The 108156-nt window shown below is 45.0% G+C and carries 86 protein-coding genes (1 of these 86 running past the window's edge); 10 read left to right on the top strand and 76 right to left on the bottom strand.

Annotation, left to right across the window (positions count from 1 at the left end):
- Positions 1-494: 494 nt before the first annotated feature.
- Entirely contained in the window at positions 495-1754 is a 1260-nt protein-coding gene (locus tag AC3WJJ_RS21195; protein WP_492543608.1) for an MFS transporter, read from the top strand.
- Positions 1755-1833: 79 nt separating this feature from the next.
- Here the strand turns inward: AC3WJJ_RS21195 and ligA are convergent, their stop codons facing one another.
- The 10 genes from ligA to AC3WJJ_RS21145 form a co-directional block, all read right to left on the bottom strand.
- Entirely contained in the window at positions 1834-3849 is a 2016-nt protein-coding gene (gene ligA, locus AC3WJJ_RS21190; RefSeq protein ID WP_492543607.1) for an NAD-dependent DNA ligase LigA, read from the bottom strand.
- Between the two features lie 36 nt (positions 3850-3885).
- The gene (gene pcrA, locus AC3WJJ_RS21185; RefSeq protein ID WP_492543606.1) at positions 3886-6210 is read right to left on the bottom strand and encodes a DNA helicase PcrA; all 2325 of its coding nucleotides are present in this window, start codon (positions 6208-6210) and stop codon (positions 3886-3888) included.
- A gap of 187 nt (positions 6211-6397) precedes the next feature.
- A complete protein-coding gene (gene pcrB / locus AC3WJJ_RS21180; RefSeq protein ID WP_492543605.1) occupies positions 6398-7087 on the bottom strand; it encodes a heptaprenylglyceryl phosphate synthase in 690 nt (229 codons plus the stop codon).
- Positions 7088-7318: 231 nt separating this feature from the next.
- On the bottom strand, positions 7319-8188 hold the full coding sequence (locus tag AC3WJJ_RS21175) for a phosphatidylinositol-specific phospholipase C/glycerophosphodiester phosphodiesterase family protein (RefSeq protein ID WP_492543604.1): 870 nt from the start codon (positions 8186-8188) through the stop codon (positions 7319-7321).
- A 253-nt stretch (positions 8189-8441) separates the two neighbouring features.
- Positions 8442-9320 carry a dTDP-4-dehydrorhamnose reductase gene (gene rfbD / locus AC3WJJ_RS21170; RefSeq protein ID WP_492543603.1) on the bottom strand — a complete coding sequence of 293 codons (879 nt, stop codon included), beginning with the start codon at positions 9318-9320 and terminating at the stop codon, positions 8442-8444.
- Positions 9320-10339 carry a dTDP-glucose 4,6-dehydratase gene (rfbB, locus tag AC3WJJ_RS21165; RefSeq protein WP_492543632.1) on the bottom strand — a complete coding sequence of 340 codons (1020 nt, stop codon included), beginning with the start codon at positions 10337-10339 and terminating at the stop codon, positions 9320-9322. The genes rfbD and rfbB overlap by 1 nt, the downstream gene beginning before the upstream one ends.
- Before the next feature lie 18 nt (positions 10340-10357).
- A complete protein-coding gene (gene rfbC / locus AC3WJJ_RS21160; RefSeq protein ID WP_492543602.1) occupies positions 10358-10903 on the bottom strand; it encodes a dTDP-4-dehydrorhamnose 3,5-epimerase in 546 nt (181 codons plus the stop codon).
- A 22-nt stretch (positions 10904-10925) separates the two neighbouring features.
- Positions 10926-11669: a sugar phosphate nucleotidyltransferase gene (locus tag AC3WJJ_RS21155; protein ID WP_492543601.1), complete on the bottom strand. Its 744-nt coding sequence runs from the start codon at positions 11667-11669 to the stop codon at positions 10926-10928.
- A gap of 235 nt (positions 11670-11904) precedes the next feature.
- Positions 11905-12780 carry a UTP--glucose-1-phosphate uridylyltransferase GalU gene (gene galU, locus AC3WJJ_RS21150; protein ID WP_422658515.1) on the bottom strand — a complete coding sequence of 292 codons (876 nt, stop codon included), beginning with the start codon at positions 12778-12780 and terminating at the stop codon, positions 11905-11907.
- 91 nt (positions 12781-12871) lie between these two features.
- A complete protein-coding gene (locus AC3WJJ_RS21145) occupies positions 12872-13576 on the bottom strand; it encodes a CPBP family intramembrane glutamic endopeptidase (RefSeq protein ID WP_492543600.1) in 705 nt (234 codons plus the stop codon).
- Positions 13577-13666: 90 nt separating this feature from the next.
- On the opposite strand from AC3WJJ_RS21145, the gene AC3WJJ_RS21140 reads away from it, so the two are divergent.
- Positions 13667-14437, top strand: a complete 771-nt coding sequence (locus AC3WJJ_RS21140; protein ID WP_492543599.1) for a MerR family transcriptional regulator — start codon at positions 13667-13669, stop codon at positions 14435-14437.
- A 102-nt stretch (positions 14438-14539) separates the two neighbouring features.
- Here the strand turns inward: AC3WJJ_RS21140 and AC3WJJ_RS21135 are convergent, their stop codons facing one another.
- The 7 genes from AC3WJJ_RS21135 to uvrB form a co-directional block, all read right to left on the bottom strand.
- Positions 14540-17053 (bottom strand): U32 family peptidase, encoded by a 2514-nt coding sequence (locus AC3WJJ_RS21135; protein ID WP_422658518.1) that lies wholly within the window; start codon positions 17051-17053, stop codon positions 14540-14542.
- Positions 17054-17676: 623 nt separating this feature from the next.
- Complete coding sequence (locus tag AC3WJJ_RS21130; RefSeq protein ID WP_492543598.1) at positions 17677-18765, bottom strand: DNA alkylation repair protein; 1089 nt, start codon at positions 18763-18765, stop codon at positions 17677-17679.
- 169 nt (positions 18766-18934) lie between these two features.
- Positions 18935-20860, bottom strand: coding sequence for a stalk domain-containing protein (locus AC3WJJ_RS21125; RefSeq protein WP_492543597.1), 1926 nt, complete (start codon positions 20858-20860; stop codon positions 18935-18937).
- Positions 20860-21888, bottom strand: coding sequence for a S1C family serine protease (locus AC3WJJ_RS21120; protein ID WP_492543631.1), 1029 nt, complete (start codon positions 21886-21888; stop codon positions 20860-20862). Before AC3WJJ_RS21120 ends, AC3WJJ_RS21125 begins: the two co-directional genes overlap by 1 nt.
- A gap of 275 nt (positions 21889-22163) precedes the next feature.
- Complete coding sequence (locus AC3WJJ_RS21115; protein WP_422658521.1) at positions 22164-22376, bottom strand: DUF2759 family protein; 213 nt, start codon at positions 22374-22376, stop codon at positions 22164-22166.
- 369 nt (positions 22377-22745) lie between these two features.
- Positions 22746-25631, bottom strand: coding sequence for an excinuclease ABC subunit UvrA (gene uvrA / locus AC3WJJ_RS21110; RefSeq protein WP_422658522.1), 2886 nt, complete (start codon positions 25629-25631; stop codon positions 22746-22748).
- Between the two features lie 89 nt (positions 25632-25720).
- On the bottom strand, positions 25721-27712 hold the full coding sequence (gene uvrB / locus AC3WJJ_RS21105; RefSeq protein ID WP_492543596.1) for an excinuclease ABC subunit UvrB: 1992 nt from the start codon (positions 27710-27712) through the stop codon (positions 25721-25723).
- 197 nt (positions 27713-27909) lie between these two features.
- Here uvrB and AC3WJJ_RS21100 point away from each other — a divergent pair, with 197 nt between their 5' ends.
- Positions 27910-28707, top strand: a complete 798-nt coding sequence (locus AC3WJJ_RS21100) for a flagellar motor protein (RefSeq protein WP_492543595.1) — start codon at positions 27910-27912, stop codon at positions 28705-28707.
- Positions 28691-29485, top strand: a complete 795-nt coding sequence (locus tag AC3WJJ_RS21095; RefSeq protein WP_492543594.1) for a flagellar motor protein MotB — start codon at positions 28691-28693, stop codon at positions 29483-29485. Before AC3WJJ_RS21100 ends, AC3WJJ_RS21095 begins: the two co-directional genes overlap by 17 nt.
- An 88-nt stretch (positions 29486-29573) precedes the next feature.
- Here AC3WJJ_RS21095 and AC3WJJ_RS21090 read toward each other — a convergent pair whose 3' ends face one another.
- Genes AC3WJJ_RS21090 through AC3WJJ_RS21080 form a run of 3 tightly spaced genes read right to left on the bottom strand, consistent with a single transcriptional unit; the run spans position 29574 to position 32863 of the window.
- Positions 29574-30731 (bottom strand): ABC transporter permease, encoded by a 1158-nt coding sequence (locus AC3WJJ_RS21090; protein ID WP_492543593.1) that lies wholly within the window; start codon positions 30729-30731, stop codon positions 29574-29576.
- Positions 30724-31887 (bottom strand): ABC transporter permease, encoded by a 1164-nt coding sequence (locus tag AC3WJJ_RS21085; protein ID WP_492543630.1) that lies wholly within the window; start codon positions 31885-31887, stop codon positions 30724-30726. The genes AC3WJJ_RS21090 and AC3WJJ_RS21085 overlap by 8 nt, the downstream gene beginning before the upstream one ends.
- A 40-nt stretch (positions 31888-31927) precedes the next feature.
- The gene (locus AC3WJJ_RS21080; RefSeq protein ID WP_422658527.1) at positions 31928-32863 is read right to left on the bottom strand and encodes an ABC transporter ATP-binding protein; all 936 of its coding nucleotides are present in this window, start codon (positions 32861-32863) and stop codon (positions 31928-31930) included.
- Between the two features lie 196 nt (positions 32864-33059).
- Here AC3WJJ_RS21080 and AC3WJJ_RS21075 point away from each other — a divergent pair, with 196 nt between their 5' ends.
- Both AC3WJJ_RS21075 and AC3WJJ_RS21070 read left to right on the top strand, forming a co-directional pair.
- On the top strand, positions 33060-34229 hold the full coding sequence (locus AC3WJJ_RS21075; protein WP_492543592.1) for a sensor histidine kinase: 1170 nt from the start codon (positions 33060-33062) through the stop codon (positions 34227-34229).
- Positions 34230-34280: 51 nt separating this feature from the next.
- On the top strand, positions 34281-34955 hold the full coding sequence (locus tag AC3WJJ_RS21070) for a response regulator (protein WP_492543591.1): 675 nt from the start codon (positions 34281-34283) through the stop codon (positions 34953-34955).
- A gap of 82 nt (positions 34956-35037) precedes the next feature.
- Here the strand turns inward: AC3WJJ_RS21070 and AC3WJJ_RS21065 are convergent, their stop codons facing one another.
- From AC3WJJ_RS21065 to ftsE, 6 genes are all read right to left on the bottom strand, one after another.
- A complete protein-coding gene (locus AC3WJJ_RS21065) occupies positions 35038-36153 on the bottom strand; it encodes a hypothetical protein (protein WP_492543590.1) in 1116 nt (371 codons plus the stop codon).
- 158 nt (positions 36154-36311) lie between these two features.
- Positions 36312-37640, bottom strand: coding sequence for a PDZ domain-containing protein (locus AC3WJJ_RS21060; RefSeq protein ID WP_492543589.1), 1329 nt, complete (start codon positions 37638-37640; stop codon positions 36312-36314).
- An 85-nt stretch (positions 37641-37725) separates the two neighbouring features.
- Positions 37726-39195, bottom strand: coding sequence for a S41 family peptidase (locus AC3WJJ_RS21055; RefSeq protein WP_492543588.1), 1470 nt, complete (start codon positions 39193-39195; stop codon positions 37726-37728).
- A gap of 110 nt (positions 39196-39305) precedes the next feature.
- Complete coding sequence (locus AC3WJJ_RS21050; protein ID WP_492543587.1) at positions 39306-40628, bottom strand: murein hydrolase activator EnvC family protein; 1323 nt, start codon at positions 40626-40628, stop codon at positions 39306-39308.
- 93 nt (positions 40629-40721) lie between these two features.
- Entirely contained in the window at positions 40722-41639 is a 918-nt protein-coding gene (gene ftsX / locus AC3WJJ_RS21045; protein WP_492543586.1) for a permease-like cell division protein FtsX, read from the bottom strand.
- Entirely contained in the window at positions 41629-42315 is a 687-nt protein-coding gene (gene ftsE / locus AC3WJJ_RS21040) for a cell division ATP-binding protein FtsE (RefSeq protein WP_422661557.1), read from the bottom strand. Before ftsE ends, ftsX begins: the two co-directional genes overlap by 11 nt.
- Positions 42316-42521: 206 nt before the next feature.
- Here ftsE and AC3WJJ_RS21035 point away from each other — a divergent pair, with 206 nt between their 5' ends.
- Positions 42522-43952 (top strand): VanW family protein, encoded by a 1431-nt coding sequence (locus AC3WJJ_RS21035; protein WP_492543585.1) that lies wholly within the window; start codon positions 42522-42524, stop codon positions 43950-43952.
- 58 nt (positions 43953-44010) lie between these two features.
- Here the strand turns inward: AC3WJJ_RS21035 and AC3WJJ_RS21030 are convergent, their stop codons facing one another.
- The 5 genes from AC3WJJ_RS21030 to AC3WJJ_RS21010 all read right to left on the bottom strand — a co-directional run bounded on the left by AC3WJJ_RS21030 (position 44011) and on the right by AC3WJJ_RS21010 (position 48697).
- Positions 44011-44736 (bottom strand): hypothetical protein, encoded by a 726-nt coding sequence (locus AC3WJJ_RS21030; protein WP_492543584.1) that lies wholly within the window; start codon positions 44734-44736, stop codon positions 44011-44013.
- Between the two features lie 77 nt (positions 44737-44813).
- Entirely contained in the window at positions 44814-45530 is a 717-nt protein-coding gene (locus tag AC3WJJ_RS21025; RefSeq protein ID WP_492543583.1) for a polymer-forming cytoskeletal protein, read from the bottom strand.
- Between the two features lie 229 nt (positions 45531-45759).
- A complete protein-coding gene (locus AC3WJJ_RS21020; RefSeq protein ID WP_492543582.1) occupies positions 45760-46356 on the bottom strand; it encodes a hypothetical protein in 597 nt (198 codons plus the stop codon).
- Positions 46340-47935 (bottom strand): pilus assembly protein PilM, encoded by a 1596-nt coding sequence (pilM, locus tag AC3WJJ_RS21015; RefSeq protein WP_492543581.1) that lies wholly within the window; start codon positions 47933-47935, stop codon positions 46340-46342. Before pilM ends, AC3WJJ_RS21020 begins: the two co-directional genes overlap by 17 nt.
- Positions 47936-47947: 12 nt before the next feature.
- Positions 47948-48697: a prepilin peptidase gene (locus tag AC3WJJ_RS21010; RefSeq protein WP_492543580.1), complete on the bottom strand. Its 750-nt coding sequence runs from the start codon at positions 48695-48697 to the stop codon at positions 47948-47950.
- Positions 48698-48776: 79 nt separating this feature from the next.
- Between AC3WJJ_RS21010 and AC3WJJ_RS21005 the strand changes: the two genes are divergently transcribed.
- Positions 48777-48968: a hypothetical protein gene (locus tag AC3WJJ_RS21005; protein WP_492543579.1), complete on the top strand. Its 192-nt coding sequence runs from the start codon at positions 48777-48779 to the stop codon at positions 48966-48968.
- Positions 48969-49009: 41 nt separating this feature from the next.
- Here the strand turns inward: AC3WJJ_RS21005 and AC3WJJ_RS21000 are convergent, their stop codons facing one another.
- The 4 genes from AC3WJJ_RS21000 to AC3WJJ_RS20985 all read right to left on the bottom strand — a co-directional run bounded on the left by AC3WJJ_RS21000 (position 49010) and on the right by AC3WJJ_RS20985 (position 53660).
- Complete coding sequence (locus tag AC3WJJ_RS21000; protein WP_492543578.1) at positions 49010-49483, bottom strand: type II secretion system protein; 474 nt, start codon at positions 49481-49483, stop codon at positions 49010-49012.
- A gap of 240 nt (positions 49484-49723) precedes the next feature.
- Positions 49724-50929, bottom strand: a complete 1206-nt coding sequence (locus tag AC3WJJ_RS20995) for a type II secretion system F family protein (RefSeq protein ID WP_492543577.1) — start codon at positions 50927-50929, stop codon at positions 49724-49726.
- The gene (locus AC3WJJ_RS20990) at positions 50929-51972 is read right to left on the bottom strand and encodes a type IV pilus twitching motility protein PilT (protein ID WP_492543629.1); all 1044 of its coding nucleotides are present in this window, start codon (positions 51970-51972) and stop codon (positions 50929-50931) included. The genes AC3WJJ_RS20995 and AC3WJJ_RS20990 overlap by 1 nt, the downstream gene beginning before the upstream one ends.
- A gap of 23 nt (positions 51973-51995) precedes the next feature.
- On the bottom strand, positions 51996-53660 hold the full coding sequence (locus tag AC3WJJ_RS20985; RefSeq protein ID WP_492543576.1) for a GspE/PulE family protein: 1665 nt from the start codon (positions 53658-53660) through the stop codon (positions 51996-51998).
- Positions 53661-53969: 309 nt separating this feature from the next.
- Between AC3WJJ_RS20985 and AC3WJJ_RS20980 the strand changes: the two genes are divergently transcribed.
- Positions 53970-58445 carry a choice-of-anchor A family protein gene (locus AC3WJJ_RS20980; RefSeq protein WP_492543575.1) on the top strand — a complete coding sequence of 1492 codons (4476 nt, stop codon included), beginning with the start codon at positions 53970-53972 and terminating at the stop codon, positions 58443-58445.
- Between the two features lie 59 nt (positions 58446-58504).
- Here the strand turns inward: AC3WJJ_RS20980 and AC3WJJ_RS20975 are convergent, their stop codons facing one another.
- The 4 genes from AC3WJJ_RS20975 to AC3WJJ_RS20960 form a co-directional block, all read right to left on the bottom strand.
- Positions 58505-59491, bottom strand: a complete 987-nt coding sequence (locus AC3WJJ_RS20975; RefSeq protein ID WP_492543574.1) for a phosphotransferase enzyme family protein — start codon at positions 59489-59491, stop codon at positions 58505-58507.
- A 68-nt stretch (positions 59492-59559) separates the two neighbouring features.
- Positions 59560-61272 (bottom strand): hypothetical protein, encoded by a 1713-nt coding sequence (locus AC3WJJ_RS20970; protein WP_492543573.1) that lies wholly within the window; start codon positions 61270-61272, stop codon positions 59560-59562.
- Between the two features lie 13 nt (positions 61273-61285).
- Positions 61286-61846, bottom strand: coding sequence for a PulJ/GspJ family protein (locus AC3WJJ_RS20965; RefSeq protein WP_492543572.1), 561 nt, complete (start codon positions 61844-61846; stop codon positions 61286-61288).
- Positions 61830-62393, bottom strand: coding sequence for a type IV pilus modification PilV family protein (locus AC3WJJ_RS20960; protein WP_492543571.1), 564 nt, complete (start codon positions 62391-62393; stop codon positions 61830-61832). The genes AC3WJJ_RS20965 and AC3WJJ_RS20960 overlap by 17 nt, the downstream gene beginning before the upstream one ends.
- Positions 62394-62581: 188 nt before the next feature.
- Here AC3WJJ_RS20960 and AC3WJJ_RS20955 point away from each other — a divergent pair, with 188 nt between their 5' ends.
- Complete coding sequence (locus tag AC3WJJ_RS20955) at positions 62582-63358, top strand: alpha/beta hydrolase (RefSeq protein ID WP_492543570.1); 777 nt, start codon at positions 62582-62584, stop codon at positions 63356-63358.
- Between the two features lie 87 nt (positions 63359-63445).
- On the opposite strand, the gene argH is transcribed toward AC3WJJ_RS20955, so the two are convergent.
- The 37 genes from argH to AC3WJJ_RS20770 all read right to left on the bottom strand — a co-directional run.
- On the bottom strand, positions 63446-64864 hold the full coding sequence (gene argH, locus AC3WJJ_RS20950) for an argininosuccinate lyase (protein ID WP_492543569.1): 1419 nt from the start codon (positions 64862-64864) through the stop codon (positions 63446-63448).
- Between the two features lie 144 nt (positions 64865-65008).
- Positions 65009-66241 carry an argininosuccinate synthase gene (locus AC3WJJ_RS20945; protein ID WP_422658552.1) on the bottom strand — a complete coding sequence of 411 codons (1233 nt, stop codon included), beginning with the start codon at positions 66239-66241 and terminating at the stop codon, positions 65009-65011.
- A gap of 50 nt (positions 66242-66291) precedes the next feature.
- A complete protein-coding gene (gene argF, locus AC3WJJ_RS20940; RefSeq protein WP_492543568.1) occupies positions 66292-67248 on the bottom strand; it encodes an ornithine carbamoyltransferase in 957 nt (318 codons plus the stop codon).
- 182 nt (positions 67249-67430) lie between these two features.
- Positions 67431-68666: an acetylornithine transaminase gene (argD, locus tag AC3WJJ_RS20935; protein WP_492543567.1), complete on the bottom strand. Its 1236-nt coding sequence runs from the start codon at positions 68664-68666 to the stop codon at positions 67431-67433.
- A 92-nt stretch (positions 68667-68758) separates the two neighbouring features.
- The gene (gene argB / locus AC3WJJ_RS20930) at positions 68759-69529 is read right to left on the bottom strand and encodes an acetylglutamate kinase (RefSeq protein ID WP_492543628.1); all 771 of its coding nucleotides are present in this window, start codon (positions 69527-69529) and stop codon (positions 68759-68761) included.
- A gap of 105 nt (positions 69530-69634) precedes the next feature.
- Positions 69635-70858 carry a bifunctional glutamate N-acetyltransferase/amino-acid acetyltransferase ArgJ gene (gene argJ, locus AC3WJJ_RS20925; RefSeq protein ID WP_492543566.1) on the bottom strand — a complete coding sequence of 408 codons (1224 nt, stop codon included), beginning with the start codon at positions 70856-70858 and terminating at the stop codon, positions 69635-69637.
- 15 nt (positions 70859-70873) lie between these two features.
- The gene (argC, locus tag AC3WJJ_RS20920) at positions 70874-71929 is read right to left on the bottom strand and encodes an N-acetyl-gamma-glutamyl-phosphate reductase (protein ID WP_492543565.1); all 1056 of its coding nucleotides are present in this window, start codon (positions 71927-71929) and stop codon (positions 70874-70876) included.
- A gap of 342 nt (positions 71930-72271) precedes the next feature.
- The gene (locus AC3WJJ_RS20915) at positions 72272-72853 is read right to left on the bottom strand and encodes a GNAT family N-acetyltransferase (RefSeq protein ID WP_492543564.1); all 582 of its coding nucleotides are present in this window, start codon (positions 72851-72853) and stop codon (positions 72272-72274) included.
- Positions 72854-73029: 176 nt separating this feature from the next.
- The gene (locus tag AC3WJJ_RS20910; protein ID WP_422658557.1) at positions 73030-73914 is read right to left on the bottom strand and encodes a YitT family protein; all 885 of its coding nucleotides are present in this window, start codon (positions 73912-73914) and stop codon (positions 73030-73032) included.
- 22 nt (positions 73915-73936) lie between these two features.
- Positions 73937-75053, bottom strand: a protein-coding gene (gene prfB, locus AC3WJJ_RS20905; protein WP_492543563.1) for a peptide chain release factor 2 whose coding sequence is annotated in 2 segments (ribosomal slippage) — positions 73937-74980 and positions 74982-75053 — 1116 coding nt in all. Because the reading frame shifts where the segments join, the coding sequence is not laid out codon by codon here.
- 515 nt (positions 75054-75568) lie between these two features.
- Positions 75569-78076, bottom strand: a complete 2508-nt coding sequence (gene secA / locus AC3WJJ_RS20900) for a preprotein translocase subunit SecA (protein WP_492543627.1) — start codon at positions 78074-78076, stop codon at positions 75569-75571.
- Positions 78077-78402: 326 nt separating this feature from the next.
- Positions 78403-78966 carry a ribosome hibernation-promoting factor, HPF/YfiA family gene (gene hpf, locus AC3WJJ_RS20895; RefSeq protein ID WP_422658560.1) on the bottom strand — a complete coding sequence of 188 codons (564 nt, stop codon included), beginning with the start codon at positions 78964-78966 and terminating at the stop codon, positions 78403-78405.
- Positions 78967-79233: 267 nt separating this feature from the next.
- Positions 79234-79431, bottom strand: a complete 198-nt coding sequence (locus tag AC3WJJ_RS20890; protein ID WP_009594275.1) for a cold shock domain-containing protein — start codon at positions 79429-79431, stop codon at positions 79234-79236.
- Positions 79432-79755: 324 nt separating this feature from the next.
- Positions 79756-84348 carry an S-layer homology domain-containing protein gene (locus AC3WJJ_RS20885; protein ID WP_492543562.1) on the bottom strand — a complete coding sequence of 1531 codons (4593 nt, stop codon included), beginning with the start codon at positions 84346-84348 and terminating at the stop codon, positions 79756-79758.
- A 339-nt stretch (positions 84349-84687) separates the two neighbouring features.
- A complete protein-coding gene (gene fliB, locus AC3WJJ_RS20880; protein WP_492543561.1) occupies positions 84688-85938 on the bottom strand; it encodes a flagellin lysine-N-methylase in 1251 nt (416 codons plus the stop codon).
- Positions 85939-86040: 102 nt separating this feature from the next.
- The gene (gene fliT / locus AC3WJJ_RS20875; protein WP_492543560.1) at positions 86041-86367 is read right to left on the bottom strand and encodes a flagellar protein FliT; all 327 of its coding nucleotides are present in this window, start codon (positions 86365-86367) and stop codon (positions 86041-86043) included.
- Positions 86364-86750: a flagellar export chaperone FliS gene (fliS, locus tag AC3WJJ_RS20870; RefSeq protein ID WP_492543559.1), complete on the bottom strand. Its 387-nt coding sequence runs from the start codon at positions 86748-86750 to the stop codon at positions 86364-86366. The genes fliT and fliS overlap by 4 nt, the downstream gene beginning before the upstream one ends.
- 20 nt (positions 86751-86770) lie before the next feature.
- Positions 86771-88294, bottom strand: a complete 1524-nt coding sequence (fliD, locus tag AC3WJJ_RS20865; protein ID WP_492543558.1) for a flagellar filament capping protein FliD — start codon at positions 88292-88294, stop codon at positions 86771-86773.
- Between the two features lie 9 nt (positions 88295-88303).
- The gene (locus AC3WJJ_RS20860; RefSeq protein WP_492543557.1) at positions 88304-88681 is read right to left on the bottom strand and encodes a flagellar protein FlaG; all 378 of its coding nucleotides are present in this window, start codon (positions 88679-88681) and stop codon (positions 88304-88306) included.
- Positions 88682-88832: 151 nt separating this feature from the next.
- The gene (locus tag AC3WJJ_RS20855; protein ID WP_492543556.1) at positions 88833-89609 is read right to left on the bottom strand and encodes a flagellin N-terminal helical domain-containing protein; all 777 of its coding nucleotides are present in this window, start codon (positions 89607-89609) and stop codon (positions 88833-88835) included.
- Between the two features lie 142 nt (positions 89610-89751).
- The gene (csrA, locus tag AC3WJJ_RS20850; protein WP_492543555.1) at positions 89752-89991 is read right to left on the bottom strand and encodes a carbon storage regulator CsrA; all 240 of its coding nucleotides are present in this window, start codon (positions 89989-89991) and stop codon (positions 89752-89754) included.
- Positions 89991-90440, bottom strand: a complete 450-nt coding sequence (locus AC3WJJ_RS20845) for a flagellar assembly protein FliW (RefSeq protein WP_492543554.1) — start codon at positions 90438-90440, stop codon at positions 89991-89993. Before AC3WJJ_RS20845 ends, csrA begins: the two co-directional genes overlap by 1 nt.
- Positions 90441-90537: 97 nt before the next feature.
- Positions 90538-91455 carry a flagellar hook-associated protein FlgL gene (gene flgL / locus AC3WJJ_RS20840; RefSeq protein WP_492543553.1) on the bottom strand — a complete coding sequence of 306 codons (918 nt, stop codon included), beginning with the start codon at positions 91453-91455 and terminating at the stop codon, positions 90538-90540.
- A 22-nt stretch (positions 91456-91477) separates the two neighbouring features.
- Entirely contained in the window at positions 91478-93070 is a 1593-nt protein-coding gene (gene flgK, locus AC3WJJ_RS20835; RefSeq protein WP_492543552.1) for a flagellar hook-associated protein FlgK, read from the bottom strand.
- 16 nt (positions 93071-93086) lie between these two features.
- The gene (locus tag AC3WJJ_RS20830; protein ID WP_492543551.1) at positions 93087-93590 is read right to left on the bottom strand and encodes a flagellar protein FlgN; all 504 of its coding nucleotides are present in this window, start codon (positions 93588-93590) and stop codon (positions 93087-93089) included.
- Positions 93591-93601: 11 nt separating this feature from the next.
- Positions 93602-93886, bottom strand: a complete 285-nt coding sequence (flgM, locus tag AC3WJJ_RS20825) for a flagellar biosynthesis anti-sigma factor FlgM (RefSeq protein ID WP_422658585.1) — start codon at positions 93884-93886, stop codon at positions 93602-93604.
- Between the two features lie 153 nt (positions 93887-94039).
- Complete coding sequence (locus AC3WJJ_RS20820; protein WP_492543550.1) at positions 94040-94453, bottom strand: TIGR03826 family flagellar region protein; 414 nt, start codon at positions 94451-94453, stop codon at positions 94040-94042.
- A gap of 117 nt (positions 94454-94570) precedes the next feature.
- Positions 94571-95458 (bottom strand): ComFC family protein, encoded by an 888-nt coding sequence (locus tag AC3WJJ_RS20815; protein WP_492543549.1) that lies wholly within the window; start codon positions 95456-95458, stop codon positions 94571-94573.
- Positions 95459-95590: 132 nt separating this feature from the next.
- Positions 95591-97432, bottom strand: coding sequence for an ATP-dependent helicase ComFA (locus AC3WJJ_RS20810; RefSeq protein ID WP_492543626.1), 1842 nt, complete (start codon positions 97430-97432; stop codon positions 95591-95593).
- Positions 97433-97819: 387 nt separating this feature from the next.
- Positions 97820-98353, bottom strand: coding sequence for a hypothetical protein (locus tag AC3WJJ_RS20805; RefSeq protein WP_492543548.1), 534 nt, complete (start codon positions 98351-98353; stop codon positions 97820-97822).
- 420 nt (positions 98354-98773) lie between these two features.
- Positions 98774-99496 (bottom strand): response regulator, encoded by a 723-nt coding sequence (locus AC3WJJ_RS20800; RefSeq protein WP_422658589.1) that lies wholly within the window; start codon positions 99494-99496, stop codon positions 98774-98776.
- Between the two features lie 4 nt (positions 99497-99500).
- Positions 99501-100655, bottom strand: a complete 1155-nt coding sequence (locus AC3WJJ_RS20795; RefSeq protein ID WP_422658590.1) for a sensor histidine kinase — start codon at positions 100653-100655, stop codon at positions 99501-99503.
- A 45-nt stretch (positions 100656-100700) separates the two neighbouring features.
- Positions 100701-103400 carry a stalk domain-containing protein gene (locus tag AC3WJJ_RS20790; protein WP_492543547.1) on the bottom strand — a complete coding sequence of 900 codons (2700 nt, stop codon included), beginning with the start codon at positions 103398-103400 and terminating at the stop codon, positions 100701-100703.
- A 326-nt stretch (positions 103401-103726) separates the two neighbouring features.
- Complete coding sequence (gene metK, locus AC3WJJ_RS20785; RefSeq protein WP_492543546.1) at positions 103727-104929, bottom strand: methionine adenosyltransferase; 1203 nt, start codon at positions 104927-104929, stop codon at positions 103727-103729.
- A gap of 330 nt (positions 104930-105259) precedes the next feature.
- A complete protein-coding gene (locus tag AC3WJJ_RS20780) occupies positions 105260-105550 on the bottom strand; it encodes an alpha/beta-type small acid-soluble spore protein (RefSeq protein WP_492543545.1) in 291 nt (96 codons plus the stop codon).
- Between the two features lie 161 nt (positions 105551-105711).
- Complete coding sequence (locus AC3WJJ_RS20775; RefSeq protein ID WP_492543544.1) at positions 105712-106230, bottom strand: hypothetical protein; 519 nt, start codon at positions 106228-106230, stop codon at positions 105712-105714.
- A gap of 155 nt (positions 106231-106385) precedes the next feature.
- A protein-coding gene (locus tag AC3WJJ_RS20770; RefSeq protein ID WP_492543543.1) for an Ig-like domain-containing domain crosses the window boundary here: on the bottom strand, positions 106386-108156 show its 3' portion. It continues 1736 nt past the right edge of the window; 1771 of the gene's 3507 nt are visible here — the last part of the coding sequence; the start codon falls outside the window, past its right edge; its stop codon occupies positions 106386-106388.

The following is a 108156-nucleotide window of genomic DNA, read 5'->3' as shown; positions in this document are numbered from 1 at the left end:
AGGCACGCCGCCAGCGTTCGTCCTGAGCCAGGATCAAACTCTCCATTAAAGTTAATGAAAAGAGCGATTCGCTCATTGTTGAAGCTAACGTTACTTAATTTGACGTGTTTCATTCGTTCAGTTTTCAAGGAACTTGTCCGCTCTTCGTCGTTAATCTCTTAACGTCTCAGCAGCGTAGGTGTTTATTATATCAAGTGTCTAACTTGCTGTCAACACTTTTTTCGACAACTTTCGACGCGTTGTAAACTTGGTTGTTTAGTTGGCGTCCGAAGCGACAAGAAATAATATACCATGCTTCTAGTTACTTATCAAGCTTTTTTTTGAAAATTAATTTATATCATCATATTGTTACTTCCTATAGCACTTATCATTCACAGTATTACTCTAATAATAACTTTCCTAATCACCGCTGAAATGAATTGATTTCCAAACCAAAAGGTTTTAATGTAAATTCATCAATAAATAATAGTTACAGATAGAGAGGGGATTCTACAATGTCGGACAAACCGCTACGCCTTCGGAGGCCCGTCTCTTCCACCAAGCCTTCACCTGGCAGCGGTACGGAACAAGCTACAGTGTACCGGATATTGCTGGCGATCAGCTTTGTTCATCTATTCAATGATTCGATTCAATCTGTAATACCTGCAATTTTTCCTATCCTAAAAGATAACCTTCTGCTCACCTTTACACAGATTGGCTGGATATCATTCGCCATTAATTTCACATCATCCATTATACAGCCTGTGATCGGATACGCAGCAGACAAACGACCAACACCAATACTTCTCCCCATCGGTATGTGCTTCACTTTCGCAGGTGTGTTTATTCTCGCTTACGCAGATAACTACATCCTCGTGCTCTTCTCAGTTGTATTGATTGGTCTAGGTTCTGCGACGTTCCATCCAGAAGGTATGCGTGTAGCGCATATGGCAGCAGGCATGAAGAAAGGGCTATCTCAGTCTATTTTTCAGGTAGGAGGAAACGCTGGTCAATCTCTTGCGCCTCTACTGACCCGCTTTGTGTTCGTACCTTACGGCCAAATTGGTGCACTAAGCTTCACTGTCGTAGCTGCAGCCGGCGTTATCGTGCAGACTTATGTTGCCCGGTGGTATCAAAGCATGCTGGATTCAGGGTATACGTTCAAAAAGAGAGCCGTAGCACGGATGATGGATCCCGCTCAACGCAAAAGCATTCGAAACGCCACGCTTATTCTAGTTACCATCGTATTTGTACGATCTTGGTATGGCGCAGCCATCAGCAGCTATTATGCGTTCTATCTAATGGATGCCTATCAAATCTCGATTGATAACGCGCAGATCTACATCTTTTTGTTCTTGGCAGCAGGTGCTCTTGGAACTTTCTTTGGGGGTCCACTAGCTGACCGATTCGGACGCCGTAATCTGATTATGCTATCCATGATCGGTACAGCGCCGATTGCGATCGTTCTTCCTTTCGCCTCTCCTTTTTGGGCTGGAGCACTACTTGCAGTCGGCGGATTCATTCTACTCTCCAGCTTCTCCGTTACGGTGGTATACGCCCAAATGCTGTATCCTGGTAACATCGGTACCGTGTCCGGCCTGATTACAGGCTTCGCTTTCGGTATGGGAGGCATAGGTTCACTGGCACTTGGCAGCCTCGGCGATGCATGGGGCATTGAAAATGTAATGATTGCAGTTGGTTTCCTTCCACTGCTCGGACTTCTTGCTTTGCTTCTGCCGAGTGATGCACAAATTGAAAAGTGGTCTAGCGAATAGTAAGCAAAAGTTTAATTAAAAAGAGCCTGAATCAAAATGATTCAGGCTCTTTTGCATGCCGGCTTCTATATAAGACGGTTTATTCCTCGTTCAACAAGCGTACAAACTCTTCTTCATCCTCAATAACCTGGATTCCGAGCTGCTGTGCTTTGGCAAGCTTACTGCCCGCTTTTTCTCCAGCAATGACGAGATCTGTTTTCTTCGACACACTACCTGTAACCTTAGCACCGAGAAGCTCCAAGCGCTCTGTTGCTTCCTCACGTGTGAGTAAGTGAAGTGTCCCCGTGAGGACGACTGTTTTGCCGCTAAAAAAGGAATCCGTACTTACTGGACGCGGCGCTTCGGGTGCTTTGGCCTGAACACCTAGCGATAGCATTCTTTCGATGCTCGCCTGTGCGAATGGATCTGCAAAATATCCAGCAATACTCTCCGCCACAATCCCACCGACATCCGGAAGACCTACCAATTCCTCAGCAGGTGCTGCCATCACAAGATGGAGATCGCGGTAGTGATCTGCCAGCATTTTGGTCGTAGATTTGCCAGTGTTCGGTATACCTAATGCGAAAAGGAATGATGCGAGATCCCGCTCCTTACTCTTCTCAATAGCATCCAGCAGATTCTGAGCTTTTTTCTCACCAAAGCGTTCCAGCTTCACCAAACTATCAAACGACAAGGTATATAGATCTGCAGGTTCACGCACATTCAGTTCCTCATACAGTTGGTTTGCTGTCTTGTCGCTGAAGGTCTCGATGTCCATCGCATCACGGGACGCAAAATGCGTAATCCGTGCAATGATCTGCGGCTTACATCCTGTCTTGTTGTTGCAGAATAAATGTGCACCACGTTGTTCCAGCGGAAAACCACAGGAAGGACACTGCTCTGGATATACAATTTCCTCACCATCATTCTCTTCCGTTACCTTACCGAGAATCTCAGGGATTACATCGTTCGAGCGACGTATGAACACGCGTGTGCCTAATGCGAACTTAAGGTTTTTGCGTTCAATGTCACCGATATTGTTCAGCGTACAGTTCTGTACCGTTACCCCTGCCAGTTCAACCGCTTCTACTCTAGCCAAAGGTGTGATTTTGCCGGTTCGTCCCACATTCCAGGATACAGATTCAAGGATCGTTGTTGTCTCCTCGGCCTCAAATTTATAAGCCACCGCCCAGCGAGGGAATTTATCTGTATAGCCCAGCGCCTCACGTATTCTCATATCCGTCACCTTCAGGACTGCTCCATCAATCAAGTAATCGAGCTCCGAACGACGTGCTTCTATATCTGCCAGTTGCTCCATTACATCATCAAATTTCTCGAAATAGAAAATATAAGGATTTACTTTGAACCGATTTTCACGTAAAAAGTCCATCATTTCCTTATGATTATCAAATGTGATGTCATCAGAATATCCAACATTATAAAAATACGCATTCAGCTTCCGCTCTGCCGTCACTTTCGGATTCAAGTTACGCAGTGCTCCCGCCGCAGCATTACGGGCATTCTTGAGTGGCTCCGCAGCTGTCTTATTGTAGTTCTCCAATACGGACAGGTTCATAATGCCTTCACCCTGCACTTCTATCGTTCCTTCTGTGTAAGGAATCGTCAAAGGCACGGATTTAATTGTCTTCACTTGAGCCAGTATGCCTTCTCCAACTGCACCGTTGCCCCGGGTTGATGCTTGAATCAGCTTACCATCTCGGTAAGTCAGATTCAGAGTCAATCCATCAAACTTTAGTTCAAGTGCATAACAAGGTACCGGCAAGGGATTGCCTGGATTTTTTGTATTGTAGTCGTTAACTAGTCTGACCACACGATCATGCCATGTTCGAAGCTGCTCGATGTTCTGAGCTTTGTCGAGACTCCAGAGCGGAGCCAAATGGCGGTGTGGCGTAAAGCCCTTCAAAATATCTCCGCCTACCCGCTGTGTAGGAGAGTCCGGAAGTGCGAATCCGGTCTCCTTCTCCAGCGCTACTAACTGATCATAAAGAGCATCGTATTCTTTATCGCTCACAAGCGGCTGATCGAGCGTGTAGTAGTGGTAGTTATAATTGTTCAACTCCGCAATGAGCTTCTCCATTGTTTCCTTAAAATCCATGCAGGGACAATCCTCCTTCAATCGAATAGGCCGTAACTATTCCACCTTTGTAATGGGAGCAAAACCAGCTAAAAGACGTTTGATGCCTACTGGAGCTGGGAACGCAATCTGTAGCTCCATATCATTGCCCGTTCCTTTTACAGAAACAATCGTTCCGGTTCCCCACTTACCGTGAGCAACCTTATCCCCTGCGCTAAATCCATCCGTACTTCCAGCAGATGTTGCCTGACGGGCCGGCGTTCCTGTTGACACCGTTACACGACTCTTCTGTGAGGTAGCAGCAGAAGCTGTAGAACCCCCAAGAGATAGATCCTTGGCTCGTCCACCCCCGAAGTTACTTCCTCCTCCACTAAAGCCGCGTCCAGCATAAGAGCCGCCTACATTACCGCCACGGCGATAACGATCTTGAGCCATCTGGGTATCTTCTTTCAGCTCGTCCGGTATTTCTTCCAAGAAACGTGAAGGTTGATTTGCCGTCGTCCGGCCGAATAGCGTCCGCATACGTGCACATGAGAGGAACAATTGCTTCTCCGCACGTGTAATCCCTACATAGGCCAAACGGCGCTCCTCTTCCAATTCTTCGTTATCCGAGAAAGCACGGCTATGCGGGAATACGCCTTCCTCCATACCGATGATAAATACAACCGGAAATTCCAGACCTTTGGCGCTGTGCATCGTCATCAGCACGACTGCATCACTTCGATCCTCTTCATCATCGTTCATCGAATCGATGTCCGCAATGAGCGCTAGATCGGTAAGGAACGAAACGAGTGATTTGTCGTCGTTATTTTTCTCAAATTCCATCGTAACGGACAAGAATTCTTCGATGTTCTCTAGACGGGATCTTGATTCAAGCGTATTCTCAGTCTGCAGCTCTGTTCGGTACTGCGACATTTCAAGTACTTTCTCCGTCAATTCGGTTACAGAAAGGAATTCCACCATCTTACTCAGGGCAGCGATCATATCGTAGAACTCGACTAAAGCGTTACGTGTACGACCTGCAAATCCGAGGTCATCGACAAACCGGAGCACGCCGAAAATAGAAGTTCCTTTTTCAGCAGCTGCCGCTGCAAGCTTACCAACCGTTGTATCCCCGATACTCCGCTTCGGTACATTAATAATCCGAGTCAGACTAATATCATCATCCGGGTTCGAGATGAGCCGCAGATAGGCAAGAATATCTTTAATCTCTTTACGATCATAGAACTTAATACCGCCAACAATCTGATAGGGGATATCCGATTTAATCAAAATTTCCTCTATAACACGAGACTGCGCATTGGTACGATACAAAATCGCGTGGTCTTGATAGGACTTGCCTGTCTTTACGCTTTTGGAAATTTCAGAGGTAACAAAATATCCCTCATCATGCTCGGAATCTCCGCGGAATACCTTGATCTTCTCCCCTTCGCCCTGTTCGGTCCACAAATTCTTGGGCTTGCGGCCTGTATTCAGGGCAATGACTTTGTTCGCGGCATTCAATATATTCGAAGTAGAACGGTAATTCTGCTCAAGCAAAATTGTCCGTGCTTCTGGATAGTCTTCCTCAAAGTTCAAAATGTTACTGATATCCGCACCACGCCAGCGATAGATAGACTGATCACTGTCACCTACTACGCAAATGCGATGATGGCTATCTGCCAGCATACGGCAAAGCATGTATTGGGCACGGTTCGTATCTTGATACTCATCAACATGAATGTACTGAAATTTACGCTGGTAGAAATCAAGCACTTCCGGTACTTCCTTAAACAACTGGATCGTTGTCATGATCAAGTCATCAAAATCAAGCGAGTTATTGCTCTTTAGACGTTTCTGGTACTCCTTGTACACTTGGGCCACAAGAGTCTCAAAATAATCTCCTGCCTTCTGCTCATACTGCTGTGGAGAGACCAGTTCGTTCTTAGCTGCACTCATCGTTGCTTGAATGGCTTTTGGCTCAAATTTCTTGGTATCGATGTTCAGATGCTTCATAACGTTACGAATAACAGAGAGCTGATCGGTTGAATCCAAAATACTAAAATTAGAAGTAAAGCCAATGCGGTCGATGTCTTTACGAAGGATGCGAACGCACATCGAGTGGAAGGTGGATACCCATATGTCTCTCCCTTCCGGGCCAACAAGCTTCGATACCCGTTCCTGCATTTCACGTGCTGCCTTGTTCGTAAATGTGATCGCTAGTATCCCCCATGGCGGAGCTTTACGTGTGGCGATTAAATAGGCGATACGGTGCGTGAGCACCCGCGTCTTACCGGATCCGGCTCCGGCCATAATGAGCAGCGGTCCGTCAGTCGCCTCGACCGCCTTCCGCTGCTCAGGGTTGAGGCGCTGGACGGCCTCGTGTATATTAATGGGCTGCATAGGTTCAGTTGCCTCCTATTTTGTGTAGAGTGGTCATACTTTTAAATAATTACAAACTGAATAAAATCATAATAACTTTAGTTGCTTCAATTAAGTCATGCAATGAATCCTACTTTTATAGTAGAAAAAGGACTGAAAACAACTTAAACGGCTCAGGTAATTGTGCCTCAGCTACTCTTTAATATGGTTAACCTTTCACAGCCTTAACGGTCTCGAGGGCTTGAGACAAATCATCATAAATGATATTGCCTACTACAATGGTGTCCGAAACAGAAGCTGCTTCTGCTGCTTGTTCAGCCGTTGTAATTCCACCACCATAGAAGAGCTGGGATTGATCTAGTGATCTACGAACTGCGCCAGTCGTTTCCATATCACCAAATGTACCGCTGTATTCTAAATAAACGACTGGCAAATTCATCAGCTTGTCCGCAATCTGTGCGTAGGCCACAGCTGACGCTTCACTGATCTGTGCCTCAGCTCGGGTTAACTTCGCAACTGTGGCATCGGGGTTCAAGACAATGTAACCTTCTGCCACTACGAGATCCCAAGGGATCATATATCCATAGCGCTCAATTCCTTGATGGTGACGTTCAAGAATCCATGTCGGATCCGGTGTGTTCAGCACCATAGGAATCATATAGAGATCAAAACCAGGTACAACTGCCTCAAGATCAGAAATCTCCTGCACACAAGGCAATTCATAACGACGCACCCGTGAGAGAAGGTCAACTGTATTCTCGTAAGTTACTCCTGTGGAGCCACCAATCATAATCGCATCTGTTCCCGACATACATAACTTATCCAGTGCATCGTCATTGATTTCTTTCTCGGGATCGAGCTTAAACACATGCCTCCAGGGCTTTATCATGTCTTTCAACGTCATTCCTCCACGTTAACGGTCTACTACTAAATTAAGTCTATGATAGCCGCGGTAGCAAGTCAATTTGTGTTCGCATAAAATACGAACATTTTTATTGGTAATGGAGTAAAATCCAAATCATACTTCCTGAGGATATGAGCATCTACCTATCATTCTCATTGAACTAGAAATGCCCGCTCTACTTTTCTTCTAAATGAAAGTAGGGCGGGCATTTAAAATTGAGGCTCCTTACCGTTTTAAGGTATAGCGCAAGCTATTAGCTTCTAGTTCCGGCTGCGTTATATCATCTGAATAAACACCATACACGCCCCATTTTTCATAATTGTTAACGGTGGACATGTCATTAATCGTATGTACATAAGTGGCGACATCCATTCGATTTAACTTCGCTATAAAATTAGGATTCACACGATACTCGGGCATGGTAACGGCATCGATATCATGCTCTTTTACAAATTGGGCGATACGGTTAGTTGAATCTTGAGTTGCATATATCGTATAGATAATAGATTCAAATGGATACACATTCTTCACCATATCAAGCATCGGTTCATTGTAAATCTGGACGACTACCCGATCCAACAGACTCAAATCACGTTGTTTCGCAGCAGCGACTAGTTCAGTAAATAGATGCCGAATATCCTCATCCTTCTGCTCCTTCGTGTCGGTCACAATGTATATATCCGGATATCTCTCCATCAGATCAAGAACCTTGTCGACATCCATCGGCTGATACTTATCCTGAATAGGTGTATTAATGAATTCTTCACGAGTAAGCCGTGCAGCTTGTTTATCCTCAGGCAACTTAGCATTCTGACCAAGCTGTTCTGTCATGCTCTTGGTCCACTCATGGCGCGCGACTACCTTCCTGTCTGCACTGAGCATAAAATCAATCTCAAATACACGAGTACCCTTCTTGTAGTTCTCAACCATGGCGTCATATGTATTGGTATAATACTGATCTTCGATACTTCCTGTCGCATGCGCAATCAGGCGATAAGCGGTAAAGCCCTTGCGCTCGGGTTCATCCTCGTACTGTGTATAAAGAATTAGAACAATTGTGGAGAATAACATAAGTACTGCGGCAATTCTTTTCATGGTGTCCTCACCTTCCGCATGTTCATTTCTCTTTGGCAATCGCAGCAAATCACTTTGATTCATATCTGATAAAAGTATCAAGGATATGGTTCGTAATGATCTTAATCGTTGTTAGATATGTACCCTTCCAATTGAGCTGTAAAACAAGGTAGCTTGCTTGTTCAATTCTTGAATGCCAATAAAAAGATAAAAAGGCCAGCCCTATGGGCTGACCGAGAAAGATTCATCTAATCTTAAATTAATAAATATCCATTTAGTTAAGATCCAAGTTACATTTTAAAGCCAATAAAAACTCTCTCAACCCTTCGCGCCAGTGCTGAAGATCATCGAACCCATTCGTACGTATTGAGAGATGTTCCATTACCGAATAGGCTGGACGTGGGGCAGGTCTAGGAAACTGTTCAGTTAGACATGGCTCTAGTGCTGCGGATGGAATCCAATCTAGCAACTCATGTGCCTCTTCAAAAATAGCCCGTGCAAACTCATACCAAGTACATGTACCACAATTGGATACATGATATATTCCAAACTTCTCACTCTCTGTTACATTTATGAGAAATCGGGCCAAATCAACAGTATACGTAGGAGCCCCAGTCTGATCGTTAACAACCTGTACAAGGGATTTCTCTTGCCCAAGCCGAAGCATTGTTTTCACAAAATTGTTGCCATGCAGTCCGAACATCCAGGAAGTCCTAACGATAAACCATCTAGAGCATAAACTTTGAATCAGGGTCTCTCCAGCTCGTTTAGACTTTCCATAAATACTATAAGGATCCGTATTATCATACTCGTGGTATGGCTGGGCTGTCTGACCACTAAAAACATAATCGGTACTAATATAAACTAGCTTAGCTCCAACCTTCTCGGCCGCAAGCGCAATATTCCCGGTTCCAACAGCATTAATTAAATACGCCTTATCTATATCCGTCTCAGCTGTATCTACCGCCGTATACGCTGCACAGTGAATGACTGCATCGGGAGAATGCTCTCTCAAAACCCGTTGGCACTGATCCATATCTGTAATGTCCAGTTCTTTTCTGCCACAAGGAATAACCTCGTGACCGCCAGCACCGAACAATGTGACTACATCCGTTCCGAGCTGTCCCCTCGCTCCTGTCACAAGCACCTTCATTAAGAATCACCCAATCGGTCGCCATATTGCCTAGCTACATACTGCCGATAAGCACCGGATTGAATTCGCATCCACCATTCTTTATTATTCAGATACCATGTAATGGTCTCTTGTATACCCACTTCGAAATCATGCTTTGGCTTCCAGCCAAGCTCCCCTGTGATCTTAGCTGGGTCAATTCCATAGCGTCGATCATGGCCAAGACGATCCTCTACATAGGTAATCAAAGAGGTCGGTTTACCGAGCTTCTCCAAAATCGTCCTCACAATATGGATATTTGTTCGTTCATTATTTCCCCCAATGTTATACACTTCACCACTACGTCCTTGTTGAATAACTAGATCAATCGCACTACAGTGATCCTCAACATAAAGCCAATCACGTACATTCAAGCCATCTCCGTAAATAGGAAGCGCTTCGTTATGCAAGGCACGCGATATCATCAAGGGGATTAATTTTTCAGGAAATTGATAAGGACCATAGTTGTTAGAGCAGCGGGTGATGTTTACAGGTAATCCAAACGTTTCATGGTATGCACGGACAAGTAAGTCCCCTCCCGCTTTACTTGCTGAATAAGGACTGTTTGGTGCGAGTGGTGTCGCCTCTGAGAATAAACCGGTCTCACCAAGTGAGCCATACACTTCATCAGTTGAAATCTGAACAAATTTATTCACACCATATTTCCTGGCTGCCTCTAATAAAACCTGCGTACCTAATACGTTGGTATTCACGAATACTTCAGGTTCTAAAATGCTTCGGTCAACATGAGACTCTGCTGCGAAGTTTACAACCACATCTACGCCCTGACTGAATACATGTTCTACAGCCTGTTTATTCACAATATCTGCATGAATAAATGAATAATTAGATAGATGTTCCACAGACTTGAGATTCTCCAAATTACCTGCATACGTAAGTGCATCCATATTCGTAATGTGAACATCTGGATACTGACGCATCATATACAAAATAAAATTACTTCCAATAAATCCTGCGCCACCCGTCACAAGAAATCTCATCTTCAACGTCGCCCCCTACTAAAAATTCATTTCCGCATCATTTAGCAACGGATGTCTTTGATCCTTGTCGGATAGGATGGGATTGGACGTTGGCCAATCAATCCCCAAGGCTGGATCATTCCATAATATGCCACGGTCATGTGCAGGAGAATAATATTCGTCCACCTTATAAAGTACTTGTGTATTAGGAACAAGCGTACAGAAGCCATGTGCGAAGCCTTGAGGGACCAAAAGTTGACGTTTATTATGTTCGGTTAAAATAACTCCAACCCATTGACCAAAAGTTAGGGAGCTCTTGCGTATATCCACAATGACATCGTAAATAGCTCCAGCTAATACTCGAATTAGCTTAGTCTGCGATTTCGGATAGAGTTGGTAATGTAAGCCGCGAATTACTCCAGCCTCGAAGGATTGCGAATGGTTATCTTGAATAAAGTTAAAACTTGCTCCATGTTGTTTAAACTCAGCAGCATTGTAGCTTTCCATGAAAAAACCCCGGTTGTCATGACGGACAACCGGTTCTATTAAACTTGCTCCATTTAATTTTAGAGGAGTTATTATCATCACTTATTTACTCCTTCGCTTATTACATCTTAAGATGACCAAACTCATCGCCAAGCAAAATATGTTCCGCTAATTCATTAGCGCGCGCGAGTGAAGTGTGTGTTCCTGCGTCCGTCCACCAGCCCTGTAAAACATTAAACGTGAGTTCTCCTCGCTCAATATACGCATTATTGACATCGGTTATTTCTAATTCACCGCGAGTAGATGGTTTTAGATTCTGGATGATATCAAACACACGTGAGTCATACATATAAATACCTGTTACAGCAAAATTACTCTTGGGCACGGCTGGCTTCTCTTCGATCGAGATCACTCGGTCACCATTAATTTCTGGAACACCGAATCTTGATGCATCATCCACCTGCTGAATAAGGATCTTGGCACCTGACGTTTGATTTTGAAACTGGTTGACGTAAGGCGTAATATCATCGAGGAATACATTGTCCCCTAGAATAACAACCACTTGATCCTCTCCGACAAATTGTTGGGCTAAGCCAAGTGCTTGAGCGATCCCACCAGCTTCATCCTGAACTTTATAAGTAAATGAAACACCGATTTCCCTGCCACTCCCAAGTAGATTAACAACATCACCCATATGTTCTTTACCTGTAATAATAAGGATATCAAGAAGACCAGCTTGTTTTAATTTCTTAATCGAATGAAATATCATAGGATATTTCCCAACCGGAAGTAGATGTTTATTGGTTACCTTCGTTAAGGGGTAGAGTCTGGAGCCCGTTCCTCCCGCTAGGATGATGGCTTTCATAATCGTTCTCCTTCCAAAACTCGAACATATTGTAAACACATGACGTAAGCATCAGTTCTCTTCTGCATCATATGGTGATTAGTCATGTCCGATGACACTCAAGCCAGTCCCAAAATTCAGACTGGAACACCTTACTTCATAAAAGAAGTATGATTAACACAGCAAAGGGCAGCCCAGGTAGATTAATATCTACTTGAACTGCCCAACTGTTTGTCTAACTCCCTATATCAATTTATTATTGATCTTCTTGTTTAAGTACTTCACGCATGTACTTCAAAAGTTCCGGTCTCAATTCATTATGCTGCAGTGCATAATGAATACTTGTCTCGATAAATCCGAGCTTCTCTCCTACATCGTGGCGCTTACCTTCAAAATGATAGGCTAATATTGGATCTCTTCGTGAAAGCGTAGCTAGAGCATCCGTGAGCTGAATTTCTCCGTTCTTTCCCGATGCCTGTGTCTCCAAAATTTCAAAAATATCGGATGGCAAAATATATCGCCCCATGATTGCTAGATTAGAAGGAGCTTGGTCTCTCGTTGGTTTCTCTACCAAGCTAGTTGTCTCATAGATTCGGTCCGTTATTTCATGGCCTGCTGCAATGCCATAACGACCTACTTCATCCCATGGCACAGGCTGAACACCAACAATGGCCCGTTGATATAGATCATAAACATGCATCATTTGCTTTAAGCATGGCGTTTCAGACTCCACGATGTCATCTCCGAGCAAAACAGCGAAGGGTTCATCTCCAATAAACTTACGAGCACACCAAATGGCATGTCCGAGACCTTTGGGCTCTTTTTGCCTAATATAATGAATGTCTGCCATATTGGATGGACGACGCACCTCTTCAAGTAACCCCCACTTTCCTTGGGAAGCAAGATTATGCTCTAGTTCAAATGAAGAGTCAAAATGGTCTTCGATGGCTCGTTTTCCCTTACCGGTGACAATGATAATATCTTCAATTCCTGAAGCTACAGCTTCTTCAATAATAAATTGAATCGTCGGCTTATTTACAATAGGAAGCATCTCTTTAGGCATAGCTTTCGTTGCTGGTAGGAAACGAGTTCCAAGCCCTGCTGCTGGAATGATGGCTTTACGGATCTCCATAATGGACTCCTTCCAAAGCGAACAAAGGAACATCCACGTCCACTTTTTTAGATAATTATACCAGTATTCTAGGCCTTTTTCCTAGCCTATCCTATCCAAACGATGTCAACACCACCGCAATCCCATTCATCAGTCCGTGAACAATAACCGCCGGCCATATCGAATTCGTCCGTTCATAAGCCCATGCAAAAACGACCCCACCCAAAAAGTTTGCCGGCATTGCATTGTATGTTGGAATATGAGCAAGCGTAAAAATTAGTGAGCTTAATAGGATTGCCCAGCGCATTGAGAGACGTGTACGTAGCCAGCGGTATAGGAAACCACGGTAGAAGATTTCTTCATAGAGCGGTGAGATGATTGCCGCAGATACGAAAGCAATAAATACGGTAAAGAAAGTTACATGATTCTGCATTGCTTCTGTTTTGCTGTTCTCATATGTATTTCCTAGGAGATTGGTAAGCTCCATGACCAGTACACTTCCAATAATCAATACAAACGTCCAGACGAAGATGCGTCCCCAATCTTTTGCAGCAAAAGTTCTTACTCCTACCTCATCCCAAGAGAGACGTTTTGGTCGAATTGCAATCAAATACAAACCTGTCAACAGTACGATTGCGATCGTCACTCCGATCAAGGTTCCCGCGTATAACTCATCTCCAAGCCAGTCTCTGTACAGAGGCTTTACTACAAACTTAATACATCCGATGACGAATCCGAATTCGAGTAACAAAAGCGCCGCACACTCTTTCCAAGTCCATGGGTCTTGTTGCTTCCAATTCTCCACATTGCTGTTCATTCCGCATGCCCCTTTATCTCCTGTGATATAATTCCAGTATATTAGGTGACGGAACGTCACCTTCAAGCATTATTTTTCAGGAGGATTCGCATGAATCGATGGACAACAGGGCAAGTATCCAAACAGAGTAATGTATCAGTCCGCACACTTCGCTATTATGATCAGATTGGACTTCTTACGCCAAGCTATAAAGATGACAATGGCCGGCGTTACTATGCAGAGGAAGACTTGTTTACCCTTGAAAAAATCATTCTCCTCAAATCTCTTTCACTACCGCTTGAGGATATTCAGAATCTGCTGGAGAAGCTGTCATTACGACATATTCTGATCGCACATCACAACCATCTGCAAGAACAGTTATCCTCCCTTCAGACCAGCATCAACAACACAACCTCCCTAATCAATATGATTGATCTGGATGGATCCCTTTCTTGGGAGAAGGTATCCTCTCTCGTCCAGACCGGGAAGACTAACTCTAAGAAATGGATGGACTATTTTGAAGAGGATGAACGTCAGTTCTTAAAGCAAGCGCTCCCCAATCTAGGGAACAGTGACCGAACTACACAACAGTACATCTCATTGCTCAGACGGATCGAATGGTGCATTGAATATTCCATTGAGCCTGAGTCCGAGGAAGGCTATCAGATTGCATCCGAGCTCATTGAGGTATCGAACGAAACCTTTGGCGGAGATGAAGAGCTTATGAACAAGTTCTGGGAGGTACGGAAACAACCGGCTGAGGAGTCTGGGTTGTATCCAATTACGGAGGATGTGCTGGAGTTTGTCGAGCGATGCATCGCTTATGCTCTGGAGATAGACAAAAGTGCGGAAGTAGGTTCCGCATCCGCTAAAGAAGATTAATCATTTCATTTGTTCTAAATCCACGTAAAAAGAGCACGATGAGGCTTGTTACCGCGCCTCTCGTGCTCTTCTATAAATTCATAAGTTACGTAATCTAACTTCTTACTTCACTAGCTGCCCACGCGTTACACCAAGCTGGTTCGTTGCCTTTAGCTTCTTCCACACCTGTGTTCCACTAATCTCACCACGGAGAGCGCGGTTGTAAAGATCAATAACCTCATGTACTTGCTCTGGCGATTCTTCTAGGAATTCCACACGGTAACTTGATACTCCAAGTTCCATGAAATTAGCCAAGTATTCTGCACCAGACTGTTCAATAGCGTTATACACCGTGTTACGACAGCCCTCATCTACGCGTACCGGGTGAGACATGCCAATCCGGTCCTGAAGGGATACGCGGTGTTCTTCACAAGGACGACCACAGTTCGTAAAGTCAGTTCCTTCACTTAGGAACGTACAATACACACAGTGCTCCGTATGGAACATCGGTAGATGTTGATGGATAACGACTTCCATTCTTGATGTGTCAGCCTTGCCCAGCAGGTCAACCATCTGTTGAATGTTCAGGTCATACGACGGTGTAACTGCATCGCAGCCAGCTTCAAGGAATAAATCTACGGCCTTATGGTTCGCAATATTCAGTGAAAAGTCACCGATCAACTTCGGATGCTTCTGATCCGGGTTCTCCATCCGGTGGCGCAGATAGAAATACAGCGCCCCGGTGTTGCGCACCAGCACAGCATCTGGCTGTAAGCGCAAGATGTTGTTATGGTAGCCGTTCTCGCCTGGCATATGAATGCGCGGCGTAGCCAGCGCAATCTGCTTGCCAGCAGCATGGACGGCTTCCACCGCTGCCGGGAACTGCTTGATAAACTCGAAGTCGGCGTATATCATCTCTACGCCGGCTTCGAGAGCAGCCTGTACCTGCGGCAGGCTGCGGCACAGCGCGGTAAGCTTCGCTTCACCGCGCGCCACTGGCGTTGCTGGCTTCGCCGCATCGCCATAGACCGACACCGCCCGCTTCACATATACGGGCGGCTTCGGACGCTCGCCTGCGAGCAGTTCCACCGCACGGCGGCGGATACTGTTCAGCTCGCGCATAGGGACAATGACGTCGCCGTATAACTCGACGTCTAATTGCTCTAGCTGGAACACGGTTCCGCCCAGACGGCCGAATTGCTCCTCGAGAAGCTCTCGGTTCATCGGCCGCTTCTGGGCAATCTCTAGTTCCATCTCAGAATCCACTTGGACCGTCGTGCCTTTCTGCACATCGGTCCACCACGTTGACAGCGGTTGTCCAGGACGACCGCTGACACGCACATGTACCGGGAATACCCGGTACGGCTTGTCTGTCTCAAACGTCTGACGCAGACGTTTGTCCAGTGCCGGGTCGTTTGTCTTCCAAATCCGGTCCCCTACATGCAGCTTACGCAGATCTACATCACTACGGCCTGGTACGATGTCGATAATCCAGCCTTCTTCAGCTTCACCTTCAAGCTTCACGCCTTTACGACGTACATCGTAGACACGCCCGCCTTCTTCCTTCTTCGTTGGATCTCCAGCATCAAACACAATGCCGTCGCCGCGCTTCAGTGGTGCTTCCAGCTTACATACCACACCATCACGAAGAATCTGCTCTACACGGCCCAAGTATACTCCACGGCTTTTCGGGAATGTACCTTCCACCAATTTTTTATTATTCGTGCCATCTAAGAAACCATGAGTAAAGCCACGGGAGAAACTCTGCTGCAACTCACGCACTTCTTCCTTACTCGGTTTGGACTCATCCCCGTCAAAATACCTGTCAATTACTTTACGATATTTGCTGACTACATTCGCCACATATTCTGGCGTCTTCAGGCGACCTTCAATTTTGAAGGAAGTTACACCTGCTTCAATTAGCTCAGGCATCAGGTCAATTGCCGCCAAATCTTTTGGAGACAATAGATATGCCACATCGCCCATTGGCTTCTGTTCGCCATCGACCATAAGATCATATGGAAGACGGCAGGCTTGGGCGCATTCTCCACGGTTCGCGGAGCGACCGCCCCACATTTCGGAGGTCAGACACTGTCCAGAATAAGACACACACAAAGCTCCGTGTACGAACACTTCCATAGGCAGCTTCGCCTGAGCACCGATCTTCTGAATCTGCTTCAGATTGTTCTCACGACCAAGCACAACCCGCTCCATATCAAAAGGTTTCGTAAACTCCACTGCTTCTGGTGAAGTAATGGTCATCTGCGTCGAACCGTGGATCGGGAAGTCCGGCGAAATCTCGCGGATCATCTTCACCAATCCGAGATCCTGTACAATTACTGCATCGACCCCTGCATCAACACAAGCATCAATCAGTTCCTTCGCATCCTCAAGTTCATTCTCGAACACTAGAATATTAAATGTGAGGAATCCCTTTACGCCATAACTGTGCAAGAAAGCCATAATCTCTGGCAGCTCATCCATACGGAAGTTGTTCGCACGAGCACGCGCGTTAAATTTCTCGACCCCGAAAAAGATTGCATCCGCCCCATTCGCAACAGCAGCCCGCATGCAATCCCAATCACCCGCAGGCGCTAGCAGCTCTACGTCTTCTCTTCGTAAAACTTTTGTATCCATCTATATCCTCCCAAACCGGCACATGACCAGTTACTATATAATTTCATCACATTCAAGAAAAGCCTTATATCCAACATCAATAATAGAGAATCTATAATTCCATCATACCCGTTATTACAACTCTAATTCTACAACTTATCCAGTGTACCAAAAGTGGGGTTATACTAAAAGCTTTTCTACGAATTGCTAAATTCGCATGGAAAGCTTACTACGGAAGCATGAGCCAAGCTTTTCTACGAATTGCTAAATTCGTATGGATAGCTTACTACGGAAGCATAAGCCAAGCTTTTCTACGAATTGCTAAATTCGTAGACGAGAATCGTTCCAACAAGCACTTTAAACGGACTCGCATTCCGTTATTTGCTGTAATCCACCAATATTTCATGTTGTTGCGGACTGAGAATCCGCTAATTTTGCAAAACAAGTCTTTTCCCCGTTCATATTTACAAATAACGGCCTCTCAGGCCATGAACATGTTCATAACGACTCATTCGCTCCAAATAACATCCCCTGAGTCAGTAAAACAAATATTACGACCAGCTGGCTTAGGAGCATACGGATGTGCTACGCATCTTATATAGTCTTCATCTAATTGGGGACACTGCCTCCTCAATCACCTGCCACTATGCTTTCAATTCAAACGATACAGATGCCATACGCTTCCCATTCACCAATATATCGAGAGTATGCTCGCCAGGATAGAAACGGCGTGTGGAAATCACTTTGAAAGATTGTTTTTTCTTCACATGATGTCTTCCAGGAGCATAGGGTTTGTCAGAACACTTATATCGCTTAGGTGCGCGCTTCCCATTCGCCTTCATATATCCAATCTCATAATCAATGCGCAACGACCGCTGTTGATCGGTCCCATTCAGTAATGAAAAGGAAAATACTAAATCCTCGCCCACTGAAATGACCTCTGATTCTACTTGAAGTCCGATCACCTCTACGATGTTCTCCTCAAGGTCCTCATAGCCAAACACAGCAAGCGCTCTTATATCTCCCCGTCTTAACAGCGTACGCAGACCATGCCTTACAATCCAATCCGTATGCGGGTGATTACCATACCACTTGCCTGCCAGCTCCAAGACCAGTTCTGGATGGTCCTTCGAAATGTCATTCAGATGATTCGCCACACTCTTGCGCACATACAGGGATGGGTCTTCCTTCAATAATGTAAGAATGGGTAGTGCAGGAGCAGGATCTCGAATCAGCTCTGGTAGCTGCTGTCCCCAAGGAAGACGTGGACGACTTCCTTCACTTGCAAGCCTGCGCACATGCTCACTATCGCTTTTAGCCCAATCTATCATTTGTGCCATCATGCGATCCTGATGCTGTATGATAAACGGCCGAACCGCAAACTCTGCACTTGAGTAAATTGTGAACACTTCCAGTGCCTGCATTGATTGCTCAAAATCCTCCATCCCATTCATTTCAACGAAGTCAGGGATAAACAAATACTCAATACCCTTACACTCCGGAGCCACCTCATACAAAATCCTCAATGCTTCTTCATAGGAAGGCGGCAATGTCTCGGTGAGCGCACGGGCTAAATGCCGTATACGCTGCTTAAACTCCTCCGATTCCCACATCTCATCATAGACGAGTGATTGGAACCGTTCCTTATCGAAATCGGAGTATTTCTCTTTCATTTTATCGGCAACCGAACGTACAAACGACGTTGAGAACATATCTTTTAAAGTCTCTCTCATACAGGTATCTCTTCTTCCTCTCAAGAAAAATAAAATGTAATCTCAAACTACCGCATATGGATGAAGATACAAAGAGCCAAGCAGTCGTTAACTGTTGGCTCTTTATCTATAGATACTATCCAATTTAAATGGCCTGACTTATATTATAACATCTTATTATAGCATTTCTCTATTTGACCAATTCAAACGATTTCAATGTCTTCTCAATTGCCTCTATTTGAGCTTCGGTCGCGTTCGCATCATTTATTACAGTTGATAGCGTGTATGTCACCCCGCCGTTCTCAAAAACAATCTGTCTCGCTGTATATCCGATCCCATTCTTCTCGTGGTGCGCTTTGAAAGATACAGCAGGCACACCTGCAAATGTAATGTTCTCTGTACTCAGAAGCTTCACTTTGTTCTTACCTTTAGATGCTTCTTTATAATAGTCCTTCAGTCCACTAACCAACTCTTCCGCCTCGAGATCCTTGTCCGCTGTTATTTCAAAGTTGCCTCCAATGAAGCTATACTCCACTCGGTATGATTCAAAACGATCACTGATTGCCGTCCAATATCTAGGAACTGTAATCTGATAACGATAAGCACTTGAACTTCTTGTCGCTACCTTTGACTTGTCTATTAAATACTCTTCCTCAGCGATTCGACCAAAGTTAGCCGGAACAGCTTCGTAGTCGATATCTACCGACTCCAGCACATTCTTCCATGCCGTGGCGGTCTCTTCTTTTCCTTCTGGCACGACATATTCTAAATAGTACCTGTAGCCATTCTTTTGAACCATGACTTCATATTCCGTTGCCCATCCATCGCCATAATTGTATCGAACCTCTTGAATGAGCCCCTTCTCACCGGAGATTTCCACAGGATTGGTTCCAACAATCTCATAGGACTCTGGAATAAAAACTTCACCAAGATAGCTCTTCATCTGATCAGCCCAACCGCTAAGCGTTCCCTTTGTCCCCTCCGGCGCAGTGGTGACTCTGATAGCTAGGTAACCGTCTTCCTCATCACCATAGAACATGTCTTGGTCGTTCACTGACCAATGAGCGGGCACACTTGCCATAATGCCATAATCCAAATTCATAACACTGCGGAGCCCATTTTCAATCGAAGAAAGATCCTTTAGTGTCTTATCCCCTGCGTTAAATGATGGTTTAAAGGAATTGAGCAGCCCAGCGTATTTATCCAGGTCTTTATAATGCGAAGCATCACCATCAGCAAAATAAATGCCATACACCTTATCGTTCGCATAGTAGGCCCGAACTTCCCACAGTAAACCCTCAGAATCCTTAGAAATAATTCGCGCATAAGGTACAGGTGCCTGTGTCACCGTTTCACGGTCTAATACAACATCACCGGAGCTGTGAGCCTCTTTTTCAAGCTTCAGCAAAAGATCCTCTGTATCGAGCTTTACCTGCTGCTCCGTCGCATGAACCTCCAAATAGTAACGTCCGGTCGCATCCGCAAATACTGATACACTCTCATCATCTGCCCCGCCCCCGATCACCATGCCCGAAGGGTAGTTCATACTCCATTCGTAATAACTGTTACCAATGCGTGTCTTACCTGCCGTGCCATCAATGCTTGTGTTCGTCTGTGGCTCATCTTTATCCGTTACCACTAGGCTAATGCTGAGCTTACCACTCTTGTCCTTAGTCACTTTAGCACCGATCCCCTCTGCTACAGAGCGTAGCGGAACCATCAGTGTTCCGGCAACCATCTGGGGCTCTATCGGAAGAACAATCTTTTTCCCGTCAACCCAAGCTGTCGTACTGCCAATTGACATGACTACAGCATGTGGTCCTTGGAGAACACGAATACGGCTGTTGCCCTCCAGCTTAATCACGGTGCCAAATGCTTTTTTGAACACACCAACAGGAACCATCAGGGTACCTTGCTTGATCAGCGGCTTGGCAATGGTATAAGAACTCCCATTCACTACCGCCGTACCGCTGCCTTGCTTCACTGTAAGAATTCGCTTCTCCACCGCGTCTCCCCATACTGGCAATGACAATGAGGCACTTAATACAACAGCTGTCAGTAGTCCAGTAGACGCCCGCCATATCTTTGTATGAACTGTCCGTTCTTCCTTCTTCATTACAGTTCCTCTCCTTCTGGCTCAGAAGCTGCGATGGCATCATACTCGGCTCCACTACTAAGTGTAAGTCTGCGGTTCACAATATCTCCGTCACTCTGCATTAATACATTGACCTTGGAGCCTGGCATAAAGCTCTTTAGCATTTCATTAATATCCACGTTCGAGTACACCCTCTTACCATTGATGGCGTAGATTACATCATCTTCCTTGATTCCAGCTTTTTTCGCATGGTTAGATATAACTTTCGTAACCGTAAGTGGGTCATCACTTGGGAGTCCTACGATGGCTGACCAGCTTTCCTCGAGTTCGAGCCCCAAAGCTGCACGCTTCACTTCTCCATATTTAAGTAAATGACCAATGACATATTGAACGGTTTCCGTAGGAATGGAGAACCCCATATTCTCAATCCCAACTGCAGAAAATTTCATCGTATTTATCCCGATAACCTCACCCTTCATATTCACGAGCGGCCCACCGCTATTCCCTGGGTTAATCGCTGTATCGGTCTGTAGCAAACGATAAGCGCCATCCACACTTCGATCTAGTCCACTTACGACACCAACCGAAGCCGAATTACGAAGCGAGAATGAAATGGGTGTACCAATCGCAACAACCTTCTCACCAACTTGAGCGACCTTGCTACTATCAGCAAATCGAGCAGGCTTTAGAGATTTGGCATTGATTTTGATTAATGCTATATCACTGATGCTATCACTAAGCACCTTAGTAACTTTGTATGTTTTACCGTCCGCAGTAACTACTGTAATACCTGTAAGCTCGTTCACCACATGAGCATTCGTAACAATCCAGCCATCGGATTTCAGGATAACGCCTGTTCCATGTGCCAAATTATAACGATCTTCGCTACTTTGGGAGCTTCCCGAGGTTGTCTTTCCTATAATCCCAACAACCGACGGAGACAAGTTCTTAATCACCTGTGGAACTGGATCCTGTGTGTATGTAGGGGCACTGCTTGTACTACTTCTGGCAGACTGTGCTTCTACCTCTTTAACCGATATCGAGGACATCCCCGTACCGACCAAAAGTGAAACACTTAGCAGCGTTCCTACCATCTTTATCTTCTCAGAACTATTCATCTCTTCACCCGTTCCTCTCCCGAACGTTAGCCACACGGCTACGTGTACTCCTAAATTTACCATACGACTAAAACCCATACAATTGCTGGAAGTCCTAATTTAACTTTTAATACACCTATAATTATGCAACTACTGTCATTCGATAAAAAAAAGGCGTCCACACTGTGTTAACAGCAGGACACCCTCTTATGTAACTTCTACATTTCCTAATTGGTACTGAACCAATTGGTAATCATCGCATAGTCCGAGTACAAGAAAACTAGCAGACTAACAATGCCAAAAGCAATCGCAAATTTATTTTTCTGGCGGGCAGTTAGCAACCGAACTACTCCGATAAAAATCAAAATCGTAAACAAAATCATGAAAATATCAAATGTCTTAAAATTTGAACCGGCTTCCGCAGCTGCTGCAAGGAACATTGGGACGTACCTCCTCGTGGTTTCTCGGGCATTTTCACATATCTTCCTCTATGTTATCCGCGCCCACGCTCGGATGCAAGCCCTTCATTCCAAAAAAGGTAAAAAAGTCATAATTTTTTCTCATTTTTAGCCATTTTTATCACTTACTTCATGACATCCTTCCTTGACCCCGTGTTTTCTTCTATGATCATTTGTGTTTTTAAAAGGTTTTCTCCGCCATTTCGATTTACAACACAAAAAAAAGCGAAGCCTTGTGATCCAAGGACTTCGCTTTCATTCATTCTTGAAGAGCTCCCGTCAAGTTAGATGATTACCCGTCACACAACATCACTTGTTCCATGGGTCCGCTCTCTATTCTAATCATTTCACTTATTTCACTGTTGTTTCTTCTTTAACCATATTCTCTTTATTCCAATCCTCAGTCCGTTTCGTATCACGTTCTAGAATTGGCTTCAGATATTTACCGGTGTAGGATTCAGGTACTTTCACGATCTGCTCAGGCGTACCGGTAGCAATGATGGTACCCCCGCCGCTGCCGCCTTCCGGTCCAAGATCGATCAGATAATCAGCTGTCTTAATTACATCGAGATTATGCTCGATGACAAGCACCGATTCACCAGAGTCCACCAATCGATGGAGTACAACAAGCAAACGATCAATATCATCGACATGCAAGCCCGTAGTCGGTTCATCGAGAATGTACATCGTCTTGCCCGTACTACGACGATACAACTCGGAGGCAAGCTTCACACGCTGAGCTTCCCCACCCGATAGTGTCGTTGCAGGTTGTCCTAACTTGATGTACCCAAGCCCTACATCCATAAGCGTCTGCATCTTCCGGTGAATCTTAGGGATATTAACGAAGAATTCCGTTGCATCTTCAACTGTCATCTCCAACACATCGGAAATATTCTTCCCTTTATACTTCACTTCTAGTGTCTCACGATTGTATCGCTTACCCTTACATACCTCACATGGTACGTAAATGTCTGGTAAGAAGTGCATCTCAATCTTGATGATTCCGTCACCACGGCATGCCTCACAGCGTCCACCTTTAACGTTAAAGCTAAAGCGGCCTTTCTTATAGCCACGAATCTTCGCTTCATTTGTCTGAGAGAAAATGTCGCGAATATCATCAAATACTCCCGTATAGGTCGCTGGGTTCGAGCGAGGTGTTCGTCCAATTGGGGATTGGTCGATATCGATTACCTTCTCGATATGCTCTAGGCCACGCATTTCCTTATATTGACCCGGACGAACCCGGGCTCTGTTTAGGTCACGCGCAAGCGTCTTATACAGAATCTCATTCACAAGTGTCGATTTACCAGAACCAGACACGCCGGTAACTGCCGTAAAGACACCGATTGGAATTTTGACATTAATATTCTTAAGATTATTCTCCTTGGCTCCCCGGATTTCTAACCAGCGGTCATCTGTCTTACGGCGTGTACTATTGACCGGAATGAACTTACGTCCACTCAGGTACTGCCCGGTTAGAGAATTCTCATCTTCCATAATCTCCTTCGGCGTACCTTGGGCAATAATCTGTCCCCCGTGTATACCAGCGCCTGGACCAATATCAATAATATAGTCCGCAGCCATCATCGTATCTTCATCATGTTCTACAACGATCAGCGTATTACCGAGGTCACGCATATGCTCAAGTGTAGAGATCAAGCGGTCATTATCCCGTTGATGAAGCCCAATACTCGGCTCGTCCAAAATGTAGAGAACACCCATCAAGCTTGAGCCAATCTGGGTTGCAAGTCGAATACGCTGGGCTTCCCCGCCGGACAAAGTACCTGCCGAGCGGCTTAGTGTTAGGTAATCGAGACCGACATTAACCAAGAATCCTAAACGGCTGTTGATCTCTTTCAAGATCAGATTCGCAATCTGTTTCTCTTTCGGTGTAAGGTCAAGACTTTCGAAGAAACGAGTCGCCTCACCGATCGATAGACTGGTCGCATAAGCCATGTTCTGCCCGTTAATTGTCACCGCTAAGCTTTCCTTCTTCAGACGGTGTCCCTTACATACATCACAAGGCTTCGAGCTCATGTACCCTTCGATATATTCCCGAATCCCTTCTGAATTAGTATCACGGTAGCGGCGTTCCAGGTTCGGGATAATCCCTTCAAACGTAACAAACGCCTCTTTCTTTTGGCCAAAATCATTCTCGTATTTGAAATGAACCTTCTGGTTACCAGTACCGTACAGCAGTTTATCCATATGCTCTGAGCTAAGCTCACTCACCGGTACATCCCTTGGAATATCATAGTGCTCGCAGACAGACTTCAGAAATTGAGGATAGTAGTTCGATGTACCGCCGGCCCATGCCTGAAAAGCCCCATCCTCAATACTCTTGCTTGTATCCGGGACTAACAAATCCGGGTCAACAATCATTTCTACACCTAAACCATCACAATCTGGACAAGCTCCAAATGGAGTATTGAAGGAGAACATCCGTGGAGAGAGCTCCTCCATGCTAAACCCGCAAACAGGACATGCAAAGTTCGAGCTAAAACGAAGTTCCTCTTGCCCCATAATGTCTACCAGAAGCTGGCCACCCGATAAGTTAAGCGCCGTTTCAATCGAATCCGCTAAACGAGCTTCGATATCCGGTTTAACGACAATTCGGTCAACGACGACTTCGATCGTGTGTTTCTTATTCTTCTCAAGCTCAATATTATCGGAAAGATCACGCAGTTCACCGTCAACACGAACACGCACGAAACCTTGTTTTGCGATATCTGCGAATAAGCTCTTGTGCTCCCCTTTACGCCCTGTAATCACTGGCGCAAGAATCTGCAAACGAGTCTTCTCCGGGTACTGGATAATGCGGTCTACCATCTGTTCAACGGTCTGGGACGTAATCTCAATACCATGCACCGGACAGTGGGGGTGACCAATACGAGCAAACAACAACCTTAGGTAATCATAAATCTCCGTTACTGTTCCCACGGTGGAACGCGGATTACGGCTTGTCGTCTTCTGATCAATAGAAATGGCTGGAGATAATCCTTCAATCGAATCGACATCAGGCTTCTCCATCTGACCTAAGAACTGGCGCGCGTAAGCGGACAATGACTCTACATATCTGCGCTGTCCTTCCGCATAAATCGTATCGAACGCTAGGGATGATTTCCCGGAACCACTTAGTCCAGTAAGAACCACGAACTTATCCCTCGGGATCGTTACGTCGATATTTTTCAGGTTATGGGCGCGAGCGCCCTTAATAACGATATTCTCAATCGCCAAAAGTTATCCTCTCCTCACTGCTTCACGTTGCCTTACTATATATTTCTCAAGAGTCAAAATGACTCGTCTGTAGTACATCCACATATGCACTATTCAGCCTTCAGCTCAAGTAATGCATCACGAAGCTCTGCTGCTCGTTCGAACTGCAAATTCTTCGCAGCTTCTTTCATCTCGGCTTCTAGACGCTCAATCACAGCCTGACGATCCTTCTTAGACATCTTGCCCGCTGTGCCTGTGAGATAATCCGCTTTACTCTCAGCCACCTTCGTAGCCTCGATGACATCACGCACTTTCTTGCGAATGGTCTGCGGTGTTATACCATGTTCTTCATTATAAGCTTCTTGAACACTACGGCGACGACTAGTCTCTTTGATCGCTCGATCCATCGAGTCTGTAATCTTATCACCATACATGATTACCTGACCTTCTGAGTTCCTCGCCGCACGTCCAATCGTCTGAATCAACGAGCGATCGGAGCGAAGGAAGCCTTCCTTATCGGCATCCAGGATGGCAACCAGAGAAACTTCGGGAAGATCCAGTCCCTCTCTTAGCAAGTTGATTCCGATAAGTACATGGAATGTACCCAGCCGAAGATCACGCAAAATCTGCATCCGTTCAAACGTCTTGATATCGGAATGCAAATACCGAACCTTGATTCCAATTTCCTTCAAATAATCTGTTAAATCCTCTGCCATCTTCTTCGTCAAGGTTGTTACAAGAACGCGCTCATCACGTTCAATCCGGGTATGAATCTCACCAATCAGATCATCAATCTGACCTTCGGACGGTCTTACATCAATTAGTGGATCGAGAAGCCCAGTTGGACGGATAATCTGTTCCACCATTGTGTCGCAGTGCTCCAGCTCATATGGACCTGGTGTAGCCGATACATAAATAATCTGTTTAACTTTCTCCTCGAACTCCTCAAACTTCAGTGGTCGGTTATCCAGCGCAGAAGGCAGACGGAATCCGTGATCCACGAGCACCGTTTTACGAGCACGGTCACCGTTATACATAGCTCGGATCTGTGGCAGCGTCACATGGGACTCATCCACGACAATCAGCATATCGTCTGGGAAATAGTCCATTAAAGTAAAAGGAGTAGCTCCTGGTTCCCGGAAAGTCAGCGGTCCAGAATAATTCTCGATACCGGAGCAGAAACCAACTTCCTTCATCATCTCAATATCATAACGAGTACGCTGCTCCAAGCGCTGCGCCTCCAGCAGTTTGCCTTCTGCACGAAGCACTTCGAGCCGCTCCTCCAGTTCCCGTTCAATGTTGACGAGTGCTACGCGCATCGTCTCCTCACGGGTGACGAAGTGAGAAGCCGGAAAGATTGCAACATGCTCACGTTCCCCAACAAGCTCTCCGGTCAGAACATCAATCTCTGTGATCCGTTCGATCTCATCTCCGAACAATTCTACACGTACGGCATGTTCTCCCTTCGAAGCAGGGAATATCTCTATGACATCGCCACGCACGCGGAACGTACCACGTACGAAATTGATGTCGTTCCGCTGATACTGAATATCAACAAGCCGCGACAAAATCTGATTGCGCGGCTTCTCCATACCTACCCGCAAGGAGAGTAGCAACTCTGAATACTCCTGCGGTGAACCTAAACCATATATGCAAGACACACTTGCCACAATAATAACGTCACGACGCTCAAACAATGAGCTCGTGGCAGAGTGGCGAAGTTTATCGATCTCTTCGTTAATACTTGAATCCTTCTCTATATATGTGTCTGAAGAAGGGATATAAGCTTCTGGTTGATAGTAATCGTAATAACTTACGAAATAATCAACAGAGTTGTTCGGGAAGAACTCCTTAAACTCACTTGCCAGCTGTGCAGCTAGCGTCTTGTTATGCGCAATGACCAGTGTTGGCCGGTTTAACTTGGCGATGGTCTGTGCAATCGTAAATGTCTTACCCGTACCTGTAGCACCAAGCAGTGTCTGATGCTTCTTACCCTCTTGTATCCCTTCAACCAACTCGGTTATCGCGCGGGGCTGGTCGCCCTGCGGCTGAAATTCCGACTCAATTTCAAAGGATTTCGTACTGACAACTATATCACTCATTTGTCCAATATCACCCTTATCGTCTAGAATAGGTATATTAAAGGTTCTGTCGAAATTTCCCGATAATAATATGAAGGGAAATGGATCCCTGAACATTCCAATAATAAGAATGCGTGTTCCCCTTAATTATACTCTCTTCGTTTTTTGTATGCAAACAATATATATAACTCTTATATAGAAGGAGATGGTTCAACAACATGGACTTAACTACGATTATCGGTATAATAGCTGGCCTCATCGCATTAATTGGAGGCTTCCTATGGGAAGGCGGACATATTAGCGGACTGTTACAAGGCACTGCGGCTCTGATCGTGTTCGGCGGTACTTTTGCCGCTGTCATGATAAGCTTCCCAGCCTCCAGACTTAAAAAAATCCCAACTGCCCTCCGCGTTGCCTTCGGACGCCGTACCCGTCTACCCGATGAACTCATTGAAGATCTTGTGCATATGGCCGTTATTGCGCGTAAAGACGGTGTACTCGCACTAGAACAATCCTCTTCTGAACATCCCGACCCTTTCTTACGGGAAGGCATTCAAATGGTCGTCGATGGTACCGATGCTGAACTCGTTCAACAAATCCTAGAGCTTGAAATTGAAGCGACTGAGCAGAAGCATGAAAACTACGCCAAAATCTTCGAGTCTGCTGGTGGATACGCTCCAACCATGGGAATCATCGGTACCGTGATGGGCCTGATCCATGTCTTAGGAAGTCTGCAAGAGCCGACGCAGCTCGGTCCATCCATTGCTGTTGCTTTCACAGCCACACTATATGGTGTCGCAAGCGCTAATATTATCTTTCTTCCCATTGCATCCAAGATTAAAGCACGTGGCGAAGAAGAAATTCAGAATATGGAGTTACTCCTTGAAGGAATCCTAGCTGTACAGAACGGTGAACACCCGCTTCTCGTACGTAAAAAGCTTGCATCCTACACTTCTCATAGCAGTTTATCTCGCAAAACGGAGGCAAGGGGGACAACCCATGAGACAACCGATTAGAAAAAAACGTCGTAAACGGAGTAGCGGAAGTGAACAACAGGATCGCTGGATGATCACATATGCCGATCTGATCACGCTATTACTTATCTTTTTTGTTGTCATGTATGCGATGAGTCGGCTCGATACGGAAAAATATAAGCTAGTTACGGAATCCTTGCAATCCACTTTCAAAAGTGGAGACTCCATCTTGGAGCAAGGATCTGGTTTAACCGGAACAGCGGATACCGAGAAACATAAGAATCCCCAAGCGGATACAACGGGTGAGAAAGACCCCGAGCCATTAAGTGATCGGGAACTGGCCTTCCGTAAACAGGAAGAAGAACTCGCAGACTTCATGCAAGTAATTAAACAATATGTGCAGGATAATCAACTTCATAATGATATTTTTATTTCAGACGAGCCTCAAGGCATTGCCATCACACTCAGTGATCGCTTTCTATTCGCCCCAGGTAAAGCCGAGCTGAAGGACGGTGCTGACCCCGTGCTTGGTAAGCTTGCGAGCCTGTTCCGGGACCTGCATACGACGGTCAGCATTGAGGGCCATACCGACACCGTTCCCGTCGGTCGCTACTCTGAGTACAAAGACAATTGGGAACTATCAGGTGCCCGTGCGATGTCTGTCCTGCGTTATTTTCTCGATGTAAGCAAGCTGGACCCGAGCAGTTTTCAATATGCGGGTTATGCAGACACCCGCCCTGCTGCCGATAATGAGACGGTACAAGGGCGGCAGAAAAACCGCCGCGTTGAAATTACCGTGTTAAGACAACTGCGTAAATAAAGAACAGATAACTTATCTTATCATAAAAAAAGTACGGATCCTTATGATCAGGAATCCGTCCTTTTTGTTCTACATCATTACACGATATCTAGGCATTGACACTGGTTTCACTTGGACGCAGAATCACAGAGCCCAACGCAAGCAAGATCACTGCCATTAGACCAAGGATCAACAGCGGCAGCTGTATATCCACAAGTGTACCTCCACTCGCGGCGGTTTCTACTGCTTCAATAGCCCATTTTTGAGGAACAAAGTTCGCAATCTTCTTGAGGAAATCGGGCATGATGGACAGTGGCCAGAAGCAGCCTCCGAGCATGCACGTTGGTGTTATGATCAAGGAGTTAAGTACTCCTGCATTCTGAGGATTACGGATCATACCTGCAATGGTGCTGGCGATGCCCATCGATACGAGCATAAATGCTGCCAAAATCAGAAAGTGCATAAAGAATGGAATCCCGTAATCATAACCAATCACAAATCTGGAGATACATAATACGACTATGACCTGTATAGCGCCTAAAATGAAACTACCCAGGAAATTCCCAAGTGCTATTTGGTACGAGCGAACAGGTGCCGTAAAGATGCGTGACATGGTTCGCATTTTGCGATCCTCCACGATCAACATGACCGAACTTGCGATGAGTCCCATCATGAACATCAGTGTAAAGCCCGTCACCGTGTTCAGTCCCGGCTTGGCGTATAGCCCCATATCCGTGCTAACAACATCCAGCTGATGTAGCTCCATTTGCTTCAAAACATTTTCAAGAGTAGCCTCTGGCCCTTGCTGTTTATCACCACTATTACGGATGACAGCGGCTGTATCCTGCATACGGCCAATCGTTCCATTCACCGTCATTTTGACCATAAAGGATGCTTCACTGCTGGTCAGTTCAACCATTTGCACTTTCGGCTTATTGCCATCAAGAAGCTGCTCACTAAAGTTCTCTGGGATCACAATCCCGATCTTCCCTTTTTGCTGAATGATATCCTCTTTAAGATCTTCATCCGACTGGATCGGCTTTAAAATGTACTCCTTTGTACGACTCAATTCCTCTATCAGATGCTGTCCTGCAGGACCAGTATCCGCATTTACGTAAGCAATAGGTACACTCGTGGTCTCATCATTTCCAAGGAGCGCCACAGCACCTGTCACAACAGCACACGGTATGATAACGTAAGAGATCCATCCTTTTCTTCGTCCTAATGTTCGTTTAATCATCTGCCAAGCAATCGTAAGACTATGCATGGTAACCCACCTTTCGATAAGTAAGGACTGCCCCCGCTAACAAACCTAGTGATATAGCGGCCAAAGCTCCGACACTCGTCAGGATCTGTGATATATCCGCATTCAGCATCATGTGCAAAATACCTTGTAACGCCCAGTGGTTAACTGTAAACTCACCAAGCTGTCGGATAAAATCGACCGGAAGCGGAGTAAACCCTCCACTCAAGAAAGTCATCGCAACAATGAGCGCTTGGATAACCGCTGTGGCCGTTGAAGCTGATTTCGTAACCAACGCTATGATGATGGCTATCGTCATAGAAGCTAGTGTGATTAGAATGCATATTAGTAAAAGTAACCCCACATGCTCTCCCCAATTGACGCCATACAGCAGACTTGATCCACCAATAATGATGATGGCCTGAATCAGAGTCACAAGGCTGCAACCTAGAATTTTGCCCGAAAAAATAGTCACATTCGAAACTGGCAACGACTGTAATCGATAGAGCGTGTTTCCTTCTTTTTCTCCCAAAAGACTATTGCTAGCCATCAATCCCGAATAGAGCAGAAACATAATTAACATCGAGGCAGCGTAGTACTGAGCAGCTGTATAGACCTTTCCTTGTTCATTCAGCTTTCCACTCTCGATATAGGAAGGTCTTTCAAATGCTGTTGCGTCTCCCTTTGCAAGCACTTCAGGTCCCATGATTAAAGCCTGCGCCTGCTTGCTATTGGCTTCATCCATAAATGTGCCGAGCATCGACTGAGCTATCACATTACGTGTATGGCTTTTTCCAAGGATCATTTCAAGCTGAACCTTACCACCCGAAAAAATCTGAGTTTCAAATTCACTTGGTATCACAACTGCAACATCAATTTCACCTAAACGAAGCTTACTCTCCACTTCATCACGTGTTAAACCCATAGATGGAACCAGCACTTCAGCAATCGCCGGCTCCTCCATAAAGGCATTTAGACTTGCTGGAAGCGAATCACTCGTCTCAATGCCGATGAACCCCACCTTCACTTCCTCCGGGACATAATCTTCGTTGCTGCCAAAAAAACTAGATAGTGCGGTCCCCAAAATAAAGATCAGAATCATAGGTAGCATAAATAGATTAAATAATACGGTCCGACTCCGAGACATTCTTCTCAATTCAAACCATGCAATGGTTCTCATGTTCACAAGTGGTGCCCTCCTTCTTTTCGCTTCCGTAAGATTAGTCTCGTAGCGTTCGCCCGGTCAGGCTGAGGAAAAGTGTCTCGAGATCCGGTTCTTCGCATTTGATTGTCTGAATAACGACCTCATGTTTACTGCAAATAAATAAAACATCCTGAAGATCATTTTGTGCAGATGGCAGATAGATCTCCATCTCTTTCTCATTCTGGATCACACGGGTAATACGCGGATGCATGCTTAGTTCACTTACAACATCCTGTGTGATGCCATCAGCTGTTAGCACAATTTTCTCTTCACGAGCTACCCGTTCCCTCAGCTCCTGCTGTGTACCGCAAGCAATCACATGCCCTTTATCCATGATGGCAACCCGGTCACTGATCGCAGAAACCTCTTCCATATAGTGACTTGTATAAATGACTGTAGAACCTAATTCGTTCAGCTTTCTTACCGAGTCCAAAATATGATTCCGAGACTGTGGATCGATACCAACGGTCGGCTCATCCATAATAATTAGCTTGGGGCGGTGCATAATTGCACACGCAATATTAAGTCTACGCTTCATTCCTCCGGAGAAGGTTGAAGGCGTTTCCTTCGCTCTGTCCTGAAGACCTACAAACGCCAGAGCCTCTTCTACTCTCTCCTTCATAAGTTTCCCGCGCAGACCGTAGAGCTTTGCGAAAAAGGATACATTATCTGCAGCAGACATACTCTCATAAAGTGCAAGATCCTGGGGCACAAGTCCGATTCTCTTTTTCACTTCCAAAGGTCGGTCTTTAACGGATATGCCATCAACCTCAATATGCCCCTGGTCTGATTTAAGCAGTCCACAGATCATGTTAATCGTCGTACTTTTGCCAGCACCATTCGGACCTAACAACCCAAAAATCTCGCCTTCGTTAATGCTCAAGTTTAAGTGATCCACCGAAAGCTTGCTTCCATAACGTTTGACCACATCGTTCATCTGTAAGAATGTCATTATCCTTCACTCCATTCTGTTATCCGTTGGTCTTTATCTTGATTTCATTGTACCTGGCAAGAAGCGACCTCGAAGGTAGATTAAGTCATTTCTATAGGTGACCAAAGTCACCTCCTGTCAAAACAGCTTCGTGTGATATAATGAAACCAAATTCACACGTTTGCCTAATTTATGGAAAAAGGGAGTCTGCTCACCTATGCCCCACTCTCTTGCTTCGCTTCGGTTTGGTCTTATTTTGGTTCCTGCTGCAATTGGGCTCTATGTAGACAAAATCGACCATTACGACTGGTATACGGTCTTCATCCTGATATTCCTTGCACTGGCTGTGCTTGGCCGCTTCATTAAATCTAGCCCTGTGATTATTTCAGGCGTTATTGTGGAACTCATTATTGCAGGATGGCTGTGCCAACATTACGGTATGCTAATGATTTTTGTATCGATGTCGACGGCCTTGATATATCTTTTCTTATCCCATCCATTTCTCCGGTATGTTCTACTTGGCATTCATCTGATCGTACTGAATGTTTCCCTTCAGGGGCATGAGATTGTATGGATCATATCCGCTAACCTCCTACTCATTATGGTCACGGTATTTATCGGGGTTCTGCATAACACTTCAGGAAGTAAAGAAGATACCCTTCGGTTATATGATGAGCTAAGAAGGAAGCATTTTGAACTCGAAGAGGCTCGGAGTCGAATGCAGCAATTCGCCCATCAGATTGAGGCTGCTGCTCAAGCCGATGAGCGAAATCGGATATCCCATCAGCTTCATGATGACATTGGACACCGACTCATTCGAGTTAAGATGATGATGGAAGCCGCTATCTATACGGTTCCTCAAGATGGGAATCGGGGGATGGAACTGCTGCATCAGATTCGTGATCAACTCGGAAGCAGCATGGACGAAATGCGATCTGCCGTGAAACGAATGAACCCAGGAAGGCAGCTGGCAGATGCTTATGCACTGGATCGCCTGCTCGAAGAAACAGGTCGCGAGACCGGTATTATAACTCGATTACGAACAAAGGGTCTTCCCTATCCGTTGTACCCTAGCCAGCAGGTTGTTCTGTACAAAAATGCGCGCGAAGCTATCACCAATGCCATCCGGCATGGACATGCTGATCAGGTGGAAGTGCTCCTTACTTATGATGATCATGAGGTATGCATGGAGGTTTCGAACAACGGGGAAGTTGCAGCCGAAGCACATTCAGCTGGGAATATGCCCGGCATCGGCAAACAAGGAATTGGTCTCAGCGGTATGCTAGAGCGTACAAAAGTCATTGGGGGCACATTAGAGGTATGCCGGCAGATGCCATTCACAGTCATTACTCGCCTGCCTGTATATCGAAAAATCGAAATTATATAGGTAAGAATATAGCTGAGTAGCTGAACTACAAAAGTAGGAGTGAATGTTGAGATGATATCTGTATTGATCGTGGATGACGATCCATTTATCAGGGAGAGCTTAAAGCTTATAATCGGCATGGATCCTGAAGTAGAGGTAACTGCAACCGCGGCACATGGTGCTGAAGCCATGGAGCTAATGGGGAATGGTCTTACGATCCATGTGGTTCTGATGGATATTCGGATGCCTGTATGTGATGGTGTCGAGGGAACCAGACTCATTCGGGAGCATTACCCCGACGTACGCGTGCTAATGTTAACAACGTTTGATGACGATGACTACATCGTCGAGGCACTGCAGAACGGAGCGAGCGGTTATTTACTGAAGAACATTCCGCCAGACCGTATTATTCAAGGGATCAAAACCGTTCATGACGGTAACATGCTTATCCACCCTGACATTGCGCGCAAGCTTACAGGAATGCTTCGTCCAACTACAACTTCACCGCTCGCTTGGCAGCCTCCCGAATTGGAGCAATATGGGCTCACTCCTGCTGAGAAGAATATCGTTGCTCTGATCTCCGATGGATTATCCAATAAGGAGATCGCTGGTCATCTATTTCTTAGCGAAGGCACGATTAAGAATTATGTTACTGAGATTCTAAGTAAATTAAATCTTCGAGACCGAACGCAGATTGCTATTTTTTATTTAAAAAAGATAAACGGTGCACTGGGCAACAAGAGCTGAGATAGGCTTAGTTATATGCATCAAAAAAGGAACTCTCATATGGGAGTCCCTTTTTTGATTAATGGAGTAACGATATCGATTACTACTCCACCGCTGTTGATCCCTTGGCCGCTGCAGCCCGATCATTAAACCACTTCTGAAGCTTACGAATGGAGTCTGTCTGATATATAGCATCCTCTTCATCGAATACGATAAAAGCGGGGAACTTTGTCACCATGAGCTCCTCCTTATAGTCTATAGCTTCCCCTTTACGATAAGGCACCCAAGATATACCTCCACTATAGGCGCCTGGTACATATCGCTCGAAGTCCATTTCATCTTTAGGAGGCACTGCTCCTTCTTCGTAAATCACCACGGTATGGATGGTCCCCGGTCTTGCTAGCATATACTTCAATTTCTCACTTCGCGTCATCGTAACCCGGATCACTTGCTGTGTCTGAAGATTGTTATCATCCATGCGTTCATAAGACCAATTCTTAGTCGGAATAATTTCCAGTTTGTCTCCTGCCTTGAGTTCGGAAACCTTTAGTTTCTGACCTAGTCCATCCAAAAGTTTAGTGTCTCCGTCATATGGAATGTTGATGCTGTGCATCATACTATCGATTGCTCCACGGTTGTTCCTATTCACCCAATCACTAATATTTAATGAAATAAGATTCTCCTTCATCTCAATCGAAAGTACATACCCTGTCACTATATCATCCCGAAAGCCAGTGACTTGCATCAATTGAGGTTCTTTAATGATCTTCATCGTTTGCGTATTTCTAAGAGGAGGGTTAGTATCCTCCTGCTGAGTTGAAGTCATACGCACCAGCTGTCCTACTTTAAGCTGTTTATACTGCTCGATAGATACGGGATAAAATGCCCCGCTCTTATTCTTTTGACCAATCTTCACCAGTTCGTCCCAGCTTGAATTCATCGCTACTTCTTCCTTCAAGCCTTGAATGATTAGCACACTACGGCTTTGTCCCCCACTGCGTTTCGCTGCTACCATTCCTTCAAAATATAGAAAACCATCTCCTTTAGATGTACTAATCACCTTCGGTTCGGGTTCGGATATTGGTGCTGAAGAGACTTGTGGCTTAGACCCCAATACCTCAGGATTAGAAACCTTATCCCCAAGTTCTGTACAACCAGAAACCATTAACATCCCTGAAATACCGAATATTACTGCTAGTATTTTAAGTGAAGCTTTCAATCTGAATGGCCCCCTCTATTCTAAAATACCTAATTATGGATATTATATATCTAACGATTGCAGACACTCAGATGTTGCAGACTTATAACAAGCACGAATAAAAAACCCCCTCCAAATCGGAGGGGGAAAGTGGTGACCTAATCATGATGTATTTTACTCTAAAGCTCAATCGTATCCTGCTTATCCTCAGGTTGACCCGGTGCAAGTAACTTGGGCGTAGCAGTCCTTTTATTACGTACGTTCAGCTTCATTCCTACAATAGCAAACAGGCTAAGCGGCTTCATCTTCACAGATAAATGATCATCTGGACCAGGAGCAACAATCGCACCTAATTGATGATGGTCGCCTGCATATATTGCCCGCTGCATAAACTTGCTCTCGCCCTGATGATTCTGAACTTCCAACTTACAAAAAGCGGAGTTCTGACGGAGTGCAGCATGCAGTTCTTCCTTGTTATGGATTAGTGCTCCGTTCACCTTCAGAATGGTTTCACCGGCGAGAATGCCTAGCTCATCTGCTGGGCTTCCCGGCAGTACGGCAAGCACACGCAAACCCTTCGTGGGGTTTACAAATACCGGACTCTTCTGGGATTCCTCATAACGACTGTACCAGACCAGTCCTTCATGAAGACCAAGTGCTGCCAGTGCTGTAACAATCATAAGCGGTGACCACCATTCAGCAAGTAAGCTCAGTGCGAGCAGTACAGCGCTATAGATCACAAGTCTCTTGGAAGTCACTAAAGCCTTCTGCCTAGGCAGCATACTCTGTGTCATCTCTCCAAAGCCAATTAATACAGGCAGCACGAGTATCCCAAACCCACTGCTCCAGCCCTCGCCGCCAAAGAATGGTGTCCAAGGGAGAACCATACTTCCCCCTGTAGCAGGAACCAGCAGGAACAATGGTAATGGCCAGAAGCTCTGCATGTTATACCCGCCAACAAGCTTACCTCTCTTCCCTTCAAGGAACAGCGGCGTTGCAAACTTCGAACCTTGTATTACAACAAGCACAGCTTCAGCAAAATGAAGTACTGCCGCAAGCGCAAGCAACGATGGAATATCAAGCCCCATAATCGTCGACTTTATATCACCTATGAATCCATTAGGCTGCCATTGTGGAAACCAGCTTAATATAAACTGAGTGATGCCAAGTACCCCGATAGAATAAGCAAAGCATAAAAACCTAACACGGAAGAGCATGAGCACAATAGCGGTTACCCAAATACATAGGACAGCACCAAAGGTTAAGGATATTCCTAGAAAAGCCATCACTACAGATACTGCAAGCCCCGCGATAAGACCTCCTAAGAATGTCCTCCACGTTTGAAGTCCCCATCCGTTTAGCCGAACATGAAACAGTTTACGTTCTAACAACACTTGCCTGCGATACAATAAAGCGATCAAAATAATTGAAATATAATAAAACGGCTGCATCAGCAGCTGTAATCCTGCATCCATCGCGAGCCACAGCAACTCTTTCGCTATCTCCAAAAGTGTGCCACTCTCCTTCCTCTTCAAACACATCCTTCGATTCCTTTGGGCAAATAGAAAAAAAGAAGGCTAAGGTTCAGCCTTCTTACTTGTTCGACGCCTTAGCGGCAATTTCCTCCCGGACCTCGGCGATTCCGCGATTCATTTGATTATCATTCTTCGGATCTTGAATCTTCTTAATTAACTCAGCCTCAAGCGCTTCAGCTGTTGCGGCATTTACGACACCATCCGCCTTAAGCTTCTGACTGCTCTGGAAACTCTTCACTGCTTTCTCCGTAGCACGGTCAAAGTAACCGTCCTTCCGTCCAGGTTTATATCCAATAGCCTCAAGCATGATTTGAGCATTCTTAACATCTGAGTTATTCATATCGAACTTCAAGGTCTTCTTCTTATCAATCGGTGCAACCGAGAAGTAATCTGGTTGAGCCACTTTAAGGTCAGGCTTGATACCTTTTTCATGGATCCATGTTCCATTTGGTGTCAACCATTTGGCGATCGTTACTTTCAGTAAGCTTCCGTCTCCAAACTGCTTATCAAAACTTGTCTGAACCGTACCTTTACCGAAAGAATTCTCACCGATCAATACGGCTCCAGCAGACTCCTGCAATGCTCCGGCAAGAATCTCGGAAGCACTGGCACTACCCTTGTTCATGAGAACCGTAACAGGATATGCTTTAGAGTCTCCTTTAGAAGGATGCTTCTCTCGTTTCTTGTCCTTGTCTTCAACCTGAACAATCAACTTGCCTTTCGGTACAAATTGTTCCGCAATGTCAATGACGACAGAGAGTACACCGCCTGGATTGTTCCGAACGTCAATCACGAGCCCCTTCATGCCTTGGTCTTCAAGCTTCTTCAGTTCTTCCTTAAAGCGATCACCTGTATTAAGGGAGAATTGGGAAATCTCGATAATACCAACCTTATCATTCTCCATGCGGGACGTAACCGTTTCTAAGTTCACGTTATCTCGGACAATAACAAATTCGATAGGTTCTGTTGAACCAGCGCGTTTCACCTTGATAACCGCTTTTGAACCTTTTGGTCCTTTGATTTTTGCTACTGCAGCATTTAAGTCCAGCCCTTGCAGTGATTCATCGTTAACCGATAAAATCACGTCCTTCGCCCGAATTCCAGCTTTGTCAGCCGGAGACCCTTTAATAGGCGAAACGACAACTACATTTCCATCGACGGAGGATACCTCAGCACCAATACCACTGAAAGAGCCTTCGATACTCTCCTCAAATTGTGCTGCTGGAACCTTGCCCATGTAATTGGAATAAGGATCACCCAGTGACTCCATCATTCCGTTAATCGCTCCATCGACCAGCTTGTCCCTGTCAATGTCCTGATAGTAGTTACTTTCGATTAAATCGAGAGCCGTGCCTATCTTCTTCGCTTCCGCTTGCTCGAGTCCACTATTCGATATGCTTGCAAGCAATCCTTCTCCGCTAGCACTCGAACCTGCCAGATTCGGCAATTGCGTGAATGCCATTGTCAGTAGTCCGCCGCATAGCATAGCAGCTACTACCAGGAATACGACCGTTCTCTTTCTTAACATGGATTTCACCGCCTTTTGTACGTATCAGCTCATTCATTTCGTAGCTCCCCGGTCGTCCTAGTATATGATTAACTTCCGGGGAATATTTATACAGCGGCTCTTTCTATTAACTACAGATAAGGAGTCGGATTTACTGCTGTTCCATTAATCCGAACTTCAAAGTGTAAGTGAGGGCCTGTGCTTCGTCCCGTGGAACCCACTTCTGCAATCTTCTGTCCACGAGTAACTTGCTGACCTTCATGCACTTTCGTACCACCATTACGGATATGGCCATAAAGCGTCCACACACCACCACCATGGTCAATAATTACGGCGTTACCATAACTGCTCCACCATTCCGCTAAGATAACCGTACCACTCTCAGCTGCACGGATTTCTGTACCTTCAGCTACTGCAAGGTCTTGTCCGGTATGCATAGAAAGCACTTGACCCGTAACAGGGTGGGTACGTGTTCCGAATGGTGAAGACAGGTAAGCTCCGGATACCGGCATTGCGAACGGACCGCCATTCCCTGCGAACGAACCGCCGCCACCGCCACCGCCGCCGCCACTGGACGGTTTATGGGAAGCTGCAGCTTGCTGTTTCTTCGCTGCAGCCGCTGCTGCAGCCTTCGCTCTAGCTTCAGCTGCTGCTTTAGCTGCTGCTGCTCTTTTAGCCGCTTCAGCCGCCAGTAACTTGTTCTTCTCTTGCTGAAGGTTAGAACGTTTCGTAGCTAATGTTACGAGCATCTGCTCCTGCTCAGCTGAGATATCATCCGATACTTCGATCTTCTGATCGTACTTAGCAATGAGAACTCGCTTCTCTTTCTCTTTGTCATTAAGCTCCGATTTACGTTCTTCCATCTGGGCGTACAGATCTTTAGCTTTCGCATACTGTCCCTCAAGTTCCTTCTTCTTATCAAGCACAAGAAGCTTGTCCTGTTTATGTTGAACTAGAAGGTCCTGATCCTGATCGACAATCGTCTTCAGTGAATCTGCACGTTCCAGGAAGTCTGTGAAACTTGTGGATGACAATAGCACATCCAGATAAGAAACATCACCTTCCATATAGATAAGACGAATACGTTTCTCCAAAAGTTTCTCTCTTGCAGCAATCCGTTCTTCCGCTGACTTCAACTCTTGTGTCGTTACACGAAGATCTTCTTCCGTCTCATCGATCTTAACGGAGATTTTAGAAAGCTCGCTACTTACGGTATTGATCTGATCCATTACATATTCCAAGGATCTATTCGTTTTATTCTTGTAATGCTGCGCCTCTTGCTTCTGCTCAGCAGCTTTATTCTTTTGGTTGCGGGCCTGACGGACCTGCTCCTGTAGTGTTTCAAGTTCACGTTCAACATCGGCAGATGTTTTACTTTCAGCTAATCCGGCAGAGGGTTGGAATACGACTGCAGCCAATAGTAAGGCGGCTAATCCGGCGGCGATCTTTTTCAACTTGCGCTCCCCATCCTTTTTCAGTGATCTAGTTAAATAAAAAATATTTTTCGAAATATTTGAAACAAAATGACGTAATCAACAGTTATAAAGTTATACCTTCAAAAACTTACGAATGGACATCGTGCTACCCCAAATGCCAATCAGCATACCAAGTAGAAGAATTAATCCTCCCAGCAGCATCCATATATCCCCTAGTGGGATCAAACTTTGTGCTAGTGTGATATCACCTTTCACTGCATTTTGCAGGCGGCTATATCCAAGGAACAGCACACCTACCGTAACCAATGAACCTATGAATCCAATCAAGGCACCTTCAACGAAGAAAGGCCAGCGAATGAAGTTATTCGTTGCTCCCACCAGCTTCATAATGCCAATCTCTCGGCGACGAGCTAGGATCGTAACCCGAATGGTATTAGAGATCAGGAACATCGACATGAGGCCGAGACCCCCTACGAAAATAAATCCGATATTTCGCACCGTACGGGTGATCTTAAACAAGGTTTCAACCGTGCCTTCCCCGTACTTCACTCTCAAAATAGGCTTTTCCGGATGCTTCTCGTTAAGAGCACTGATCTTCTCAGCTAGATGAGGAACCGTAGTCGGCTCAACAACTTCAACGACGAATGAATCTGGCAGGGGGTTCTGATCCTTGTTATTAAAGCCCTCCAGCATATCCTTACCTTCCTCACCAAGGCTTTCGGTTAATTCCTTCATTCCTTCGTCTTTGGAGACAAAACGGATGGAGCTAACCTCAGGCATCGCCTTGATATCCTTCTCTATGGTTGCACGCATCTCCTCATCCACGTTCAGATTAAGATATGTACTCACCTGTACTTCACTATCGGCTTTATCAGCCAATGCATTTACATTCAACACTAACAATATGAATACACCTAGAATAAATAATGACACTACGATCGAGGTTATTGAAGCAACGGACATCCAGCCATTCCGGAATACGCTTTTGGCCCCTTCCCGTAAGTGCCGTAGGAAGGTCTTAAAAGTCATATCCGTACTCCCCTCTTGCCTGATCTCGGACAATTTGTCCGTTTTCAATAGCAATAACGCGTTTACGCATTGTATTTACGATATCTTTGTTATGCGTTGCCATCACAATGGTCGTTCCCCGGAAGTTAATCTCGTCCAGGAGCTGCATAATTCCCCACGATGTCTCCGGATCCAAGTTGCCGGTTGGCTCATCCGCAATAATAACGGAAGGATTATTCACAATCGCCCGGGCTATGGCAATCCGTTGTTGTTCCCCACCTGACAATTGTGCTGGTTGGCGGTTCGCTTTCGATTTCAGTCCTACGAGGTCCAGTACTTCCATGACCCGTTTCTTCATAAGGCGTGTAGGAGCCTCAATAACTTCCATAGCGAACGCAACATTCTCATAAGCGGTCAGCTTCGGTAACAATCTGAAGTCTTGAAAGATAACTCCGATATTACGCCGAACATACGGTATCTTACGTTGCTTCAGCTTACCAATATTAAATCCATTGACTGATATTTGTCCTTTAGTTGGTACTTCTTCTCTATAGATGAGTTTCATAAATGTCGATTTACCTGCGCCAGACGGTCCGACGACGTAAACAAACTCATTGCGGTCAATCTTCACGGAGACCCCTTGAAGTGCATGGGTGCCATTCTGATAGGTCTTCCAAACATCCTGCATTTCTATCACTTCATCACTTCCCATTACTTGATTAGCCCTTATACATTCGACACTTTCCATCTAATTCCTTTAAAATCCATGAAAAATCCTCAAGACTCACCTATTGTAACAAATTTGTTACCTTTTGAGTACCCGAAAGTTTAACAGGCCTGTGACATATACATTAAAAGGTGCTTGAACTACGACTAACCAGAAGTAAAAGAAGGTGGGTTCTCATGAAAAAAATTCACATTGGCCTTATCGTTGTCACTAGTATTTTGTTATTTTCCTCTATTTGTTACGGGGCATTGACCCTGTATGTTAATCAAAACATTCTTCCAAAGAATGTAACCCTGTCAGGCTGGCATATCGGAGGTAAATCAACAAGCGAGGTTCTTCATGAGTTAGATAATCGCTTACGCGACATGGAGGCCATTCAGGTTCGATTTGGCGGAGAGCATATGAACGGAGATGAGGAAGTTGTAAGTCTTCATGATGCAGGCGTACAGTATGAAGCGGATGAATTTCGAAGTGCTGTATCACGTTTAATGGAAGGTGGACTGTGGGAACGGGCTGTGTACCGCTACAAATTCAATCGGACCTGGAGCATCCAGCTCACATGGGATCAGGACGTTCTGAAGAAACGATTCCACACCGAATGGGAAAAGGAAAGGTTCGGCGAACCGGTTAATGCAGTACGTACCATTTCAGATGACATTGTGCGCTATTCACCGGAGCAGTCGACATTCCGAATCGATTGGACAGCACTTGGCGATCGATTTAACGCAGCCATCCCAGGCGACTTTTCTCCACTCGAGACGAATCCACCAGCAGACATTATCATGGAAATCCCGCTAACTTTACATGCGCCAGACGTCACGGTGAAATCACTCCAAGCTGAAGGAATCGAAAGAAAAATAATCGAGTTCTCGACATATCTAGGAGCAAGCGGACCAGGCAGAGTTCACAACGTAACTTCAGCTGCCAAGGCTGTGGATGGGATGATTCTAAAGCCAGGTGATGAATTTAATTATGCAGAAGTTGTTGAAAGAGCACAGGATAAATACGGCTTTAAGGAGGCGCCCGTAATTGTTAGTGGTAAGCTCGTTCCAGGCATCGGCGGAGGCATATGCCAAGTGTCTAGCACGATCTATAATGCTGTTCTATTGACAGGACTTGAAGTAACGGAACGCCGCAATCACTCTCTGCCGGTCAACTATTTGCCAAAAGGACAAGATGCCACTTTTGCTGAAGGTTATATCAATTTCCGATTTCGCAACAATACGGGCAAGCATCTACTCATCCGTTCTGAAGTGAACGGAAAGACGCTCACGCTTAAATTTTTCGGTACATTTCCGAAGAATACGGTGTATTCGCTCGAATCCCAGACCGTTCAGAGTATTCCCGCTCCGCTCAAATACGTCCGTGATACGTCACTGGCTTCTGGTAACCACAAAGTCATCCAAAATGGAAAACCGGGATACGTTGTGGAAACCTACCGTGTCAAAAAGGTCGACGGAAAGATTACCGAGCGGGAAAGAATATCCCGCGATATCTACCGTGGACAAAGCACAATCATAGGCATGAACCCCTCCAACGGCGAGCTTCCAAGCTCACGGGATTTACCTAAAGCGCCTGTTGTTGAGGATGGTGTCAGCAACCCTTAGCCCTAGTTCATGACATATAAAAAGAACCAGAGGATTCGCATCTTCTGGTTCTTACCGTTTAATAGCGTTCTATATTAATAATTTCCGCATCTTTATCAATCTTAAGCTGATCGCTATAGATAACCTTCCCAATCACGCATCCTCTGCCGATGATTACACGGCGACCTCGTACTGTATCCGCTTGGGTGTTCTCAAGAAAGATCTCATCACCTTCAATGTGTTCGGCACGCAGACTCGCTACGCGTGGTAATCCGATCATTCTAGCCAGTCGTGAGGTCGATACAGAAATCACTTGGCCCGTGATGCTAGATACTCTGGAAAAATCCCCAAGCAGCTTTATGTTTATATCTCTACCATATAGCATACCGCCAGCATGAACTCGGCCTCTGATCTTCAAATCTTCCACACCGATCTCATCGCCAGCCTGTAAGGTTCCATTGATCGTCATCTTCACCGCTGAGAGTGAGTGCCCTACAGACAAATCACCGTTGATGTGAATTTGCCCCATCCGGCTACCTCCACCTATCTTCATCCCACCGTTCACCTTTAACTGTTCGGCTTCGAAGTGTTCGTCCACGCTCAGTTGCCCATTAACCTTGGCATTCGTGCTACGCATACTTCCTTCCACGACGGCGGTTCCGTTACAACGGAAAGTCATACAATCGCTGCTACCATATATTCGTCCATCCCCATTAATCCGTACTCTACCTAGTGTGCCGCCAGCAGATGTTCCATTCCCCATTATCAATACATTCTGTCTGACCTCTGCTGCATATTCTGTCATCTAATGAGCCTCCTTACCTTCATTTAATTCATATCTGCCAAAATCAAGCTTATCCGCATGATTCAGCAATGCATTTATTAAATCAGACGTACTTCTCCAACCTCTGCAGAAGGGTCCTGAATAAATTCCTCACTATATTCAACTACACGAACTTTACAGCCTGGTCCAAGAATAACACGATTGGCACGGATGATGTCAGCCTCCGTATACTCTACATCTATCACGTTACCTTCGATCACACGTACGAATAATCGAACAGGCCTAAAGGAAAAAGATAATTGTTCCCAGATTCGCAGTCCTTTTTTTCGAACTTGAATGAAGTTCCCACCGATTTCATACGCCTCCGAACGATCAAACAAGCGAATATCTACCGTCTCTGAAAATATTGAACGATCGACATTAAAACTTCCTTTCACTTCAATCTTTTCACTTTGAATATGTTCGGCTTTTAGGGACCCACCAATTTCAATATTTGGAGCGTTCACGTCACCTTGAACATGACACCGCCCGTTCACCTTCAAAGTTCCAGAGCGCAGGTGACCTTTCACTTTCGCGTGTCCATCAACACGTACTTCCACAGCGTCGACGGGGCCATCCACCGTTCCGTTACCATTTATCCGAATCTTCTCGGAGGTTAGAGAACCTTTTATACTGACACTTCCATTGCCTACAAAATCAGTACAATCCATATCCCCACTAATTGTCCCTGCTCCGTCTAGTTGCACTTTTCCATATATTCCTCCGGCGCTTTTACCTACTCCTGCAATGTGTAGATCATGACGCTTTTGTTCCATGGCATGCGTAGCCTCCAATTTCTATATGTGCTGCAGCTCCAACGCTGTGTTTATCACGAGATTATTTATAAATAATGTAACACACACAATAAAGACAACAAACGTCCTTGTGGCTGAAATTCGCCTCCGTCCAGAGACTGAGATGATGAACGTTCAAGTTATACGAAAAAAACCGGTCCTCCTAATTGCTTGAGGCCGGTTATCTGGGGATTCTTGTGAAAGACGATCATTATTTCACGATTGCCGCTTCTCCCTGAATGTCTTCATAATAAGCAGTAAACACAATATTGGCGGTTATCTCCGTTTGGGTACCCGATGGCTGCTGAAAGCGGAAAGAGTCGACCTTCATGAGCCTTGGCAATCGCTCAAGCTCCTCCATCCAAGCGTAGATCTGCTCGTAATTCCCTTCCACCTCTGCGTTCATCTTTACTTCTTTAATGAAAGGATATACACCTTGACTGCTCCCCGTCATGAGGAAAATCTCATTTATACCGCTTAGATTAAAGTCGACATTTTTTAGTATAGCTTGTGATCTAGCACCTACTAAACGTAAATCCAGGACCAACTGATCAGCACTGTCACTCTGTGGGAGTGCAGTCAATGACTCTGCTGCGGATAACTCGCCTGAACCATCCGTACCCTTCATCTCATCGACCTTACTCTGTAGGATAGCCGTCTCCTTTTCAATGCGGGTCATCTCTAATTTCTGCTCATTCATTTCATCCATTGTAGGCTGTAGTCCAAGCATAAAAAATGCAAACAACAGCAAGAACAGAACCAGCACACCAAGCACAATCGTGGACCGATATTTATTCAACTGTTCCATTGCTGCTGTCCTCCTTCTCTACATCCACTGATTCATTCACTGAACCGCTGCCCGATTTCAGATTCACTCGGTAGACAGCTGTATAAAAATCCTGATCCAGACTTGATGCATCTCGCCCCTGTGTTCCTTTGGTCAGCTTTAGAATCATTGCATCAGATGTAAATGCTAATCTGCGTAGATTCACTAAATACTCCGAGGACTGCTCCATATTTTGAACATAGATTGTTAGATCTACGCTGGATCGGTAGCTGTAGCCAATATCCCGCAATGTACTCCCCTGTGGCAGACTCTTCACAAGTTCTTTCAAAATCTGAACCGCACTCTCTCGGTGTTGCTTAATGTCCTCAATGGCTTCCGTTCGTTCCGTCTGCCCAAGTCCACTACTGCTGAGCGAAGTTAGTTCCTGCTCTACACTACTCCGCTGATCACGCAGTGCATTCAACCGCTCATCCTGATTACTAATCTGCCCTTTGTTCAGAACGTAAAAAGTACCTGTAGCCGCTACACCGAGAACCCATATACCTACCAATGCTACTGCTACATATGGGAATAACACTTTTTCCCGATCTTCGCGTGGTAGTAGATTCACCTTATGCCCACCGGAGTTTTTCAGTGCTGCTCCTGCAGCCAAACGATATTCATTGATGTCAGGATCAGGTGAGGCAATATCATGAAGTTGAAGAAGATCGACCGCATGCAGCTGGATTTCAGACATGGATTGTCGCAGTTCTTGATACAACTGTTCTCGGTGTTCAGCTTGTCCTGTTACAAGGATATCCTGAATACGAGTGGTCCCATCATGTAAGCTATATTGATAGAAGTTCAGCATTCTTGATATTTCTGCGGTAACCTCAACAATTTGTTCGGGAGCAAGCCGCCTCGCTCCAATCTGCGCATTCTCATTAGGTTCAGTCTCCGAATGATCGCTAATGTGTTCCCTCGAATTCAGATCGTACAAGTTAATCGTGCGCATAAAAACCGGATCACCATTATGGAACATATACACGTCTAACAGGGATTTTTCCATATGAATCAGCATGGTTTCTGCGAATACCTCTCCCTGACCAAGGGATATCGTTCGCGCTAATGCAGTACCCGATATTTCAACACTGCTCACTTTTAGACCTGCGGCCTCAACAACATCTACATAAGCTTGAATGAGCTTACGCGGGGCTGCAAATACAAGAAGATGTACGTGCCCATCGATGGTCTCCGTTTCCACATAATCATATACCGGATTGTCAAAAGGTAAGTGTAGACCTGTCTCTACCTCCAGCTTAATGAGCTGTTCAACCTGCTTACTGTCGGAGCTGGGAATAACCATTTTCCGGACAATCATTTGAGAAGGAGGAACCGACAGCGACACCTCGGTGCCTCTTAGCTTAGCATCCTTTACAGCCTTCTTAAGGAGTTCAAGCATCGCAACGCCATCTGCAATCTGATTCTCTTCGATAATACCCGGCGGCAAAGGGAGAAACCATTTCTTGTCGAACTCCCAAGTTTTCTTTTTTAACCGAACGTAGCGGATCCCTGTTTGTTCTATGGAAAGACCCGCTGCTTTTTGACCTATACCGAGCATGCGTATATCCTCCTAACCGATGAGCGAGAGATACCCGCCGATAATCTGTGAACCGTAACCATAAGTAATCAGGGTACCTACCGCTAACCAGGGTCCGAAGGGAACGGGCTGCCGTCGTTTGATGATACCTAGCAGCATGAGGGTTCCTCCAGCTATAGTTCCTAATAAACAGGCTGTAAGAAATGCTAGAATGACACCTGGAAAGCCAACAACCCAGCCACATAATGCAAACAGCTTCACATCCCCCATCCCCATGCCGCCGAACCATGCCAGCACCAGAACGATTCCTCCGCCAAGCACTGCTCCTAGTAGGTGTTGCCAGATTGAACCGCTAGGAAAGAGCAAGGTTAGGACACCTAGAATCGGCAGGAAAAAGAGCAGGACTGAATTAGGTATCCGCATGTATTTCAGATCTGACACGGTTACAATAACCAGCATGCTGACAAGTACAAAGCCAATGATGCTTGCCATGGTTAGCCCGAAACGTAAATAGAGCCATAGGAATAGCAGGCCTGTGACCGCTTCGCCAATGGGATAAAGTGCAGATACTTTGATTCCGCAATGTCTACACTTCCCTTTTGCGAACAAGTAGCTAAGTATTGGGATCAGGTCACGACCTGATAACCGCTTATGGCATGCACCACACTGTGATGGCGGGCTTATAATGGATTGCCTCAGCGGAACCCGTAGACCCACTACATTATAGAAGGAACCAAGTACCATACCTATGAAAGTGATATAGATTGCTATCATCGTCGTCATTGCTGTTCAGTCCGCTTTCTGCCTTGAATTTGAAACAGGAACCGGGGGTGATTGTTCCCGATTCCTGAGGGGAGGATAAGTGCCTGACTCCTGGTTTGTTCTGCTTGTGAGGCCGCTGCGCGGACGGATCGTACTTCCGATCGCTGTTGTCTTCGGATTTCCTGAATGGACTTATACAAGGGTGAAATCCGAAGACAAAGGCGACCACTGGCGTTTCTCCAGTACGATTCCGTCCTCTCCGCTCTTGGCAGAGGGAGGAGTTAGGCACTGATTTGTGGGTGTTGTTAGACTAAGTTATGCCTCTATTCAGTCTTAAGGAGTTGCGGGCTTACTGTCTACATCAGAGCTAAGTACCTGATCAGCTCTATACAGTCCCTTATCTGATCCTTTAGGAACATCTCCATCAACAGGTTTAATTGTAACGCTAACCAACTGCCCTCCACTAAATAAAACGGTACCCTCTTTTATTTTCTTCTTAGTACTTGGAATACTTAGAGAGTTATCTAAATAACCAGCTCCCTGCATCTGAGCAATAGTAACTTCTGAAGTTCCCTCGAAGTCGCCACCTTCTTCACCCGTAATATACAGTCTCGCAGCATCGTAAACCTGACGTGCCGTTGCAACATCTCCATCTTCTTTGGACTTATTAATGATATTTCCGATCAAAGGAATAGCAATTACTGCAATAATACCGAGAATAACGATAACAGCTAAGAGTTCGATCAGTGTAAAACCTTTTTCATCTTGCAATCTTGTTTGTCTAGCTTTCAAAGCTCTGGTCAACATGGGATAATCCCCCTTTAGAATATTGTCGTACTGAACAATCTATGAATCTATAAATCTACAAAACAGACAAAGATTGACTACTTAACCTACGAAATAAATCTCACGTTAAGTTACAACTACTAACATCTAACATCATTTACATCAGAGCTGCTATTCGTCGGGTCGAATGATGAGCATACAACTTAATTATTCACTCTCCCGGCGTCACCCCTCTCCAAAATTTAAATCTATGATAAGGCATTACATATTGCCGTACATACTGAACATCGGCAGCATAATTGCCGCCACAATGACACCTACCACGCCTGCAAGGAATGCGATCAACAACGGTTCAAGCAGTGACTTGAGACGATCCACGGTATTCTCGACATCCATCTCATAAAAGTCTGCGACCTTAGAGAGCATCTGATCCAGCGCCCCCGTCTCCTCACCAATCGCGATCATCTGAGTCACAAGAGGCGGAAATACCCATGCTTTTTTCAATGGTTCGGATAGAGGTTTACCCTGCCTGAGGGAATCGCCTGCACTACGGATGTATTGCCCGACAACTTTGTTACCAGCTACCTCTTCCACAATGCTTAAAGACTGAAGCACCGGTACAGAACTTGCATAGAGGGATGCAAAAGTACGCGTGAACTGGGCAATGGACCCCTTCTGGTTAAGCTTGCCGAACACGGGCAGTTTGAGCTTCGCATAATCAAGCCAATATGCGCCGCGCTCCGTCCGTTTGAATACTTGGTAGGCGACGACTATTACTAGAACAGCCAACAGCCAGATGTACCATTGTCCCTGGATGCTTTCACTGAGCGCGAGCACAATCTTAGTAATAGCAGGCAGCTCCGCATTCATGGACTCAAACATAGAGACGAACTGTGGCACAATGGCCCATAGCAGGTAAACGACAGCAGCAACGGCCATAACCCCAACCGTCACCGGATACGTTAATGCAGATTTAATCTTCTCTGTCGTGCTGTGCTGTTTCTCGTAATAGAGAGCCAGGCGGTCCAGCGTACCTTCCAGATCCCCTGACTCTTCACCAGCGCGAATCATACTTACGAATAAGGGCGGGAAAATCTTCTTATGATCCTGCACCGATTGTGAGAATGATATCCCCCGAAGCAAGCTTGAGTTGACATCGATCAATGCTTTCCGTAATGGTTTACTGTCTGTCTGTTCTGCCAAAATCCTTGTAGCGTCCACTATCGACACTCCTGCACGGATTAATGTCGCGAACTGGCGGCAATAGATGATGAAATGAATAGGTTTGACCGGATTGCCGATATATATATCCATGGATAAAATCGTCTGTTTCGTCTCGACCAATGAGAATACGGTCAAGCCGCGCTTTCGAAGTTCCTCCATGGCAGAAGCTTTATCTACGGCACTGAGCTTACCTCTCAGCTGCTTGCCACCACTTGTCTTAACCTGATACTCGAATTGCTGCATCAGCTGCTCACCTCCGCGATATACGACTTCGCCGCGGATGGTAGAATTAGTCCATTCTGGAGATGCTCCCGAACAGACATTTCCAAGGTGTGCATTCCTAGTGTACGTCCGGTCTGCATGACGTTCCTGATTTGATGCGTCTTGTCTGTCCGAATCAAGTTCGCTACTGCAGGTGTATTAATGAGGATTTCGGATGCGCATAAACGACCTCTTCCCTCCGCACGTGGAAAGAGCCGCTGAGAAATGACACCTACAAGCACGGATGCCAATTGGGAACGAATCTGTGAATGCTGGTGACCAGGAAATGCATCAATAATACGATCAATGGTCTGTGGTGCATCGGTTGTATGAAGTGTGGATAATACGAGATGTCCTGTTTCGGCTGCTGTTACCGCTGCTGATATCGTCTCCAAATCTCTCATTTCACCGACTAGAATAACGTCCGGGTCCTGCCGCAGCGCAGCTCTAAGTCCATTCGAGAAACTTCCCGTATCGCTGCCAACTTCCCGCTGATCCACAAGGCAAGTCCCATGAGTATGTAAAAATTCAATTGGATCTTCCAAAGTGACAATATGCTTGCGTTCACTATGATTTATATGGTCCAGCATTGCGGCTAGCGTAGAAGATTTCCCACTCCCTGTCGGGCCTGTAACCAGAATAAGTCCTTGGGGTTTCATAGCCAGACTAGATAAGACGGAAGGCATCCCAAGCTGTTCAAGAGACGGTATTTGTGCTGGAATAGAACGAGCTGCTATACTGACGAACCCCCGTTGTTTATAGACGTTCACACGAAATCGTATTCCGTCTTCTAACGGATAGGAGAAATCAAGCTCTCCCACACTCTGAAAATATTCCATCCTCTCACTTCCAAGCAGCTTCTCAGCCATCGCAAGTGCATCCCGGGGGGATGTCATCATCTCATCGATCGGCTGCAGTTGGCCATCAACACGCATCATCGGCGGAGAGTTGACGGAAATATGTAAATCCGAAGCCTGGGAGTGATACGCCTTATGCAGCAAACAAATAATATCTCGTGACTCTATCAATCTCGGCGCCTCCCCTCGGATTAATGTGCAACAGACTCTCGCATGACTTCATGCACCGTTGTAATACCCTGGCTTACCTTCACAATCCCATCCTCCATCAACTGAATCATTCCGCAATCCTGAGCGGTACGCCTCAACTCCTCAACAAATGCCGAACTCGTAATCATTGCTCTCAGTTGATCATCTATGACCATGACTTCATGAATCGCGATCCTACCGCGAAAGCCTGTACTATTGCAGTGTCCACAGCCTTTTCCCCTGTACAACGTATCCATATGAAGTCCATAATTACGCAGCAAAATCATTTCCTGCTCTGATGGTGTATAAGCTTCTCGGCACTCAGTACAGATCTTGCGAACAAGGCGCTGAGCAACAACACCAAGGAGTGAAGAAGCGATCAAATACGGCTCTATTCCCATATCTCGTAACCGGGAGATGGTGCTAATCGCATCGTTCGTGTGGAGAGTAGATAACACCAGGTGCCCTGTCAGTGAGGCTCGAACAGCGATCTCTGCCGTTTCGGTATCACGGATCTCACCAACCATGACAATATTGGGATCTTGACGTAAGATTGAGCGCAGTCCGGCAGCAAACGTAAGCCCTACCGCTGGGTTTACATGAACCTGGTTAATACCCTCAAGTTGATATTCCACTGGATCTTCAACCGTAATGATGTTTACATTTTCTTTATTTAAATGATTCAGTGCCGAATATAAGGTGGTTGTCTTACCACTTCCCGTTGGACCCGTAATGAGCAAAATCCCATAGGGACGCTCGATCATTTCTCGAAATGCTTCAATGTTTCTCTCATTAAAACCAAGGTTATCTAGTGACTTTACGCCTGTGGTCATATCTAGAAGCCGAAGCACAATCTTCTCACCATGCATGGTTGGTAAGGTAGAGACACGAATATCGATCATTTTGTAATCAAACTGCATCTTGATCCGGCCATCCTGCGGGAGTCTGCGTTCTGCTATATTCAACCTAGCCATAATCTTGAGCCTTGCGGTTATAAAACCTTGCATCTGTTTCGGAATCAATCGTTCCGTCTTCAGAGAGCCGTCGATTCGGTAGCGAATCAATAGATTGTTCTCTCCTGGATCTATATGAATGTCGGATGCTCGAAGCTGAACCGCTTGCTGGATCATCTGATTTACCAGACGAACGATCGGTGAAGCCTCATCCGTAATCTCCGTCTCCTCAAATTCCTCTTGTGAAGGAAGCTCCACCATCATCTGACTCATAGAATCTCGCATACCGTAATGTCTCGCTATGGCACGCTGAAGCTCTTCCCTAGTTGAAATAGCCGGTTCAATTCGGAATCCCGTCGTCATTCGCAAATCTTCAATCGCAAAATAGTCGAGGGGATCTGCCATGGCAACCATCAGTTTCCCGCCCTCTTTCATAAAAGGAAGCACTTGATGACGTTTCGCCATACTCTCCGGTATGATTCCTGTTATCGCAGGGTCAATATTGTATTTAAATAAACTTACATGCGGAATACCTAGTTGAAATTCCAGTACTTCGATCAGTTGCTGCTCCGTTATGTACCCTTGAGAGATTAACAGATCTCCAAGTCTTCTCTTTGTCTTGCGCTGCTCTGCTAACGCCTCTTGCAACTGTTCCTGCGAGATAATCCCGTTCTCTACGAGCAAGTCTCCCAATCTTTTCTTCACGATGGCCATAATAATCACTCCATATCGTGTAGTCTCATAAATCAGACATGATTCCAATCATCAAAAATAGGTTTACATTTCGATGAAATGTAATTTTTGCTATCCATATAATAGAATAATGATTTTGTATAGTTACATAGTCTTATTAAGTAGGGATAATTTCATACTTTCGTATTGCTTAGATGAGAGGTTTGACCTAGAATGATATATAACACACCTTGGAAATTTTTACAACTACTCTCTCTATTGAGCTTGTCAAATCATCAGATATTTTGATTATATTTTAGGTTTTTTAATAGAAAGGGGCGAATAACAACGATGAAAAGACACTATAAACGGAATCTACTTCTTATTTTCGGATTCATACTGGTTTTATTGCTCTTCTTACCGATTAGGGACTTTCTAACTAAGGCTGAAGCAGACAACACGAATTATACCATTCGAATTCTGGAAGTAACAGATAACGGGTCAACAGACCTAGCTGGGTTAACTTCTGGAGGGAATCCAATTCAGATTGATACGATGAGTATGAAGAGATTCGTCTCTCTTCGAACAGACCTTGATGGAAAGTATGATGCTATATACATAGGATCGGGGAAATACAACAAGAGCGGTGTAGCGGGGAAAGATCATAATACATCTACGGTGATGAACGACATTACGAGATTGAAAGCAAAAGCGATTATCGATCATTTTATTAACAAAGGGCTTTATGTGTTTTTGCATACAGATCCTTTTACGAATCGGCAGCCTAGCGAGCAAGGGAACTTATACAATGCTTTCAATGAATATCGTACCTCTACGAAATCAAATGTCATTTTTGTTAATACGAATGATGTGAATAAGATTGTTCAGGATATCAACAAAGGAAGTTCCCCATACCTTCCTGGTATGAAGCAGCGCCCTCGCCTTGAAATTACGAATAGATCCGAGATCAAAGAGTACACGACGAGTCCAAACCATATCTATCAGATCGGTGATGAGCTCACCTATAAGATTCGTGTATCTAATGTGGCTGATTTTAAGAATCGACCGGTTACAGCCAACCTGTATATGAGTGTTGATAAATCAATCGCCATGACCAAGGATCAGATCGTTGCCTCTACCACGCTGGATCAAGGACCTAACGGAGAAATCAAATATAAACTGCCGAAGACCTATTCAGGCGTCCTATATTGGAAGTTAGAAATCGTGGATCAATTAAACCCGAATCAATGGAAGGATTATGACAGTGGGTCAATTCGATTCCGAGGCAAAAAGACTGTCGTCAGCATACTTCAATTACTGCCTAACAATGAAGGTAATCGAAGCAGCAGTCTGCTCAATAGGGCTAATATGGACCCGAGTTTTTTGAAAAATGATGATTATGAGCTAAAGATTGAAACTAAATCCATTCAAGACTTTAACAGATACATTGCAAGCAACTACAGTTCAAATCAAACCTATGGATTAAATGGCATCTACGATATGATCATTTTTGGTTTTGCCGATATCTATAACACAAAAACACCGATCAGCGCTCAGGCAGCCGAGGCAGTTGTAGAATTCATCGAGAAGACAAAACAAAGTGTCATGTTCACCCATGACACCATTTATGCGAGCACAGCCGAATGGATGAGCAAGTTCCAGAGTATTACGGGCCAGATCAGACCGGAGACTAATCTGGGTTTAAATGCACCCAACACATCCAAACTCGTGGCTCCTGTAAACGATGGGTTACTCACACAGTACCCTTTTAACTTATCGATAACAAACGATGCCACCAATAAACCGATCAATCAGGTCGCAACGACACACAACCAATATTTCACACTGAACTTGGAGGATGAAGAGGTTATTCCTTGGTATAACATTCAGGGCAATAATCGTGATATCAACGATAGCTGGAACCACTACTACACTTACTCCAAAGGAAATGTAACGTATTCGGGAACAGGACATATTTTTACCGGAAACAATTCGGCTTCATTCCCTGACTGGGAACAAAGATTATTCGTTAACACCATGTATCGTGCCTTCACTGGAGCTAATCACGCTCCCGAAATTACGGTTCTGACCCCAGAGGACAAGAGTGTAAAGCCTTCGTATCAGGAGGAACTCGTTGTCAGCTACACGGTGGATGATTGGGACTGGAAAGACCGGAATCTGCTCACAAGTATCAAGTTCAAGAAAGATAATGTCTACCTGAGCGATATGTCCATCCATGAGAAAGCAATCCTCTCTGGCCAGACGGTAACGCAATCCTTCAAGAACCCCCTTCCCGAAGGTGGTAACCTTGAAATCGAAATTTCAGCACGGGACAAGCAAGGTGCGATGTCAACCAAGACGATCCATGTCACCATTAAGAAGGTAACAGTGAATCTGGAAACGAATCGTTCGCTTTCGGACAACGTCATTCAAAATGAAGTGAAGCGTGATGATGAAGTCGTTATTAGCTATACAGTAACGCCCAAACCCGTCCCTTATCTGGATGTTGATGTTAGCGCACAAGGCAAGGACAAGCTGGTCATTTCGGATATTCAGTTTATGGAGACATTTCCTGCGAATTTTGAAATCTTAGAAATGCCGGAAGGAACGATTAAGACTGGAACGCTTGATACAGGCTATGTGCTGCACCAGAGCTTGGGGGATATTACCTATAAGTTAACGGAGGTAAACGGCATCAAGTCATATGTACCTGAGGAACGCCAGCTTATCACTTTTCAGGTGAAGGGTACACCTAAAGCCAAAGGGGTCTATTTACTTGATAACTCCAAGATTGATTATGAGGATATACATGTGTTACCTGAGGTTGGAGATGGGCAAGGCACTGAGGCCCCTGAGGGAACCGCATCGAATACATCACTTGGACTTCCTAAAGATTTTTCCATGTTTGTGCTGAACAATATCAATATTAGCAACTTCACGAATGAAGGGGTCATGGCCGGCGGAGGTAATGTAAGTATATCTGGTTTTGGTGTCGGTACTGGACTTGATCGCAGCTACGCTAACAAATATACCGTCATTGCAGGTAACGATATTAACGTCGGTAATGGATCATTCGGTACGGATAAAAATGAATGGGGAAAAGCTGCCTATGGCGGAACGGCCACCACTCTTGATTATCTCAAGCACTTAGTGATAAAAGACAGTCCAATTGATTTTACCGCCATTCGAAGAAATATGCTGCATACATCAGAGGCTATTGCACAGCTCCCTGCTACCGGAGAGACAAAGATTACTGAAAATGGAGGAATCCTCACACTTATCGGTGATGATCCTAAACTTAATGTATTTCATGTAACGGGAGAAAAGTTGAAGCTAGTAAACACATTTACTATCGAGGCTCCTGCAGCTTCTACGGTTATCGTAAACATCGATGGGACTCATGTAGAAATGGGTAGGGGATTATCACTCAAAGGCGTCGATGCAGCCCATGTACTCTATAATTTCCATCAGGCTTCTACGGTATCTAATGTAGGTATTGAGGTGCTCGGGACGGTTCTTGCTCCGAAAGCTGCATATAGACTACAAGGTAACATCATTGGTTCGGTTATCGTTGATTCGATGTCAGGCGGAGGCTACAAAATCTTTCTCAAGCCATTCGAAGGAGATATCGGAATCAATCCAACAGAACCCGAATCTCCACAACCGCGGCCTCGCATACCAGCGATGTTCCCGGATCTAGTCTTTAAAGCTGTTGTGAAAGTCACAGAAATTCAACTAAGTGGAAGAACCATTTTGGTAGATACAGAGCAGCAGTTATCCCCGGTCGTACTCCCTGAGGATGCAGATAATAAGATGCTAGGTTGGGAGTCTTTGGATTCAAGCATTGTATCCGTTACTAATGAAGGCACGATTCATGGTCTAAAGGAAGGTACAACAGAGATCAGAGTATTCGCGACGGATGGCAGTAATGTATCCACCATCGTTCAGATCAAGGTGATTAATCGAAACTTAACCATCACAGGTCCGAACACTGCAAAAGTACGCGATGAACTCGACCTCTCGGCCTCATACGTAACTGTTGATGAGCAAGTCACTGGCTATCGCTGGAGTGTTAAGCCCATGGATGGACATGATGTATCCGACATGGTAAGAATCGTTCAGGATGAAGCAGACCCAAGCAAGGTGAAAGTGACCGCTTTGAAAAAAGGTCGTGTCACCCTCATTGCCACTGTCTTAACGAATAAATTCCCGAAAGGGGCTATGTCGAGGGAACATACCATCACGATCTCTCAGCGATTGGATGAGATTTTTATCGACGGTCCTCAAAAGGTTCTCGTTGGAGAAAACATCACACTCAAGGTGCTCACCAATCCTGCTGGTGTTGAGAATACAGGTTATCAGTGGTCTCTTGTAGGAGATGGCGCCACCTACGCGAAGATCGTGCCCGCAATAGATGGCCTAACTGCAACCGTTACTGGATTGAAACAGCATGATGCGATCAGAGTACAGGTAACTACCAACTGGCCCTCCGATAACTTAACAGCGACTAAGGATATTAAGGTTGTGCCTGTTCTTACTGGACTTAGATTAGAGGGCGTAACCATTAAAATTCATGAAACAGCCAATTTATTCGATGATAAGCTGACTGCCCTACCGAGTGATTTCATGAAATCCGAACTGAGGGGTAAATTAGACTGGACGAGCTCCGATGAATCGATTGTCACAATCGACCAGAATGGTATCATTACAGGAAAGAAAAAAGGCATCGCTCAAATCACTGTAACCTACATTAACGCTAAGAATGTGAAGATCACAGCGAAAGGCACCGTGAAAGTCCTAGGAACGAGTAGTACAGATAAGTATTAACAACAAACAGCCCAACCGGTGAAGTCTAACGGTTGGGCTGTACTTTTTATGTAAACCTTCTAGACGCTATAAAATATACGCTCACCTGAAAGGAAAGGAAGACCGTATTTCGCACACAATACAGGCATACGTTCACGCATCCACGGATGTACCGCCTCATTCTCCATCTGAAAAGCATAATAACCAATAATAGCAATTAACATGAAGCCTTCTATGAGAATCATATCGTGCTGAGGTATATGCGATTGTCCGTAGTATCCCCCCAGAAATGCTCCTCTATGTTCGGTAGGAATCATCATGGCTCCCATAGCAACATCCAGCAAATAATACCCAGGTCCAAAAAAACCAAAATCGATGAAACTCATCTTCCCATCAGGCGTTACGAGGATGTTTCCTAAACTCAAATCCCCATGAATAAGTCCCCAGTAATCTGTAGTGTCCCCTTGCTCTTCAAGACGTGCGTTAATTAACCGAATACTATCCTCTATAACTTGAACGTCGGATGCCGTGAATAGTCCCAGCTCATAACCACGCTTAATGGTTATCACTAGCTTATTGTTATATTCGATACCCTGGCTAGGCCTCTTGTCCAACCCAGTGGCTCGATATCCTCGAAAGAATGAATGCAACTCTGCGATGTCAGCTCCTACCTTAGTAACAAACTCAGCATCCATGAGATCTTCTTTCTCCAGGTCCCTTCCTTCTAACCACGTAAGCAATGAGCAGTTTAGGCTCTGGCCTTCATATTCTATAACCGTCACCAAATCACCATCTTGATTCCGAATAGGCGTTTGAACACGAAGCCCGATCTGACCTTCCAACGCCAATGCTTCAAGCATTTCTAGTTCACTCAATAAGCCATCATACGTATGCTGTGGCCCTGCCATACTTGGTTTGAACGGTTGATGGATTCGCATTAAAAAGGCGTTGCCATTTGCTTCGTCATCAACCTTGTAGGTTCTGTTCTCATTATGTCTAATGAACGTAATCACAGGCTGCTCCATGCCATAACTTTTTAAGATTAGAAAAAGATACTCCTCTGTCATTCATCGTACCTTCTTTCATCGTTAGAATTGTTCAACACAACCCAATCTGTTACGCGTAACGGCATCAACTATTTCAGTCTAACGTTCCCAACCCGGACACTAATGTTATTCACACGAGGAAGGCCTGCTCCTTGCTCTATGTAGACCTGATTATTATAGTTGGCACGAAATCGAATTAACCCTGTGTTATTGACCTGAATAACATCTCCTCCGTCCTTAGCTTCTCCTCTTACCGCATTCACCGTTAAGTCTCCTTTAGCGAAAAATCCGCCATTCAGTGAAAAGATAGATCCTACACCGTACAGTTCTGCCGTCGCATCGGTATAGAAAAAGGCGTTTAAGGTCTGAGTCGTATCTTTAAAAGCATCAAGCCGGTTTACGAGAATAGGACCTTTTGATATCACAACCGCTCCACTGCCCCCAATAGAGGCATCCTCTACTAAGGTAGAGCCGAGTACAAACACGGTGGAATCCAGTTGCACATTCCCTCGGATCTCAAGATTGCCGGTCACGAGCAGATTCGCATGAATAAACATCGCATGATCACTATAGTTATCTATCTTCATATTCCCATCAACAACATACCATTTCCCGCTCTTACTAACTCCATCCTTATACTGAATACCCGCTAGCTCTACCCCATCGAATACCAGATCACCCTTGATCACTTGGGAATCCGCTGGTCTTGTGAAGCGTTCAATGGCATTTCGGTAATCCGTCCATAGCATAATGTCCTCGGGCTCTAATGAATCCTCAGGTACAAGTGGCCGAACAGGCAATGTTCCCGGTATGGACATATCATATTTTAGAAGATAGTCCCCTAGAAACTCAGCAAGACCCACTTCGCTTATCTTACTCCGAACATACCCCCGGTCTACTCCTGCCCTGTCCCCGATGGCCTCCATCACTTTATCTAAGAAGGATTCTTCCACATTCATTTGAACGAATTTTCGATGATTCTTTATCTTCAGCTTGTCCATCGGAAGAATTCCAGGCCAAATGGTCCCCTCTTCCAGCATATCCGCTGCACTCATCGACCCACTCTTATCATTCTGTGTGTACATGACATCTTTTAAAGATTGGATATGTGCCTCTCCGCTATCCTTCTGCCCTTCACTAGGCTTTAATTCAAATGGTGTAGACTTCATCGTAAGAGAATTTGAATGAAAATCATACTGTGCTTCGTCGCTAACGTACAATTTTTCACCCGCATATATATTCCCTGTCACTTCAGGTGAACCGTTAATGGTTAAGCTCGCTTCTGACCCGAGTGTATATTTCAAAAAGTCCGGGAACGTATCAAACATAACCTCCTGAATCAGCTCCCGCTGAACCCCGTTCACGTCTGCTTGGGCTAACAGAGTCAGTTTATAACTCACAGGCTGTCCGTACTCCTCGATGCGCTCGTAATCGATGTCCTTAATCTGACCCTCTGCATCCGTCAGCTCTGTACTTGTTGGCAGTATCACATTATTATTCTTCAAATTACTCAAGTAATTATTAATTAGATTGTCTAGATCGTCCTTATTTGAATTGTTGCTCAGCTTCACTTTTGATTCCAATTCCGCTGTGATGTAAGCAACCGTTTCTTCTAAAGTCTTCTCCGCAAGGTGTAAGCTCTGCACATCATTCTTCCGGGTCTCTGTCCGCTGCGCACCCCCTACGGCTGCGCTAAGCACGGTAACACCTAATATTGTAAATAAGAGAGCAATGAACATGACCAGCACCAGCGCTGAACCTCGCTCTTCGGATATTCGTGCTGAATCCTTCTTATCAGGCATGACCCCTAGCCTCCTAAAATCCAAATTTGCTCTCAAGCTTCAGTTCATAATCACGATCATCTTCCGGCTGCTGCAGCTGCAACGAGATATGGATCAATCCACTATCACAAAAATTTGCGCCCTTGCACGATCTTCCATCCACCGTCTTGGACTGTATCTTACTACCGCTGAGATCAAAATCGACTGCGGTGCGTGGGTCATTCGAGAGGGGCGGCACCCCTACTTCACCGATAACGAGGGTACCATTCACAATTTCGATAGAGCGTCTTGTTGTACCCCCACCTTCCTCTTTGATCAGTACAATCCCTCTCCCACTGCTATCCGTACTTTCTATATTCTCTATGTAATCTGGTCCAAATGTATACAGCTCTGTCATAATCGAGGACATGACAATGTCAGCTTCATCTCGAAGGGCGTTCTCTATCTTGATTTTATGGTAGTTCCTAAATCCGAACATGGTTACAGCTGAGATCAAACCTACAACCAAAGAAAATATCGTCAGGGCTGCGATGAGCTCAATCAGCGTAAATCCGGAATCTGACCTGAGGCTGAAACGGCTAGCGTATTTTTTCATCTGTAATATATCCCTCCACAACCGTCTCATAGGCTTGTCCTCTAGGCCCACCCGGCCCTTTCACCACAACTTTCACGGGTAGTAGATACTGTGCCATCTGGATTTTTTGATGCTCGGGGACCGAGCTACTATCTGCTGGATCGCCTTCTAGCATTTCCGTATGCAGTTCATCCTGATAAGAGATTTCGAGCTCGTACTGAACATTATTGACCAAGGGATTCAGAATATCTGGGAGGATTCCTGGACTAAGGAACTTATCTTTATACTGACATTCGGAAGTGCTCGTGCAGAGATTGCCTACTAAACCAGGTTGCTGGGTATCTGATGTGAATAGTTGCTTCATGGTTTCAAAATCCTGCTTCTCCATATAAAACAAAGCATTCCGTGCGAGATTGACCATCACAGTCTTATTCTGGTTCGATTTAGAGTAGGACAAAGCATTCGTAAAATAAGACGTTAGTACCAGGGAGACAATCGACAAAATGACGATAGCAGCCAGCACTTCTAACAAGGTGAACCCATTTTCTTTTCGAAAATCTGTCTTCATGCCCGTTTCGCCTCATATTCTCTCTATTTTCGCATTTGCGAACAAATGATAGATTATTCCTATTTCCATTATATTCCGTGAAGCTCTGGTCATCAACCAATATGTGGGGATTTATAATGTATATCCACTATCATTTGTGCTATCATCTGAAATGAAATGGCTTTCATAGACGAAAGGAGATTATTCATATGGCACTTATGCAATGCCGTTTTTACTCGGAGGCGTTAGGACTCAGCACAAGCATGACCGTCATTCTTCCGCAAAATACAACCTCTCAAATTGGCATGGAAAGCCGCTCCGGCAGTCATCGCCATCCAACACTTTATCTACTGCATGGATTATCTGATGATGATTCCATCTGGCTGCGCCGAACTTCAATTGAACGGTATGTGGCTTCCTTGGGCATAGCCGTTGTCATGCCACAAGTCCATCGCAGCTTCTATACTGACATGGAATATGGAGGGAAGTACTGGACCTTTGTTAGCGAAGAGCTGCCTACTCTTGCCCGCTCTTTCTTTCCTTTATCGGACAAGCGTGAAGACAATTTCGTAGCTGGTCTTTCAATGGGCGGATATGGAGCCTTCAAGTTAGCCCTTCGGAAACCTGAGATGTTCGCAGCAGCTGCAAGTCTTTCCGGCGCACTAGATGTGGTAGAAAGATTTAACAATGAAGGGTTCAACCATGAAGCGCAGCTTATCTTTGGTGATCAACCCATCCAAGGAACAGATAATGACCTTTTAACCCTTTTAAAGAAGCTAGATCAATCTGAAGGACCCAAACCGAAGTTATTCCAATGCTGTGGTACAGAGGATTTCCTGTATGAGGATAACCTCACATTCCTAAAGGCTTGTAAGGAAACATCTCTGGATCTCACCTACGTGGAAGGGCCAGGAGCACATACTTGGGAGTACTGGGATGAGCGAATTCAAGACGTGCTGAAGTTTCTTCCTATTCGGGACATATAAGGTTTTTCGATTTACTACAATAAAAAAAGACTGCCATCAGGAAGCCTAATCATCTGCTTCCTTGGCAGTCTTTTTCATCTTGTTCTTTTATTCAGCCACTCCTGCGGAATGAGCCCCAATCCATTCAGCGGATACCGCCAGTGCCTGCTCCGCACGATCAATTGCCGCTTTCACCTGTGGTGAAGCCGTGCCACCGTATACGTTACGAGCGTTAACTACGGTCTCTGGCTGAAGCACTTGATAGATGCTATCATCAAACAGCGGTGAGAACTGCTGGAACTCTTCGAGCGTTAGATCCAGCAAGAATTTATTGTTTTGGATACAGTAAAGTACTGTCTTACCAATGACTTCATGTGCTTGACGGAATGGGAGTCCCTTCCCAACGAGGAAGTCAGCAATGTCTGTTGCATTGGAGAAGTCCGTATTCACTGCTTCACGCATCCGGCCTTTATTCACTTTCATCGTTGCGATCATTGGAGCAAATAATTGCAGAGCACCCTCAAGTGTCGCAACCGTATCAAACATGCCTTCCTTGTCTTCCTGCATATCCTTGTTATAAGCGAGCGGCAAGGATTTCAGTACAGTTAGCAAGCCCATCAGATTGCCGTACACACGTCCTGTTTTACCACGGACAAGCTCAGGCACATCCGGGTTCTTCTTCTGCGGCATGATACTACTGCCTGTGCAGAATGCATCGTCAAGTTCGATGAAATTGAACTCAGTGCTGCTCCAGAGTACCAACTCTTCACTTAGACGCGAGAGGTGCATCATAATCATGGACGCATCCGATAGGAATTCCAAGATGAAGTCTCGGTCGCTCACCGCATCCAGACTATTCTCATACACACCGTCAAATCCGAGCTGCTCGGCTACAAAATGACGATCAATCGGGAACGTTGTTCCTGCAAGTGCGCCTGCACCGAGTGGCAAGATATTAATCCGCTTATAGCTATCGATCAGTCGTCCAATATCACGTTGGAACATGGACACGTAAGCCATCAGATGATGCGCGAACAGAATAGGCTGTGCACGCTGCAGGTGTGTATAACCTGGAATGATCGTATCTAAGTTGTCTTTAGCTTGTCCGATCAATGCCGATTGCAGCTCATACAGCATACCAGTCAGTTCAACAACGCGGTTACGTAGATACAAATGCATATCCGTTGCCACCTGGTCATTCCGACTACGTCCTGTATGCAGCTTGCCACCGACAGGTCCTACTTCCTCGATCAGGTTCTTCTCGATATTCATATGAATGTCCTCGTCAGAAACGGAGAACTCAATCTCACCTTTGCGAATCCGCTCAAGGACTTTGTTCAGACCCGCTTTGATCGTCTCAACATCCTCTTGTGGCACAATACCGCATTTGCCCAGCATGGTCACATGCGCGAGACTCCCTTGAATATCCTCCTCAGCTAATTGTTTATCAAAGCCGATAGATGCGGTGTATTGTTCTACTAAGGCGTTTGTCTGCTTCGTAAAGCGGCCTCCCCATAACTTGCTCACAACTTTTGCCCCTCTCGTGTAAGGCAGAGGGCCGTCTCTAGTCTTGGCCACCTGAAAGCCCTATCCCTTTAAGGATCAGCTTCTAAGGTACCACTCGACATGAAACGGCCTTCGCCTGTTTAAGTATAGTTAAATTACCGGTGATTACTGATTCTGATTAACGCCAGTAGCCACTTTCAAACGCAATGCGTTCAAACGGATAAATCCAGTTGCATCACCTTGATCATACGCCTGTGTAGGATCAGCTTCCATTGTAGCGATGTCAGGATTATACAGGCTGACAGGACTCTTCACCCCAGCACCAATCACGTTACCTTTGTACAGCTTCACGCGAACTGTTCCTGTCACGTTCTTCTGACTTTCTGTTACCAGTGCTTGAAGTGCCAAGCGCTCAGGCGCGAACCAGAAGCCGTTATACACGAGTGTGCTATAACGAGTAATCAAGCTGTCACGCAGATTCATCACTTCGCGGTCCATCGTGATGGATTCCATTTTGCGATGAGCAGCGAACAGGATTGTTCCACCTGGAGTCTCATATACGCCACGGCTCTTCATGCCAACAAAACGGTTCTCAACCATGTCCACACGGCCAATACCATGCTTTCCGCCAAGTTCATTCAGCTTCTCCATTGCTTGAAGAGGGCTTAGCTTTTCACCGTTCAGTGCCACACAGTTCCCTTGTTCAAACTCTAGCTCCAGGTACTCAGCTTCATTCGGAGCATCCTCAGGAGATACGCTAAGCAGGTACATGTCCTTGCTCTCAGGAGCACTTGCATCGAACCAAGGGTCTTCGAGCACGCCACTCTCATAGCTGATATGTAACAGGTTACGGTCCATGGAGTAAGACTTCGCAGCAGATGCAGTCACCGGAATGCCATGTGCTTCAGCATAAGCAATCATCTCTGCACGACCTGGGAATGCGTTACGGAACTCTTCCATACGCCAAGGAGCAATCACTTCAATATCAGGAGCAAGTCCTGCTACGCCAAGCTCAAAACGAACTTGGTCATTCCCTTTACCTGTTGCGCCGTGAGCAATTGCAGTGGCGCCTTCAGCACGAGCAATGTCAACCATACGCTTCGCGATCAGTGGACGAGCAATACTTGTACCGAGCAGGTATTGTCCTTCGTACATTGCACCCGCTTGGAACATCGGGTAGATGAAGTCCTCAGCAAATTCTGCACGCAGGTCATCAATGTATACTTTAGAAGCGCCCGTTGCTAGAGCTTTTTCCTCCAAGCCATCGAGTTCTTCCTTCTGTCCGATATCAGCGGTGAATGCAATAATCTCCGCGTCGTAAGTTTCTTTGAGCCATTTTAGAATAATCGACGTGTCGAGTCCGCCGGAATATGCGAGTACAATTTTTTGTTTAGCCATGGTTTCATTCTTCCTCTCTTTATCGCTTGCTTGAGAATTCTCGCAATCTATTAAGCCATCAGAGCAACCATCAATGCTTTTTGAGCATGCAGACGGTTCTCAGCCTGATCAAAAATAACCGAGTTTGCGCCATCAATGACGCCTTCACTTACTTCTTCACCACGGTGAGCTGGTAAGCAATGCAGGAACAGGTAATCCGGTTTCGCCGCCTGTGCCAGCTTCTCATCCACTTGATAGTTCGCAAAAGCGATTTCCCGCTGCTTCTGCTCTTCCTCAAAGCCCATGCTCGCCCATACATCAGTATAGATGACATCCGCGTCTTTAACAGCTTCTTGCGGGTCCTGCGTAACGGTAATCTCCGCTCCGGTCTCGCGCGCAATCTCCCGGCTCAATTGAACGATTCGCTCATCCGGTTCATAGCCATCTGGGCTCGCTATTGCAACATGCATTCCCATCTTGGCTCCACCAATGAGCAGGGAGTTCGCCATGTTATTGCCATCACCAACAAAAGCCATCTTGAGGCCTTTTAGCTTACCTTTATGCTCAAGAATCGTCTGAAGGTCAGCAAGTACCTGACACGGATGTGCCATGTCACTAAGTCCATTAATGACAGGAATCGATGCATAACGAGCAAGGTTAATCACATTATCGTGACCGAAGGTACGGATCATAATGCCGTCCAGATAGCGAGACATGACCTGTGCCATATCACTGATCGGTTCTCCACGTCCAAGCTGAATATCATTCTTACTCAAGAAGAGCGCGTGCCCACCTAACTGGAACATACCAGCTTCAAAAGATAATCTCGTCCGTGTGGATGATTTCTCAAAAATGAGTCCGATCGTCTTGCCTTTCAGCGGTTGATAGACCTCACCGTTCTTCTGCTTCCGCTTGATCTCAATGGCTGAATCGAGCAGATACTGAATCTCTTCTGTCGTATAATCGTCTAATTCGATCATATCGCGCCCTTTAAACGTCATCTCCTGCACTTGTCCGCTCGGGGTCATATGCTGCATCCTCCTTACCAATTTCTTGATATTTTTTATTGTATCATGATTGGATTAATTTCATATACCTTTAGCTGCTTTCAATCAAGGGTATATATAGATCAAAACGGTTTTGTTTGTCTATATATAGTTTCAATTACATTGTTTTAATAAGTTATGAAATTGATTCGATTATACTGGATTTACATTTGGTTCACTGCGGTATGCTCATGAATAAGCTTGGCTAGTATGCTCACCGCTTGGTCAATCTCTTCCTTCGTCACAAGAAGATTCGGAAGAAGTCGAATGACATTCGGCCCTGCAGTTACGAACAGAAGTCCATTCTTCTGCCCTGCCAGAACGATATCACCAACCGGTTCAGCACACTCGATGCCGATTAATAGCCCCAGGCCGCGAATTGCCTTTACAAAAGGATGGCGCCCAAGCTCCGCATTCAGACGCTCCGTTAAATACTGCCCCATATCTGCAGCACGCTGCGGTGCTTGCTCCTCCAAAATACTTTCAATTGTCGCCGTCACGACCGCCATCGAAATTGGTGTTCCGCCAAAGGTTGAGCCGTGGCTTCCAGCAGTGAAGGCTTCGCGCAAATACCCTTTGCCAAGCATTGCGCCAACCGGGAAACCAGATCCAAGCCCTTTTGCCACGGTGAAAATATCCGGCTCAATACCGTAATGCTCATGCGCGAACAGCTTACCTGTACGGCCCATCCCAGTCTGCACTTCATCGATGATGAGCAGTATGCCATGCTTACGGCAAAGCTCATCTACAGCCTTCATGAATTCCGGTTCAACGAGGTATACCCCGCCTTCTGCCTGCACCATTTCAATCATAATCGCAGCAGTATTGTCGCTGATCGCCGCTTCGAGTGCTGGAAGATCATGCAGTGGTACGGTTGTGAATCCGGCAGGAAGTGGAAGAAAGCCTTCCTTTACTTTATCCTGGCCCGTTGCCGTCAGTGTTGCCAAGGTCCGTCCGTGGAAAGATTGATTGAACGTAATGATTTCAAAGCGGCCCGTACCTTTTACCTTTTGGTGATAACGACGTGCAAGCTTGATTGCAGCTTCATTCGCCTCAGCGCCACTATTGCAGAAAAAGACCGCGTCAGCGCAGGTGTTCGCCGTTAACAGGGACGCTGCTTTTTCCTGACCGGGAATGTGAAACAGGTTAGATACATGCCACAGTTCATCAAGCTGTGCTTTTAGCTTTTCTTTTACTTTTACAGGAGCATGCCCGAGATTTGTTACCGCGAGTCCACACATAAAGTCTAGGTATTTGTTGCCTTTGTCGTCCCAGAGCCAGCTGCCTTCCCCTTTAACCAAGCTGATCGGGTATCTAGCATAAGTCGGAAACAACGAGCTTTCTGCTACTTCCTTCGAGTTCGATCCTCCAGAGAGCTGTACCTCATTACTTTTGCCCATTCCTGCCACACTCCTGTCCTATAAAGTATTATGGCCGGATGGCTCCGGCCGGGTACTACCCTAATCGCTGTATATGAAAGCCATAAAGCTAACTACATGCGTACGATACGCGTTCCGATCTTCTCTCCCGATAGCACACGGCTCAGCACACCTGTTTCGCTACCGTCAACAATCACAACTTCACGGACCTTTCCGTGAATGCAGCTGATCGCTGCTCTAACTTTTGGAATCATGCCGCCGTAGATTTCACCTGTCGCAATCATGTCCTCGATTTCCTGCACGGTGATGGTCGGAAGAACTTTTTTCTCGCCGCCAGCACCCTTCATGATCCCGGGAACATCTGTCACCACAATCATCTGGCTTACCCCTAGATGTGAAGCAACCGCGCCTGCGGCGGTATCGGCATTGATGTTATATCGCTGTCCTGAAGCATCTACACCGATCGGTGCAATAATGGGCATATACCCCATTTCTAACACACCTGTAATAATGGATGACTCCACCGATGTCACGTCACCAACGTAGCCAACCTCAGCACTATTCACCACGGGTTTAGCCTGAATGAGTCCACCATCTGATCCAGACAATCCAAGAGCTTTCCCGCCAACGCTCTGAATGCGGCGCACGATCTGCTTATTGATGCTGCCTGCCAGCACCATCTCTACTACGTCAAGCACCTCTTCTGTCGTCTTGCGCAGTCCGTTCACGAACTCTGTCTCAATCCCAAGCTTCTCCAGATTACCGGAAATTGCAGGGCCTCCGCCGTGCACGATGATGGGAGTGACACCCTGCTCCTGAAGATTCATCAAATCCTCAAAAAAAGCTTCAGGCAATGCAGCAAGCGTACTTCCTCCGCATTTCATCACAAAGTTATTCACAGCTACCTCGCCTTGCGGCTGTTTCGTAAGATTATCAGCGATACTATTCAAGTCCGTTCCCCTCCTATATCAAAACACTACCCGCACATTTTATGTCCGGTAAGCAGCGTTAATTCGAACGTAATCATAAGTCAGATCACAGCCCCATGCCGTCGCATTGCCACTACCGATATGAAGATTCACGTCGATCTGCACGGTATCTCCTTGTAGATAAGCAAGCGCCGCTTCCTCGTCAAAAACAACGGGGCTAGACTGCTCCAACACCTGAATTGGACCAATCGCGATATCCACAGTCTCTGGATTAACGGGACGTCCCGCACGACCCACAGCGGCAATGATCCGGCCCCAGTTCGCGTCAGCACCGAATACCGCAGATTTTACTAGACTTGAACCAATAATTGTCTTCGCAATGGCCTGTGCATCGTCATTGCACTCTGCACCTTGTACACGTACCTCTATTAAATGTGCAGCTCCCTCGCCATCTCTAGCAATGGCAATGGCAAGCATGCGGCATACATATTCAAAACCTGCAGCAAACGCCTTCCAGTCTGGATGCGATGGCGTCAACACGTCATTACCAGCAAGGCCACTCGACATCGCGATCAGCATATCATTCGTACTTGTATCTCCATCAACAGTAATCATATTGAAAGTCAGATCGGTTGTTCCGCGCAGCAGCACCTGCAAAGCTTCCTGACCGATGACCGCATCTGTTGTCATAAACCCAAGCATAGTCGCCATATTCGGATGAATCATCCCCGAGCCTTTAGCGGTACCTGCAATCGTAATATCTCGGCCATCTACTTTCACCGTGACGCAGGCTTCTTTTTTAACAAGGTCTGTCGTCAAAATAGCCTGGCTAAATGCCTCAGCCCCTGCACTCTCGCCACTAATCCGTGATGGCAGACCGGCGATACCAGATTGTACACGCTCCATCTTAAGTAGTTCACCAATAACACCCGTGGAAGCTACAGCTACATCTTCATCCGCAATATCAAACTGTGCCGCAGTCTCTGCACGCATGGTGTATGCATCCGCTTCTCCTTGCTTGCCCGTACATGCATTGGCATTTCCACTATTCACGACAACCGCTCGAAGCGTGCCGTTATGAAGGCTCTCACGCGTTACCTTCAGCGGTGCAGCTTGGAATACGTTCGTTGTGTATATCGCTGCGGCAACCGCAGGCACATCACATACAATGACACCGAGATCGTGGCGATCCGTCTTCTTCAGTCCGCAGTGCAGACCTCCCGCCTTAAATCCCTGCGGCGAAACAATCGTTCCCCCGCTTACGATGGTATATAAATTTTCCATATGGCTTCCCCATTCTTACGGATACACAGGTGTAAACGTAAGTCCGAGACTTTCCTCCCATCCCATCATCAAGTTAAGGTTTTGGATCGCCTGTCCTGCAGCGCCCTTCACCACGTTATCAATTACCGATACAAAGGTGACTCTTCCCGTCCGAGGATCGACCGCAAAACCAATATCGCAATAGTTCGAGCCGCTTACTTCTTTCGTTGCTGGCCAAATCCCTTGATCACGAACACGTACAAAACGGCGGTCTTTATAATACTGACGATACAGCTCTACAAAATCCTCCTCAGTATATGCGCCCAGAAGGGATGCGTACATCGTACTCATAATTCCTCTTGTCATCGGAGCGAGGTGGGTCGTAAACGTGACCGTCACTTTCTCACCAGTAACTTCGCTTAGCACTTGCTCGATTTCAGGAATATGCTGATGCTTATTCACCTTATAGACTTTGAAGTTCTCGTTAATCTCCGGGTAGTGGAATCCGAGACTCGCACCACGTCCCGCTCCGGACACACCTGACTTGGCATCAATGATTATGCTTGCTGGATCAATCCAGCCTGCGCTAATTGCAGGGATTAGACCAAGCAGTGTAGCCGTCGGATAACAGCCTGGGTTAGAGATGAAATTCACGTCCGCCACTTCTTCCCCAAATACTTCGCATAAACCGTATACCGCCTGAGCAAGTACATCGGCATCCGGTGCTTCGTGCTTATACCATTCCTCATACACGCTTCCATCTTTTATTCGGAAATCACCAGATAGATCAATAACCTTTAATCCAACTTCAAGAAGTTGTGGCACTAGCTTACTACTTATGCCTGATGGTGTTGCCGTGAATACGACATCCGCTCGTTCTGCGATTTCAGCTGGTACAACGCCGTCCAAGTTCAGCTGCACAATGTTCGTCAGATGTGGAAATCCGTTCGAGATCGGTACACCTGAGCTAGAAGAGGAGATAACCGACGTAATCTCCACTTGAGGATGATGCTCCAGCAATCGGATTAGCTCTACCCCTCCATAGCCGGTTGAACCCACAATCGCAATTCTTAACTTCTTCTGTTCTGTCATCATGCCATCCCTCTCTCTCCCACTTGCATTCTGGTATCTTTTTACTTTCCCGTCTCATAAATATGTATTATTATACGTCTGTATTCATATTAATACAACAGATATCTTTCATTTCATATAAAAATAGGCTCGTCATCTACTATAAAAGATGAACATGATATCATCAGTATCGCAGCACTACGCATGTGGATCATTCTTCCGATCACTGTTGTCCCCGGATTTCTTTTTAATCATGTTAAGTTAGTTGAAATCCAGGGACAAAGGCGACCGCTCCGCTTCTACAGAATGATTCCGCCTTCTCCGTTGTAGTAAGAATTCAATTCAATCAAAAAAAGCACTCTACTAGACTTGTCCCTTCACTCGTTGCTCGTATTCCTCTTTCAAAATAGAATAGCCTCTAAGGTCCTTGTGCACGCCCTTAAATTTCACCACTTTACGCTGCGTGCCCTCATACGTCATGCCGAGCTTCTCCATCACGCTGGAGGAACCCATATTCTCAGTTACACATCTTGCTTGAATGCGTACGAGATCCATCTCCGAAAATCCAAATCGTACTAGCTCGCCTGCAGCTTCGGTCATGATCCCTCTACCCCAGTAGTCCTTGCCCAAAACATACCCAAGCTCAGCCACTTGATGTTCTGGCTTCCATATTACAAAATCTACCGTTCCGATCAGCCGGCCACTCTCCTTGTACTCGATTCCCCAAGGCGCTACCGTATTATCCTCGTATTTCTGCTGAACAAAGTTAATAAAGTCTATACTGTCCTCAATCGTACGATGCGTCTCCCAAGGTACGAACCTTGATACTTCATCATTCGATGCATAAGCAAACATATCCTCTGCATCATTCATCGTTATCTTCCTCAGAACAAGCCGCTCTGTTTCTAACCGAGGAATGTCACCATATATTTCTTCAATTTCCATATTTGCACCCCCGTAGATTAGTTTCCATTATATCGATTACTGGCAAAAATAAAAGAGCCATATTCTCAGAAGAATATGACTCTTGATAGGTTTTACTAGATTGGACACTTCGCCCCAAGGGGCTTATGCCATTCCATGCATATTTAGTTAATGAATCTTTGCGACTATTCTGGCGTTTAGATCTTTTGGAAGCCTTCGCCGAGTACCTCGTGTGCATTGCTTATAATAACAAAAGCATTCGGATCGACAGACTGCACTACGGTCTTAAGCCTTTGAATCTCACTCTGGCCTACAACGACCATAAGTACCGTACGATCCTCCCCGGTATAACCACCTTTACCGTCCAGCTTCGTCAGGCCCCGATCTAAATCTTGCAAAATCGCCTTCGTAATTGGCTCTGTATGATCAGAGATAATATAAGCTACCTTAGTGAAATTAAAGCCAAGCTCAATGGTATCGATTACCTTACCCGTTACGTATAAACCGATCAGGGCATACAGCGCCTGTTCCAATGTCAGCACCAGCGCAGCTGATGTAATGACGAGTGCATCCAGCAGCACAACACTGAAGGAGAAGCTCAATCCACTATATTTTTGAACAATCTGGGCAAGTATCGTAAGTCCACCTGTTGAACCACGCCCTCGATAGACGATTCCCATCCCGATGCCGACTCCAATCCCTCCATAAATAGAGGCTAAGAGCATATTCGTTGTAGGAACCATCCAATCACTCGTTAAATACACGAACAACGGCAATATGATGCTGCCAAGCAGCGATCTTATGCCATAATCCCTTCCTAGAAGCCAGAAGCCAAGAACGAACAAGGGAATGTTCAGCATCCACTGTGTATAGGCGGGTTCAATACCAAGCCATGCTTCGACTATAACGGATAACCCGGATACACCTCCGGGCGCAATCTGGTTAGGAACAAAAAACATGTTAAACGATATTGCCATAATAAACGAGCCCACAATGATAAACAGGGTATCGACCAACTTACGTACGGGTCCGTTCATCGGAATGAGGGGTTCTCTTCGTCTGTTGCGCGCTGTTTGGCTCATGCTAGTTACATTCTCCTCTTACTTAAGCATCTTGCTTGGTCTGGATCTGACTACGTAGATATCCGTCGATAAAGCCGTCTAGATCTCCATCCATGACTGCGCCTACATTCCCTGTTTCCACTTGAGTACGGTGATCCTTAACCATACTGTACGGATGGAATACATAGGAGCGAATCTGACTGCCCCAAGCAATATCGGATTGCTCCCCGCGAATCTCATCCAGCTCCCTCTGCTGCTCTTCAATCTTACGCTCATAGAGCTTGGAACGAAGCATCGTCATCGCTTGCTCACGGTTCTTGATCTGGGAACGCTCATTCTGACAGGTAACGACTACTCCAGTTGGAATATGTGTAATCCGTACCGCAGAATCGGTTGTATTAATATGTTGTCCACCCGCGCCGCTGGCACGGTAGGTATCAATCTTCAAATCCTCTGTACGGATTTCAACGTCTATATCATCGGTAATTTCCGGTACAACATCACAGGATACGAAGGATGTATGACGACGGCCAGAAGAATCAAAAGGCGAAATACGAACGAGACGGTGTACGCCTTTCTCTGCTTTTAGGTATCCGTAGGCATTGTAACCTTTAATCAGTAGTGTCACACTCTTAATACCCGCTTCATCGCCAGGGAGATAGTCAAGCGTCTCGACTTTGAAACCGCGCTTTTCGGCCCAACGGGTGTACATCCGAAGAAGCATTTGTCCCCAGTCCTGTGATTCCGTTCCACCCGCACCTGGATGGAGCTCTAGAATCGCATTAAGCTTATCGTAAGGTTGATTCAACAGCTGCTGCAGCTCAAAGGCTTCAACACGACTGCCGATTTCTTTAATCGACTCTCCAATCTCACTTGTTAGGGAATCGTCTCCCTCTTCATCTGCAAGTTCGATCATAACAACGGCATCGTCAAAATCCCGTTGCAGTTTCTCATATTGGTCCACACCTGATTTCACAGCATTCATCTCTGCGATCAAGCTCTGAGCCTTCTCATTGTCATCCCAAAAATCAGGAGCTGACATCTTCTCTTCAAAGTTCGCAATCAGTTCCTGCTTAAGATCTAAGTCAAAGAGACCCCCTAAGATTGGTTAATTTTTTGCTAATTTCGCGCAGGTCCTGCTTCACACTTGGATCGATCATGATACCTCTTCCTTTCTTTTCCCTACATATATGTTCATTATACCCTTCAAGTTATGAAAAACGCTCCCAAGGGATATGTTAGTTGATGCTTTGAATCTTAAACCGATTGAAACGTTCTTAGCCTGAGCACTGAAGATGATGGATACGGGATTCCACCCGCTGTTAAAGTCATATTCCACTGATTGATCACTTGAATGTGGGAATATGACTTTAAAGGCGGCCGCTTCGCTTATCCACCCCGCATCCATCCTAGACAACTTTCCTTTTGGAGCATAGGCATAACTTTACCCTTTTTGTGCGTTCATCAATGAAGCAAAACATTGAAGAGGCCTACTCATGAAACATCGATAGCAATACCGTATTTACCTGTTTCTTCAGAACAACTCCCTTAAGGGTGCACAGAGGAACACCCTGATGCGCACTTAAGCCATCTCGGTGTTCCCCTGTTTACTCTCAAGGGAGTCTGTGAATGTACCGCGGTTAGAGCGATACGATATTACTATGCAATCTGTCGCTTACGCGTTCTGTCCATGGCAATGCTTGTACTTCTTACCGCTGCCACAAGGACATAGATCGTTGCGTCCAATCTGATCCTCAACCGAAACAGGGCGCTTCTCTGCTGGCTCACCGTTCGTGGATACCTTACTCTCTTCCACAACAGCTTGACGCTCCTGATTCGTCTCGATATGTGCCTTCATAATATAGTTCGACACTTCTTCTTGAATCGCAGCGATCATCGCATGGAACATTTCGAAGCCTTCGAATTGATATTCACGAAGTGGATCAGTACCACCGTATGCACGAAGATGGATACCTTGACGAAGTTGATCCATCGCGTCGATATGATCCATCCACTTGCTGTCTACAGAACGAAGAACGATAACTTTCTCGAACTCACGCACCAGCTCTTCACCGATGGATTGCTCACGTTCTTTGTACTTCTGTAATACACGCTCAAAGAGGTGCTCCGTGATCTCTTCCTTCTCCTTGCCCCACAGCTCGTCACGTGTAACAGCACCTTCATCTAGAAGCTTGCTGTTGATGTAATCTGCCACTTCTTGCAGTTCCCAGTTCTCTGGAATATCGTCGCCGCAATGAGCATCAACGACACGCTCAATCACGGGCTTGATCATATCAAGAACAATCTGCTTGATATCTTCAGATTCCAAAATTTCACGACGCTGCTTATAAATAATCTCCCGTTGCTGATTCATCACGTCATCATATTGAAGAACGACTTTACGTACATCAAAGTTATTACCTTCAACACGTTTCTGAGCGGATTCTACCGCACGGGTAATCATCTTGCTCTCAATAGGTTGGTCTTCTTCAAAACCAAGGCGTTCCATCATGTTCAGTACATTGTCCGTACCGAAACGCTTCATCAATTCGTCTCCAAGAGACAGGTAGAACTGGGTTGAACCTGGGTCTCCCTGACGACCAGCACGACCACGAAGCTGATTATCGATCCGGCGAGATTCGTGACGCTCTGTACCGATAATGTGTAGACCGCCAATACTTTGTACACCTTCACCAAGCAGGATATCCGTACCACGGCCTGCCATGTTGGTAGCGATAGTCACTGAGCCTGGCTCACCAGCACGAGAGATGATCTCCGCTTCTTCAGCATGGTACTTGGCATTCAGTACTTTATGTTGTACACCTTTGCGTTTCAGCATATCCGACAAGCGTTCAGAGTTCTCAATAGATACAGTACCTACGAGAATCGGTTGATTCTTCTTGTGGCGCTCCACAATCTCTTCAACAACCGCTTTAAACTTGCCTTCTTCGCTCTTATACACTACATCTGGCATATCAATACGCTGGTTCGGCCGGTTCGTAGGAACTTGAAGCACTTCAAGACCGTAGATCTTCTTGAATTCTTCTTCCTCCGTCTTCGCCGTACCTGTCATACCAGCCAGCTTACGATACATACGGAAGTAGTTCTGGAACGTAATGGTCGCAAGGGTCATGCTCTCATTCTGTACCTCGATGCCTTCCTTCGCTTCGATCGCTTGGTGCAGTCCGTCACTGTAACGACGTCCAGCCATCAGACGACCTGTAAATTCGTCAACGATAACAACTTCGTCTTCTGTTACAACGTAGTCCACATCACGACGCATAATAACGTTCGCTTTGAGCGCTTGAACCACATGGTGGTTAAGTGTAACGTGATTGTGGTCATAGAGGTTCTCAATACCGAAGGCGCGTTCTGCTTTAGCTACACCCTTCTCTGTCAGAGCTACTGCCTTGACTTTAATATCAACGGTGTAATCCTCTTCCGCTTCAAGACGCTTCACAAAACGGTCTGCTGCATAATAAAGCTCTGTCGACTTCTGGGCTTGTCCCGAAATAATCAGTGGTGTACGAGCTTCATCGACCAAGATGGAATCCACTTCATCAATGATACAAAAATGAAGAGGACGCTGTACCATCTGTTCTTTATACAGCACCATATTGTCACGCAAGTAGTCGAAACCAAACTCATTGTTCGTTCCGTACGTAATATCACAAGCATAAGCTGCCTGCTTATACGAATGATCCATACCGCTCAGGTTAACCCCGACGGTCATACCTAAGAAATTATATATCTGCGCCATTTCTTCGCTGTCACGTGTTGCCAAGTAATCATTGACGGTAACCACATGAACACCCTTGCCAAGAAGTGCGTTTAAATATACTGGAAGGGTACCTACAAGAGTCTTACCTTCACCCGTCTTCATCTCTGCAATTCTGCCTTCATGGAGGGCCATCCCCCCGACCAGCTGCACGTCATAGTGACGCTTGCCGAGTGTCCGTTTGGAGGTTTCACGAACTGTCGCAAACGCTTCTGGAAGTAACTCATCCAGCGTTTCACCCTTTTCGATCCGCGCACGGAACTCTTCGGTTTTCGCTTTCAGTTGTTCATCCGAGAGCGCCTCGAATTCCGGTTCCAATTTGTTAATTACATCGACCGTCTTCATAAGACGTTTGACATCGCGCTCGTTGGTGTCGCCGAAGATCTTTTTGACAAGTCCTAGCATGGTTAACCCCTTTCGTGCAAAACAGATGATAGAATCAACTTCATTAAATGCCAAAGGGTTGAATGATGAAATCGATTCATTGAAACTAAATGAAAAATTTTCATTCCTGCCGGGCAAGAAATTAATCCCTCAAGATAAGTTTGTTTGCATAAATTGTAACAGTTTGTAAGAGATGCCGCAACACATTAGGACATCTCTTCTTATATACATATAAAGAGCCTTCCCCCGCTGTTCACGGGTGAAGGCTCGTCTTCATACATTTCATGGTAAGCCGTAAATCCGGATCGTGCGTGTACAGCATTCATTTTGCAAAAAACTCTGCGAGCCTAATCGCGCTCAATCAAGCCGTACTTCCCATCATCACGCTTGTAAACTACATTCACTTCTTGGGATTCAATGTTAGTGAATACGAAGAAATCATGACCAACCATATTCATCTGCAAAATGGCCTCTTCCACGTCCATCGGTTTCATTGTGAAACGCTTCGTACGGACAACTTCCAATTCATCATCATCGTATTCCTCTTGTTCTACAGCTACAGAACTTGTTGCAGTTCCATCCTCTACGAACAAGGTCTTGAGACTGCCTTCCTGGCGGAACTTACGGTTGAGCTTCGTCTTATGCTTGCGGATTTGTCGTTCTAACTTGTCCACAACAGCGTCAATTGAAGCGTACATATCTTCGCTTCGGTCTTCTGCCCGCAGCACCACGCCTGGCAGTGGGATCGTCACTTCCACTGTGTGCAAACCTCGGATAACGCTTAAAGTAACGTATCCTTCAGAAGTGGGGGGTGCATCAAAATACTTTTCAAGTCTGCCGAGCTTCTTATCAACGTATTCCTTTAAAGCTTCGGTCACTTCAATCTGTTGTCCTCGAATTGTGAATTGCATATGGCACTCCTCCTTTGCTTCTTCATTATAACACTTTGTTAAGCCCATGTAAAAAGACGAATTTGTGTAAGTTAGCTAGCATGTAAGCGCTTGTGTGATAAAGTTAACAGCCGTTATTTGAAGGTTGCGGAATAAGAGCCTCATTGAAGGTTTTTTTAGCTCTAAACCATATAAAAAAGACCCCGGCTTTCACCGGAGTCTGTAGCTATCCGAATCTTCAATTGTTAACCATCTAACCGTATATGTAGGTCGGCTGAGCCGGGATGATTATAATTTGATTACGTTAGCTGCTTGCGGTCCGCGGGCACCTTCGACGATTTCGAATTCTACGGATTGCCCTTCTTCTAGAGTCTTGAACCCTTCGGACTGAATTGCGGAAAAATGTACGAATACGTCGCCGCCGTCCTCAGTCTCGATGAAGCCATAACCCTTCTCTGCGTTGAACCATTTCACTTTACCTTGCATGCACTAACATTCCCTTCATCATCAAATAAAATAAGTATGTGAACCGACATAAGTTGTCCACATTTCCGACTATAACACCCAAAGATATCCATGTCAATCGAGACAAAAGTATGAGTTTAGCGAAAATATGAAAACGGTATCATTGGTTATATACCCTAGTGGAGTGGGGGTGAAACAGGAAGATTGAAATTTCTCAATTTTAAACTGTTTTGCGTAGCGAGAATTTTGTATAAACAAATGTGATACGATCTAATTGTATTCTAGGATATATACAGGACCCCCTGTCCTATCTAGATAGGACAGGGGGTCCTGCCGGATTAAATACTATGGCTGTTCAATATCCTTAGCTACGATCTCAACTTTGTACACAAGTGCTTCTCCTAGCGGATTAAATCCCGTTCCCTGCTGAGCTGTGTATATCGTGATCGTATACTCACCAGCAGGTAAATCTGACTTAGGTGTTACTGTTAAGTGGATACTTCTCAATTTTCCTGCTTCAAAACCCACAGTATGAGCAACTCCACTGGACTGTCTCAGGCCATAGAACAGACTCTTTCCACCCTCAGGTTGTGCCAGCACAGTTTTAGAGCTTTCGAATCCCTCAAATCCACCAAAGTCAGCCTTCTCTCGGTTACTGTCTGGAATCGTATCAACCTTTCCGCCATCCGTTTGCAATGTGATTTTCTCAAAGACTTCACTGAAATTCAGAACTTCGCCCTGACTATTCTTCAGTTGCAAAGCCAGATAGGCTCCATCGCTGTAGTATTCATAGCTGCTTCCACTTGTGTTTTCCAACTTATCCTTGCTGCCAATTCCGTTAGACGAGCTCCATGTAAAGCTTACTTCTCCATCTAAGAGATCGTCCGATTCAACCTTTGCAATCTTTGTATCCGGCGCTGCATAAGGAGCCACGATCACTTCCGCTGATGCTCCTTCATTATATCCATCTTTTGCTGCGTAACGAACTTCATACGTACCTGCACTTAGGCCAGTAATGGTTGTTCCTGTTACTTTGATCCAGTCTGTAGAATCCTTTAGACGATACTCCATTTCCTCCGTAACATCAGTAATGGTTCCATCGTTTCCGGCTACAGTTACTCCCGTTGCCTTCAATCCTGTAGGAGCTTCTTGATCTTGGTTTGTTGCTTGTTTAACTTCAACCTTGTATTCCAAAGCTTCTCCTTGCGGATTAAACTCTGTCCCCTGCTGGGCTGTATATACTGTAATTGTATACTCGCCAACATGTGCGCCTTCTTTAGGCTTTACAGTAAAATGGATAGTTCTCTCCGTATCTGCTTCAAAGCCTACAGTATGAGCGACTCCTTTTGTTTGTCTCAATCCGTAGAACAGACTCTTTCCACCCTCAGGTTGTGCTAACACGGTTTTATAGCTTTCGAATCCCTCAAATCCTCCAAAATCCGCCTTTTCCCGGTTACTGTCTGGAATCTTATCTACGGTTCCATCGTTTGTTTGCAGCGTGACCTGCTCAAAAACCTCGCTGAAATTCAGAACTTCACCCTGGTTGTTCTTCAGTTGCAAAGCCAGATAGGCTCCATCACTGTAGTATTCATAGCTACTTCCACTTGTGTTTACCAACTTATCCTTGTTGCCGATTCCGTTCATTGAGCTCCATTTAAAACTTACAGCTCCATCTGAAAGATCGTCCTCTTCAACCTTGGTAATGCTAGTGTCTGGTGCTTCATAAGCTACCACAACCACTTCCGCTGAAGCCCCTACATTGTATCCATCTTTTGCTGCGTAACGAACTTCATACGTCCCAGCACTTAAACCAGTAATAGCTGCACCTGTCACTCGAGACCATTCATCTTCAGAACTCTTTAGACGGTACTCCATTTCTGCCGTTACACCTATAATGATTCCATCGTTTCCAGCTGCAGTTGCTGCTATTGCCATCAATCCAGTAGGAGCCTCTTGATCTTGGTTTGTTGCTTCTTTGACCTTAACCTGGTATTCCAGAGCTTCTTCTCCTTGCGGATGAAATCCTATTCCTTGCTGAGCTGTGTAAATCGTAATCGTATAATCGTCAACAAGGGCGCTTTCTTTTGGAGTCACAGTAAAGTGGATAGTTCTCTCCGTACCTGCTGCAAAACCTACAGTATGAGCGACTCCTTTTGTTTGTCTTAATCCGTAGAACAGACTCTTTCCACCCTCAGGTTGTGCCAACACGGTTTTATAGCTTTCGAATCCCTCAAATCCTCCAAAGTCCGCCTTTTCCCGGTTACTGTCTGGAATCTTATCTACGGTTCCGTCGTTTGTTTGCAACGTGACCTGCTCAAAGACCTCGCTGAAATTCAGCACTTCACCTTGGCTGTTCTTCAGCTGCAGCGCTAGATATGCTCCATCACTATAATAGTCGTAGCTGCTTCCACTTGTGTTTTCCAACTTATCCTTGCTGCCAATTCCGTTAGACGAACTCCATGTAAAGCTTACTTCTCCATCTAAGAGATCGTCCGATTCAACCTTTGCAATCTTTGTATCCGGCGCTGCATAAGGAGCCACTACCACTTCCGCTGATGCCCCTGCATTGTATCCATCTTTTGCTGCGTAACGAACTTCATATGTCCCTGCTCTTAGGCCAGTAATAGTTGTACCTGTTACTTGCGTCCATTCATCATCAAAATTCTTTTGACGATACTCCATTTCCTCATTAACACCTGTAATGGTTCCATCGTTTCCAGCTACCGTCACTCCTGTTGCTGCCAATTGTGTAGGTGCGTCCTGATCTTGGTTTGGTACTTGTTTAACTTCAACCTTGTATTCCAAAGCTTCTCCTTGCGGATTGAATCCTGTTCCCTGTTGGGCTGTGTATATTGTGATCGTATAATCATCAACAAGTGCGCCTTCTTTAGGGTTCACAGTGAATGTAACTTTTCTGGATGTATCAGCTTTAAAACCTACAGTATGAGCAACTCCTTTGGATTGTCTTACTCCGTAGAACAGACTCTTTCCACCCTCGGGTTGTGCTAGCACGGTTTTATAGCTATCTAATCCCTCGAATCCTCCAAAGTCAGCCTTCTCTCGGTTGCTGTCTGGAATCTTATCTACGGTTCCATCATTTGTTTGCAGCGTGACCTGCTCAAAGACATCACTGAAATTCAGCACTTCACCTTGGCTGTTCTTCAGCTGCAGTGCTAGATATGCTCCATCGCTGTAGTATTCGTAGCTACTTCCACTTGTATTTTCCAACTTATCCTTGCTGCCGATTCCGTTAGACGAGCTCCATGTAAAGCTCACCTCGCCGTCTAAAAGATCGTCCTCTTCAACCTTATTAATCTTAGTATCTGGAGACAAAGCTTTTAGTTCTGAAATTTTAGCGACAGCTTGGTTCAATTTCTGTACGCTAGAAGCACTTATCAATGCCTTTTGTCCATCGGTTAATGCCTCGTATGCTTGCATTGCAAGATTAACCTGAACTTCATCTGCAAGTGTAAGCTGTTCAACGGCTGGCAGTGCATTGATCTTAGCGATAACGGCATTAGCCGCTGTTTGATCAGCTGATGGTGGGGTAGGGTTAGTCCCAGCATCTCCACCAGAAGACGCACCACCGCCACCTCCGCTAACTATTGGAGGAGTAGTTACAGTGATTTTATCCTTTCGTGGCCCTTCAACATTCGTTGGGCGATTGGTGAACACCGACCCTTGACCACCTTCGTTTATAACTGCAGTTTTTATCGTTCCTGATCCAAGTAACTTAGCAATTGCATCCAAAATCAGTTTCGTTACACTTGTACCACTGGACAAATTAACAGATGTATTCTTAGCTACATCACTGATATTCAGATTCTCAATCGAGCCACGTTGCAGCTGGACCGAGATCGAAGCTGCCGAGATATCTACATCATCAAAAGTACCATTTAGTACAACTTGAGCATTCGCCGGAAGTTCCGCAGCAAGTTCAACATCGGTAAAGCCTACACCACTAACTCCAGATTCCTCAAGTTTAACGGATGATTGAACTACAACACTCTCAGCACTAGTTGAACCTTCAGCTACAATCCGTACAGTGCCGTCTTTCTTATTTACAATTACGTTAACTAGCACTGAATCTACGAAGTGAATAGAGTTAACGCCGCCACCCTGAACATTAGTCGTTCCATGTACTTTAACATTCTTAATGGTTACGTCACCTTCACCAATACCTTCAGCCAAGGTAAGGTTACCTTTAATCTCAACGTTTTGAAGAACGACACCAGGCGCACTGATCACGATACTACCATTAATTACTTCAGTACCTTCTGCCGGGCCATATGTTCCTTCTTTATCATATGTTGTAGTAGATAGACTATCTTTTTTGGTGAGAGCCGCATCTATCAATGAAACAGCCTCTGCTCGTGTCAAAGCCTTCGAAGGTGAGAAAGTATGATTTGGATATCCCTTCATCACTTCATTCTCAACGGCTACTGTAACACCGGATTTTCCCCAGCCAGCAATTTGCTCAGCGTCTGTAAACTGTTTCAAGATTCCACTATCTATAGGATTCACTCCAAGTATTTTCGCAACAATCACTGCTGCTTCCTGACGCGTTATAGGTGCACCAGGACGAATAGTCTGATTCCCATATCCTTTGACATAACCTGCTTTAACCGCTGCTGCTATATCTTTATAAGCCCAGTTCTGTGCATTCAAATCTTTGAAGTCAATCTCAGCTGTCTCTGTGTATCCAAATAAACGATTAATCATAGCCACAAACTCAGCCCGTGTGATCGTTTGATTAGGTTTAAAGCTTCCATCTTGATATCCTTTAAGGTTATCTTCATCAAGCCATTTCTGAATTTTCTGTTCTGCCCAGTGTCCTGAGATATCCTTTACGGACTGAGCTTGAACACCACTAACCGTACCAAATGCCATACTTACACCCAATAAGCCTGTTACTGTACTGCGTACTTTTTTCCCCATGTTGCCCTCCTAGAATGAGTTCTTTGTATTCAACGCAAAAATTAGGTCTAATAACATGTAAAATTACTAGTTCTTTTAGGGTTATCACGCTTAAAAAATAGTATATTAGACCTGTGTATATAGTCCTTGTTGATCCTACCATATTTAACCTTGGTTAATCTAGTAAATTAATGTTAAATTATAGCTCGTAGAGTTGGTTATGAAACTGATCTTTATTTGATTAGTCAGCAGTAGTGTTCAAATGAATCTATTAAAAACAAAACGAAAAGACCCAAGCATTTGCTTGGGTCTTACGTCTAACTATATCTTAAATTGTTAACAGTTTTTAAAGAAGGTCCGCTAGTTCTTAATTAAAAGACTCATATGTCCCATTGTTAGATAATTCTCTGCATTTAAGACCTCAAGTGTATTTTTCACATATACATTTGAATGTTCGGATTTTTTCGTAAAGGATTGTATTAATTTAATAACTAATTCAGTTGTCAGTCCCTTATGCTTAGACGACATTCCAATAAGCAGTAGCTTCAGTAATACGAAATGACTTACTAATAAAACATATACTTTAAAGACATTGCCACTTTCACTTCTAGGAAAGAGATGAGTAAATATAAAATTGACAGCATAATTCTCAAAGATATATTCATGCTCATTTATGAAAGGCTGAAAATGATGGTTATAGGCTTCCGAAAATCGTTCCACTAGTTCATTTTGGCTATCAGTAGAATCGGTTGCATTTAACCCTTCCAAGTAATCTTGTATACACTCTCTAAATCTACTATTTGCACCAGTCTCGCTTAAATTTTTAGATATAATATTATTCAATATAATGAATTGAAATTCATTGTTAATAGGAAATACGTCAAAGTTTCTTAACTCTAAATCACTATCAATCATTTCTTTAAAATTATTTATTAAGGAAATAATATTGATTTTAGTATCTTTCTCTTCATTAATTAGTGACTGAAGTTCCTCTACAAAAAGTCCGAGTATAATTAACCTATGAGCAAAGTTAAAATCTCTGTTTTGTAAAATTTCTATTGAGAACACTCGAATCTCCCAGAAGGAATCCATGTAACTATTTTTTTCACCTTCTATATGAATAGCTGATTTTAATAAGAGATTATTTTGTATCAATGAATCAGTATAATTATAGGTAAATTCCATTTTATTCGGATTTAGTAGTGCCAAACGTGCAGCCTCAGGACAAGACATAACAGCTGACACTTCAGGCGAACTATTCACAATATGAATATTTCTTGGATATGTTGCGCAAATTGGCGCCAAGTAATGTTCGCCAATGCTAGCTTGAATAGTACATAGATTACTTTCATTTAACATTGAACAACAACCTGTCTGATTATCCATTTTCATAGCAGCATATTTTTTGTCTGTTCTTTTATTAGCCTCTTTTTTCTCAATTCCGTTTTTAAACAAATCCCTAAACTTTTTATTAGAAAAACTAGACAAATTCTTATATGTCTGTTTATCAATTTCTACTTTCCAGCCAATACAACAACTATCTTCACAGCTCGAACCGATACATTTAAAATTCAACATATATTCGGGGATAAGCGCAGACTGATTTTTCATGACTTCACTCCTTCTAATTAAATATCGGCATTTACGGTAGCATTCTAAATACACTCATAAAAAAAGATGCCTTCTGTCTAATCTTGAAGGCATCTCAAAACACTATTTTCTATTATCTATAAAAAAACTATCGACTGCATAACTATGTTGGTAAGCAGACTGCTGACTTTTGATAGCCCCTTGCTTAGTTAGCCATTGTGCAGCTTCGTCTTTTATAGCTTGCATTCGAGATAAGATGGCATTATCAAAAGCCAGTAAGGCTTGAACCTTTTGTTTATCATCCTCTTGCAAAGGCACTTCAATCTGCTCAACAATGTGCTGACGAAAATCTACGAATTTTTCTATTTCCTCATATGATGCATTTGATAACTTAATCGCAAGCTCATTGGTTGCCGTATACAATTCATCTAATAATATCTTATTGCTCATGACTGCTCCATAGTTAAGCCTTGAGTTTTACTAGCTTCCCCCCAGGCCTCGCGAAGATCTAATAAATACTCTAATACCTCTTTGGCAACTTCTTTATCTTTTCTAATATTTGATTCAACTAGTCTATCAATCATATACTCATAAACTTGTAATAGACTTGATGAAATCGGATATTCAAAATTCAAGGAAGCTATTAATTCATGAATAACGGCCTGTGCTTTACAAAAATTATTATTTGCCTTTTCAATGTTTCGTTCTTCAACACCCTCTATGCCCGCTCTTACAAAGCGAATTGCACCATCATATAGCATCATTAATAATTTTGGTTTTGAAGCAGTCTGTGCCTGAGCCTGTTGATATTTCTGATAAGGTGTATTAATCACAATGATTCCTCCTTCATGAATCAAGACATAAAACTAGACAAGGAGCTGGAGGTACTATTGTATTTATTCATGGCTACTTCCATTGCAGTAAATTGCTTATAGAACTGTGTTTCCTTCATAGTAAGGCGCGTATTCATAGCAGAGATTCGATCATCAAGACCCTTTAACTGTTCGCCTAAAAGACTTGAGGCTATGAAAGTTGCATTAAGATCAGTACTTGTCTTTGATGTACCGGCTGTTTTCGCTATGTTCTCTAACGAATATTGGGATATCTTTCGTAATCGACTGTAAATGCCATCCGTATCGTCATATCTTGATGTGCTTGTTGTGGTCGTAGCTGATGATTTTTTTCCAAAAAAGTCACTCACAGCATCGGGATCCTTAGCGAGAGCTTCCTTTAGCTTAGTCTCATCTAAATATAACTTCCCTTGTTCAGTCCACGTTCCCGTCGTGATTCCCAGCTGTGTAAGGTTTAAACTCATTTTCTTAGCGTCGCTATTTAAAGAACTTACACGTCCAATATTAACATCGCCCATTAATGCAGTACGCATTTCAGAAAGAGTTTGCTGTAGAAAGCTATCGCCTTTAAGCATACCACTCTTCGCCTTACTCTCCCAGAGCTTAATCTCATCTTCTGTCATGTCCTTCTTCTGTTCTGTAGTCAATGGGGCGTATTTACGGTATCTCTCTTCGTTGACTTTGTTATTTAATGAGGAGACCATATCATTGTAAGCTTCAACAAACTTCTTAACATTATCCACAATTTTATCTGTGTCTTGGACAACCTCAATCTTTGTAACCTGGCCAGATGAAATTCCAGTTAGATTGATATCAACACCATTGATGTTGAATCTGTTAGAGGACTGTGTCATCACCATTCCATTAACCTTAATTTCTGAGTCAGTTCCAGAAGTAACTGTAACTAGTTTATTTAATTTAAATTGTTGGTCCAATATATCCCCACTAAAAGTTAGGTCTTTACTTTTTCCTGACTCCTTATTTGTTAAAGATAATCCACCAGAAGTAGGGTCATAGATAGCTGTTACATTTGCTTTTTTATCAGAATTTATTTTTTGAACTAGTGAGTTTATGGTGTCCCCTGCTTCTATCTTTATTGTAGACCCATTTATTAAGATCTCATTAGCATTAGTAGCAGCATCTGGATCAGAGTTATAAATGACTGTATCCCCCGGTCTCCCTGTAGTGCCCTTACCACTCTGAACTGTTGCAGATGTAGCTAGCTTTACTACCTCAATGTTCATCACTCCGCTATTGGCAGCCCCCGTCGCGGTCGCTGTTAATACATTCGAGGCTCCGCTAACTTCAGCCTTTTTAGCATTTGTTGAACTGTTAAGACTTAAATTCATTAGTGTATTATTAGAAAAAGATACGAGTTTTGTACTCGCTTCACGGTATCCTTCACGTTTCCATTCAAGCAGTTGTTTTTGTTGGTTTAATCGATCCAGCGGTACTCTTTGGGCTGTCATTAATTGTTTGACCATAGAATCTATATCTAAACCAGATGCAAAACCTGATATTCTCATAATATCCTCCTAAACTTTTTCATCAATAATAATTCCTGTAATCTCCATCATTCGTGCTGCTAAATCTAATATCTTCTCTGGGGGAACTTCTCGAATTAGTTCCCCAGTATCCTTGTCCATTACTTTAATCATAATCGTGTTAGTTTTCTCATGCATAGAAATCTCAAATTGCTTTTGAGGACCTTGGATAGCTCGTATTGCTTTTTCAAGATCTTGCATTGTTTGTCTTTGATCGACTTTACTTACGTTAGAATTATCAATATTAATTTTAGGTCTTACTGAAATCCCACTCTCTCCATCTAACTTCGCTATTGGAGTAGTGTTAGTTGTCTGAGTGACCCCTTGATTTGCTATCGACCTGTTACTCGTAGTTACGCGTGCATCCATCGGTCTTATCCCTCCGTATACTACTGCTTTATCCGGTCTTATGCATACTGTTAATATATATATCGGTAATTACAGTAGAATATTTATATACTTATAAAAAAGAGACCTTAAAGTTTTAAGGTCTCTCACGAATATAATGTCTAGATTAATATTAACGAAGTAGGGACAGAACACCTTGTGGGGCAGAGTTAGCTTGAGCCAACATGGATTGGGAAGCTTGAAGAAGGATGTTGTTTTTAGACAAAGCAACCATCTCTTTAGCCATGTCAGTATCACGAATACGAGATTCAGATGCTGTCAGGTTTTCTACTGTAGTACCCAAGTTGTTAGAAGTGTACTCCAAACGGTTTTGTTGAGCACCGTAAGTCGCACGTTGTTTGTTTACTTCATCAATAGCTGCCTCAATAGCAGTTACGTTAGAATCTTTATCAAGAGCTTTAGTGTTAGTCAGAACTGCTGCTGCAATAGTAATCTTAGAACCTTTATCGTTAGTTACGATATCAGCTGTAGTAGTACCATCGAGAATCGTCTTTCCGTTGAAAGAAGTGTTTGTAACGATATCATTGATTTGTGTCTTAAGTTCTGTCAACTCAAGATCAATGTTTGCTTTATCCTCAGTACCATAAGTTCCATTGTCCTTCTGAACATTCAGTTCTTTCATACGAGTCAACATGGAAGATACTTCATTCAAAGCACCCTCAGCTGTTTGCAGCATGGAGATACCATCTTGAGTATTACGTTGTGCCTGCTCAAGACCACGAATTTGTCCACGCATTTTTTCGGAGATCGAAAGACCTGCTGCATCATCAGCTGCACGGTTAATACGAAGACCTGAAGATAATTTCTCCATGTTCTTGCTTGCTGCTGTGTTATTCAGACCCATGTTACGGTGAGTGTTTACTGCTGGAATATTATGATTGATAATCATTATTTATTTCCTCCCTGAAATGTTTATAATCCCACGTCCTTGTGGTATGAGCGTCTTCACAGGTCGGCCGCCCTGAAGAATTACCGCTCTATTATATATATCGTCAGGAAGAAGCATCTTTTAATAGCAAATTTCACTTTTTTTAATTTTTATTTTTTTGGTCTATCATCTTTATTAATGCACTCATTCCAGCCTGTGTTGGAGCTGCAGACTCCTGATTAGATTCCTGTATTGAGAGATATACTTCCTTACGGAAAATATCGACCTGCTTAGGAGCCTTAATCCCCACACGAACATTATCACCCTCTACGCTGAGAACGGTTAATTCAATCTGATCCTGAATGATGATGGATTCTCCTACTTTACGTGAGAGCACGAGCATTATTTAACACCATCCCTTTCATTCTTTTCAGCAGACTCATTCCATAGGCGATGACTTGTACGATATGGAACGCCTTGAAGTACAACCTGCTTTCCCAATCTTTCCTGAGGATTAAACACTAATGGTGCCAGAAGATTAATACTAGAATCTTCTATTCTTTCTCTCACAGTAATTATACACTTCACAGATATCGCATCATTAATAGAGAGTTCTTCAGCATCCATATCAGGCAAGTCAAATTCATAGTTAGGATAAAAAAGAAATGGGTCTGCTAAAACAAACGTAAGGTGCTTTTGCTTTAGGGACTGCATATACACAAACGGGCTGTCTTCTTCATCAATAAGAGCAAATTGTTGTTCTTCCTCAAACCCTGGTATTCCCTTAGGAAATTCGTAAATCTGCCTTTCTTGCACATCTATTTCTCCCCACATGGACGTATGAATAATCATAAACAGCACTCCGATCCTAAATAAAATGAAAAGAAAGCTATAGACAGACTTCCAACCATCTACAGCTTTCTATATTTGATATCAAAATTTCAAAAGATTATCTTAGAAAATCCATTAATGTAGGTTGAATAATCTTGGACCCAGCAGAAAGAGATGCATTATAAATATTTTCTTGAATCTTAGAACGGATAATTAATTCTCCGTAATCAGCATCTTCCGTTTTAGCTTGAAGTTCGGTCAAATTAAGTTCCAAGTCACCTAATCTATTCTCCATTAACTCAATTCGGTTTGACTTAGCCCCTATCTCTGCTCTCATGCTAAGTAGGCGATCCATACTTGACTCAATGTTAGCTAACTCTGCACCAGCCTCATCGTGTTTACCATCCTTAAGAGCTTGAGAAATACGATCCATCATGACAAAGACATTGTCATCTCCGTTACCAAAAACATCATTACCTGTAACGTTAATGCCAATTTTCACATTTTCACCAACCAAGTATTCAACAGCACCTTGATCCGTTATTACAGTTCCTGCTGTTGTCGTATTCAATGACCCATCTGGATTCTTTGGAAAATCGAATGGCATCTTGTCGTATTGCTGCCCATTAAATACATATTTTCCGTTCAATTTGCTATTTCCTATATCAACAAGTTGTTCCTTTAGTTGGGAGACCTCCGCGTTAATACTATCTAACCCAGCCTGTGAGTTTGTACCAGTTGAACCCTGAACAACAAGCTCTTTCAGTTTCAATAAAACACTACCCGCTTGATCCATCGCAGTATCACTAAAATCCATCCAAGATTTAGCGCCATCCACATTCTTCTGATACTGTTCATTGGAAGAAAGCTCCCCACGATAACGCAGGGAATACGTGATCCCTACCGGATCATCGGATGGCTTATTAAGCTTTTGGCCAGTTGACATCTGCAGTTGCGTTTCGTTCATCCGCGAAGCATTTCGGTTAAGGTTCAACATTAACTGGCTGCTCATCATATTCGAAGTGACTCTTAACATATCAAATTACCTTCCTTCCTCATTATCTTCCCACCACGCCAGTGGAATTGATCAACTTGTCCAGCAACTGGTCAAAAGTTGTTAAGAAACGGGAAGCTGCGCTATAGGCGTGTTGAAATTTAATCATGTTGGTCATTTCTTCGTCCAAAGAAACACCACTTACAGACATGCGACGTGTGTCAACTTGTGAAACCAGGAAGGAGGAATTCTCCGCCTGACGCTGTGTCTCTTGTGTCTGAACACCCAGTTGTCCAACCATCGAGCTGAACAATCCATCCACTGTCGAAGTGTTAGTGCTGCCCGGTACGGTGAATGAGGAATTCTTGAGGTTTGTGAGTAGCTTCGCTAAATCATTATTACCCTTAATCACAGAGTTGCCGTCTGTTGAAAGTCTCATGGAAGTAGCAATCTTATCTGGATTATCCGAGATAATCTGATTTAGACGAATATTACCTGCAGTAATATCTGTGCCCCCATCTGCTGCCGTAAAGAACGGTACACCCTTATCTGTAGAACCATCCATCGTATAACCAAGCTGATGCAGGCCGTTAAAACCTTTTACAATCGTAGAGACATCTTTGTTCAGTGTTGCACCACTAGGTATAGGTTGACCCGCTGGTATAATGGATACCTGACCATTGATCTTCACTTCTGCATCAGCAGTTAAAATCGTTCCTTCAGGAGGCATTGCTCCTGCGGGAAGCTTCACCTCAACGTTACCGTTAACCAGTGTATTGGCAAGCGAGTTCATCTGATTGCGATAGTCCTCCACAAGGATATCCTTGGAGATAATCATCCCGTGAACTTCTCCGCCTTTAAGATCTCCGCTTTCGTAAGCGGTGTTCAAGAAAGCACCATCAACCGTCGCAGCGACAGTATCACCCTCTACAAGGCTCTGTCCTCCAAGGGATACATTGTATCCTCCCTCGCCATCCGTTACGGTAACATTCATAATTTTGGACAACTTATCAACCATCAGATCTCGCTGGTCACGAAGATCGTTAGCCTTATCACCCAATTGCTCTATCCGAGTTATCGAACTGTTCAAATCCGCAATCGCCGTTAAGTACCCTTGAGCTTCAGTCGCCTTAACATCAATGTTTGAATTCAAATCTCTGCTTAAATTATCAAGTTGCGTGCTCATATGATTGAAGGCATCAGTCAGGGCTTCTGCCGTCTGCTTTACGATTTTGCGTGCCGTGGGATCATCCGGGTTCTTGGACAATTCCGAGAATGAGTTCCAGAAATTATCCATTACCTTACGAATACCACTATCAGATGGCTCATTAATAATGGCCTCTAATTTATCCAATGTGTCATACTGAATGTTCCAGCTACCAAAAGAACTATTCTCCCCTCGAAACTGGTCATCCAAAAACTTTTCCCTAATACGCTCAATGCTATTAAACTCAACCCCTGTTCCGAGTTGGCCCGCTGCCGTTGAGCGGTTAAGTCCATAAGCTTCCATCGGGATAGATGCTTGCATTTTCACAACTTGACGGGAATAGCCCTCCGTATTGGCATTCGCTATATTATGACCTGTCGTCCCGAGTGCGGCTGTTTGTGTAAACAGGCTTCGCTTGGCCGTTTCAAATGAATGAAATGTAGATCTCATTACAATATCCTCCTGTTTACGCTCGGGTATCGAACAGACCCGGTCGTCCTGTACTGCCGCCTCTATCAGACGGGTGATGATAAATGGCTTCGTCTTGTGATGACTTTCCAGTCAGCATATCGAGAGAGAAGTCGATGAAATCGAGGGATTGAATCAGCAGCTGCTGATTCAGATCGTTCTTCTCCTTCAGCTCTTGCAGTGTACGAGACAGCCTTGCCTGGATCGCAAGTAACTTCGCTTTCTCCTCCGGATCGAACACAAGCCTAGCAAGCTCTGTTAGTGTCAGCTCCAACTGTGATTTAACACCGCGGCTCTGTAAAAAAGCAAACGATGCTTCGATGCGTTCCCGCTCCAGCTGCTCGATTGTCTTCATTCCTTTAGACTCTCGATTAAGTAGCTGAACCACGGTATCCACATCGTTCTTCACAATCGCCGCTCTCTTCGCTTCAGCCACGTCTAACATGTCATTGTACACCGTTTCGAGCCGTTGTAATGAATCAATTAACACCTGTACTGTCATATCAGACATCCTTAGCTCTCAGGAAACTGCTTGAAATAAGGAAGCAGCTTCTCCGCAAGTTTATCAGCACTCACATTATAGGTTCCTGAGGAAACCTGTTCTTTCAAGGATTGAATCTTCTGTGCGCGAGCTGGATCACCAGCACGCTCCTGAGCCTGGAGCATCTCCATCGCTTCGGTTGAAATTGACACCTCGTCCTTGCGGCGAGTTTTAGTGTGTTGTTCCTGTCGGTTAGTCTCCATGTTCCGTTGATACGAATGGACAGCGCCGACGCGTCCGGTTTCGTTAATCTTCATAACGCTCACCTTCCTTTTATATAGAAAAAGAATTTCAAATTGTTCCTCGTACATACATTTTACATAAACCTTCAGATAATGTGAAAAACCGATAACCTTTACTAAGATTATCGGCCGGGATTGTAACATAGTTAATAGTTCGATTGTAGCGTTTTAGTATTTGCGTAATTTGTCAACCGCTCTATAGGTTAGGTCGTCCTTCTTATTTGAAGTATCGTTACCTGACTGGTCATCCGAATGAACACTTCTTAATTCCTTAGTCAATCGTGTTCGACACGATTCACACATGTTACTCTCACGTATCAGCGTACCGCAAACCTCGCAAGGATAAGACAGGTTCGGTGCGTTAGCAATGGAAATACGGCCTTCACGAATAAACTTCGTGATCTGACGAATCGACACTCCTGTTGCTTCAGATACTTCATGGATTGTAGCACCTCTAGATTCTCTTAAAAACTGGGCGCACTCCTGATATTCCACCTCAATGTCTTTCAAACAGTCAGAACACATATCCCGGAAGTTTAGCGCATATAATTTGCCGCACTTCGGACAATTCCCCAAGTTCATACTAACCGCCCTCCATGTCGCATAGATCCTTTGATACTTATAACCATAGATTACCGTATAATAGGTCCTCACGTCTATCATTAATAGGAAAAAAATGCGTATTTATCCCTAAGACAATTAAGACCGTGCCCAAGTAAGACTATACACCTCTACCGATATCCCCTGAGATTGGCCCGCATTCTTAAGTGCCTGAGAGCACGCATTAATTGTACTGCCTGTCGTGTATATATCATCTATCAATAGAATCCGGAGCGAAAAAGGCACCTTTGTGGGAGCAATCGATCTTAGATGTCTTTTTCTATCACTTACAAAGATTCGATTCGCCTGTAACTCCATCAAATGCGCCGATTCCGGTAGAGTACGAAAAATCCCCTCCATATCTTTCAGTCGATCCATCCGGCTCTTAAAACTTTGCTTATTCGTATGCCGATCCCGCTGAAGAAGCTCTGCATACGGGAGATTAATAGCATCAGCTAAACCGCGAGCCAGTACCTCAGCCTGATTGAACCCCCGCTCTTGGAGTCTTTCATGACTCACCGGTACGGAGGTGACCAAATGAGCCTGCCAATGTTCCTGAATCCGGGACTTATTACTAGCTTCACGAGACAATACGAACTGCTTCCTATTACTTAGTTCCCGCTGCATTTGACGGAATCCCCGCTCCATCATCCGTATCAAAAGAGGCGCATATGACTCGTTCCCACGGTACTTGTATTGTGCCAACCACTCTCTCATATCGGCACTATACGTTACTGCACTTCGATTACATACAAAATGCCAGGGTCCTGCACCTTCACGCGTACAATCTGGACACCCGATCATTCTTCCGCAGTACACGCATCTCAGACTTGTAATCCATGGAATCGATAAGGAACAAGTCCGGCATATGCCTAATTGCTCTTGTGATAATGATGTCGTTCTCCCACAGGTCAAACATTTCTGCCCGGTTACTGCAAGCAATCGATAGAGCGGCTTTAGGATCCGGTCGAGTGTATCGATCAACATGAGTAGTAGCCTCCTTACGTCTATTAGAGGAATGCTAGAAGAAGCATAAGATTGAAAGCATAAGGTATATAGCATTAATCAGATCCAACACTCTACATCTCTGACTCCCATCTGACAAAGTCTTTCCCACGTTCAGCGCTTCAAATATCCACCCCGCCACGCAATCCGGTTCATTCGCTTAATCTGGTTCATCGCGGATCGCTGACACCTTGTCCACTGGGGCGAGCCAAATACAACCCTTCCCGCCGGATCATCCTTGGACCGTCCTGCCCGACCGGCCATCTGGATCAGCGCCGCCTCATCAAAAAGCTCACTGTCCGCATCCACGATAAACACATCACTCTTGGGTACGGTGACACCGCGTTCCAGTATCGTTGTCGTTACTAATAAGCGAATGTCCCGATTTCGGAACGACATCACTTTCTCTGCCCTACTAGGATCAACAGAAGATGTTCCTTCTATAGAAATGTCCTTGAAATAACGGCGTAATAGCTGTAAAAAAGGTTCAATGTGACGTATCCGTGATACGAACAAAAAGACCTGCGCTTCCCGCTGCAGTGACGCCTTAAGCTCGCGTACTAAACCTGAAGGAAGACTCTTCTGCGTTAGAGAACGCTGAACTGAAGGGATTTTCAGTGCCTTTGGCACAGGTAAGGGATGTCCGTGAAAACGAGCTGGCACTTTCGCATGAGGCAACTTTCCTGCAGCAGCCTCACGTTGGAGCTTCGCAGGAGGAGTCGCGGACAAATAAATATATTTCCCTCCGGGCTTACACGCGCCCTTGGCTGCAAAATCCAGCATCGGATCGTTATGGTACGGGAATGCATCAATCTCATCTATAACTACCAGATCAAAAGCGTGGCGAAAACGAAGCAACTGGTGAGTTGTCGCTAAAGTAATACTCCCCCGCTTCCAGCGGTCTGGGCTTCCTCCGTACAGTGTCGCTATGCTCTCACCGGGAAAAGCGGTAGCGAGACGTGGTGCCAACTCCAGCACCACATCTCTACGAGGTGCCGCCACTAGTACCCGCCCGCCAGCGTCCAGCACGGACTGAAGCAACGGGAAGATCATCTCCGTCTTCCCGGCGCCCGTCACCGCCCAGATCAGGAAGCGGGCGGCCGCGGAGCCCGCCTCCGGCGGCTCCGCCAAGAACCGCAGCGCGGCGCCTGCGGCGGCGCTTTGCGCTGCGCTAAGCCCCCACCGGCCCAAGGCCGCGGTGGGGGAACCCCCGGCCGTGCCCCGCACGGCCGGTTGCGCTGCGCCCTGCAGCAGCAGCGCACAAGAGCGGCTGCGCCCCATAGCGAGGCAGGCCTCGCAATAGGCGCAAGCCGCCGAGCCGCACGTGGCGCATGCCGTGCGGCTAAGGGCCTCGCTGCCGCAGCGCCGGCAGCGAAGGGCCATGGCCCGGCTACGGCGCAGCCAGCCGGGCTTCTCCCGCGGGGCGGGCTGTGCCAGCCCCGCTTCCAGGCGCAGGCGGCCCAGCAGGTAGCCAAGCTGGGCCGCGGCAAGCCAGCCGGCGCGAAGCCTTTCGCCGCCCCCATATCGTGCGGCGTCATCCCCCGCCGCACCGCCCTCTTGAGGCTTCACACCAGCAGAAACCTCAAAATCCTCTTCCAACAATAACTCAACCTCTCCGGCCAGCAATGCTCGTCCTGCCAATCGCTGTATTAACTCCTCCGCTTGCGTATGGAGCTTGTCCCAAACGACCGGATCATCCAGATCCGTGCTTATCTGCTCTCTCTGCCCTGTTATCCACATTGCCATGTCATCTGGCTTACCCAGTAACAGATCTCCCTGCCTTTGCGGCTCTAAAGCCAAATTGTCAGCGAGTGCCTGACGAATATAATGGCGCCATTTTTTTAATCCCCAACTATCCATCTGCCGCTCCGAATAAAGTCCATCCCGCAGGCTAACTGCCCACCCTAATGGCATACCTCTAGCTAAGAGAATGAATCTATCTAATTCATGGGACATTCGTTCACCCGCGTCAACTCCACTAGCTGACTCATCACCCCTACCATTCACCCAAGCTCCCACCTGCTGTTCATTACCTTTCTTCTTACCAGTTCCTAGCTCATCACTTCTCTTAAATGTAGTTTCCCTGTCTCCCATTCCACCTAACATCCACCAACGTATATCCACTCGAATATCCAATGAAATGTCGACATACCAATGACTCTTCATATTCACCGCATAAACAGCTACTTGCACTCCCCCACCCCCTTTCACAATCAACGCTTACGCTCATTCTCTCCATCACCCCATACAACACAAAAAAGCACCCTCTCTCCCTTTTCAGGTTGGAGTGTGCTTCACACCATCATATTTATAACCCGGCTAACACCATCACGTTCCAATAGTCTAGCTCTGGACATAAGGGATTCGGACAACCTCACTTACATTACGCAAATCAAGCACAATACGTTGTTCATCATCTTCTAAAGTCGGAGGAGCTATCTGCTGTACGCCAGCACTCGTGCTTTCATTTGCACCTAAACTTGCACTTGCACTTGTACTTCCACCTATACTGGTACTTACGCCTGAACTTGAACCTCCGCTTAAACTGCTACCTATTCCCACAACCGAATTCCACTCACCCACCGTAAGCTCAATACCAGATAAGTTCACCAAGCGATGTACAATTCTCAAGGTATCATCCACGGAACGATCATCAAGGACGGTGACGCGCACCCGCGTCCCGCTTAGCAGGGCATATAGTGAAAGGGCTCTCAAATACCATTCCACCTGCCGCTCATGGTTGGAAGTAATCAATACATAATGCATTCTAGGGCGCTGTTGTGACGATTCTCCACCATGACGACGAGCATGCAGAACATGCACCAATACAACTGTGACCCCATATATAGCCAGTATCCACAGCAAATGGGCAACCATGAGACTCACCTCCTTCTCTTAAAGGCAGTATATGCCGATTGAGAAAGAGCGGTGACAAGGATGCAAAACACAGCCCACACAGATAACCAAGGTCACGGCATTTCACATACTACGAACACACTTGCTCCGAATATGGCATTCCAATTTTTCTTCCACATTTTCATTCCATATTTTACTGCACTACACACTCCACACTTAGCTCGGAGCACACTCAGATGACTGTCGACTACACCCGCATCTATCCATTACTTATGCCTGCTTAATAGGAATAGGAATCTAGAGGGATACAGACACAGTAATACCGTAGCATCGTATCTTCAATTTGCTATTTATCTCCCCTAAATACACAAAAGGAACCGCCAAATCCTTGGCGATCCCCTCTCCCATGTGTTAAGCCATATCCGTACTTCGGATTACAGCCTACAGTGTCACCCAGCCATACTTGATGGAGTTGATAACCGCTTGTGTGCGATCGTCGACCTCCATCTTTTGCAAAATGCTGCTGACGTGGTTCTTTACAGTTTTTTCACTAATGAACAGGTATTCCCCGATCATCTTGTTGCTCTTACCCTCAGCCATCAGACGAAGAACTTCAGCTTCGCGGCGCGTTAATGGGTTGTTCTCACCAGCTACGAATTTAACACCAGCTTCACGAGTTCCACCTTCGGCCATAGCCCCGGCTTCATTCACGTAAGTCATGCGGCGCAGCTGCTGGATAAGCTTACCCGTCACCTTCGGATGAATGAACGCATAGCCCTCATGAACGGAGCGGATCGCGTTGATCAGCGACTCGGCCTCCATGTCCTTCAGTAAATATCCGTTCGCTCCTTTACGGAGTGTCTCAAACACATAACTCTCATCATCATGAATCGAAAGAATAATGACTTTAATCTCCGGGAATAACTCACGCAACTTCTCTGTAGCCTGCACGCCATTCTCCGTAGGCATGTTGATGTCCATTAGAACGATGTCCGGCTTAACCTGATTGCAGAATTCCAGCACTTGAATGCCGTCTCCACATTCTCCGATGACGTCAATGTCATCCTCCATGTTCAAAATACGTTTCAATCCTTCACGGAAAAGCTGGTGGTCATCCGCTAATAGTACTTTAATGACCGGAATTTCATTCTCCAAATGTTCCATCCTGTTACTCCTTTCTCTTCTCTACGTTCGTCGGGATATGGATTATGATCTTCGTACCTTCATTCTCGGCTGATATAATTTCCATTCTCCCTTCGAGCAGTTCGACCCTCTCCCGCATGCCGATTAACCCAAAGTGGTCCTTGCTCTTCTGTTCCAGTAATTCAACCTTGAATCCTAGTCCGTTGTCTTGTACGACGATTTTAACCATTTGCGCCTGGTATGTAAGCTCCACTAGCACATATGTAGGGTAAGCATGTTTGGCCGCATTCGAAAGTGCTTCCTGCACCAACCGGTAGATGGCCGCCTCCATCGCAGAAGAGAGACGATGCTCCTTGCCACGTGTTTCAAACAACATGCGGATTTTGGACTTTTCTTCAAAATCATGCACGTATTTACGGAGTGTAGGAATAAGCCCCAGATCATCGAGTGCCATTGGACGCAGATTAAAAATAACTTTACGCATTTCTTCTAAACTTGACCGAACCTGTCCCTTCAAATCTACTATTTCGTCTTGGACCATCTTAAATTCCTGCTTAAGAAGCATTCTTTCAACAATTTCTGTCCTAAGAACCAGATTCGCCAGTAACTGAGCCGGTCCGTCATGAATTTCGCGTGCGATCCGCTTGCGTTCTTCTTCCTGCGCCAAAATAATCTTCAATCCGATAACCTGACGATTTTTGGCGGATTCGATAATTCGGGATACTTGTCCTAGTTCACCAGACAAATATTCCAAAACCACACCCATCTGCGAACCGATAGATTCTGCTCGTTCTACCGAGTTCTCAACACTACGAACCCGTTTCTGGAGTTCGTCGCGCCTTGCCTTTAAGTACATTTCCTTCTCGCGATAAATCATGAGGTCAAGCTGAAGCTGAGTTGCCTTTTCGTACGCCTGCTTGATGTCTTCTTCCTTATACCGGACAAAGTCCCGACTGACTTCCGTCAGCCGGATCCGGGAACGGCGGTAGTTCAGCTCCAACTGGTCTACCTTTTCCAAGGTTTCCGTCGTTTCTTTCAGTACCTGCTTCAGTTCCTGATTGAGAGACACGAGCTCATCGCGCGATGTCTCTAATATTTCAAACATCTGGTATTTGCTGTCTTCCATCACTTGGATGGCGTTCTTTATGACACGGTCGATGGCATCAGCTTGATAATCCACGCACTCTACTCCATTTCTAACGTTTCATACTCACATCATACCATATCACGATTCTATCGTAACGGTCTTCGTGTTCTTGTCCCATTTTACTTTCAGGCCCAATTGCTCTGAAACGAGACGCAGAGGGACCAAAGTCCTACCCCCTTGAATCATCGGTGCTACTGCAGTCGATATTCTTTTCCCGTTTAAGACTAGTTCCTTCTTCCCTACTGTCAGATCCATCAGCTTACTACCGCGAAGTACAGTTACTCGCTGAGCTGTTTTATCCCATGTAGCCTGACCGCCGAATGCGTCGAGCACATGTTTGATCGGAACATAGGTTGTTCCACCTTTTAAGAGTGGGGCTGAATCAATCGCTATCTTGTTTCCATTCATCGTGAGTGACTTCTGACCAATTGTCATCACAGCCTTACCTGTTGGCAGACCTGCATCACTCGAAAGCGCAGGCATCGTAAACCGGATATCGTCAAAAGATACCGAGCCCGTCAATGCACGCTCATCCTGCCCTTCCTCTACATTAACAACATACATTCTTTTCAGCTGTGCTGGGAAAGCAATGTTATAACCGCTCAGATCAAGATTGAGCGTCTTCCACCCTGTCCAATCGATCACTTTTGCGAGATCTATATAAACAGTTTTGCCGTTTTTGTCTTTTAACTCCGCGCGGAGCCAGTTTAGACTATTATCCCCTTCCACGTCAAGTGTCATGGCGGTAGCTGCTGCCGGGATGGTTTTGCCTGTAGAACCGTTAAACTGAGCGTAGGCGTACATTTTTTGCCCAATTCCACCGTTCATATCGTAATCCAGCTTCAAAACTTTGGAAGTCGAATGCATTCCGCTTCCCTTCACAATCGCTGCTTTTCCTGTAACGCTGGATACATTCGTTGTGAAGCTAACCGGATAGTTCACATTCTCAAAATCCTCCCACGTGCTTTCACCCGCCGCCGAGAGAACAACGACGGTGCTGAAGCCGTCATAACGAGCAACCGCGTAGCCGACTTTTGCATTCGCATTCACAGAAGTTACGCTCAGTCGTCCGTCTGTCACTTTGCCTTTGAAGCCGATAAACTCCCACTTCAGTGCGCTATCCGGAACTTGAATGCTCTCCCCACTGCTCAGTGTCGCACTGATAGGTACAGAGACAGTTGTTCCTGCAGCTAACGGAGCCGCTGCTGTACTCGCCTGTAAGGACACGACATCTTCTGCACCAAGGACTTTTACCTGCATGGTCGCTTTAGCATTGCCACTAACCGCTGTAACCGTTGATGTTCCCGGAGAAACGGCTTTCACCGTCTGCCCGCTCACCTTAATATTAGTGTTGCTAGACTTCCAGGTTGGCGTTACCGTCTGCATATCTACCGGATTGTAATACGTATCATAGCCTTTTAACTGGTAGTTTCCAGTCTGCCCGATTAATAGGGTCGTGTTCCCACTTACTTTAAAACCCTTGAGTGCGCCTTTCGGAGCAGTCGAGAACACGCCAAGCGCATTAACGATGCTGCGCTGCGCGGTACCGTATTCCGTGTTAAATGTTAATCTCGTATCCATCTCCGCCAAAGGACGGTTTATCATCGTTGTCGATCCGCCGCCGTCCAGATTCAATCCCTTCCACACGCCGATACTTGTCATGAAGCTCTGTAGCTGACTCAGGGACATGCCTGTGCTTCCTGCGTGCTTCTCTGTTGCTATGAGGTAGGCATATCGACCATCCTTGGAATAACCTAACGCGGTACGTGCACGATAACCACCAATACTACTTACATCTCGTGAAAAAGATGTCGCTTTTCCATCATTCACAAGAATCGTATGTCCGCCAATCATCACCTGAAGCGAGTCTGGATTGACTTGTTGCCCGGTTTTCTTGGAGACAAGAGAATAATCGGCTGTAAGCCGCTGTCCAACTTGCAGATTATTTTTCACAAAATTCGCCGCCGTACCATGTGTACGCAGAATAAAACTTCCTTTAGGAATGGATGATTGAATGCTCGCTTTGTCCGAGATTTCCGTGATCACCCCATCCGTTACCATAACCTCGGTTGGCGTTGTCGAACTGTTCGTTGGACGTTCAACTGCCTTCCAAGCACTTGTGTATATATAAGCTGCATTCAAATGGCTAAAGTTAGAGGAACCTCCCTCTGGTACATAAGCCGATTTGTTCATCCCCGCCAGCGTAAACTTCTCACCATTCTCAGCCGTCACACTGCCAGAGAACTCGAACTCATCGACCATCGGTGTGCCGTCTTTCGTCACGGCAAAAGCGTACATTCCCTTCAGCATAGATGGTGTGGACATGAGCAGTCCGCTTGATACCTGTCCACCCATTGGAGCTCCTTGTGCTCCTGTGTTAAAATAGTCACCGTTAATCGCAGCAACCGCACCATTTTCCTTTGCCATGCCACCTGTCGATTGTTTGGTTGTAAAATACCCTTCCTTACCTGTCATCACATCCAGCTTCACGTTCTTATTCTTGAGGTCTACCTGAATGACATTTGCAAGTGAGGTCTGCGAGCCTGTGTTACATTGATATTTAATTAGCGTTGCACCAGATGTTATGATCTCCTCACTTAGCTTCTTAACAGAGGATGCTGCCGCTTCGACTATAGAATTAGATAATGGTCCATTCAGTACCGGAACACCACTTCCTAGAACTGGACCGATCCAGATCACACCTGCTAAAGTAACGATGGCCCATTTCTTCCCCGACTGACTCTTTCTCGACGTTTTCAACTCTTCCTTACGTATCATGTGAATTGTAACTCTCCCATCTTTATGTCCAGACTTCCAATCTATCTGCTGAACATTTAAGTCTCTACTTTAATAGACTGAATTTTAGAGGAAAAGTTACGAAAATAGTCCAACATTCTACTAGTTTCGCATCATTTTTCTTATAATCTACGACATTTTCTTAGAATGCCTTGTCATAGGAGCATGATTACTCTAGTAAACCAACTTACGCGGACAAAAAAAGAAGCCAATACCTGTTACCAGATATCGGCTTCTTCGATCATTCATGGACATTTCATGTCCTCATATTTATATTACACCCAAGATGTAACAGGTTGTTACACTACTTAGATGCCAGCTTGAGCTTTCAACAGCTCCGCTTTATCCACTTGTTCCCAAGGCAATTCTACATCTGTACGTCCGAAGTGGCCGTAAGCTGCAGTCTGCTTGTAGATTGGACGGCGAAGGTCGAGCATGCGGATAATACCAGCCGGACGAAGGTCGAAGTTGTTACGAATGAGTTCAACCAGCTTCTCTTCGCTTACTTTACCTGTGCCGTAAGTGTCTACACTAATGGAGACAGGGGTTGCTACACCAATCGCGTAAGCAAGCTGAATCTCACATTTGTCAGCAAGACCTGCGGCAACGAGGTTCTTCGCTACATAACGAGCTGCGTATGCTGCAGAACGGTCTACTTTTGTAGGATCCTTACCGGAGAATGCACCGCCGCCATGACGAGCATAACCGCCATAGGTATCAACGATGATCTTACGTCCAGTTAGACCTGCATCCCCTTGAGGTCCGCCGATTACAAAACGGCCTGTTGGGTTAATGAAATATTTCGTTTCTTCATCCAAAAGTTCCGCAGGAACAACTGGAAGAATAACTTGTTCTTTAATATCTTTCTGGATTTGCTCCAGTGTTGTTTCTTCAGCATGTTGAGTGGACACAACGATTGTATCTACACGAACAGGTGTATTGCCATCATACTCAATTGTAACCTGAGTTTTACCATCTGGACGAAGGTAGCTCAGTGTACCATCCTTACGCACTTCCGACAAACGGCGTGCAATACGGTGGGACAATGCAATTGGAAGAGGCATCAATTCAGGAGTTTCGTTGGTAGCAAAACCGAACATTAAACCTTGGTCGCCGGCTCCAATGTTCGCAGTTTCCTGATCCATTTGGGATGGGTCACGATCCTCTAGTGCAGCGTTTACCCCTTGTGCAATATCAGCTGACTGCTCGTTAAGCGATGTCAATACAGCACAAGTATTGAAATCAAAACCGTATTTAGCACGGGTATACCCGATTTCTTTCACGGTGTTTCTTACGATGGACGGAATGTCCACATATTCGGATTTAGTGCTAATTTCACCAATTACGAGTACCAAACCTGTAGCTACAGATACTTCGCATGCAACGCGTGCGTTGGGATCGTTGGCCAAGAAAGCGTCGAGTACCGCGTCGGAAATCTGGTCGCAGATTTTATCCGGATGTCCTTCAGTTACGGACTCAGATGTAAATAAACGTCGCCCTGTTACAGACATGAGATCAACCTCCCATATGGATAGTATTATACTTGCGAAACAAATCATTCGTCTTTCTCACAAAACGATGCTTGTTTCCACAAGAAAATATAAGCAAATATAAATGGCTATTATACTTCTTATATTATAAAAGAGGTCCTACACAAAAAATGAACCTTTTCCAATTGGAAAAGGTTTGAATGTACAATCCTCAACATGCATATTAACGTATTTGAAACCTGGTGTCAATCCAGCTGACAAGCAGTTTTTCAAGGTTTTTCGCTGATTTTCCACACTTTTTCATTCTGAAAAAAATTCATGTAATAAGTACCTGTTTTTTATGAAAAAATACTACAGCTGACCATACATACTTTGTTCCGCTTGACGCACCAATCGCTTCGTAATTTCTCCGCCTACAGAACCATTATCACGAGAAGTTAAATGGCCCCAACCAGGACGTCTGGACGATGAGCCTCCACCCATAGCTCCCAGTTCAGAACCAAACTCGGTATCTGCCCCGTACGAGCTGCCACCGTGTCCTACGTTCAATCCAAACTCTGCTGCAATCTCATACTTCATCTGATTCAACATCTGACGACTCTCTGGCACAACTTGACGACTACTGCGATTGCTATTTGCCATGTTACTACTACACCTCCTGCAATGTTGGTTTACAGGAGTATTATCTGTGTTTCTTTCCTTGTGTACACGTATAAAACGTTGTCACATATGGCAATAATTATTAGTAAGGAAATTTATTAAGTGCATTTGAATATGATGATAATACCTAGTGCTGGTCAACACTATTGCTGGTTCTGAAGCGTGTAACCACCACGAACCATAACAACCAGATTACTGTTCAGCCCATCTTTAACCTTAATCCCGCGACCTTCCCTTGGGAACGACAGCAAATGGTTCGATGGTGCAGCTTGTCCATTCAGTAGATCCACACCGTCTGTCAGATCTGCCACACCGTTAGTGTCTTGTGTGTAGATAACAGCCTTACCGGAACGTACGATAAACTCAGCACCAGCTTTAGCAATCAGGATTTTGCCTGGCTTGATCGTTACGACTTTGATCTCATCTCCACCTTGGGATGGCTTAGATGGTGTACCCGGGTTGCTTGGATCAGTTGAGCCACCACCGTTGCCAAGTGCTTTCTGGATTTGTTGGTCTACGTAGCTTTTGGTTACGACCGGGTCGTCGGTTGTGCCGGGTTGGGTGGAGCCTGCTCCGTCTGCAGTTGTATTGAGAAGCGAGCCTGCAATTAATGTGCAGGTAAGAATTGCAGTTGCTGCTATAATTTTATTGGTTTGTTTCATGTGAATACACCTCCGTCTTATTAATTATAGTTGTTTTACGGTAATATCTACATAGTTAACACTAGGTCTTCTAGATTTTTAGTATAAATCAAAAAGAGGACTAGAGAAAATCTCTAGTCCTCCCTTCAATGAAGCACAGTTAATGAGAACTGATATTATTGTTTAATAGCAGCTTTGAAGGTAGTAACAGCATCTTTAAGAGTTGTTACTGCATCATTTACTTGAGCTTGTGTAGCATTATTGTTACTACGTACAGTTTTAGCAGCAGCAACTGCATCTGTCAAAGCATCATGTTCACCTTGCTCAACTTGGCCTGAACCTGCTCCAACAGTGGTATTAGCTGCTAGATCTTCAGCGTTAAGGATTTCGTTGCTCAACGTAGCTTTATCTACCACTACTTTTTTAGCTTCAAATGCTGTAGTAGCTGCGTTCAACTCAGTCAATGCAGCATTGATTTGTGCTTGTGTACTAGTCGCACTATTCGCTACAGCACTTGCTTTATCAATGGCACTTTTATAAGTTGCTTTTGCACCTGATTGATATTGACCATTTTGAAGTCCTTCTGTTGCTCCATCATGTTTAGATGTAGCAGCAGAAATAGCTGATTGAAGAGTAGTAGCATCTACAGCAGCAGAAACTTGAACCTGAATTTTCTCGGATTGAGATGCAACAACATTTGAGCCGGCATCAATCAAGAATCTTGGGTTAGGAATAGATACTTCCAAAATACCTGTTTGAGCTTCAGTAAATGTAAGAGTTACAGTATTACCAGAAATCGATGCAGTGTAACCTTTTGCACTTGCATTAGGAGCCAGAGTACCGTTGCTATTACTTACAACGAAGTCAGTTGCAACGTTAGCCAAATAGCTAGCACCGTTTGTTTCTGTTAATGCTTCGTTAAATTGAATTGCAACTTTACCAGTATTAGTACCAGTCACATTCTTAATTGTAGCTTTAATGGCATCTACAACCTTGTTTGAAGCTGTGTTTGTTGTTACTGGACTAATTGGTTGACCTACAGCTGTTGAAGTTGTAGCTCCCTCTTTGATTTGAACGTATACATCATTGTCGGAAGCGCCAACTTTAGCATTTTGCTTCAAATCATCAGCAAGTGTCAATACTACAGTATCCGCATCAGAAACTGCTGCATTTGTTACCGCAATTGCAGTACCATCGGCTAATACTACTTTAAAGTCACTTGCTCTTACTGTTGTGGAAAGAAGGTTTTCTGTAAACTTAACAGCAATTTTATTTGTTGCTGTAGCATTTACTGAAACTACATTTACTGCTGATGGGTTTCCTACAACCAAATCCTTGCTAAGACCAACCATCAGATTACCTGCAACGTCCTTAACAAGTTGCACTCGCAATCCAGTGATGTTAGCAACATTGATATTAGATGGGAATCCTAGAACTGCTGCTTTACCATCAGGTGTAACATTGACATTCACTGAACCAGGAAGAACTTTCCAGTTTCCAGCGTCATCAGATGTTTCGTAGAAATAGTGTGCACGATCTACGATAGATCCATCACCACTTACAGCCATCTTTTCTGGATAAGATACTACAACAGTATTGTTTGTTGTATTTCTCTTAGCAGCAGTAGCAGAAAGCTCAGGTCTTTCTGTATCTCCCACGTTAATTTCTTTAGAGTACGGAAGGATTACATTTTCAAGAGTAGTATTATCACTAATACCAGTAATTTCAAGTGTGTATTTAGCAGATTGATTCAGAGCTGTAGCCAATGTTACAACAACTGTTCTGTCACCACTCATGCTTACAGATTTAAGTTTGTTAACTTCTTTTCCGTCTGCATCTTTAATTACGAAATCTCCAGGCTCAACAGTGGAAGCTTTCAATGCTTTGGAGAATTTCACAGTAATTACTTTACGATCTTTATTCAAATCAACATTGACTACAGTTGGA

The organism is Paenibacillus sp. FW507-14B1B, from assembly GCF_058781425.1.
The sequence above is the reverse complement of the archived record's forward strand: the minus strand, read 5'-3'. Positions and strand labels throughout refer to the sequence as shown.

Coding starts and splice junctions, on each gene's coding strand:
- AC3WJJ_RS20805 (WP_492543548.1), bottom strand. CDS start 98,353: ATGGTTGCCCATTTGCTGTGGATACTGGCTATATATGGGGTCACAGTT.
- AC3WJJ_RS21095 (WP_492543594.1), top strand. CDS start 28,691: ATGAGACAACCGATTAGAAAAAAACGTCGTAAACGGAGTAGCGGAAGT.
- AC3WJJ_RS21080 (WP_422658527.1), bottom strand. CDS start 32,863: ATGACATTCTTACAGATGAACGATGTGGTCAAACGTTATGGAAGCAAG.
- AC3WJJ_RS21000 (WP_492543578.1), bottom strand. CDS start 49,483: ATGTTGACCAGAGCTTTGAAAGCTAGACAAACAAGATTGCAAGATGAA.
- AC3WJJ_RS21020 (WP_492543582.1), bottom strand. CDS start 46,356: ATGGAACAGTTGAATAAATATCGGTCCACGATTGTGCTTGGTGTGCTG.
- AC3WJJ_RS21025 (WP_492543583.1), bottom strand. CDS start 45,530: ATGGAACAAAAGCGTCATGATCTACACATTGCAGGAGTAGGTAAAAGC.
- uvrB (WP_492543596.1), bottom strand. CDS start 27,712: ATGAGTGATATAGTTGTCAGTACGAAATCCTTTGAAATTGAGTCGGAA.
- AC3WJJ_RS21090 (WP_492543593.1), bottom strand. CDS start 30,731: ATGCATAGTCTTACGATTGCTTGGCAGATGATTAAACGAACATTAGGA.
- AC3WJJ_RS20915 (WP_492543564.1), bottom strand. CDS start 72,853: ATGGAAATTGAAGAAATATATGGTGACATTCCTCGGTTAGAAACAGAG.
- AC3WJJ_RS21135 (WP_422658518.1), bottom strand. CDS start 17,053: ATGGATACAAAAGTTTTACGAAGAGAAGACGTAGAGCTGCTAGCGCCT.
- AC3WJJ_RS21075 (WP_492543592.1), top strand. CDS start 33,060: ATGCCCCACTCTCTTGCTTCGCTTCGGTTTGGTCTTATTTTGGTTCCT.
- AC3WJJ_RS20995 (WP_492543577.1), bottom strand. CDS start 50,929: ATGCAGCAATTCGAGTATCAGGTTAAGACAAGTGGTGGCAAGCAGCTG.
- AC3WJJ_RS20800 (WP_422658589.1), bottom strand. CDS start 99,496: ATGGAACATTTGGAGAATGAAATTCCGGTCATTAAAGTACTATTAGCG.
- AC3WJJ_RS20830 (WP_492543551.1), bottom strand. CDS start 93,590: ATGACAGTACAGGTGTTAATTGATTCATTACAACGGCTCGAAACGGTG.
- secA (WP_492543627.1), bottom strand. CDS start 78,076: ATGCTAGGACTTGTCAAAAAGATCTTCGGCGACACCAACGAGCGCGAT.
- AC3WJJ_RS20855 (WP_492543556.1), bottom strand. CDS start 89,609: ATGATTATCAATCATAATATTCCAGCAGTAAACACTCACCGTAACATG.
- hpf (WP_422658560.1), bottom strand. CDS start 78,966: ATGCAATTCACAATTCGAGGACAACAGATTGAAGTGACCGAAGCTTTA.
- flgL (WP_492543553.1), bottom strand. CDS start 91,455: ATGTTAAGAGTCACTTCGAATATGATGAGCAGCCAGTTAATGTTGAAC.
- fliB (WP_492543561.1), bottom strand. CDS start 85,938: ATGAAAAATCAGTCTGCGCTTATCCCCGAATATATGTTGAATTTTAAA.
- AC3WJJ_RS21140 (WP_492543599.1), top strand. CDS start 13,667: ATGAATCGATGGACAACAGGGCAAGTATCCAAACAGAGTAATGTATCA.
- AC3WJJ_RS20975 (WP_492543574.1), bottom strand. CDS start 59,491: ATGACAGAGGAGTATCTTTTTCTAATCTTAAAAAGTTATGGCATGGAG.
- AC3WJJ_RS20810 (WP_492543626.1), bottom strand. CDS start 97,432: ATGTCCCATGAATTAGATAGATTCATTCTCTTAGCTAGAGGTATGCCA.
- AC3WJJ_RS20845 (WP_492543554.1), bottom strand. CDS start 90,440: ATGATTATTCATACGTCCATGTGGGGAGAAATAGATGTGCAAGAAAGG.
- AC3WJJ_RS21010 (WP_492543580.1), bottom strand. CDS start 48,697: ATGACGACGATGATAGCAATCTATATCACTTTCATAGGTATGGTACTT.
- AC3WJJ_RS20775 (WP_492543544.1), bottom strand. CDS start 106,230: ATGAAACAAACCAATAAAATTATAGCAGCAACTGCAATTCTTACCTGC.
- AC3WJJ_RS21035 (WP_492543585.1), top strand. CDS start 42,522: ATGAAAAAAATTCACATTGGCCTTATCGTTGTCACTAGTATTTTGTTA.
- rfbD (WP_492543603.1), bottom strand. CDS start 9,320: ATGAAGGTGCTTGTGACAGGAGCGAGGGGACAGCTCGGAACGGATGTA.
- AC3WJJ_RS20910 (WP_422658557.1), bottom strand. CDS start 73,914: ATGAGCCAAACAGCGCGCAACAGACGAAGAGAACCCCTCATTCCGATG.
- AC3WJJ_RS21195 (WP_492543608.1), top strand. CDS start 495: ATGTCGGACAAACCGCTACGCCTTCGGAGGCCCGTCTCTTCCACCAAG.
- argD (WP_492543567.1), bottom strand. CDS start 68,666: ATGGGCAAAAGTAATGAGGTACAGCTCTCTGGAGGATCGAACTCGAAG.
- AC3WJJ_RS20970 (WP_492543573.1), bottom strand. CDS start 61,272: ATGCCTGATAAGAAGGATTCAGCACGAATATCCGAAGAGCGAGGTTCA.
- metK (WP_492543546.1), bottom strand. CDS start 104,929: ATGTCTGTAACAGGGCGACGTTTATTTACATCTGAGTCCGTAACTGAA.
- AC3WJJ_RS20890 (WP_009594275.1), bottom strand. CDS start 79,431: ATGCAAGGTAAAGTGAAATGGTTCAACGCAGAGAAGGGTTATGGCTTC.
- AC3WJJ_RS21030 (WP_492543584.1), bottom strand. CDS start 44,736: ATGACAGAATATGCAGCAGAGGTCAGACAGAATGTATTGATAATGGGG.
- fliT (WP_492543560.1), bottom strand. CDS start 86,367: ATGAGCAATAAGATATTATTAGATGAATTGTATACGGCAACCAATGAG.
- galU (WP_422658515.1), bottom strand. CDS start 12,780: ATGGAGATCCGTAAAGCCATCATTCCAGCAGCAGGGCTTGGAACTCGT.
- argB (WP_492543628.1), bottom strand. CDS start 69,529: ATGAAATGCGGAGGAAGTACGCTTGCTGCATTGCCTGAAGCTTTTTTT.
- AC3WJJ_RS20860 (WP_492543557.1), bottom strand. CDS start 88,681: ATGGATGCACGCGTAACTACGAGTAACAGGTCGATAGCAAATCAAGGG.
- flgM (WP_422658585.1), bottom strand. CDS start 93,886: ATGAAGATTAACGAAACCGGACGCGTCGGCGCTGTCCATTCGTATCAA.
- AC3WJJ_RS20780 (WP_492543545.1), bottom strand. CDS start 105,550: ATGGCAAATAGCAATCGCAGTAGTCGTCAAGTTGTGCCAGAGAGTCGT.
- AC3WJJ_RS21155 (WP_492543601.1), bottom strand. CDS start 11,669: ATGAAAGCCATCATCCTAGCGGGAGGAACGGGCTCCAGACTCTACCCC.
- AC3WJJ_RS21070 (WP_492543591.1), top strand. CDS start 34,281: ATGATATCTGTATTGATCGTGGATGACGATCCATTTATCAGGGAGAGC.
- AC3WJJ_RS20965 (WP_492543572.1), bottom strand. CDS start 61,846: ATGAAAAAATACGCTAGCCGTTTCAGCCTCAGGTCAGATTCCGGATTT.
- AC3WJJ_RS20815 (WP_492543549.1), bottom strand. CDS start 95,458: ATGTTGATCGATACACTCGACCGGATCCTAAAGCCGCTCTATCGATTG.
- rfbB (WP_492543632.1), bottom strand. CDS start 10,339: ATGAGATTTCTTGTGACGGGTGGCGCAGGATTTATTGGAAGTAATTTT.
- AC3WJJ_RS21175 (WP_492543604.1), bottom strand. CDS start 8,188: ATGAAAAGAATTGCCGCAGTACTTATGTTATTCTCCACAATTGTTCTA.
- argC (WP_492543565.1), bottom strand. CDS start 71,929: ATGACAGAACAGAAGAAGTTAAGAATTGCGATTGTGGGTTCAACCGGC.
- AC3WJJ_RS21085 (WP_492543630.1), bottom strand. CDS start 31,887: ATGAGAACCATTGCATGGTTTGAATTGAGAAGAATGTCTCGGAGTCGG.
- AC3WJJ_RS20985 (WP_492543576.1), bottom strand. CDS start 53,660: ATGGCCATCGTGAAGAAAAGATTGGGAGACTTGCTCGTAGAGAACGGG.
- AC3WJJ_RS20945 (WP_422658552.1), bottom strand. CDS start 66,241: ATGGCTAAACAAAAAATTGTACTCGCATATTCCGGCGGACTCGACACG.
- AC3WJJ_RS21145 (WP_492543600.1), bottom strand. CDS start 13,576: ATGAACAGCAATGTGGAGAATTGGAAGCAACAAGACCCATGGACTTGG.
- AC3WJJ_RS20980 (WP_492543575.1), top strand. CDS start 53,970: ATGAAAAGACACTATAAACGGAATCTACTTCTTATTTTCGGATTCATA.
- AC3WJJ_RS20790 (WP_492543547.1), bottom strand. CDS start 103,400: ATGATACGTAAGGAAGAGTTGAAAACGTCGAGAAAGAGTCAGTCGGGG.
- pcrA (WP_492543606.1), bottom strand. CDS start 6,210: ATGCAGCCCATTAATATACACGAGGCCGTCCAGCGCCTCAACCCTGAG.
- AC3WJJ_RS21120 (WP_492543631.1), bottom strand. CDS start 21,888: ATGTCCTCGATATCGGTTAAAGAGGTAGAAGCACAGTCTGCCAGAAGT.
- argF (WP_492543568.1), bottom strand. CDS start 67,248: ATGACCCCGAGCGGACAAGTGCAGGAGATGACGTTTAAAGGGCGCGAT.
- AC3WJJ_RS20820 (WP_492543550.1), bottom strand. CDS start 94,453: ATGAACTTGGGGAATTGTCCGAAGTGCGGCAAATTATATGCGCTAAAC.
- AC3WJJ_RS20955 (WP_492543570.1), top strand. CDS start 62,582: ATGGCACTTATGCAATGCCGTTTTTACTCGGAGGCGTTAGGACTCAGC.
- AC3WJJ_RS20960 (WP_492543571.1), bottom strand. CDS start 62,393: ATGAAGACAGATTTTCGAAAAGAAAATGGGTTCACCTTGTTAGAAGTG.
- flgK (WP_492543552.1), bottom strand. CDS start 93,070: ATGAGATCTACATTTCATTCATTTGAAACGGCCAAGCGAAGCCTGTTT.
- AC3WJJ_RS21125 (WP_492543597.1), bottom strand. CDS start 20,860: ATGAAGAAGGAAGAACGGACAGTTCATACAAAGATATGGCGGGCGTCT.
- rfbC (WP_492543602.1), bottom strand. CDS start 10,903: ATGATAATAACTCCTCTAAAATTAAATGGAGCAAGTTTAATAGAACCG.
- fliD (WP_492543558.1), bottom strand. CDS start 88,294: ATGAGAATATCAGGTTTTGCATCTGGTTTAGATATAGATTCTATGGTC.
- ligA (WP_492543607.1), bottom strand. CDS start 3,849: ATGGATTTTAAGGAAACAATGGAGAAGCTCATTGCGGAGTTGAACAAT.
- AC3WJJ_RS21115 (WP_422658521.1), bottom strand. CDS start 22,376: ATGTTCCTTGCAGCAGCTGCGGAAGCCGGTTCAAATTTTAAGACATTT.
- csrA (WP_492543555.1), bottom strand. CDS start 89,991: ATGCTCGTGCTCTCACGTAAAGTAGGAGAATCCATCATCATTCAGGAT.
- pilM (WP_492543581.1), bottom strand. CDS start 47,935: ATGCTCGGTATAGGTCAAAAAGCAGCGGGTCTTTCCATAGAACAAACA.
- AC3WJJ_RS21130 (WP_492543598.1), bottom strand. CDS start 18,765: ATGAGAGAGACTTTAAAAGATATGTTCTCAACGTCGTTTGTACGTTCG.
- AC3WJJ_RS21055 (WP_492543588.1), bottom strand. CDS start 39,195: ATGTTAAGAAAGAGAACGGTCGTATTCCTGGTAGTAGCTGCTATGCTA.
- AC3WJJ_RS20885 (WP_492543562.1), bottom strand. CDS start 84,348: ATGGGGAAAAAAGTACGCAGTACAGTAACAGGCTTATTGGGTGTAAGT.
- argJ (WP_492543566.1), bottom strand. CDS start 70,858: ATGGAAAATTTATATACCATCGTAAGCGGGGGAACGATTGTTTCGCCG.
- ftsX (WP_492543586.1), bottom strand. CDS start 41,639: ATGACTTTTAAGACCTTCCTACGGCACTTACGGGAAGGGGCCAAAAGC.
- AC3WJJ_RS21100 (WP_492543595.1), top strand. CDS start 27,910: ATGGACTTAACTACGATTATCGGTATAATAGCTGGCCTCATCGCATTA.